Source organism: Prauserella shujinwangii (genome assembly GCF_003001955.1).
Taxonomy (GTDB): domain Bacteria; phylum Actinomycetota; class Actinomycetes; order Mycobacteriales; family Pseudonocardiaceae; genus Qaidamihabitans; species Qaidamihabitans shujinwangii.
On sequence record NZ_PVNH01000007.1, the window covers coordinates 1 to 112,743 of the forward strand.

General features: G+C 72.9%; 106 protein-coding genes (1 of these 106 only partly in view). 72 read left to right on the forward strand and 34 right to left on the reverse strand.

The features are described 5' to 3' along the window. Nucleotides 1-215: ATP-grasp domain-containing protein (locus B0I33_RS17315; RefSeq protein ID WP_181193365.1), on the reverse strand; the 215-nt coding region annotated here is incomplete at its 3' end. A 279-nt stretch (nucleotides 216-494) separates the two neighbouring features. Here B0I33_RS17315 and B0I33_RS17320 point away from each other — a divergent pair. Continuing rightward, nucleotides 495-1,241 carry a GntR family transcriptional regulator gene (locus B0I33_RS17320; RefSeq protein WP_106179853.1) on the forward strand — a complete coding sequence of 249 codons (747 nt, stop codon included), beginning with the start codon at nucleotides 495-497 and terminating at the stop codon, nucleotides 1,239-1,241. Between the two features lie 127 nt (nucleotides 1,242-1,368). Beyond that, complete coding sequence (locus B0I33_RS17325) at nucleotides 1,369-1,557, forward strand: hypothetical protein (RefSeq protein WP_106179854.1); 189 nt, start codon at nucleotides 1,369-1,371, stop codon at nucleotides 1,555-1,557. Nucleotides 1,558-1,604: 47 nt separating this feature from the next. Here B0I33_RS17325 and B0I33_RS17330 read toward each other — a convergent pair whose 3' ends face one another. The 7 genes from B0I33_RS17330 to B0I33_RS17360 all read right to left on the reverse strand — a co-directional run bounded on the left by B0I33_RS17330 (nucleotide 1,605) and on the right by B0I33_RS17360 (nucleotide 10,397). Then, on the reverse strand, nucleotides 1,605-2,609 hold the full coding sequence (locus tag B0I33_RS17330; protein ID WP_106179855.1) for a TerC family protein: 1,005 nt from the start codon (nucleotides 2,607-2,609) through the stop codon (nucleotides 1,605-1,607). Between the two features lie 98 nt (nucleotides 2,610-2,707). Beyond that, on the reverse strand, nucleotides 2,708-3,313 hold the full coding sequence (locus tag B0I33_RS17335; protein ID WP_219927207.1) for a hypothetical protein: 606 nt from the start codon (nucleotides 3,311-3,313) through the stop codon (nucleotides 2,708-2,710). Continuing rightward, nucleotides 3,314-4,720, reverse strand: coding sequence for an Nramp family divalent metal transporter (locus B0I33_RS17340; RefSeq protein WP_106179856.1), 1,407 nt, complete (start codon nucleotides 4,718-4,720; stop codon nucleotides 3,314-3,316). It abuts the gene before it with no gap. A gap of 200 nt (nucleotides 4,721-4,920) precedes the next feature. Further along, nucleotides 4,921-7,056: an acetate--CoA ligase family protein gene (locus tag B0I33_RS17345; protein WP_106179857.1), complete on the reverse strand. Its 2,136-nt coding sequence runs from the start codon at nucleotides 7,054-7,056 to the stop codon at nucleotides 4,921-4,923. Nucleotides 7,057-7,059: 3 nt separating this feature from the next. Further along, nucleotides 7,060-8,289 (reverse strand): formyl-CoA transferase, encoded by a 1,230-nt coding sequence (gene frc, locus B0I33_RS17350; RefSeq protein WP_106179858.1) that lies wholly within the window; start codon nucleotides 8,287-8,289, stop codon nucleotides 7,060-7,062. Between the two features lie 12 nt (nucleotides 8,290-8,301). After that, nucleotides 8,302-10,032, reverse strand: a complete 1,731-nt coding sequence (locus tag B0I33_RS17355; protein ID WP_106180150.1) for a thiamine pyrophosphate-binding protein — start codon at nucleotides 10,030-10,032, stop codon at nucleotides 8,302-8,304. A gap of 119 nt (nucleotides 10,033-10,151) precedes the next feature. Continuing rightward, complete coding sequence (locus tag B0I33_RS17360) at nucleotides 10,152-10,397, reverse strand: DUF6457 domain-containing protein (protein ID WP_106179859.1); 246 nt, start codon at nucleotides 10,395-10,397, stop codon at nucleotides 10,152-10,154. A 163-nt stretch (nucleotides 10,398-10,560) separates the two neighbouring features. On the opposite strand from B0I33_RS17360, the gene B0I33_RS17365 reads away from it, so the two are divergent. Further along, a complete protein-coding gene (locus tag B0I33_RS17365) occupies nucleotides 10,561-11,571 on the forward strand; it encodes a 2-dehydropantoate 2-reductase (RefSeq protein ID WP_106179860.1) in 1,011 nt (336 codons plus the stop codon). Then, entirely contained in the window at nucleotides 11,568-13,118 is a 1,551-nt protein-coding gene (locus tag B0I33_RS17370; RefSeq protein ID WP_245900775.1) for an aldehyde dehydrogenase family protein, read from the forward strand. Before B0I33_RS17365 ends, B0I33_RS17370 begins: the two co-directional genes overlap by 4 nt. A 144-nt stretch (nucleotides 13,119-13,262) precedes the next feature. Here the strand turns inward: B0I33_RS17370 and B0I33_RS17375 are convergent, their stop codons facing one another. Then, on the reverse strand, nucleotides 13,263-14,585 hold the full coding sequence (locus B0I33_RS17375) for a DUF349 domain-containing protein (protein ID WP_106179861.1): 1,323 nt from the start codon (nucleotides 14,583-14,585) through the stop codon (nucleotides 13,263-13,265). A gap of 167 nt (nucleotides 14,586-14,752) precedes the next feature. On the opposite strand from B0I33_RS17375, the gene B0I33_RS17380 reads away from it, so the two are divergent. Genes B0I33_RS17380 through dapF form a run of 3 tightly spaced genes read left to right on the forward strand, consistent with a single transcriptional unit; the run spans nucleotide 14,753 to nucleotide 17,200 of the window. Beyond that, the gene (locus tag B0I33_RS17380; protein ID WP_106179862.1) at nucleotides 14,753-15,460 is read left to right on the forward strand and encodes a class III extradiol dioxygenase subunit B-like domain-containing protein; all 708 of its coding nucleotides are present in this window, start codon (nucleotides 14,753-14,755) and stop codon (nucleotides 15,458-15,460) included. Further along, the gene (gene miaA, locus B0I33_RS17385) at nucleotides 15,457-16,368 is read left to right on the forward strand and encodes a tRNA (adenosine(37)-N6)-dimethylallyltransferase MiaA (protein ID WP_106180152.1); all 912 of its coding nucleotides are present in this window, start codon (nucleotides 15,457-15,459) and stop codon (nucleotides 16,366-16,368) included. The genes B0I33_RS17380 and miaA overlap by 4 nt, the downstream gene beginning before the upstream one ends. A gap of 10 nt (nucleotides 16,369-16,378) precedes the next feature. Next, the gene (gene dapF, locus B0I33_RS17390; RefSeq protein ID WP_106179863.1) at nucleotides 16,379-17,200 is read left to right on the forward strand and encodes a diaminopimelate epimerase; all 822 of its coding nucleotides are present in this window, start codon (nucleotides 16,379-16,381) and stop codon (nucleotides 17,198-17,200) included. Here the strand turns inward: dapF and B0I33_RS17395 are convergent. Next, nucleotides 17,197-18,075: a class I SAM-dependent methyltransferase gene (locus B0I33_RS17395; protein WP_245900777.1), complete on the reverse strand. Its 879-nt coding sequence runs from the start codon at nucleotides 18,073-18,075 to the stop codon at nucleotides 17,197-17,199. The genes dapF and B0I33_RS17395 overlap by 4 nt on opposite strands. 58 nt (nucleotides 18,076-18,133) lie before the next feature. Between B0I33_RS17395 and B0I33_RS17400 the strand changes: the two genes are divergently transcribed. The 3 genes from B0I33_RS17400 to B0I33_RS17410 all read left to right on the forward strand — a co-directional run bounded on the left by B0I33_RS17400 (nucleotide 18,134) and on the right by B0I33_RS17410 (nucleotide 21,251). Further along, the gene (locus B0I33_RS17400; protein ID WP_245900779.1) at nucleotides 18,134-18,637 is read left to right on the forward strand and encodes an ArsR/SmtB family transcription factor; all 504 of its coding nucleotides are present in this window, start codon (nucleotides 18,134-18,136) and stop codon (nucleotides 18,635-18,637) included. A gap of 42 nt (nucleotides 18,638-18,679) precedes the next feature. Then, nucleotides 18,680-20,134: a GTPase HflX gene (hflX, locus tag B0I33_RS17405; RefSeq protein WP_106179866.1), complete on the forward strand. Its 1,455-nt coding sequence runs from the start codon at nucleotides 18,680-18,682 to the stop codon at nucleotides 20,132-20,134. Between the two features lie 67 nt (nucleotides 20,135-20,201). Beyond that, complete coding sequence (locus B0I33_RS17410; protein ID WP_245900781.1) at nucleotides 20,202-21,251, forward strand: hypothetical protein; 1,050 nt, start codon at nucleotides 20,202-20,204, stop codon at nucleotides 21,249-21,251. A 16-nt stretch (nucleotides 21,252-21,267) separates the two neighbouring features. Here B0I33_RS17410 and lexA read toward each other — a convergent pair whose 3' ends face one another. Further along, complete coding sequence (gene lexA, locus B0I33_RS17415) at nucleotides 21,268-21,969, reverse strand: transcriptional repressor LexA (protein WP_425440492.1); 702 nt, start codon at nucleotides 21,967-21,969, stop codon at nucleotides 21,268-21,270. A 319-nt stretch (nucleotides 21,970-22,288) separates the two neighbouring features. Here lexA and B0I33_RS29985 point away from each other — a divergent pair, with 319 nt between their 5' ends. From B0I33_RS29985 to B0I33_RS17430, 3 genes are all read left to right on the forward strand, one after another. Further along, nucleotides 22,289-22,759 carry a LysM peptidoglycan-binding domain-containing protein gene (locus B0I33_RS29985; protein WP_181193337.1) on the forward strand — a complete coding sequence of 157 codons (471 nt, stop codon included), beginning with the start codon at nucleotides 22,289-22,291 and terminating at the stop codon, nucleotides 22,757-22,759. 426 nt (nucleotides 22,760-23,185) lie between these two features. Next, nucleotides 23,186-23,680, forward strand: a complete 495-nt coding sequence (gene nrdR / locus B0I33_RS17425) for a transcriptional regulator NrdR (RefSeq protein WP_106179867.1) — start codon at nucleotides 23,186-23,188, stop codon at nucleotides 23,678-23,680. A gap of 34 nt (nucleotides 23,681-23,714) precedes the next feature. After that, nucleotides 23,715-26,567 carry a vitamin B12-dependent ribonucleotide reductase gene (locus tag B0I33_RS17430; RefSeq protein ID WP_106179868.1) on the forward strand — a complete coding sequence of 951 codons (2,853 nt, stop codon included), beginning with the start codon at nucleotides 23,715-23,717 and terminating at the stop codon, nucleotides 26,565-26,567. Between the two features lie 49 nt (nucleotides 26,568-26,616). Here B0I33_RS17430 and B0I33_RS17435 read toward each other — a convergent pair whose 3' ends face one another. After that, on the reverse strand, nucleotides 26,617-28,653 hold the full coding sequence (locus B0I33_RS17435; RefSeq protein WP_106179869.1) for a prolyl oligopeptidase family serine peptidase: 2,037 nt from the start codon (nucleotides 28,651-28,653) through the stop codon (nucleotides 26,617-26,619). Nucleotides 28,654-28,711: 58 nt separating this feature from the next. On the opposite strand from B0I33_RS17435, the gene B0I33_RS17440 reads away from it, so the two are divergent. The 5 genes from B0I33_RS17440 (at nucleotide 28,712) to B0I33_RS17460 (ending at nucleotide 34,230) form a co-directional block, all read left to right on the forward strand. Continuing rightward, nucleotides 28,712-29,611 carry a neutral zinc metallopeptidase gene (locus tag B0I33_RS17440; protein WP_181193338.1) on the forward strand — a complete coding sequence of 300 codons (900 nt, stop codon included), beginning with the start codon at nucleotides 28,712-28,714 and terminating at the stop codon, nucleotides 29,609-29,611. A gap of 98 nt (nucleotides 29,612-29,709) precedes the next feature. Then, a complete protein-coding gene (locus B0I33_RS17445; protein WP_106179871.1) occupies nucleotides 29,710-30,159 on the forward strand; it encodes a CBS domain-containing protein in 450 nt (149 codons plus the stop codon). Nucleotides 30,160-30,270: 111 nt separating this feature from the next. Beyond that, entirely contained in the window at nucleotides 30,271-32,061 is a 1,791-nt protein-coding gene (locus B0I33_RS17450) for a Xaa-Pro dipeptidyl-peptidase (RefSeq protein WP_106179872.1), read from the forward strand. A gap of 82 nt (nucleotides 32,062-32,143) precedes the next feature. Next, a complete protein-coding gene (locus tag B0I33_RS17455; protein WP_106180156.1) occupies nucleotides 32,144-33,004 on the forward strand; it encodes a M23 family metallopeptidase in 861 nt (286 codons plus the stop codon). 176 nt (nucleotides 33,005-33,180) lie between these two features. Continuing rightward, nucleotides 33,181-34,230 (forward strand): DUF4192 domain-containing protein, encoded by a 1,050-nt coding sequence (locus B0I33_RS17460; protein WP_106179873.1) that lies wholly within the window; start codon nucleotides 33,181-33,183, stop codon nucleotides 34,228-34,230. Nucleotides 34,231-34,264: 34 nt separating this feature from the next. Here the strand turns inward: B0I33_RS17460 and galE are convergent, their stop codons facing one another. The 3 genes from galE to B0I33_RS17475 all read right to left on the reverse strand — a co-directional run bounded on the left by galE (nucleotide 34,265) and on the right by B0I33_RS17475 (nucleotide 37,255). Then, the gene (gene galE, locus B0I33_RS17465; protein WP_106179874.1) at nucleotides 34,265-35,287 is read right to left on the reverse strand and encodes a UDP-glucose 4-epimerase GalE; all 1,023 of its coding nucleotides are present in this window, start codon (nucleotides 35,285-35,287) and stop codon (nucleotides 34,265-34,267) included. Between the two features lie 85 nt (nucleotides 35,288-35,372). Further along, on the reverse strand, nucleotides 35,373-36,563 hold the full coding sequence (gene galK, locus B0I33_RS17470) for a galactokinase (RefSeq protein ID WP_106179875.1): 1,191 nt from the start codon (nucleotides 36,561-36,563) through the stop codon (nucleotides 35,373-35,375). After that, on the reverse strand, nucleotides 36,560-37,255 hold the full coding sequence (locus tag B0I33_RS17475) for an iron-dependent transcriptional repressor DtxR (RefSeq protein ID WP_106179876.1): 696 nt from the start codon (nucleotides 37,253-37,255) through the stop codon (nucleotides 36,560-36,562). Before B0I33_RS17475 ends, galK begins: the two co-directional genes overlap by 4 nt. Nucleotides 37,256-37,392: 137 nt before the next feature. Between B0I33_RS17475 and B0I33_RS17480 the strand changes: the two genes are divergently transcribed. The 3 genes from B0I33_RS17480 to B0I33_RS17490 all read left to right on the forward strand — a co-directional run bounded on the left by B0I33_RS17480 (nucleotide 37,393) and on the right by B0I33_RS17490 (nucleotide 42,362). Then, nucleotides 37,393-38,250, forward strand: a complete 858-nt coding sequence (locus B0I33_RS17480) for a sulfurtransferase (protein ID WP_106179877.1) — start codon at nucleotides 37,393-37,395, stop codon at nucleotides 38,248-38,250. Between the two features lie 228 nt (nucleotides 38,251-38,478). After that, complete coding sequence (locus B0I33_RS17485) at nucleotides 38,479-39,651, forward strand: acetoin utilization protein AcuC (protein WP_106179878.1); 1,173 nt, start codon at nucleotides 38,479-38,481, stop codon at nucleotides 39,649-39,651. A 5-nt stretch (nucleotides 39,652-39,656) separates the two neighbouring features. Beyond that, nucleotides 39,657-42,362 (forward strand): bifunctional acetate--CoA ligase family protein/GNAT family N-acetyltransferase, encoded by a 2,706-nt coding sequence (locus B0I33_RS17490; RefSeq protein WP_106179879.1) that lies wholly within the window; start codon nucleotides 39,657-39,659, stop codon nucleotides 42,360-42,362. 84 nt (nucleotides 42,363-42,446) lie between these two features. Here the strand turns inward: B0I33_RS17490 and B0I33_RS17495 are convergent, their stop codons facing one another. Both B0I33_RS17495 and B0I33_RS17500 read right to left on the reverse strand, forming a co-directional pair. After that, a complete protein-coding gene (locus B0I33_RS17495; protein ID WP_106179880.1) occupies nucleotides 42,447-43,523 on the reverse strand; it encodes an acyl-CoA dehydrogenase family protein in 1,077 nt (358 codons plus the stop codon). 31 nt (nucleotides 43,524-43,554) lie between these two features. Next, nucleotides 43,555-44,736 carry an acyl-CoA dehydrogenase family protein gene (locus B0I33_RS17500; RefSeq protein ID WP_106179881.1) on the reverse strand — a complete coding sequence of 394 codons (1,182 nt, stop codon included), beginning with the start codon at nucleotides 44,734-44,736 and terminating at the stop codon, nucleotides 43,555-43,557. Nucleotides 44,737-44,825: 89 nt separating this feature from the next. Between B0I33_RS17500 and B0I33_RS17505 the strand changes: the two genes are divergently transcribed. From B0I33_RS17505 to B0I33_RS17705, 41 genes are all read left to right on the forward strand, one after another. Beyond that, nucleotides 44,826-45,017: a ferredoxin gene (locus tag B0I33_RS17505; RefSeq protein WP_106180157.1), complete on the forward strand. Its 192-nt coding sequence runs from the start codon at nucleotides 44,826-44,828 to the stop codon at nucleotides 45,015-45,017. Nucleotides 45,018-45,114: 97 nt separating this feature from the next. Then, nucleotides 45,115-45,999, forward strand: a complete 885-nt coding sequence (locus tag B0I33_RS17510; protein WP_106180158.1) for a 3-oxoacyl-ACP reductase — start codon at nucleotides 45,115-45,117, stop codon at nucleotides 45,997-45,999. Nucleotides 46,000-46,011: 12 nt separating this feature from the next. Beyond that, nucleotides 46,012-47,520, forward strand: a complete 1,509-nt coding sequence (locus tag B0I33_RS17515; protein WP_106179882.1) for an aldehyde dehydrogenase family protein — start codon at nucleotides 46,012-46,014, stop codon at nucleotides 47,518-47,520. Nucleotides 47,521-47,525: 5 nt separating this feature from the next. Next, nucleotides 47,526-48,287 carry a glucose 1-dehydrogenase gene (locus tag B0I33_RS17520; RefSeq protein WP_106180159.1) on the forward strand — a complete coding sequence of 254 codons (762 nt, stop codon included), beginning with the start codon at nucleotides 47,526-47,528 and terminating at the stop codon, nucleotides 48,285-48,287. Between the two features lie 24 nt (nucleotides 48,288-48,311). Continuing rightward, on the forward strand, nucleotides 48,312-49,112 hold the full coding sequence (locus tag B0I33_RS17525; protein WP_106179883.1) for an MlaE family ABC transporter permease: 801 nt from the start codon (nucleotides 48,312-48,314) through the stop codon (nucleotides 49,110-49,112). A gap of 2 nt (nucleotides 49,113-49,114) precedes the next feature. Then, nucleotides 49,115-49,960, forward strand: coding sequence for an MlaE family ABC transporter permease (locus tag B0I33_RS17530; protein ID WP_106179884.1), 846 nt, complete (start codon nucleotides 49,115-49,117; stop codon nucleotides 49,958-49,960). Continuing rightward, nucleotides 49,957-51,276: an MCE family protein gene (locus tag B0I33_RS17535; RefSeq protein WP_106179885.1), complete on the forward strand. Its 1,320-nt coding sequence runs from the start codon at nucleotides 49,957-49,959 to the stop codon at nucleotides 51,274-51,276. Before B0I33_RS17530 ends, B0I33_RS17535 begins: the two co-directional genes overlap by 4 nt. Continuing rightward, on the forward strand, nucleotides 51,273-52,307 hold the full coding sequence (locus B0I33_RS17540) for an MCE family protein (RefSeq protein WP_106179886.1): 1,035 nt from the start codon (nucleotides 51,273-51,275) through the stop codon (nucleotides 52,305-52,307). Before B0I33_RS17535 ends, B0I33_RS17540 begins: the two co-directional genes overlap by 4 nt. 85 nt (nucleotides 52,308-52,392) lie before the next feature. Then, nucleotides 52,393-53,424 (forward strand): MCE family protein, encoded by a 1,032-nt coding sequence (locus tag B0I33_RS17545; RefSeq protein ID WP_106180160.1) that lies wholly within the window; start codon nucleotides 52,393-52,395, stop codon nucleotides 53,422-53,424. After that, nucleotides 53,421-54,617: an MCE family protein gene (locus B0I33_RS17550; protein WP_106179887.1), complete on the forward strand. Its 1,197-nt coding sequence runs from the start codon at nucleotides 53,421-53,423 to the stop codon at nucleotides 54,615-54,617. Before B0I33_RS17545 ends, B0I33_RS17550 begins: the two co-directional genes overlap by 4 nt. Next, a complete protein-coding gene (locus B0I33_RS17555) occupies nucleotides 54,614-55,780 on the forward strand; it encodes an MCE family protein (RefSeq protein ID WP_106179888.1) in 1,167 nt (388 codons plus the stop codon). The genes B0I33_RS17550 and B0I33_RS17555 overlap by 4 nt, the downstream gene beginning before the upstream one ends. Then, nucleotides 55,780-57,024 (forward strand): MCE family protein, encoded by a 1,245-nt coding sequence (locus B0I33_RS17560; protein ID WP_106179889.1) that lies wholly within the window; start codon nucleotides 55,780-55,782, stop codon nucleotides 57,022-57,024. The genes B0I33_RS17555 and B0I33_RS17560 overlap by 1 nt, the downstream gene beginning before the upstream one ends. Beyond that, entirely contained in the window at nucleotides 57,021-57,503 is a 483-nt protein-coding gene (locus tag B0I33_RS17565; protein ID WP_106179890.1) for a hypothetical protein, read from the forward strand. The genes B0I33_RS17560 and B0I33_RS17565 overlap by 4 nt, the downstream gene beginning before the upstream one ends. Beyond that, on the forward strand, nucleotides 57,500-58,105 hold the full coding sequence (locus B0I33_RS17570; protein ID WP_245900784.1) for a hypothetical protein: 606 nt from the start codon (nucleotides 57,500-57,502) through the stop codon (nucleotides 58,103-58,105). Before B0I33_RS17565 ends, B0I33_RS17570 begins: the two co-directional genes overlap by 4 nt. 132 nt (nucleotides 58,106-58,237) lie before the next feature. Beyond that, on the forward strand, nucleotides 58,238-59,824 hold the full coding sequence (locus B0I33_RS17575) for a UDP-N-acetylmuramoyl-L-alanyl-D-glutamate--2,6-diaminopimelate ligase (RefSeq protein ID WP_181193339.1): 1,587 nt from the start codon (nucleotides 58,238-58,240) through the stop codon (nucleotides 59,822-59,824). Further along, on the forward strand, nucleotides 59,821-61,293 hold the full coding sequence (locus B0I33_RS17580; protein ID WP_106179892.1) for a UDP-N-acetylmuramoyl-tripeptide--D-alanyl-D-alanine ligase: 1,473 nt from the start codon (nucleotides 59,821-59,823) through the stop codon (nucleotides 61,291-61,293). Before B0I33_RS17575 ends, B0I33_RS17580 begins: the two co-directional genes overlap by 4 nt. Next, complete coding sequence (mraY, locus tag B0I33_RS17585) at nucleotides 61,290-62,375, forward strand: phospho-N-acetylmuramoyl-pentapeptide-transferase (protein ID WP_106179893.1); 1,086 nt, start codon at nucleotides 61,290-61,292, stop codon at nucleotides 62,373-62,375. The genes B0I33_RS17580 and mraY overlap by 4 nt, the downstream gene beginning before the upstream one ends. Before the next feature lie 5 nt (nucleotides 62,376-62,380). Then, nucleotides 62,381-63,775 (forward strand): UDP-N-acetylmuramoyl-L-alanine--D-glutamate ligase, encoded by a 1,395-nt coding sequence (gene murD, locus B0I33_RS17590; protein ID WP_106179894.1) that lies wholly within the window; start codon nucleotides 62,381-62,383, stop codon nucleotides 63,773-63,775. Continuing rightward, nucleotides 63,762-65,234, forward strand: coding sequence for a putative lipid II flippase FtsW (ftsW, locus tag B0I33_RS17595; protein ID WP_181193372.1), 1,473 nt, complete (start codon nucleotides 63,762-63,764; stop codon nucleotides 65,232-65,234). Before murD ends, ftsW begins: the two co-directional genes overlap by 14 nt. Continuing rightward, a complete protein-coding gene (murG, locus tag B0I33_RS17600; protein ID WP_106179896.1) occupies nucleotides 65,231-66,355 on the forward strand; it encodes an undecaprenyldiphospho-muramoylpentapeptide beta-N-acetylglucosaminyltransferase in 1,125 nt (374 codons plus the stop codon). Before ftsW ends, murG begins: the two co-directional genes overlap by 4 nt. After that, the gene (gene murC / locus B0I33_RS17605; protein WP_106179897.1) at nucleotides 66,352-67,797 is read left to right on the forward strand and encodes a UDP-N-acetylmuramate--L-alanine ligase; all 1,446 of its coding nucleotides are present in this window, start codon (nucleotides 66,352-66,354) and stop codon (nucleotides 67,795-67,797) included. Before murG ends, murC begins: the two co-directional genes overlap by 4 nt. 7 nt (nucleotides 67,798-67,804) lie before the next feature. Beyond that, nucleotides 67,805-68,671, forward strand: coding sequence for a cell division protein FtsQ/DivIB (locus tag B0I33_RS17610; protein ID WP_106179898.1), 867 nt, complete (start codon nucleotides 67,805-67,807; stop codon nucleotides 68,669-68,671). A 66-nt stretch (nucleotides 68,672-68,737) separates the two neighbouring features. Continuing rightward, on the forward strand, nucleotides 68,738-69,244 hold the full coding sequence (locus B0I33_RS17615) for a DinB family protein (protein WP_106179899.1): 507 nt from the start codon (nucleotides 68,738-68,740) through the stop codon (nucleotides 69,242-69,244). A 67-nt stretch (nucleotides 69,245-69,311) separates the two neighbouring features. Beyond that, the gene (locus B0I33_RS17620; RefSeq protein ID WP_106179900.1) at nucleotides 69,312-70,580 is read left to right on the forward strand and encodes an NAD(P)/FAD-dependent oxidoreductase; all 1,269 of its coding nucleotides are present in this window, start codon (nucleotides 69,312-69,314) and stop codon (nucleotides 70,578-70,580) included. After that, nucleotides 70,574-71,305 (forward strand): DUF1365 domain-containing protein, encoded by a 732-nt coding sequence (locus tag B0I33_RS17625; protein WP_425440493.1) that lies wholly within the window; start codon nucleotides 70,574-70,576, stop codon nucleotides 71,303-71,305. The genes B0I33_RS17620 and B0I33_RS17625 overlap by 7 nt, the downstream gene beginning before the upstream one ends. Next, nucleotides 71,298-71,918: an ECF RNA polymerase sigma factor SigK gene (gene sigK, locus B0I33_RS17630; RefSeq protein WP_106179902.1), complete on the forward strand. Its 621-nt coding sequence runs from the start codon at nucleotides 71,298-71,300 to the stop codon at nucleotides 71,916-71,918. The genes B0I33_RS17625 and sigK overlap by 8 nt, the downstream gene beginning before the upstream one ends. Continuing rightward, nucleotides 71,915-72,691, forward strand: a complete 777-nt coding sequence (locus tag B0I33_RS17635; protein WP_106179903.1) for an anti-sigma factor — start codon at nucleotides 71,915-71,917, stop codon at nucleotides 72,689-72,691. Before sigK ends, B0I33_RS17635 begins: the two co-directional genes overlap by 4 nt. A gap of 249 nt (nucleotides 72,692-72,940) precedes the next feature. Then, nucleotides 72,941-74,266: a cell division protein FtsZ gene (gene ftsZ, locus B0I33_RS17640; RefSeq protein ID WP_106180162.1), complete on the forward strand. Its 1,326-nt coding sequence runs from the start codon at nucleotides 72,941-72,943 to the stop codon at nucleotides 74,264-74,266. Between the two features lie 120 nt (nucleotides 74,267-74,386). Continuing rightward, nucleotides 74,387-75,091, forward strand: a complete 705-nt coding sequence (gene pgeF / locus B0I33_RS17645; RefSeq protein ID WP_106179904.1) for a peptidoglycan editing factor PgeF — start codon at nucleotides 74,387-74,389, stop codon at nucleotides 75,089-75,091. A gap of 2 nt (nucleotides 75,092-75,093) precedes the next feature. Continuing rightward, nucleotides 75,094-75,822, forward strand: coding sequence for a YggS family pyridoxal phosphate-dependent enzyme (locus B0I33_RS17650; protein WP_106179905.1), 729 nt, complete (start codon nucleotides 75,094-75,096; stop codon nucleotides 75,820-75,822). A 78-nt stretch (nucleotides 75,823-75,900) separates the two neighbouring features. Then, entirely contained in the window at nucleotides 75,901-76,494 is a 594-nt protein-coding gene (locus B0I33_RS17655; protein WP_106179906.1) for a cell division protein SepF, read from the forward strand. Between the two features lie 31 nt (nucleotides 76,495-76,525). Further along, a complete protein-coding gene (locus B0I33_RS17660) occupies nucleotides 76,526-76,810 on the forward strand; it encodes a YggT family protein (RefSeq protein ID WP_106179907.1) in 285 nt (94 codons plus the stop codon). Nucleotides 76,811-76,865: 55 nt separating this feature from the next. Further along, nucleotides 76,866-77,744 (forward strand): DivIVA-like cell division protein Wag31, encoded by an 879-nt coding sequence (wag31, locus tag B0I33_RS17665; RefSeq protein ID WP_106179908.1) that lies wholly within the window; start codon nucleotides 76,866-76,868, stop codon nucleotides 77,742-77,744. A 90-nt stretch (nucleotides 77,745-77,834) separates the two neighbouring features. Then, nucleotides 77,835-78,584: a hypothetical protein gene (locus tag B0I33_RS17670; protein ID WP_106179909.1), complete on the forward strand. Its 750-nt coding sequence runs from the start codon at nucleotides 77,835-77,837 to the stop codon at nucleotides 78,582-78,584. A 285-nt stretch (nucleotides 78,585-78,869) separates the two neighbouring features. Continuing rightward, nucleotides 78,870-82,040, forward strand: coding sequence for an isoleucine--tRNA ligase (ileS, locus tag B0I33_RS17675; RefSeq protein WP_106179910.1), 3,171 nt, complete (start codon nucleotides 78,870-78,872; stop codon nucleotides 82,038-82,040). Between the two features lie 53 nt (nucleotides 82,041-82,093). After that, nucleotides 82,094-83,698, forward strand: coding sequence for a penicillin-binding transpeptidase domain-containing protein (locus B0I33_RS17680; RefSeq protein ID WP_106179911.1), 1,605 nt, complete (start codon nucleotides 82,094-82,096; stop codon nucleotides 83,696-83,698). Between the two features lie 4 nt (nucleotides 83,699-83,702). Continuing rightward, on the forward strand, nucleotides 83,703-83,993 hold the full coding sequence (locus B0I33_RS17685; RefSeq protein ID WP_425440486.1) for a DUF167 domain-containing protein: 291 nt from the start codon (nucleotides 83,703-83,705) through the stop codon (nucleotides 83,991-83,993). An 84-nt stretch (nucleotides 83,994-84,077) separates the two neighbouring features. Beyond that, entirely contained in the window at nucleotides 84,078-85,556 is a 1,479-nt protein-coding gene (locus B0I33_RS17690) for a potassium/proton antiporter (protein ID WP_106179912.1), read from the forward strand. A 45-nt stretch (nucleotides 85,557-85,601) separates the two neighbouring features. Then, nucleotides 85,602-86,372, forward strand: coding sequence for a hypothetical protein (locus tag B0I33_RS17695; RefSeq protein WP_106179913.1), 771 nt, complete (start codon nucleotides 85,602-85,604; stop codon nucleotides 86,370-86,372). 120 nt (nucleotides 86,373-86,492) lie between these two features. Further along, on the forward strand, nucleotides 86,493-87,080 hold the full coding sequence (gene lspA, locus B0I33_RS17700) for a signal peptidase II (RefSeq protein ID WP_245900786.1): 588 nt from the start codon (nucleotides 86,493-86,495) through the stop codon (nucleotides 87,078-87,080). Next, complete coding sequence (locus B0I33_RS17705; protein WP_106179915.1) at nucleotides 87,077-88,003, forward strand: RluA family pseudouridine synthase; 927 nt, start codon at nucleotides 87,077-87,079, stop codon at nucleotides 88,001-88,003. The genes lspA and B0I33_RS17705 overlap by 4 nt, the downstream gene beginning before the upstream one ends. 54 nt (nucleotides 88,004-88,057) lie before the next feature. Here B0I33_RS17705 and B0I33_RS17710 read toward each other — a convergent pair whose 3' ends face one another. Then, complete coding sequence (locus tag B0I33_RS17710) at nucleotides 88,058-88,966, reverse strand: AsnC family protein (RefSeq protein WP_106179916.1); 909 nt, start codon at nucleotides 88,964-88,966, stop codon at nucleotides 88,058-88,060. Between the two features lie 124 nt (nucleotides 88,967-89,090). Between B0I33_RS17710 and B0I33_RS17715 the strand changes: the two genes are divergently transcribed. Further along, nucleotides 89,091-90,746, forward strand: coding sequence for a DUF885 domain-containing protein (locus tag B0I33_RS17715; RefSeq protein WP_106179917.1), 1,656 nt, complete (start codon nucleotides 89,091-89,093; stop codon nucleotides 90,744-90,746). A gap of 25 nt (nucleotides 90,747-90,771) precedes the next feature. On the opposite strand, the gene B0I33_RS17720 is transcribed toward B0I33_RS17715, so the two are convergent. Then, nucleotides 90,772-91,473 carry a sortase domain-containing protein gene (locus tag B0I33_RS17720; RefSeq protein ID WP_245900789.1) on the reverse strand — a complete coding sequence of 234 codons (702 nt, stop codon included), beginning with the start codon at nucleotides 91,471-91,473 and terminating at the stop codon, nucleotides 90,772-90,774. A 346-nt stretch (nucleotides 91,474-91,819) separates the two neighbouring features. Between B0I33_RS17720 and B0I33_RS17725 the strand changes: the two genes are divergently transcribed. From B0I33_RS17725 to B0I33_RS17735, 3 genes are read left to right on the forward strand one after another with little or no spacing between them, the layout of a single operon-like run. Next, nucleotides 91,820-92,770, forward strand: coding sequence for a Ppx/GppA phosphatase family protein (locus tag B0I33_RS17725; protein WP_106179918.1), 951 nt, complete (start codon nucleotides 91,820-91,822; stop codon nucleotides 92,768-92,770). A gap of 7 nt (nucleotides 92,771-92,777) precedes the next feature. After that, nucleotides 92,778-93,572, forward strand: a complete 795-nt coding sequence (locus B0I33_RS17730) for an Fpg/Nei family DNA glycosylase (protein WP_106179919.1) — start codon at nucleotides 92,778-92,780, stop codon at nucleotides 93,570-93,572. A 32-nt stretch (nucleotides 93,573-93,604) separates the two neighbouring features. Next, nucleotides 93,605-93,790: a hypothetical protein gene (locus tag B0I33_RS17735; RefSeq protein ID WP_106179920.1), complete on the forward strand. Its 186-nt coding sequence runs from the start codon at nucleotides 93,605-93,607 to the stop codon at nucleotides 93,788-93,790. Between the two features lies 1 nt (nucleotide 93,791). Here the strand turns inward: B0I33_RS17735 and B0I33_RS17740 are convergent, their stop codons facing one another. After that, complete coding sequence (locus B0I33_RS17740) at nucleotides 93,792-96,155, reverse strand: glycoside hydrolase family 65 protein (protein ID WP_106179921.1); 2,364 nt, start codon at nucleotides 96,153-96,155, stop codon at nucleotides 93,792-93,794. Next, on the reverse strand, nucleotides 96,152-96,886 hold the full coding sequence (locus tag B0I33_RS17745) for a beta-phosphoglucomutase family hydrolase (RefSeq protein ID WP_106179922.1): 735 nt from the start codon (nucleotides 96,884-96,886) through the stop codon (nucleotides 96,152-96,154). Before B0I33_RS17745 ends, B0I33_RS17740 begins: the two co-directional genes overlap by 4 nt. Nucleotides 96,887-97,049: 163 nt before the next feature. Between B0I33_RS17745 and B0I33_RS17750 the strand changes: the two genes are divergently transcribed. The 4 genes from B0I33_RS17750 (at nucleotide 97,050) to B0I33_RS17765 (ending at nucleotide 99,907) form a co-directional block, all read left to right on the forward strand. Then, on the forward strand, nucleotides 97,050-97,736 hold the full coding sequence (locus tag B0I33_RS17750) for an energy-coupling factor ABC transporter permease (RefSeq protein WP_181193340.1): 687 nt from the start codon (nucleotides 97,050-97,052) through the stop codon (nucleotides 97,734-97,736). A gap of 313 nt (nucleotides 97,737-98,049) precedes the next feature. Next, a complete protein-coding gene (locus tag B0I33_RS17755) occupies nucleotides 98,050-98,394 on the forward strand; it encodes a PDGLE domain-containing protein (protein WP_106179923.1) in 345 nt (114 codons plus the stop codon). Between the two features lie 20 nt (nucleotides 98,395-98,414). After that, entirely contained in the window at nucleotides 98,415-99,170 is a 756-nt protein-coding gene (gene cbiQ / locus B0I33_RS17760; protein ID WP_106179924.1) for a cobalt ECF transporter T component CbiQ, read from the forward strand. Continuing rightward, nucleotides 99,167-99,907, forward strand: coding sequence for an energy-coupling factor ABC transporter ATP-binding protein (locus tag B0I33_RS17765; protein WP_106179925.1), 741 nt, complete (start codon nucleotides 99,167-99,169; stop codon nucleotides 99,905-99,907). The genes cbiQ and B0I33_RS17765 overlap by 4 nt, the downstream gene beginning before the upstream one ends. Here B0I33_RS17765 and B0I33_RS17770 read toward each other — a convergent pair. Next, a complete protein-coding gene (locus B0I33_RS17770) occupies nucleotides 99,848-100,393 on the reverse strand; it encodes a hydrogenase maturation protease (protein WP_106179926.1) in 546 nt (181 codons plus the stop codon). The two genes, B0I33_RS17765 and B0I33_RS17770, sit on opposite strands and share 60 nt — an antisense overlap. Before the next feature lie 44 nt (nucleotides 100,394-100,437). Then, a complete protein-coding gene (locus B0I33_RS17775) occupies nucleotides 100,438-100,800 on the reverse strand; it encodes an ArsR/SmtB family transcription factor (RefSeq protein ID WP_425440487.1) in 363 nt (120 codons plus the stop codon). Nucleotides 100,801-100,856: 56 nt separating this feature from the next. On the opposite strand from B0I33_RS17775, the gene B0I33_RS17780 reads away from it, so the two are divergent. Beyond that, nucleotides 100,857-101,711, forward strand: coding sequence for an SCO6745 family protein (locus B0I33_RS17780; protein ID WP_106179927.1), 855 nt, complete (start codon nucleotides 100,857-100,859; stop codon nucleotides 101,709-101,711). 69 nt (nucleotides 101,712-101,780) lie between these two features. On the opposite strand, the gene B0I33_RS17785 is transcribed toward B0I33_RS17780, so the two are convergent. The 10 genes from B0I33_RS17785 to B0I33_RS17830 all read right to left on the reverse strand — a co-directional run bounded on the left by B0I33_RS17785 (nucleotide 101,781) and on the right by B0I33_RS17830 (nucleotide 111,321). After that, entirely contained in the window at nucleotides 101,781-103,163 is a 1,383-nt protein-coding gene (locus tag B0I33_RS17785; RefSeq protein ID WP_106179928.1) for a cryptochrome/photolyase family protein, read from the reverse strand. Continuing rightward, on the reverse strand, nucleotides 103,160-103,963 hold the full coding sequence (locus tag B0I33_RS17790; protein ID WP_106179929.1) for a PIG-L family deacetylase: 804 nt from the start codon (nucleotides 103,961-103,963) through the stop codon (nucleotides 103,160-103,162). The genes B0I33_RS17785 and B0I33_RS17790 overlap by 4 nt, the downstream gene beginning before the upstream one ends. Before the next feature lie 70 nt (nucleotides 103,964-104,033). Then, nucleotides 104,034-104,375: a DUF3140 domain-containing protein gene (locus B0I33_RS17795; RefSeq protein WP_106179930.1), complete on the reverse strand. Its 342-nt coding sequence runs from the start codon at nucleotides 104,373-104,375 to the stop codon at nucleotides 104,034-104,036. A 37-nt stretch (nucleotides 104,376-104,412) separates the two neighbouring features. After that, complete coding sequence (locus B0I33_RS17800; RefSeq protein ID WP_106179931.1) at nucleotides 104,413-105,258, reverse strand: SDR family oxidoreductase; 846 nt, start codon at nucleotides 105,256-105,258, stop codon at nucleotides 104,413-104,415. 15 nt (nucleotides 105,259-105,273) lie between these two features. Further along, a complete protein-coding gene (locus B0I33_RS17805) occupies nucleotides 105,274-107,358 on the reverse strand; it encodes a xanthine dehydrogenase family protein molybdopterin-binding subunit (protein WP_106179932.1) in 2,085 nt (694 codons plus the stop codon). Then, nucleotides 107,355-108,356, reverse strand: coding sequence for an FAD binding domain-containing protein (locus B0I33_RS17810; RefSeq protein WP_106179933.1), 1,002 nt, complete (start codon nucleotides 108,354-108,356; stop codon nucleotides 107,355-107,357). Before B0I33_RS17810 ends, B0I33_RS17805 begins: the two co-directional genes overlap by 4 nt. Then, entirely contained in the window at nucleotides 108,353-108,886 is a 534-nt protein-coding gene (locus tag B0I33_RS17815) for a 2Fe-2S iron-sulfur cluster-binding protein (RefSeq protein WP_106179934.1), read from the reverse strand. Before B0I33_RS17815 ends, B0I33_RS17810 begins: the two co-directional genes overlap by 4 nt. 9 nt (nucleotides 108,887-108,895) lie before the next feature. Continuing rightward, the gene (locus tag B0I33_RS17820) at nucleotides 108,896-109,852 is read right to left on the reverse strand and encodes a TIGR03557 family F420-dependent LLM class oxidoreductase (protein ID WP_106180167.1); all 957 of its coding nucleotides are present in this window, start codon (nucleotides 109,850-109,852) and stop codon (nucleotides 108,896-108,898) included. 58 nt (nucleotides 109,853-109,910) lie between these two features. Further along, nucleotides 109,911-110,702 carry a SigB/SigF/SigG family RNA polymerase sigma factor gene (locus tag B0I33_RS17825; protein ID WP_106179935.1) on the reverse strand — a complete coding sequence of 264 codons (792 nt, stop codon included), beginning with the start codon at nucleotides 110,700-110,702 and terminating at the stop codon, nucleotides 109,911-109,913. A 52-nt stretch (nucleotides 110,703-110,754) separates the two neighbouring features. Next, entirely contained in the window at nucleotides 110,755-111,321 is a 567-nt protein-coding gene (locus B0I33_RS17830) for a hypothetical protein (RefSeq protein ID WP_106179936.1), read from the reverse strand. Nucleotides 111,322-111,663: 342 nt separating this feature from the next. Here B0I33_RS17830 and B0I33_RS17835 point away from each other — a divergent pair, with 342 nt between their 5' ends. Beyond that, nucleotides 111,664-112,026, forward strand: a complete 363-nt coding sequence (locus B0I33_RS17835) for an anti-sigma factor antagonist (RefSeq protein ID WP_106179937.1) — start codon at nucleotides 111,664-111,666, stop codon at nucleotides 112,024-112,026. Nucleotides 112,027-112,045: 19 nt separating this feature from the next. On the opposite strand, the gene B0I33_RS17840 is transcribed toward B0I33_RS17835, so the two are convergent. Further along, nucleotides 112,046-112,743, reverse strand: the 3' portion of a protein-coding gene (locus B0I33_RS17840; protein WP_106179938.1) for a mechanosensitive ion channel family protein. It continues 457 nt past the right edge of the window; 698 of the gene's 1,155 nt are visible here — the last part of the coding sequence; the start codon falls outside the window, past its right edge; its stop codon occupies nucleotides 112,046-112,048.

The following is a 112,743-nucleotide window of genomic DNA, read 5'->3' on the forward strand; positions in this document are numbered from 1 at the left end:
TCAGCCCGCTCCCGAGCCTCAACCGGATCCTGCGCCAGCTTCACCCCACCGGCCTTACCCCGGCCACCCGTCTTCACCTGAGCCTTGACCACGACGCGGCCGAGCCGCTCGGAGATGGCCGCCGCCTCGTCGGGCGTCCCGGCCACCTGGCCGTCGAGCACGGGAACGCCGTGCGCGGCGAAGAGGTCCCTCGCCTGGTACTCGTACAGATCCAACTCCGCCACCCTTCTCCCCGGCGACGCCGGTGTGTCGCAACTGACATCGTCACCAGCGTGAGCATACAGTATTCTGTATGCAGAAGTCGAGGTTTGGCGACCTCGGGGGACGTCTATTCCTCGGCCGAATGGACAAGAGAACAGGGTCAAATGTCACTCGCTGTAGTGACAGGCATCACCGGGTACGGGTTTATCGCTCATTGTATGCTGTAGGCAGTCGACCAACTGCCGACGCACGTGGCCGGTGACGCACGGGCCGCCCGACATTTGGAGTAAAACATGCCGTCGACCGAGTTGCCGCAGCAGACGTCTGCCCGACGTATCGATCGACCGGTTCCCCTGCGTGAGCGTGTCTACCAGGCCATGCAGGAGCTGATCATCTCGCGGCAGCTCGCACCGGGCCAGCACCTCGTCGAGAGCGAGCTCGCCGAGATGCTCGGCGTGTCGCGGCAGCCGATCCGCGAGGCGTTGCAGCTGCTCAACTCCGAGGGCTGGGTGGACCTGCGGCCCGGTTACGGTGCGTTCGTCCACGCGCCCACCGACGCGGAGGTCGACCAGCTGCTCGCCGTCCGGGCGGTGCTCGAGGGCGAGTCGGCCCGGCTGGCCGCGCTGAACGCCGACGCGGACGGGATCGCCCGGTTGCGCAAGCTCTGCGCCGAGGGCGAGGCGGCGCTCGCGTCCGACGACGTCGACGGCATGGTCGCCGCCAACGCGGAACTGCACCGCTGTGTCACCGAGCTCTCCGGCAACCGGGTGCTCCTGGACTTCGTGTCCCAGGTGGACCGGCGCGTGCGGTGGTACTACACGCCGATCGCCCGCAATCGCGGCGCCCGGTCGTGGGAGGAGCACGGCAGGCTGGTCGACGCCATCGAACGCGGTGACGCGGAGACGGCCGCCCAGATCATGCGCGAGCACACCGAACGTACCCGGCATTCCTACCTGGAGCAGCGGGCGGAGAACCCCGAACCGGACGAGCAGCCGGCCCAGGTACGGACCCGACGGCGCCGGGCCGCACCCCGCGTCTAGCGACCCGTTCCCCCGGCTCCGGCCCCGCGACGAGGCGAGGGCCGTGAGTCGCTGATGCCCGCACACACCTGCCGGCGACGACGCCGGCAGGCACGAATGAACACGTCCACGAGGAGGTGAATGAGTGATGCGCACCTGGAAGCAGTTCCTGAAGTCGCTGGCCGACAAGCCGCGTGGCTTCAACGCCGACGGCCGGATGGTCGGCGTCGGCCTGGCCACGGCGCAGGACCAGGCCCGGCAGCGGGCCACCGCGGAGGTCGAGGACTTCCTGCGGGGCCGCGCCGCCGAGCCGCGTCGTACCACGACGTCGTCCTGACGCCGCCAGAGTGGGTGATGGAGGGCTGAACTGCCGACGAAGCCAGTTCAGTCCGCCTGCGCCCCGGCGACGTCCCGCTCGTCGAGCTCCGGTTCCTCCGCGGCACGCCGGGCGTCCCGGCGGGACTTGAGGAGGCTGGCGACCGTCGTGACGGCCAGCGTGCCCACGATGAACCCGAGCGAGGCGAGGATCGGGACCTCCGGGGCCCAGGAGACCCCGTGGTGGTGCAGGGTTTCGGAGATCAGCTTGAGACCGATGAAGCCCAGCACCACGGCCAGCCCGACGCTGAGGTAGACGAGCCGGTCGAGCAGGCCGCCGAGCAGGAAGAACAGCTGCCGCAAGCCCATCAACGCGAACGCGTTCGCGGTGAACACCAGGTACGGCTCCTTGGTGAGGCCGAAGATCGCGGGAATGGAGTCCAGCGCGAACAACAGGTCGGTGGTGCCGATGGCGATCATGACGATGAGCATCGGCGTGACGAGGCGCCGCCCGTCGATGCGGGTGGTGAGCTTCGCCCCGTCGTAGGAGTCCGTCGCCGGGAGGAAGCGCTTGGCCAGCCGCAGGGCCGCGTTCTCCTTGAACTCGTCCTCGTCGTCGTTGGAGTGGGCGAGCAGTTTCCACGCCGTGTAGAGCAGGAAGGCGCCGAAGACGTAGAACAGCCAGTCGAACCTGCTGATCGCCTCGGCGCCGACGGCGATGAACACGCCGCGCAGCAGCAGCGCGATCACGATGCCGATGAGCAGCACCTTCTGCCGGTACTCCCGGGGCACCAGGAAGCTCGACATGATGATCACGAAGACGAAGAGGTTGTCCACCGACAGCGAGTACTCCGTGATCCATCCGGCGAAGAACTCGCCGCCGTACCGCGGTCCCGCGAACACCAGCACGCCGACGCCGAACAGCACGGCGAGCGAGACGTAGCACGACACCCAGATGACGCACTCGCGCATCGACGGATGCCGTGGGTTCCGGGAGACCAGGTAGAAGTCGAAACAGATCAGGGCGCAGAGGCTGGTGACGGTCACCAGCCAGGCCCATACGGGGATGTTCATCGTCGATCTCACTCCAGGGCGAACTGGCAGTGAAGGCCACCTTCACTGCGGTGAGCGCAGCGAAGGTGGCCTTCACTGCGGGAGGCGGTCGGCGGTGATCAGCGTGGCGCGGCCTTGGCCTTGGCCTTGGCCTTGGCCTTGCCACCCGGTGCGGGCCGCGCGGCCGGGTCCCGCTGCTGCCTGCGGGCCCGCCTGCGCGCCTCCCGCTGCTCGAAGACGCGCTTGGCGTGGGCGGCGTAGGCGGAGTACACGTCCGCGGCCACGGGGTTGCGCGGTGCGACCCGCCGCCACCAGCGCGGCGCCAGGCGCTCGTGCAGCCACAGGAACCCGATGGCGAAGCCCGCGCTGACCAGCCCCTGGTAGGCGAGGAAGCCGAGCGGGTCGGGTGGCAGGCCCGGTTCGCCGACCAGGATCAGCCGCGACAGCACCTCGTGCAGCACCCGGGCCAGCGGGAACCCCACCAGCCAGAACAGCGCCGCGGGGGCGAACCCGCCGATCCGGACCTTGCGATGGGCGGCGAGCAGGCCGTACCCGCCGCCCAACAGGGCCAGCGGGAGACCCAGGGTCAGCATGCTCACCAGCGCCCAGCCGGTGGGCTGGCCGACGAGACCGGCCAGCCCACCGGCGACCGCGCCGGCGATGAGTCCTACGACGAACCCGGGAAGGGCGAGTTCGCCGAGCCGGAGCAGGCGTGTCGTGTCCATCTAGCTCACGACCACGCCGAACCGGGCCAGGCTGTAGAACAGCATGCCGAGGTAGAACACCGCACCGAAGCCGATGATGGCGTTCTGCCACCACTTCGGACGGATCGGCTTGGGCAGCATCCGGTTGTTCACCAGCAGCAGGACGACGCAGTACGCGCCCATGGCGAACGTGGACAGGAACGCGAGGATGTCGAGCACACCCGCGGGCCCGTCCGCCGGACCGAACAGCAGGATCAGGATGCCGAAAACGATCACACCCCAGAGGAACCCGGCGTAGAGGTGCGACATCTTGAAGCGGCGCGCGCCCTTGACGAAGAAGTACGTCATGTCCGCCTGTCCCCGGGAGAACGAGTCGAACAGGCCGAGCGTCGCGTTGAGACCGATCAGCGCGATGAAACCGAAGAACAGGCCGCCGAGGACCGGTCCGCCGACCGCGGCGAACGAGTCGGACATGGCGGACAGGGCCGCGTCCCGGTCACCGCCCTCGATCAGCGTCTTGACGTTCGGGTTCTCCCGTGCCGCCGCCTGCGCGAGCACGGTGAACGAGATCGTCACCAGCATCGTGATGCCCCAGAAGAGCAGCAGCGCGTCGAAGGTGACCCAGCGCCGCCAGCCCTTCCACTTCTTCATCTCGTCGGCGTCGTCGGTGTCGAACATGAAGCCACGAGCGGGCATCTCCTCCTGCTCACCCGCGTGCCGCAGACCGCGGATCTTCGGCACGTGGGCGCCCATGCCCGCGCCGCTGTCCCGCAGGTGGAGCGTGTACCACATCTGCTGCATGCCGGACGGGCCCGCGAACGCGATCGAGCCCACCACGATCGGGAACCACGTGCTGGACAGGGCCTCGGACGGGAAGTAGCCGAAGGCGAACATGCCGGTCAGCGTGCTCGTCAGGTCCGACCAGCTGCCGACGAGTGACGCGATGATCGCTGTGCCCACCACCAGCACACCGATCAGCACCGACAGCACGTTCTCCAGCAGGTCGTAGATCACCCTGGCGAGGCTGAACACGACACCCACGAGCACGAGCCCCACGCACGCGGTGACCAGCCACGGTATGCCGGTGATCTCCTCGAACGCCGCGGCTCCGGCCGAGAGGTGCCCTGGCCAGATGTAGACGAGTATCGCCACGATGAAGAAGAACCACATCATCGGTTTGAACACGCGTGCGGCGCCCGCGAAGATGCTCTCGCCGGTGGCCATCGCGTACCTGGCCATCTCCAGCATGACCATGGCCTGCAACGTGACACCGATGAGGAACAGCCACCGGATCTCGGGGCCGAACACCAGGACGAGCCTGGGCCACATGTAGGACTCGCCCATGCCGACACCCAGCGCGACCAGGAAGACCGTCGGGCCCAGCAGGTGGATGGCGGGTGGTGCTTCCGGCAGCTTGCGGATCGGCATGGGATCGAGCCGGCCGGCTCGCCACACCCGTTCTGATTCGCCCGTACCGGCCCCGGCGTCGCCGCCGGGGGACCCCGAGACGGGAACTTTCGAAGAATCCACCATTGGACCTCCAGTTTTCGATGTGGCTGCCCCCTGTGAGCTGGTGGATGGTCGTGGGCGGGGAACGGTGTTCTAGCACGTTCCCCGCCCGACGGCCATCAGCCGAGCAGGCCGGCCGCCCTCGCCCAGTGGTACTTGGCGCCGAGGACGGCGACCGGCCGTTCGGTGGTGTACGGGTACGCGACGATCCGGTGCTCGAACAGGTAGTCGCTGGCCTTCTCGACCTCGGTGTCGCCGGCCAGCGACGCCACGACCGGCTTGTCGATGCCCTTCGCGCGGGCCTCCTCCACCACGCGGGCGGTGAGCTCCGCGAACACCATCGGCGGCGTCACGATCGTGTGCCAGTAGCCCAGGATCAGCGCGTGGATGCGGGGATCCTCCAGGCCGAGGCGGATCGTCGCCTCGTACGTCGAAGGCGGCTCGCCACCGGTGATGTCGATCGGGTTGCCCGCCGCGCCGAACGGCGGGATGTAGCGCCGGAACGCCTCGTCGAGGTCGGGTGGGATGTCCATCAGGGACAGTCCGGCCTCCACACAAGCGTCGGACAGCAGCACGCCCGAGCCGCCCGCCCCGGTGATGATCACGACGTTCTCGCCCTGCGGGGTCGGCAGCAGCGGCAGGCCGCGCGCGTACTCCAGCATCTCGTTCAGTCCCGGCGCGCGGACCACGCCCGCCTGGCGCAGGATGTCGTCGTACACCTTGTCGTCGCCGGCGAGCGCACCGGTGTGCGAGCTGGCGGCGCGGGCACCGAGCGCCGTGCGGCCCGCCTTGAGCACCACGACCGGCTTCTTCTTCGTCATCCGCTTCGCGGTCTCGACGAACGCCCTGCCGTCCTTGAGGTCCTCCAGGTGCATCGCGACGGCCTGCGTGTTGTCGTCCTGCTCGAAGTACGTCAGCAGGTCGTCCTCGTCCACATCGGACTTGTTGCCGAGGCCGACGATGGCCGAGACACCCATCTTGCTGGTCCTGGCGAAGCCCAGGATCGCCATGCCGATGCCGCCGCTCTGGGAGGTGAGCGCGACGCCGCCCTTCACGTCGTAGGGCGTGCAGAACGTGGCGCACAGGTTCTGCGGCGTGTAGTAGTAGCCGTAGATGTTCGGGCCGAGCATCCGGATGCCGTAGCGGCGGGCGATGTCCACGATCTCCTCCTGGAGCTCGTGGTTGCCGGTCTCGGCGAAGCCGGACGGGATCATCACGGCGGCGGACACGCCCTTCTCGCCGCACGCGGTGAGCGAGTCGGGCACGAACTTGGCCGGGATCGCGAACACCGCGACGTCGACCTCGCCGGGGATGTCGGTGACCGACGCGTAGGACTTGCGCCCGAGGACCTCGTCGGCCTTCGGGTTGATCGGGTAGATCTCGCCTTGGTAGCCGCCGTTGATCAGGTTCTTCATCACCGAGTTGCCGATCTTGCCCTCCTGTTCGGAGGCGCCGACGACGGCGACCGACCTCGGGTTCATCAGCCGGTCCATCACCCGCAGGATCTCCTCCTGCGACGGCCGCACCGGCTCGCTCACCTCGCCCGTCTCCACCAGGATCCGGATGTCGGCGGCCATCGCCCCGCTCGCGGAGGCGAAGACCGGGTTGAGGTCGAACTCGCGGATCTCCGGGAAGTCGGTGACCAGCTGCGAGACCCGCTGGATGGTGGCGGCGAGCGCGGCGGCGTCCGCGGGCTCGGCGCCGCGGGCGCCCTTGAGCACCTCGGCGGCCTCGATGCCGTCGAGCATCGAACGCGCCTCGGCCTCGTCCAGGGGCGCCAGCCGGAACGTCACGTCCTTGAGCACTTCGACGAGGACGCCGCCGAGGCCGAAGGCGACGACCTTGCCGAACGTCGGGTCGGTGGTGGCGCCGATGATGACCTCGTGGCCGCCGCTCACCATCTCCTGGACCTGGACGCCGGTGATGGCCGCGTCGGCCTGGTACGCCCTGGCGTTGGCGACGATCTTGTCGAACGCCTCCCTGGCCTGGTCCGGTCCCTCGACGCCGACCACGACGCCTCCGGCCTCGGTCTTGTGCAGGATGTCCGGGGACACGATCTTGCAGACCACGGCCTTGCCGATCTCGCCGGCCAGCCTGGCCGCCTCGTCGGCGGTGGTGGCCAGGCCCTCGCGCGGGGTGGGAATGCCGTAGGCGTCGGCGACCCGCTTGCCCTCGGGCGCGGTCAGCGCGTCCCTGCCCTCCGCGCGGACCTTGTCCAGGACCTCGCGGACGGCGGCCTTGTCCGGTGCAGCCATGCCTCAGATCACTCCATTCGCCTTGAGCTCGGCGAACCGGGCCTCGTCCAGGCCGAGCTCGCGCACGTAGATGTCCTCGTTGTGCTCACCCAGCAGCGGGGAGCGGTGGACGTCGACACTGGAGTCCGACAGCTTGATCGGGCAGCCGACGGTCTTGAACTCGCCGCGCTGCGGGTGGTCGACGTTCACGACCATCTCGTTGGCCACCAGCGAGGCGTCCTCGATGATCTCCTTCGTGGAAAGCACCGGGCCGCACGGAATGTTGTGTTCGTTGAGCTTCGCGAGCACGTCCCACTTGTTGTGGCCGATGCTCCACTCCTCGATGAGCTGGAACATCTTGTCCAGTTTGTCCAGCCGGGCCTCGGGCGTCGCCCACTCCGGGTCGTCGGCCAGCTCGGGCCTGCCGATGAGCTTGGTGATGGGTTCCCAGCCGACGGGCTGCACGATCACGTAGATGTAGTCGTTGGGTCCGCCGGGCGCGCACTTCACGGCCCAGCCGGGCTGGCCGCCGCCGGACGCGTTGCCGGAGCGCGGGACGGTGTCGCCGAACTCCTCGTTGGGGTACTCGGCGAGCGGGCCGTGGGCGAGCCGCTGCTGGTCGCGCAGCTTGACGCGGCACAGGTTGAGCACCGCGTGCTGCATGGCGACGGAGACGCGCTGGCCGCGCCCGGTGTGCTCGCGCTGGTAGAGGGCGGCGAGAATGCCGGCGACCGTGTGGATCCCGGTGCCGGAGTCGCCGATCTGCGCACCGGTCGCGAGCGGCGGCCCGTCCTCGAACCCGGTGGTGCTCATCGAACCGCCCATCGCCTGCGCCACGACCTCGTAGGCCTTGTAGTGCGTGTAGGGGCCCTCGCCGAAGCCCTTGATCGAGGCGTAGATCAGCCTGGGGTTGATCGCCTGCAGGCGGTCCCAGGTGAAGCCCATCCGGTCGATCGCGCCGGGGCCGAAGTTCTCGGCCAGGATGTCGAACTTCGGCAGCATCTCCGTGAATATCCGCTTGCCCTCTTCGCTCTTCATGTTGAGCGTGATGCTGCGCTTGTTGCAGTTCAGCATCGTGAAGTAGAGACTGTCCACATCGGGCAGATCGCGGAGCTGTTTGCGTGTGATGTCACCGGTCGGCGCCTCGATCTTGACCACGTCCGCGCCAAGCCAGGCCAGGATCTGCGTCGCGGAGGGTCCGGACTGGACGTGCGTCATGTCGAGAACGCGGACACCCTCGAGTGCTTTACCCATGGTGCGAGCCCCTCACTTGTACATGGTCTGGTTCATCGTTCCCGGCGCGTAGACCTCCGGGTCCACCCACACGTTGATCAGTGAGGGCTTGCCGGACTCGCGCGCCCGCTCCAGCGCGGGCCGGATGTCGGCGGGGTCGCGCACATCCTCGCCGTAGCCGCCGAGCATGCGGGCGAACTCGCCGTAGGGGACGTCGCCGAGCGTGTTGCCGACGCGGCCCCGGTCGTCCCCGTACTTCTGGATCTGCCCGTAGCGGATCTGGTTCATCGACGAGTTGTTGCCCACGATCCCGACGAACGGGAGGTCGAAGCGGACCAGCGTCTCGAAGTCCCAGCCGGTGAGGCTGAAAGCGCCGTCACCGAGCAGGCAGACGATCTCCTTGTCGGGACGCGCGTACTTCGCGGCCATGACGAACGGGATGCCGACGCCGAGTGTCCCGAGTGGACCCGGGTCCATCCAGTGGCCGGGTGCCTTCGGCTGCACGACCTGGCCGGAGAAGGTGACGATGTCGCCGCCGTCGCCGATGTAGATCGAGTCCTCGGTGAGGAACTCGTTGATCTCGTGCACCAGCCGGTACGGGTCGATGGGACTGGCGTCCGAGTGCTGGCGGGGCAGCCGCTTCTCGTAGGCCTGGTTCTCGACGGCGCGCAGCTCCTCCAGCCACGCCTTGCGGCCGACGGCCCCGTTGTCGATCCGGCCGGAGGCTGCCTGCGTGACCCCGGAAAGGACCAGGCCCGCGTCACCGACGATGCCGAGGTCGACGTCGCGGTTCTTGCCCACCGTGCGGTAGTCCAGGTCGATCTGCACCACGGTGGCGTCGGGGGAGAGCCGCTTGCCATAGCCCATGCGGAAGTCGAACGGCGTGCCGACGATGATGATCAGGTCGGCGTTCTGGAAGGCGTAGCGCCGGGCCAGCTGCAGGTGGTGGGGGTCCTTCGGCGGGAGCGTGCCGCGGCCGGAGCCGTTCATGAACGCGGGCACGTTGAGCGTGCGGACGAACTCGATGGCCGCGTCGGTGGCGCGGCAGGTCCACACCTGGCTGCCCAGCAGGACACACGGCTTCTCGGCCTGCACCACGAGGTCGGCAAGGCGCTCGATGGCCTCGGGGTCGCCCGCGTTGCGGGTGGACGCGCGGTAGGCGCCCGCCTTCGGGATCCGGGCCCTCTCCACCGGCACCTTGGCGTCCAGCACGTCGCGGGGGATCTCGAGGAACGACGGTCCCGGTGCGCCGTGGTAGCACTCGCGGAACGCCATCGACACGATGTCCGCGACCCGCTCGGTGGCCGGGACACTCGCCGCGAACTTGGTGATCGGGGTCATCATGTCGACGTGCGGCAGGTCCTGCAGTGAGCCCATCTTGTGCTGGCTGAGCGAGCCCTGGCCGCCGATGAGCAGCATCGGGCTCTCCGCGCGCAGCGCGTTCGCGACGCCGGTCACCGCGTCGGTGGTGCCCGGTCCCGCGGTGACCACGGCGCAGCCCGGTTTCCCGGTGACGCGGGCGTAGCCGTCGGCCGCGTGCGCGGCCACCTGCTCGTGCCGTACGTCGATGACGTCGATGCCCTCGTCGACGCAGCCGTCGTAGATGTCGATGATGTGGCCGCCGCACAGCGTGAAGATCACGTCGACGCCCTCGGCCTTGAGCGCCTTCGCCACCAGGTGACCACCGGAGATCAGCTGAGGTTCGCCCTCGGTCGCGACCGGCGCGCTCGGCTGGCCGTCGCTTGCCGGTTCTGTCTTGGCCATCTGCCCCATGTGCGTCGTCATCTCCTTAGAACCTGTCCACCACAGTGGCTCTCTGGCTACCGCATACTGCATACCATATGGAGTTATCGTGGACCTCGATCAACGCGTTGTCCAGAGGTTCAGTCGCGCCAGTCGATCCGGGGCCAGCGCTGGGTCAGCTCGCCGAGCCGCCGGGCCGCCTCGGCGGGCGGCAGGCCCCGCGCGACGGCCATTCCGACGAGGTAGACGGTGAGGGGAGCCGCGGGCTTCGCCACCACGCGGCCCACGTCACGGGCCATGGCGAGGACGAGCCCGGGGTCGAGTTCGCCCGGGTCCAGATCCAGGTCCGAGCACAGGGCGGAGGTCCATTCCCGCACGTCGTCCATCGGCGCCTCCCGGCTTCGCACCCGTTGACCGGAGCTCGCCATACCGTATACTGCATACACATTGCTCGCAAGTGAAGTTCTCCGAGGACGCGATCCGTCTCCCCGCTGCGAGCAGGCAATTCGCCATCGAGCTGACGCAAGAACGGCCAAGAACGGAGTCGACGTGAAGGTTGCTGTTCTCGGTGCCGGCGCCATCGGCGCGTATGTCGGCGCCAGCCTCCACCGCGCGGGAGTCGAGGTCTCACTCATCGCCCGCGGCGCCCATCTGCAGGCCATCCGGGAGTCGGGAGTGCGGGTCGAGAGCCCGCGCGGGGACTTCTCGGCGCGGCCCTTCGCCACGGACGACCCGGCCGAGGTCGGCCCCGTCGACCACGTCTTCCTCGGACTCAAGGCCAACCAGTACGCCGCCGCCGGGCCGTTGCTGGACCCGCTGCTGAAGGACGACACCTCGCTGATCGCCGCGCAGAACGGCATCCCGTGGTGGTACTTCCACGGCGTGCCCGGCCCGTTCGAGGGCAAGCGCATCGACAGCGTCGACCCCGGCGGCGCGGTCAGCGCGGTGATGCCGCCGGAGCGGGCCATCGGCTGCGTGGTCTACGCGGCCACGGAGATCGCGGCGCCCGGCGTGATCCGGCACCTCGAGGGCACGCGACTGTCCATCGGGGAGCCCGACGGCACGATCTCCCGCCGCTGCACCGAGTTCTCCCAGGCCATGATCGCGGGCGGGCTCAAGTGCCCCGTCGAGGCCGACCTGCGCAACGACATCTGGGTCAAGCTGATGGGCAACATCGCGTTCAACCCCATCAGCGCGCTCGCCAGGGCCACGATGGCCGCGATCTGCCGGCACGGCGACACCCGCGCGCTCGTGGTGGAGATGATGCGCGAGACGCTCGACGTCGCCGCCGCGCTCGGCGTGCACCCGGACGTGTCGATCGAGCGCAGGCTCGCCGGCGCCGAGCGCACCGGCGAGCACAAGACGTCCACGCTGCAGGACCTGGAGAAGGGCAAGCCGCTCGAGCTGGACGCGCTGCTGAAGGCCGTCGTCGAGCTGGCCGAGCTGGCCGAGGTCGCGGTGCCCACCCTGCGCGTCGTCAACGCCCTCACCGACCTGCTCAACACCGGCGTCAGTGCCACCGCGGCGGCGCCGGCGGCCGCCGCCGGAGGTGGGCGGTGACCCCGGCGGAGCTGATGGTCAAACCGGGCACCGAATGGGCGACGGTGTACGCGCGGGCGCGGGCCGCCGCGCCCGAGGCGTTCGAGGACGACCGGCTGCTCAACTTCTGGGGCGGCCGCTGGCGGCGCGAGGGCACTCCGGTCCCCGCGGTGTCGCCCGTCGACGGCACCGAGATCGCCGGCCCGCCGATGGTCGATGCGGTGGCCGCGGCCAAGGCGGTGCGGGCGAGCCTCAACGAGCACCGCACGTGGTCGTTCGCTCCGCTCACCGAACGCCGCATCCGCATCGCCGCCGCCCTGGACGATCTCGCCGGGCACCGCGACCTGCTCGCGTTGCTGCTGGTGTGGGAGATCGGCAAGACATGGCGGTCCGCGACCGCCGACGTCGACCGCTGCCTCGACGGCGTGCGGTGGTACCTGGAGCAGATCGACGGGATGCTGGCGGACCGCCGCCCGCTGCGCGGGCCGGTCAGCAACATCGCGAGCTGGAACTACCCGATGAGCGTGCTCATGCACGCCATGCTGGTGCAGGCGCTGGCGGGCAACGCCGCGATCGCGAAGGCGCCCACCGACGGCGGGGTGGCCTGCCTGACGCTCGCCACCGCGCTCGCCGCGCGGCACGGCCTGCCGCTGACCCTGATCAGCGGCAGCGGGCCCGAGCTGTCGGCCGCGCTGGTGCGGTCGGACATCATCGGGTGCGTCGCCTTCGTCGGCGGGCGGCACACCGGCGGCGCCGTGGCCGCGGACCTGGTCGCCACCGGCACGCGGCACATCCTCGAACAGGAGGGCCTCAACTGCTGGGGCATCTGGGAGTTCGGCGACTGGGACACGTTCGCCGGGCACGTCCGCGCGTCGTTCGAGTACGGCAAGCAGCGCTGTACCGCCTACCCGAGGTACGTGGTGCAGCGGCGGCTGTTCGACGAGTTCCTCTCCGCGTACCTGCCGGTGGTGCGGGACCTGACGTTCGGGCACCCGCTCGCCGTCGCCGCGCCGGAGGACCCGCTGCCGGAGCTCGACTTCGGCCCGCTCATCAACGACGCCAAGGCCAAGGAGCTGTGCGACACCGTCGCCGACGCCGTCGGCAGGGGAGGAGTCCCGCTGTACCAGGGCGACCTGGCCGCGGGCCGGTTCCTGCCCGGCCAGCAGACGTCGGCGTACTTCGCGCCGGTGGCGATCCTCGACCCGCCGGCCAGCTCGCCGCTGCACCACGCGGAGCCGTTCGGCCCGGTCGACACGATCGTCCTCGTCGACACGGAGGCGGAGCTGCTCTCGGCGATGAACGCGAGCAACGGCGCGCTGGTGGCGTCGCTCGCGTGCGACGACGAGTCGACCGCGCAGCGGCTGGCCGCCGACCTCCGCGCGTTCAAGGTGGGCATCAACCGTCCTCGGTCCCGGGGCGACCGGGACGAGGTCTTCGGCGGGGCGGGAGCGTCCTGGCGCGGGGCGTTCGTCGGCGGCGAGCTGCTCGTGCGCGCCGTGACGGACGGCCCGCCCGGCGAGCGGCTTCCGGGCAACTTCCCCGCCTACACGCTGTACCCGGGCGCATGAACGCGCGCAGGGACCCGCTCGGCCGCGTGCTCGGCACCGTCGTCGGGCCCGCCGCGCGGGACGCGCGAGCCGTGTCCGCCATCTGTGTACGCGTGTCCGCGTCGCACGACGCGGACACGCGTACACTGTCCGCGGACACGCGGGTCAGCGGTCGGCGACGGCCCGCTCGGCGGCCTCCATCCACTCGCGCCACTGGGCGGCCTGCTCCTCGGCCTTCCTGGCGCGCCGCTCGTCGCCCGCCGCGCGCGCCTTCTCCGCCTGGCTCTCCAGCTGCTCGACGCGCTCCCGGAACTGCGCGGCCCTCGCCTGCGCCTCCGGGTCGGTGCGCCGCCACTTCGAGTCCTCGGCGGAGCGCACGCGGTCCTGCACGGCCTTGAGCCTGCCGTCGAGCTCGCGGATGCGCTCGCGGGGAACCTTGCCGATCTCGTCCCAGCGCTCCTGGATCCTGCGCAGCTGCGACTTCGCCGCCTCCAGGTTCGCGGCCGGGTCGATCTTCTCGGCCTCGACCAGCAGCTCCTCCTTGCGCGCGGCGTTCTCGGCGAACTCGGCGTCACGCTCGGAGAACGCCGCGGAACGCCGGGCGAAGAACGCGTCCTGCGCGGCCCGGAACCGCTGCCACAGCTTGTCGTCGGCGTCCTTGGGGGCGCGGCCCGCGGCCTTCCACTCGGCCATGAGCTCCTTGTACCGCCCCGCCGTGGGCCCCCAGTCGGTGGAGTCGGACAGCGACTCGGCCTCCGCGATCAGCTCCTCCTTGCGCTGCTTCGCCGCGGCGCGCTGCTTGTCCAGCTCCGCGAAGTGCGAGCCCCGGCGGCGGTTGAACGACTCCCTGGCCTTGGAGAACCGCTTCCACAGCTCGTCGTCGGTCTTGCGGTCGACGCCCTTGATCGTCTTCCACTCGTCGAGGATGGCCCGCAACCGGTCACCCGCCACCTTCCACTGGGTGGACTCGGCGGCGATCCGCTCCGCCTCCTCGGCGAGCTCCTGCTTCCTGGCGACCGCGGCGGCGCGTGCCTGCTCACGCTCCTCCTTGACCTGCGCCAGCACCCGCTCCGCGTGCGCGATCACGTGCTCCACCCTGGCGCGCAACGCCTCGACGTCGCCGACGACGGCCGCGTCGGCGAGCCCGTCGCGCAGGTGGACGGCACTGCTCAGCGCCTGCTTGGGGTCGCCCGCGCCGGAGGTCAGGCGCGTCTGGAGGAGCTCGACCTCGGTGCGCAGGTCGTCGAAGCGGCGGGCGAAGTGCACGAGCCCCTCCTCCGGCGTGCCCGCCCGCCACTCGCCGACCACCCGCTCCCCGTCCGGGGTGCGCACGTAGACGGTGCCGTCGCTGTCGACCCGGCCCCAGCGCGACGGCTGCGGCTCCGCCGCCGGCACCGGCGGGGCGGCGTGCGCCGCGCCGGCCTGGGCGTGGGGCACCTGGTTCGGCGCCGGGACCTCGGTGCCGTTCGGAGTGTTCTGCTCGGCCATTGCCGGCTCCTTCTACCTGTCGGCCCGCCGTGCGGGCGCCCCGCGCGCGGGCGGGGCCGGGTGTTGCGGTGCGTTTGCCTGGCCGCATTCAAACAGGTCAGCGCGTTTCTCGGTACTCCGTGCCTCGTTCGGTACCACGCCGACCGTGCCGGGTAACCTCGGAACGCGTGATCACGCGAGTGGCCGTGGTACCCCATCCTCCCCTGCTGGTGCCCGAACTGGTGCCCGGCCGGGTCGATTCGACCGGGCCGGTTCGCGAGGCCACGCTGGCCGCCGTCGCCCGGCTCGCGCAGGTCAGCCGTGACTGGGTCGCCGTCGCCGCGGGGGAGGGCGGGCACCGCTTCGGCCCGGAGTCGGCAGGCTCCTTCCGCGGCTACGGGGTCGACGTGCCCGTCACGCTCTCTGCCGGGCACGGTGCCGGTGCGCCCGCCGACCTGCCGCTGCCCGTCCTGGTGGCGGGCTGGCTGCGCGCCCGCGCCGGCGCCGATTCGGTGCGGGTGGAGCCGGTGGCCCCGGCCGCGAGCCCGGCCGAGTGCGCCGAGCTGGGCGCCGAGCTGGCCCGGCGGGACACCGAGACCGGGCTGCTGGTGCTCGGCGACGGCGCGAACTGCCACGGTCCCCGCGCGCCCGGGTTTCAGGACGGGCGCGCCGCCGACTTCGACGCGAAGGTCGCCTCCGCGCTCGCCGGGGCGGACGCCGAGACGCTGCTGGCCCTCGACCCGGACCTCGCCGCCGAGCTCGGCGCGGCCGGGCGGGCGCCGTGGCAGGTGCTGGCCGGGCTCGCGCGGCGGTGGCCGGGCTGGCGGGGTGAACTGCTGTACTCCGCCGCCCCGTTCGGGGTCGCCTACCACGTGGCCGTGTGGGAGCGGCGATGATCCGGCCCGTGGCCGTGGTGGGGCCGACCGCGACCGGCAAGACCGCGCTCGGCGTCGAGGTGGCCCGCGCGCTCGGCGGTGAGGTCGTCAACGCCGACGCCATGCAGCTGTACCGGGGCATGGACATCGGCACCGCGAAGGCCACGCCCGGGGAGCGCAGGGGGGTGCCGCACCACCTGCTCGATGTCCTCGACGTCACCGAGACCGCGTCGGTGGCCGCCTACCAGCGGCAGGCCCGGGAGTGCGTGGAACGGTTGCTCGCGGCGGGCACCGTGCCGGTGCTGGTCGGCGGCTCCGGGCTGTACGTCCAGGCGGTGCTCGACGACCTCCGGTTCCCCGGCACCGATCCGGACGTGCGCGCGGCGCTGCAGGAGGAGGCGGACGAGCGCGGGGCCGGGGCGATGCACGCGCGGCTCGCCGAGCTCGACCCGGCCGCCGCCGAGGCGATCCTGCCGTCCAACGTGCGGCGGATCGTGCGCGCGCTGGAGGTCATCGAGATCACCGGCGAGCCGTTCTCGGCCCACCTGCCCCGCCCCGGCGAGCCGAGGTACGGCACGGTGCTCGTCGGGGTGGACCGCGCCGTGGATGAGCTCGACGAGCGGGTGAACCGCCGGGTCGGCTGGATGTTCCAGGCCGGGCTCGTCGACGAGGTCCGTGAGCTGGAGCGCCGGGGCCTGCGGGAGGGCAGGACCGCGTCGCGTGCGCTCGGCTACCAGCAGGTGCTCGCGGCCCTCGACGCGGGCGGCTCCGAGGACGACCTCGCCGAGGCCGCCGCGGCCACCGCGCGGGCCACGCGGCGCTTCGTGCGCAGGCAGCGCTCGTGGTTCCGGCGCGACGGCCGGATCCGGTGGTTCGACGGCGCGACCGAACGGCTGGCCGACCGGGTGCTCGCCGAGCTCGGCCCGTAATGTTGGGTGCATGGGTGGTATCGAGTTCCTGAAGGGGCATGGCACACAGAACGACTTCGTGCTGCTGCCCGACGCGGCGGGCCTGCTGGACCTGACGCCCGACCGGGTCGCGGCGCTCTGCGACCGGCAACGCGGGCTCGGTGCCGACGGCGTGCTCCGCGTCGTGCGCTCGGCCGCCCTCGGTCTCCCCAGCGAGGGGGAGTGGTTCATGGACTACCGCAACGCGGACGGCTCGGTCGCCGAGATGTGCGGCAACGGAATGCGGGTGTTCGCCCGGTACCTCGCCGAGGCCGGGCTGGAGACCGGCACCGAGTTCGTCGTCGGCAGCAGGGCGGGCGACCGGCTCGTCCGGGTGCACCCCGACCGTTCGGTCACCGTCCAGATGGGACTGGCCAGGATCACCGGAACGTCGGTGACCGTCGTCGGCGGCCGCGAGCTGTCCGGGGTCGCCGTCGATGTCGGCAACCCGCACTTGGTGTCCACTTTGGACGACGACGTGGCCTCCCTCGACCTGCGTGACCAGCCGTGCTTCGACACCGACTCGTTCCCCGAGGGGGTCAACCTCGAGTTCGTCAACGTGCTCGCCGACGGCGAGCTGCGGATGCGCGTGCACGAACGGGGCGTCGGGGAGACCAGGTCGTGCGGCACCGGCACCGTCGCCGCGGTCGCGGCCGTGCTGCACCTTGACGGCAGCGACGCCGGATCCGCCACAGTGGACATTCCGGGGGGGCGGGTCTCCGTCACGGTCGGGCGGGACGGTTCGACACTCACCGGGCCCGCCGAGTTCGTCGCGCGCGGCGAGCTGGACGAGTCCTGGTGGCGCGCGGGCTAACGCCGCCGCGCCCGCACGAGCCAGGCCGCCGCGGCGTAGCGCACGCCGTCCGGCCCGGTGTGCGCGGCGATCGACTCCCGCAGCCGATCGTGTGCGGCGGGCTGGTCGTTCTCGTCGAGGCGGGCCAGCACGGAGCGCACGTTGCCCAGCCCCAGCGCGAACCGTCGCGCCGACTCCGGATCGTCGCCGAGGCGCACCGGCGCCGTGAGGTCGTCGACCGCCACGTCGGTGAACCCGGCCGCGGTCAGCACCGCGCGGACGCGGCCGGGATCGGCCAGGGAACGCGCATCCGGCGCGTCCGCGGGCGGCCGCGGCACCGGCCGGTCCCCGCACAGCGTCCGCGTCAGCCCGCCCATCCACTCGTTGCGCTCGTCGTCCTGCCACACCAGCAGGACCAGCCTCCCGCCGGGACGCAGTGCCCGCGCGAGGTTGCCGAAGGCCGCCACTGGATCGGCGAAGAACATCGCGCCGGTGCGGCTGATCGCCACGTCGGCGTGCGCGGGCGGGAAGGGGTGCACCTGGGCGTCCGCGCGCAGGAACTCCGCGTTGCCGACGCCCCGGTCGGTCGCCCGCCGCCGCGCCACGGCCAGCATCGGCGCGGACAGGTCCACCCCGAGCGCGGATCCGGATCCCGCGAGGCGGGCGGCGTCCAGCGTGGCCTGCCCGTTGCCGCAGCCGATGTCGAGCACCCGCTCGCCGGGCCCGATCCCCGCGGCGGCGAGGAAGCGCGGGTGGAAGCCCGCGAGGAACGCGTCGAACCGGTCGGCGTGCTCGGCCCAGAACTCGCCGTACTCGCCGTTCCACGCGGCCTCGGCTTCGGCGTTGGCCGACGGCGTGTCCATGGTCTCCCCGTGGCCGCGCGGGTCATGGTGCACCGGCCCCAGTCTGGCCACGTGATGGGAAAGGGTCAACCGATCTCGGGTCTACGCTGGCGTGATGGCACGAAGGCGGACGGCCACCGAGGCGGAGGCGAACGCGCTGGCGTCCGGAATACGGCTGCGCATCATCCGGTTGACCTATCCGGAGGCCCTGACCAACAAGGAGATCGCCGAGCGGCTGGGCCGCGACCCGGCGACGACCCTCCACCACGTGCGCAAGCTCGTCGAGACGGGCTTCCTCGAGCCGCAGCCCGCGCGCAGGGGAAACCGGGGCGCGAAGGAGATCCCGTACCGCTCCACCGGGGTGTCCTGGCACCTGGACCACGCGCCGGCGCGGCAGCGGCTCGGCGAGGCGGTGCTGGAGGCCTACCTCACCGAGGTCGCCGAGACCGACCCGGCCGAGCTGGACCAGTGGCGGCTGGTGGCGCGGGTGCCACCCGAACGGCTGGTGGCCTTGCGCGGCCGGCTGCAGGAGCTGCTGGACGAGTTCGGTGCCGAGCCCGTGCACCCCGGCGCCGAACCCACGGCCGTGTACATCGCGATGTATCCGAGCCGTTAATCGCTCGGCCGAGCCCACGAGTCGTGGGACGATGGAGACAAGATGACAGAACTGACACACGACGACGTGCTCGACGACGCCCTCCGCGGCTTCGACGTCGAGCCTTCCCAGGGCGAGCTGGAGCTCGACGAACGCGCCTCGCTGCGCAGGGTCGCGGGCCTTTCCACCGAACTCGCCGACATCTCCGAGGTCGAGTACCGGCAGCTCCGGCTGGAGCGCGTGGTGCTCGTGGGCGTCTGGACCGACGGCACCGCCGCCCAGTCCGAGGCGTCGCTCGCCGAGCTCGCCCGGCTCGCCGAGACCGCGGGCTCCGAGGTGCTGGAGGGGCTCGTCCAGCGCCGGAACCGCCCGGACCCGGCCACCTACATCGGCGCGGGCAAGGTGCGGGAGCTGGCCGACGTCGTGCGCGCGACCGGTGCCGACACGGTGATCTGCGACGGCGAGCTGTCGCCGGGCCAGCTGCGCCAGCTGGAGGACAAGCTCAAGGTCAAGGTCATCGACCGGACCGCGCTGATCCTCGACATCTTCGCCCAGCACGCCCGGTCCAAGGAGGGCAAGGCGCAGGTCGAGCTGGCCCAGCTGCAGTACCTGCTCCCGCGGCTGCGGGGCTGGGGCACGTCGCTGTCCCGGCAGGCCGGTGGCCGTGCCGGCGGTGCCGGTGGCGGCGTCGGCCTGCGCGGTCCCGGTGAGACGAAGCTGGAGACCGACCGGCGGCGGATCAACAAGCGGATCGCCAAGCTCCGCAGGGAGATCGCCGCGATGAACACCATCCGCGAGACCAAGCGCGGGCGCAGGCTGGCCCGCGAGGTGCCCAGCGTCGCGATCGTCGGCTACACCAACGCGGGCAAGTCGAGCCTGCTCAACGCCGTCACCGGTGCGGGCGTGCTGGTCGAGGACGCGCTGTTCGCCACCCTCGACCCCACCACCCGGCGCTCGGCGACGCCCGACGGCCGCACGTACACGCTGACCGACACGGTGGGCTTCGTGCGGCACCTGCCGCACCAGATCGTCGAGGCGTTCCGCTCGACCCTGGACGAGGCCGCCGACGCCGACCTGTTGCTGCACGTCGTCGACGGCTCGGATCCGGCGCCGGAGGACCAGGTCAACGCCGTCCGCGAGGTGCTGGCCGAGATCGGCAAGCGGCGCAGCGAGCCGCTGCCGCCCGAGCTGATCGTCATCAACAAGGCCGACGCCGCCGACGAGGTGGCGCTGGCCCGGCTCCGGCACCTGCTGCCGGGGGCGTTCGTGGTGTCCGCGCGCACCGGTGCGGGTGTCGGCGCGCTCGTCAGGGAGATCGCGGACCGCCTGCCCCGGCCGGAGGTCGTCGTCGACGCGCTCGTGCCGTACACCCGCGGTGAGCTGGTGGCCAGGGCACACGCCGACGGCGAGGTCCTCGGCGAGGAGCACACGCCCGAGGGCACGCGGCTGCAGGCTCGCGTGCACCCCGAGCTGGCGGCCGCCCTGCGCGGCTACGCCACCAACGGCACGTCGGCATAGGCGGGCCCGGGCGGGCGCCTGCGGACACGCGGGCGCCCGCCCGCTTCGGGCGGCTACGGTGACGATCGTGGGATCGCGCGTACGCGGGTGGCTGATCGCGGTGGTGGTGCTCGCCGGATCGCTGGGCGGGACACCCGCCGCCCTGGCGGAGGTACCCGCCCCGGAACCGGTGTGCACCGTCGGCGACGAGCGCCTGGCCGAACTGTCCGGCCTGGTCACCACCGGCGACGGCTGGTACGCCGTCAACGACGGCGGCAGCAGGCTCGAGGTGTTCGCGCTGGGACGCGACTGCGCGGTCCGCGACGTGCTCACCGACCCCACCGACCCGTACGACGTCGAGGACCTGGCCCTGGCCGGGGACGGCACGCTCTGGCTCGGCGACACGGGGGACAACGACAGGGACCGCGACACCGTGGCCCTGCACGCCTTCGACCCGGGTGGCGGTTCCGTGCTGTACCGGCTCACCTACCCGGACGGGCCGCACGACGCCGAGGCACTGCTGCTCGACCCGGCCGGGACGCCGTACGTCATCACGAAGAACATGCTCGGCGACTCCGGCGTGTACCGGCCCGCGCGCGAGCTGAGCAGCCCGGGCCCCACGCCGCTGGAACGGGTCGGCACGCTGCGGCTGACGGCGACGGACACGCCGGGCGGACCGCTGGGCGGCGCCGGTTCGGTGCTGGTCACCGGCGCCGCGACGATGCCGGACGGCAGCGTCGTCGCCGTGCGCACCTACACCGACGCCTACCTCTACCCGGTGCCGGACGGGGACGTCGTCGCGGCGCTGCGGCAGCAGCCGGTCCGCGTACCGCTGCCGCACGAGCCGCAGGGGGAGGCCATCGCGTTCGAGCGGGACGGGACGCTGCTGTCGGCCAGCGAGGGGGTCGGCACTCCGATCCGCGCCGTGCCGGGCGCGGCGGGGCTGGTTTCGGCCGCGTCCCAGGACCGTCCGGACGCCTCCCGGGAGGGCGGCGACGGTGGCCCGAGCCCGGGCACCGCGGAGCCCGACGGCGAGGACGGCCGGGAGGGCCTGCCGGTGCTGCCCGGGATCGCGGTGGCGGTGTTCGTCGCCGCCGTGCTCGTGTTCGGCATCGACCGCCTGCGCCGCAGGCGCTGACCCGCCCGGCGGGCGGTCAGAGCCTGCGCAGGACGGCGACCACCTTGCCGAGCACGGTCGCCTCGTCACCGGGGATCGGGTCGTAGGCCTCGTTCTGCGGCATCAGCCAGACGTGGCCGTCCTTGCGTTTGAACGTCTTGACGGTCGCCTCACCCTCGATCATCGCGGCCACGATGTCGCCGTTCTCGGCGGTGGGCTGCTGACGGACCACCACCCAGTCGCCGTCGGTGATGGCGGCGTCGATCATCGAGTCGCCGGTGACGCTGAGCAGGAAGACCTCGCCCTCGCCGACGATGTCCTTCGGCAGCGGGAACACGTCCTCGATCGCCTCCTCCGCCAGCACGGGCCCGCCCGCCGCGATGCGCCCGACCAACGGCACGAACGCGGGCTTGGGCAGCTGGGCGGCCTCGACATCGGCCTGGCCTGCCCGGTCCAGGTCGGACGGCAGGACACCGACGGCGCGCGGGCGGTTGGCATCCCTCCGCAGGTAGCCCTTCTTCTGCAGAGCGCGCAGCTGGTGCGACACCGAGGACGTCGAGGTGAGCCCCACGGCCTCACCGATCTCCCTGACGCTCGGCGGGTAGCCGTACTGGTCCACCCAGTTCCGGATCACGTCGAGCACCTGGCGCTGGCGCGGGGTCAGGCTCTCGTCGGGGTCCTCGATCTCGGGAAGGGTGTGCACCCTGCCGCCCGCGTCGCCGACGTTGCCGACATCCACGGCGTCCACGGCGTCGTCCCTGCCGTTGCCTGCCACTGCGTCGCCTCCCAGTCGTGGGCCGGCCGCCTGCCGTGCCCGGTCTGCTCCGTGCTCCGTGCCCGGGGCCCTGCCGTCACCCGCCGTGCGCGGGTGCCTCCGGTTCGTCCTCTCGCTGCCGACGCTAGCCCGCGGCACCGGCGATTTCAAACGTCTGTTCGATCGACACGCCGGGAGGCTCTCGATTTTGTCGGTCCCTGGTGGTACATATTCGCACGGACGTTCGATAGAACGCGTGTTCGACTCGCCGTGCGGCGGCGAACACCACCGCGAGGAGGTTCCGATGTCGGTTCTGCTGTACCGGGAGGCCGGTCAGGTCCGACGGGCACGCACGGTGCCGGGCGAGGTCGCCGCGCCACACCGGCCGGGGCGCCGCAGGAGGGGAGAGGCGACGCGGCCGCCGACGAGGGCGCGGGTGGTGGCCGGCCGCGTACCGGCGCCGGTGGCGTCGTGCCCGGCCCGGCCGGAGCCGCGCCGGTGGCCGTGGCTGGTGCTGCTGGCGCTGGCCGTCGCCGGGCTCGTGATCGGTCTGGGGCTGCTCGCGGAGGGTGTCTCGGGCGCCGGGGCCGAGCGGGTGCCGGAGCGGACGGCGCTGGTGACGGTGGCGCCCGGCGACACGCTCTGGGACGTCGCCGCCCGGCACGCGCCGGGCAGCGACCCGGAAGCCGTCGTCCAGCGGATCGAGGCCCTCAACGGTCTCTCCGGCCCGGACGTGTCGCCCGGGGTGCCCCTCCTCGTGCCGCATCAGCCCTGACGCGCGTGTCCGCGGTCTGTGCACGCGTGTCCGCGATCTGTGCACGCGTGTCCGCGTCGCACGGCGCGAGGACGCGTCCGTCACCGGCGGACACGGGCGGACCCGGGCGAGGGTGACCCGCGCGGGTGATCGCGGAACCTCGTGACATTCTGGAACGCCCTCGTCGCGGGCCGAACATCACGTCCTTCACCGTGTCGTGTCGCTTGCGCGGGCCCCCTGCGCCTTCTAAGGTCGACCCCAACATGTAGTAGTTACATGTGTGTAGTTGGTCCACAGGTTGGGGTAGAATCGCAGGCAGTTGTCCACAGCTGTCCACAGCTCGCCGGTGTTCACCCACCAGGTATCCACATGACGATCACCAGGGCGGCGTGGCCCTGACCATGCGGATACCGGCGCGGAGCCCACGTGAAGGGAGTTGATCGGCGGATGCGTTGCCCGTTCTGCCGGCATGCGGATTCCCGGGTCGTCGACTCCCGAGAGGTGGATGAGGGCCAGGCGATCCGGCGGCGCAGGTCGTGCTCGAAGTGCGGTCGCCGGTTCACCACCTCGGAGACGATGGTGCTCGCCGTCGTCAAGCGGTCCGGGGTCACCGAGCAGTTCAGTCGCGAGAAGGTGGTTCGGGGAGTGCGCCGCGCCTGCCAGGGCAGGCCGGTCGACGACGACGCGCTGCAGCAGCTGGCTCAGCGGGTCGAGGAGTCGATCCGGTCGGCCGGCGTCGCGGAGATTCCGAGCCACGAGGTGGGGCTGGCCATCCTCGGCCCGCTCCGTGAACTGGACGCCGTGGCGTATCTGCGGTTCGCGAGCGTGTACCGCTCTTTCTCCTCGATCGAGGACTTCGAGAAGGAGATCTCGGATCTTCGTGTGGCGATGGCGGCTCCGGCCGACCCGGACAACAGCGACAACGGCGCGGACGACGACTGACGTCGCCGCGCGTGCGAACGCGGGAGAGGGACTCATGACAGAAACCGTGGGAGTGGACGCGGAGACAGGCGGCGCGGCGGCCAAGCCGGGCCGGGGCAAGGGCCGCAAGCCGGGCCTGACCGTCCAGCGCGTCTTCACCACCGAGGGGGTGCACCCGTACGACGAGGTGACGTGGGAGTCGCGCGACGTCGTGATGACCAACTGGCGGGACGGGACCGTCAACTTCGAGCAGCGGGGCGTCGAGTTCCCGGAGTTCTGGTCGGTCAACGCGACCAATATCGTCGCCAGCAAGTACTTCCGCGGCGCCGTCGGCAGCCCGCAGCGTGAGCACAGCCTCAAACAGCTGATCGACCGCGTGGTCAAGACCTACGTCAAGTCCGGGACCGACAACGGGTACTTCGCGACGCCCCAGGACGCCGAGATCTTCGAGCACGAGCTGACCTGGATGCTGCTGCACCAGGTGTTCAGCTTCAACTCGCCGGTCTGGTTCAACGTCGGCACGACGTCCAAGCAGCAGGTCTCCGCGTGCTTCATCCTCTCCGTCGACGACACGATGGAGTCGATCCTGAACTGGTACCGGGAGGAGGGCCTGATCTTCAAGGGCGGCTCCGGTGCCGGTCTCAACCTCTCCCGGATCCGCTCGTCCCGGGAGCTGCTGTCGTCCGGCGGTACCGCGTCGGGCCCCGTCTCGTTCATGCGTGGCGCCGACGCGTCGGCGGGCACGATCAAGTCGGGTGGCGCCACCCGCCGGGCGGCCAAGATGGTGGTCCTCGACGTCGACCACCCGGACATCGAGGAGTTCATCGAGACGAAGGCCAAGGAGGAGAAGAAGATCCGCGTCCTGCGTGACGCGGGCTTCGACATGGACCTCAGCGGCGCCGACATCTCCTCGGTGCAGTACCAGAACGCGAACAACTCGGTCCGCGTGTCCGACGAGTTCATGCGTGCCGTCGAGTCGGGCGGCGACTTCGGCCTGCGGGCGCGGCTGTCCGGCGAGGTCATCGACCACACGGACGCCAAGGCGCTGTTCCGCAAGATGGCGCAGGCCGCGTGGGAGTGCGCCGACCCCGGGCTGCAGTACGACGACACGATCAACGACTGGCACACCTGCCCCGAGTCGGGCCGGATCACCGCGTCCAACCCGTGCTCGGAGTACATGCACCTGGACAACTCCAGCTGCAACCTGGCCTCGCTGAACCTGCTGAAGTTCGTGCGCGGCGACGGCACGTTCGACGCCGAGCTGTTCGCCAGGGCGGTCGAGCTGGTCATCACCGCGATGGACATCTCCATCTGCTTCGCGGACTTCCCGACCGAGGCGATCGGCGACACCACGCGGAAGTTCCGCCAGCTGGGCATCGGATACGCCAACCTCGGCGCGCTGCTGATGGCCACCGGGCACGCCTACGACTCCGACGGCGGCCGCGCACTCGCCGCGGCCATCACCTCCCTGATGACCGGCGTGTCGTACCGCCGCTCCGCCGAGCTCGCCGCCGTCGTCGGCCCGTACGAGGGCTACGCCCGCAACGCCGAGGCGCACCAGCGGGTGATGCGCAAGCACGCCGCGGCCAACGACGCCATCCGCACGTTCCACACCAACGACGTGAACGTGCGGTCGCTCGCCACGCGGGAGTGGCAGCGCGGCATCGAGATCGGCAGCCAGCACGGCTGGCGCAACGCGCAGGCCAGCGTGCTCGCCCCCACGGGCACCATCGGCTTCATGATGGACTGCGACACCACCGGCATCGAGCCGGACTTCTCGCTGGTGAAGTTCAAGAAGCTCGTCGGCGGCGGGTCCATGCAGATCGTCAACCAGACGGTGCCGCGCGCGCTGCACTCGCTCGGCTACCAGGACGAGCAGATCGAGGCCATCGTGGACTACGTGGCCCAGCACGGGCACGTGATCGACGCGCCGGGGCTGCGCCCCGAGCACTACGAGGTGTTCGACTGCGCCGTCGGCGAGCGCTCCATCGCGCCGATGGGGCACGTGCGCATGATGGCCGCCGTGCAGCCGTTCCTGTCGGGCGCGATCTCGAAGACCGTCAACATGCCCGAGTCGGCGACGGTCGAGGACGTCGAGGAGATCTACTTCCAGGGCTGGAAGCTCGGCCTGAAGGCGCTGGCGATCTACCGCGACAACTGCAAGGTCGGCCAGCCGCTGTCCACCGCGAAGCGGGACAAGGCCGAGGCGGAGCCGGAGAAGGTCGTCGAGTACCGGCCGGTCCGCAAGCGCCTGCCGAAGAAGCGGCCGAGCCAGACGGTGTCGTTCACGATCGGTGGCGCCGAGGGCTACCTGACCGCCGGGTCCTACCCGGACGACGGGCTCGGCGAGATCTTCGTGAAGCTCGGCAAGCAGGGCTCCACGCTGGCCGGTGTCATGGACGCGTTCTCGATGTCGATCTCCGTGGGCCTGCAGTACGGCATCCCGCTGGAGTTCTACGTCAGCAAGTTCCAGAACCTCCGGTTCGAACCGGCCGGCATGACGGACGACCCGGACGTGCGGATGGCGACGAGCGTGCTCGACTACCTGTTCCGCAGGCTCGCGCTCGACTACCTGCCGTACGAGAAGCGCTCCCAGCTCGGCATCTTCACCGCCGACGAGCGGTCGGCGCAGGTGGAGTCCGACTACGGCCGGTCCACGGACGAGGACGAGAACGTCGACCTGGAGGCGTTGCGCAGCAGCGTGGACGCCAGCAGCACGCACGTGCTGGAGGAGAAGCCCGCCGACACCGAGCCGGGCCGGACCGCGCACACCACGACCGAGCTGGTGGAGCTGCAGCTCGGCAAGGCCGCCGACGCCCCGCTGTGCATGACCTGCGGGACGAAGATGCGGCCCGCGGGCTCCTGCTACGCCTGCGAGGGCTGCGGCGCCACCTCCGGCTGCAGTTGACCCCGCGCCGCTGGTGAGCGGGAAACGTGGTGAGAACCGCGTTTCCCGCTCACGAGCCGGTGAGCCTGCGCCACAGGAACTCGAACACGAGCGCCCACTTGAACGCGAGCTGGGCGTTGTCCGCCGCGGCGCCGTGGCCGCCCTCGATGTTCTCGTAGTAGCTCACGTCGTGGCCGTACTCCCGCATGCGGGCCACCATCTTCCGTGCGTGCGCGGGATGCACGCGGTCGTCCCGTGTGGACGTCACGAACAGCGCGGGCGGGTACTCGCGGTCCCGGGCGACGTTCTGGTACGGCGAGTACCGCGCGATGTAGTCCCATTCGGCCGGTTCGTCGGGGTCGCCGTACTCGGCCATCCACGAGGCGCCCGCGAGCAGCAGGTGGTACCGGCGCATGTCGAGCAACGGCACCTGGCTCACGATCGCGCCGAACCGCTCGGGGTAGCGGGTGAGCATGACCCCCGTCAGCAGCCCGCCGTTGCTGCCGCCCTGGATGCCCAGCCGCGCGGGCGTGGTGATGCCGCGCTCGACGAGGTCGGCAGCCACGGCGGCGAAGTCCTCGTACACGCGGTGCCGGTGCTCCTTGATCGCCTGGTTGTGCCAGTCCGGGCCGTACTCGCCGCCGCCGCGCAGGTTCGCGACGACGTACGTGCCGCCCCGCTCCAGCCATCCCCGGCCGATCACGCCGCTGTAGGACGGCGTCAGGGAGATCTCGAAGCCGCCGTATCCGGTGAGCAGGGTGGGCCCGGGCCGGTCGCGGCGGGCGCCCACCACGAAGTACGGGATCCGCGTGCCGTCGGCCGAGGTCGCGAAGTGCTGCCCGGTCTCGAGGCCGTCGCTGTCGAAGAACGCCGGTGCCCGCTTGAGCGTCTCCGGCTCCGCGCCGACCTCCCCGCGCACGAGCGCCGACGGCTCGGTGAACCCGCTGACGTCCAGCAGGTACTCGTCGCCGTGGTCGGGGTCGGTGCCGACGAGGTCGACGGAGCCGACCTCCGGCACGCCGGGCAGCGGCGCGGAACGCCACCCTTCCGGTGCCGGCGTCAGCACCCGCAGCCGCGTCTTCACGTCGCTCAGCGTGCCGAGGAGCAGGTGGTTGCGGGTCCACGCGTAGTAGTCGAGCGAGGTGTGCGGATCGGGTTCGAACAGCACCGTCAGCGCGCGGTCCCCGCCGAGGAAGTCGTCGAGCCGGGCCGCCAGCAGCGCACCCGCCGGGTACTCGGCACCGCCGGTGCGCCACGGCGAGCGCGTGCGCACGAGCAGCCACTCGCGGTGCAGCGACGCGTTGGCGTCGTCCGGCACGTCGACCCGGACCAGCCCATCGGCGGTGCGCAGGTACAGCTCGGACCGGTAGAAGTCCACGCTGCGGCGCACGAGGTCGCGCTCCCAGCCCTCGGTGTGGTCGTGCACACCGCGCACGGCGACGTCCTCCGGCTTGCCCTCGAACACCAGTTCCGCCTCGGTCAGCGGAGTGCCGCGCCGCCACTCTTTGACCAGCCGCGGGTAGCCCGAGTGGGTCAGCGACCCCGCGCCGAAGTCCGTGCCGACGTAGATCCGGTCCTCGTCGATCCACGCCACCGAGCTCTTCGCCTCGGGCAGCTCGAACCCGCCCGCGACGAACTCGCGCCGCTCCAGGTCGAACTCCCGCACCACGGTGGCGTCCGCGCCGCCGCGGGACAGCTCGACGAGCGCGCGCCGGAGGCTGGGCCGCAGCACCGTCGCGCCCTGCCACACCCAGTTCTCGCCCTCGGCCTCGGCGAGGGCGTCGACGTCGAGCAGGAGCTCCCACTCCGGCTCGGCCGCCCGGTACCGGTCGAGCGTCGTCCGCCGCCACAGGCCGCGCGGATGGGCGGCGTCCTGCCAGAAGTTGTACAGGTACTCGCCGCGGCGGCGCACGTACGGAATCCGGTCGTCGGCGTCGAGCACCTCCCGCAGTGCGGCCCGCAGCCGTTCGAAGCCGGTGTCCCCGGCCAGCGCCGCCACGGTCTCCGCGTTGCGTGCGCGCACCCAGTCGAGCGGCCGCTCGCCGGTGACGTCCTCGAGCCAGAGGTAGGGGTCGTTGTCGTCCAGCCGGGTTCGCGCCTCGCTCATGACCTCCAGTCTGCCAGGACCGCGTCGTTCCCGATTCGTGATCCGGGGTGCCGTGGCGGTGGATATCCTCACGTGCACTGTGGACGGAATCGGCAGCCGGACAGGGCCGCCCCGGAACTCGCCGCTGGCGGTCGCCGGGGTGCTGGCGCTGGTCCTCACGGTCGTCGGGGTGACGGCCCTCGCCGGCCGCGCCACCGTCCGCGTCGCGGGCACGGCGGCCGCCGACCCGGCCGCCGCCGCGGTCGCGGCCGCGCCGGTGGCACCCCGGTCCCGCCCGGCCGGGGAACCGCTGCTGTCCGGCGACCTCGTTCTGGGCGAGGTGGTGTGCGTGCTGCCGGATCTGGGAGCCACGAACGCGCGGCTGCGCGCGTTCCACAGCGCGGCACTGGACTGCCTCGGCGAGGCGTGGCGGCCCGCGCTGCGCGCCTCCGGGGCGACGTTCACGCAGGCACGGCTGGAGATCGACCCGGGACCGGGCAGCGCGTGCGGGAAGACGCCGGGCGAGGACCAGGCCACGGCGTTCTACTGCGGCCGGGAGGAGACGATCTACCTGCCGAGGCGGCGGGTGCTCGACCACCTCGGCCTGCACGTCCCGGCGCACCTGGCGGTGCTCGCCCACGAGTACGGCCACCACGTGCAGGAGCGCGGCGGCATCCTCGACGCCGCGGGCAGGCGGCTGCGCCACCTCGGCCAGGGCACGCCTGCGGAGCTGCGGCTCACCCGGCGTCTCGAACTGCAGGCCAACTGCTTCGCCGGGCTGTTCCTCGCCAGTGTCGCGGGCCGGGGCTCGGTGACGACCGCGCAGGCGGAGGAGGCGCTGGCGGACTTCCGGCACGGCGTCGACAGCGAGACGCATGGCACGGTGGCCAACCAGCTGCGCTGGGCCCGCACCGGGTTCACGGGGACCTCCGTCGCCGCGTGCGACACGTGGAGGGCCCCCGCGCACGCGGTCCGCTGAGGCACCCGGCCCGGTTGTCCACCTGTGCGGACCTTTCGCCGGGCAGCGCACCCGCACTAGCCTGTGTGAGGCAGCTCACCATGGCGGGAGGAGACTCAATGCGCATTGCCGATCTGCTGCGGAACAAGGGTTCGATGGTGGCCACGGTCACCCCGGACACCTCGGTCACCGAGTTGCTCGCCCGCCTCGCCGAACACAACGTGGGCGCGCTCGTGGTCGTCGACGCCGAAGGCGCCGTGGCCGGGATCGTCTCCGAACGGGACGTCGTGCGCAGGCTCCACGAGCATGGCCCCGGCCTGCTCGATCGCAACGTCGGCGACATCATGACCACGCTCGTCGCCACCTGCACCCCGCAGGACTCCGTCGACCAGCTCAGCGTGGTGATGACCGAACGGCGGATCAGGCACGTGCCGGTGCTCGTCGAGGGCAAGCTGGCCGGCATCGTCAGCATCGGCGACGTCGTGAAGACGCGCATGAACGAGCTGGAGCACAGCCAGGAACAGCTCGAGGCCTACATCTCGGGCGGGGTGCACCCCGCGGCCCGGTGAACCACGCGGCGCACCGCCTTTCGTCGGGTCCTGCACGGAATTCCTTGACACCCACCAGGAGTGTGGCGAGGGTCGGGCCACCGACGTCCGCCGAGCGACTGGGGGCCTTCCGTGCGATCCACGCGTGTCACCGTCCTGCTCGCCACCGCGCTGGTGGCGCCGCTGATCTCCGTCGGAGCACAGGCGGAACCGGCGGATCCGCCACCCCGGCCGGTCTTCGAGAACGGTGCGGCGCAACCCGTCTTCGATCCCGGGGACGTGGTACGGGAGAGCCTGTGGGTGCGGGCACCCGTGGACAGCGACCACGACGGCGAGGACGACGAGGTGCACGTCGAGGTCGTCCGGCCGAGGGCGACGGAACGGGGCCTGCGGGTGCCCGTGGTGTTCCAGGCCAGCCCGTACTACGCGGGCGGCAACTCGATCACCAACCACGACGTGGACGTGGAACTGTACGTCCCGGATCGCGGCGGCAGGCCGATGCCGCAGATCACCTGGCGGTACGAGCAGTACCTCGTCTCGCGCGGGTTCGCGGTGGTGTACGGCGAGTCGCTCGGCAGCGGTGAGTCCACCGGCTGTCCCACGACGGGCGGGGAGAACGAGACGATCGGCGCGCGGTCCGTCGTGGACTGGCTGAACGGGCGGGCGAGCGCGCGGGACGGCGACGGCCAACCGGTGGCGGCGGACTGGACCACCGGGAAGACGGCCATGATGGGGGTCTCCTACAACGGGACCCTGCCGAACGCGGTCGCGACCACGGGTGTCGAGGGCCTGGAGACGATCGTGCCCATCGCGGCGATCTCCAGCTGGTACGACTACTACCGCGAGGATGGCGCCGTGGTGGCGCCCGGCGGTTACCAGGGCGAGGACGCCGACGTGCTCGCCGAGTACGTCTACACGCGCGCCGACCGGGAGATCTGCCGGGACGTCATCGACGGGCTCGCCGCCCGGCAGGACCGCGTCACCGGCGACTACAGCGCGTTCTGGGCCGGCCGGAACTACCTCGATGACGTGCACCGGGTCCGGGCCTCGGTGCTCGCGGTGCACGGGCTCAACGACTGGAACGTGACGATGAGCCAGGTCGCGCGGTGGTACGAGGCGCTGCGGGCGCACGGCGTCGAGCACCGGATCTGGCTGCACCAGTCCGGGCACGCCGACCCCTACTCGCTGCGCCGCGACGAGTGGCTGCGCACCCTGAACCGCTGGTTCTCGCACTACCTCTACGGCGTCCAGAACGGGGTCCAGGACGAGCCGAGGGCGACGATCCAGCGCGAGGACGGGTCCTGGTCCGACGAGGCGAACTGGCCCGCCCCCGGTACCCGGCCCGCGACGCTGCACCCCGGGCCCGGCGGCGCGGGGCGGGGCACGCTCGGCGTGCGGGACACCCGCGGCAGGCCGGTGGTCGAGTCGCTCACCGACGACGCGCGCAAGACCGTCGAGCAGCTGGTCGACCAGCCGGAGTCCCCGCACCGGCTGTCCTACGCGACCGCCGCGGCCCGGCGGCCGGTGCGGCTGAGCGGCACGCCCAGGGTCGACCTGACGATCGCGTTCGACCGCCCCGCCGCCAACGTCACCGGGGTGCTGGTGGACCGGGCCCCCGACGGCGGCTCCCACGTCATCACCCGGGGCTGGACCGACCCGCAGAACCGCAAGGACCCGGCGCTCACCCGGCCGATCCGGCCCGGCGTGCCGTACCGGATCTCGTTCCAGCTCCAGCCGGACGACTACGTCCTGCCCGCCGGGCACCGGCTCGAGTTCGTGCTGCTGTCCAGCGACCACGACTTCACGCTGCGACCGCGCCCGGGCACCGGGCTGTCGATCGACGTCACGCGCACCTCGGTGACGCTGCCCGTGCGGGGCGGCACCGCCGCGCTGTGGTCGGCCTTCCCCGGCTGGGCGGGCTGATCGCGGCGCGTTTGTACGCCCCGTGTACCGGGACCTGGTTCGGTGGCGCCGTCCCCGGAACACGGAGGTATCGATGGTGTCGATGTTCAAGGTCAGACGGTGGGCCGCCGCGGCGGCGACGGTGGTCCTGTCCGCGTTCGGGATCGTGGCCGCAGGGCAGGTGCCCGCGTCCGCGGCCCCGAACTTCCAGGTGCCGTTCCAGTGCGGTGTCACGGTCACGGCCGCCACGTTCAGCGGCCACCGGCCCGCCAACGCGGTCGACTTCCAGAAGAGCGGCATCACCGGGATGCCGGTGATCGCCTCGGCCCCGGGCACGGTCACCCGGGTCGCGAACGAGGGCAGCACCAGCTACGGGCGCTGGATCGAGATCGACCACGGCTCGGGCTGGCGCACCCGTTACGCCCACCTCTCCACCCAGGAGGTCCGGGTGGGCCAGTCGGTGTCGCTCGGCACGCAGATCGGCAAGGCGGGCGCCACGGGCGGCGTCACCGGCCCGCACCTGCACTACGAGCAGAACCTCAACGGCGTGTCCCAGCGGGTGGTGCTGCACGGCGTCGCGGTGCCGTACTACGGCAAGACCAACTTCACCAGCCGGAACGCCTGCGGCGGTGGCGGGGGCAACCCGTACACGCCGCAGCAGGTGTGCGGCTCCGCCTTCTCCGTCATCGACTCGGCCGCACTCGGTGACGCGGGCACCACCTACCTGCTGTACGACGGGTCGAGCGGGCGCAACTGCGTGACCACGCTGAAGGCCACGTCCGTCGGGAGCCCGTCGCCGGTGTCCGCCTTCCTGGAGGTGGAGGGCTCCGCACGGGCCACCGACAGCGGCGACTACTCGTACTACGCGGGTCCGGTGACGAAGGAAGCCGCGTCGACCTGCGTGAAGTGGGGCGGCTCGGTGGGTTCCCGGTCATACACCAGCCCGTTCGAGCACTGCGGCTGAGCACCCGGCCGAGCACGGCTCCGGCCGGGCGGGCGGAACCGGACAGGGTAGCGTCCGGCACCGACACGAAACCGGATTCCCCGCCCGTCCGGCCGGAGTTGTCCCACCCGGCCCGGGCTGTCCACAGATTCCGCCCGCCGGCCCCGCACCCCGCCCCACCGGCGCATCGTGGACGCATGACCGCTTCCACCAGCGCGGGCACCACGACGGTCAGCCTGCGAGATCCAGGACAACTGCTCGCCGCACTCCCGCACCTGCTCGGCTTCCGGCCCGCCGACTCGGTGCTCGTCGTCGCCCACGGCGGCCGGTCGGGCCGCCGGGTCGGCAATGTCGTGCGTGCCGATCTCCCCCGCCCGGACGGCGTGGCCGATCTGGCCCAGGTGCTCCGGGCCTCGATCCTCGCCGGCGACGTCGCCGCGGCCACGGTCGCCGTCGTCGGCGGCGGGAAGGCGAGGGGCAGGGCGGGCCCGCCGTGGCGCGACCTCGTCGACGCGGTCGCCGAAGCCTTCGCCCACGCCGGGCATCACGTCGCCCATTCCCTGTGGGTGCCCGAGATCAGCGCGGGCGCCCGCTGGCACTGCTATCACGACCCCGCCTGCACCGGGCGGATGCCCGATCCCGCCAGCTCGGTGATGGCGGCCGTGGCCGCGCACCAGGGCATGGTGACCTACCCCAGCCGCGAGGAGATGGAACGCCAGCTCGCTCCGGCCGACCCCGCCGCGCTCGCCCGCCGCTCCGCCCTGCTCGACGCCGAGCTCGAGGTGCTCGGCGCCCGGTCGAGCCCGGAGCAGGCGCGGGAACAGGGCCTCGCGCGGGTCCGCGCGGCGCTCGGCAAGGCCCTCGCCGGGCAGCTGACGTTCACCGACGAGGAGGTGGCGGGCCTCGCGCTCGCGCTCTCGGTGCCGGAGGTCCGGGACGCGTGCCTCGCGACGGCGGTGCCGACCGGGGAGTCCAGGGCGCTGGCGGCCGAGCGTCTCTGGCTGGCGCTCGTGCGGGAGACCCCGGCGCCGGAACGCGCGCAGGCGGCCTGCCTGCTCGCGTACTCGGCGTACGTGCGTGGTGAGGGTGCGCTGGCCGGGATGGCGCTGGAGAACGCGCTGACCGCCCACCCGGGGCACGTGCTGGCCGGGCTGCTGCACCAGGCGCTGCGGCACGCCGTCCCGCCGAGCCGGATCACCGGGCTCGGCGAGCGCGGCGGCGAGCCGTCCCTGTGGGAGCCCGGCTAGGGCCGCTCCCGTGCCCGCGACCGTGCGCGCCGGATCAGGACGCGGCGGTCCCGCGCCGGTCCTGGGTGAACCGCCACGCGTCGGCGACGATGTCGCGCAGGTCGGTGCGCTCGGGCTTCCAGCCCAGCTCCTCCCTGGCGCGATCACTGGCCGCCACGAGCACCGCCGGGTCGCCCGCCCTGCGCCCGCCGACGGCGGCGGGGATGGGGTGCCCGGTCACCTCGCGGCAGGCCTCGATCACCTGGCGGACGGAGAAGCCGGTTCCGTTGCCGAGGTTGTAGATCCGGTGTTCGCCCGCCCGGGCGTGGTCCAGCGCGAGCAGGTGCGCGTCGGCGAGGTCGGTGACGTGGATGTAGTCACGGACGGCCGTGCCGTCGTCGGTGGGGTAGTCCTCGCCGTAGATCTGCACCTGGCCGCGTTCGCCGGTCGCGACCTGCAGGACGATCGGGATCAGATGGGTCTCGGTGGTGTGCCGCTCGCCGAACCGGCCGTGGGCGCCCGCGACGTTGAAGTACCGCAGGCTCACCGCGGCGAGCCCGTGGGCGCGGGCGTAGGTGCCGATCGCGTGGTCGATCGCGAGCTTGGTCGCGCCGTAGGTGTTGGTGGGCTGGGTGGGCGCCGACTCGGGGATCGGCGCGACGTCCGGCTCGCCGTAGGTCGCGGCCGTGGAGGAGAACACCAGGCGGGGCGTGCCGTGCGCACGCATCGCGTCGAGCAGCCGGAGGGAGGTGAGCACGTTCCCGTGCCAGTACTTGCCGGGATCCTGCATGGACTCGCCCACGAGTGACTTCGCCGCGAAGTGCAGCACGCCGTCGAAGCCGTCGGCGAGGAGCGTCTGGGAGACCTCGGCGGCGTCGCCCTCGACGAACCGCGCGCCCTCGGGCACCGCGTCGGCGTGCCCGGTGGACAGGTCGTCCACCACGGTCACGTCGTGGCCCGCCTCCACCAGCCGGGCCGCGCACACGCTGCCGACGTAGCCCGCGCCGCCCGTGACGACCAGCTTCAGGGGCCTGCTCGGCGTGGTCGGAGTGGTCTGCTCGGTCGGCTGGGCGGGCATCGGCGGGGCCTTTCTCGGGGACGGGACGGGTGACTGGCGACCAGTGTGCACCCGGGGCGAGGGGTCTGCGGAGCCGGGGCGCCGGTCACCGGGACGGTTCCCGGTCGGCACCGGCACCGGCCGAGGGGGCGGCGGCGAACACGCGGGGCCGGCGCAACCGGGCCCGTTCGAACCCCGCCGTGACCGCGTCGCCGACGGCGCGCAGGCCGGTGTCCGGGACGAGCGCGACCACGGAGCCGCCGAACCCGCCCCCGGTCATCCGGGCCCCGAGCGCGCCGGCCTCGCGGGCGAGGTCGACGGCGAGGTCCAGCTCGTGGACCGACACCCGGTAGTCGTCCCGCAGGCTCGCGTGGGACGCGTCGAGCAGGGGACCGACGGCGGAGATCTCCCCGGCGCGCAGGTGGGCCACGACGTCGAGCACCCGTGCGTTCTCGGTGACGACGTGGCGCACCAGCCGGCGCAGCTCGCCGGGCAGCCTGCCCAGCGTCGCGCCCAGGTCGGCCACGGCGATGTCGCGGAGACTGCCGACGCCGAGCAGGCGGGCGGCGCGTTCGGTGCCTCGCCTGCGGTCGGCGTAGCCGGACTCGGCGTGGGAGTGGCGGGCGCGGGTGTCGATCACCAGCACCCGCAGCCCGGAGCGCGCGGCGTCGAACGGCACCTGCTCGGCCGCACCCGAACGCACGTCGAGGAACAGCGCGTGCCCGGCGACGCAGCACAGCGACGCGGTCTGGTCGAGCACGCCGGTGGGGACGCCGACGAACTCGTTCTCGGCCCGCTGCAGCCGCCGCGCGAGCTCGGCGCGGCGGTGCGTGCCCGGCGGATCGGCGCCGGCGAGCCCGAGCAGGGCCAGCGCCACGGCGCACTCCAGCGCGGCCGACGAGGACAGCCCCGCGCCCGTCGGCACGTCCCCGGCCAGCACCAGGTCGGCGCCCGCGTCCCCGGGGAGGCACCCTCCCTCGCGCAGCACCCAGGCCACGCCGGCCGGGTACGCGGCCCACCCGGTCACCGAGCCCGGTCGCAACGTGCGCACGTCGACGGGTTCCGCGTGCTGGACCCTGCCGTCGGAACCGAGGGTGGCGACGGTCAGCATGTGGTCGCGGCGCGGTGCGGCCGCGGCGGCGATCCGGTGCGGCAGGGCGAACGGCAGGACGAACCCGTCGTGGTAATCGGTGTGCTCGCCGATCAGGTTCACCCGTCCCGGTGCCGACCACACCCCGAGCGGCGCCCGCCCGTGGACCGAGCGGAACGTGCGCGCGGCGAGCCGAGCGGGTGTCACCGAGCCTGTGCGAGTACCGCGTGCAGCACCGAACTCGACACCTGGACGGTGTGGTGCTCGTCGGACACCTCGATGGTTCCGCCGTTGCCGTTGGGCTTGCCGACGCGCACGGTGCCCCCCGGCACGATCCCGACCGACTTCAGCTCGTTCATCAGCTTCTCGTCGAGCTGGACGTGCTCGGCGATCCGGCGGATCTCGACGTTCCCGCCACCCGCGCGGGCGAACTCGTCCAGACGCACGAGGTCGGACTCCGCGGGTGGCGCGGGCTCGCCCTCGCCGAGCTTGTCGAGGCCGGGGATCGGGTTGCCGTACGGCGACGTGGTGGGATGTCCGAGCAGCTTGACGAGCTTGCGCTCGACGGCCTCGCTCATGACGTGCTCCCAGCGGCACGCCTCGTTGTGCACGTGTTCCCACTCCAGACCGATCACGTCCACGAGCAGGCGCTCAGCCAGCCGATGCTTGCGCATCACCGCGATCGCGAGTTCCCTGCCGTGGTCGGTCAGCTGCAGGTGCCGGTCATCCGCGACCACCACGAGGCCGTCCCGCTCCATCCTGGCGACCGTCTGGCTGACGGTGGGGCCGCTCTGCTGGAGGCGCTCCGCGATTCGCGCGCGCAGTGGGACGACACCCTCCTCTTCGAGCTCGTAGATGGTGCGCAAGTACATCTCGGTGGTGTCGATGAGATCGTTCACGCCTGTCCCCTTTGTTCGCGTTGCTCATGGTAGTCGCTGGGCCGACGGTTTCCGCAGGCGATCACCAGCCCACGAGCCGCCTCCGGTGCCGTCCGCCCACGCTGCGTGAACGGATCCGCCCCGGGGAGGATGAGCGCATGCATCCCGTCATCTCGACCGCCGATCTCGCGGCCCTGCTCGACGCCGGGCCCGCCGCCCGGCCGACCGTGCTGGACGTCCGCTGGCGGCTGGCCGGCCCGCCGGGCGTCGATTCGTACCATGCGGGTCACCTGCCCGGTGCGGCCTACCTCGACCTCGACACCGAGCTCGCCGGCAGTCCCGGGGCCGGGGGCAGGCACCCGCTGCCCGAACCCGGAGCACTGCAGCGCAGCCTGCGGGCGGCGGGGGTGCGGGCAGGGCATCCCGTGGTCGCCTACGACGACGGCGACTCCTCCGTCGCCGCCAGGGCGTGGTGGCTGCTGCGCTGGGCCGGCCACCGCGAGGTGGCCGTCCTCGACGGTGGCTTCGCCGCCTGGCAGGCCGAGGGCAGGCCGGTCACGACGGAATCCGACGAGGCCACCGCGCCACGGGAGGGCGACATCACGGTGCGGCCGGGCGGGATGCCGGTGCTCGACGCCGAGGGTGCCGTCCGCTACGCCCGCTCCGGCGTGCTGCTCGACGCGCGGGCGCCGCAGCGATACACCGGCGAGACCGAGCCCGTCGACCCGCGCCCTGGTCACATCCCCGGAGCGCGCAACGCCCCGTTCAGCGCCCACAGCGGGCCCGACGGCCGCTGGCGCGCTCCGGAGGAGCTGGCCGGGCACTTCGCGGCGCTCGGGGTGGAGCCGGGCGTCCCGGTCGGCGCGTACTGCGGTTCGGGTGTCACGGCCAGCTCCGTGGTACTGGCGCTGGAACTCGCCGGGCACCCGGAACCGGCCGCGCTGTACCCGGGCTCGTGGTCGGAGTGGTCCGCCGACCCGGAGCGGCCCGCCGCCACGGGCCCCACCCCGGGCTGAGCGCCCGCGAGAACGCAGCACTCACGTGCGGGAACGCAGCACTCGCGAGTGCCGCGTTCGGGCCTGCGAGTGCTGCACTCGAGACGGCGAGTGCTGCGTTCGGAGCCGTGAGTGCCGCGTTCGGGGCGGCGAGTGCTGCGCTCGGGGCGGCGAGTGCCGCGTTCGGGCCTGCCCGTCCGTGCGCGGGCCTGCTGCCCGCGGCCCGGATCCGGGCTAGGGTCAACAGTCATGTCCGCACCGGCCGTCGTCTGGGATTCCGCACTGCTCGCCTACGACCTCGGCGGCGAGCACCCGTTCAACCCCGTCCGGCTCGACCTGGCCATCCGGCTGGCCACGGCCCTGGGTGTGCTGGACGACGTCCCGCTGCTCGTGCCCGAGCCCGCCACCGAGGCGGAGCTGTACCGGGCGCACACCGCCGAGTACCTGGAGGCGGTGAAGCAGGCCCCGATGGCGGGCTGGGACGTCGGGCACGGGCTCGGCACCGACGACAACCCCGTCTTCACCGACATGCACGAGGCGGCGTCACTGGTCGTGGGCTCGACGCTGCTCGGCGCCCGGCACATCGCCGAGGGGCGCGCGCGGCGCGCGGTGAACATCGCGGGCGGGCTGCACCACGCCATGCGTGACCACGCCTCCGGGTTCTGCGTCTACAACGACTGCACGGTCGCGATCTCGTGGCTGCTCGACCACGGGTTCGACCGCATCGCCTACCTCGACACCGACGTGCACCATGGCGACGGGGTGCAGGCCGCCTTCTACGGCGACCCGAGAGTGCTCACCGTCTCGCTGCACCAGCACCCGTTCACGCTGTGGCCCGGCACCGGCTACTCCGCCGAGGTGGGCGCGGAGGGGGCCGAGGGCACGGCGGTGAACATCCCGCTGCCACCGCGCACCAAGGACGCGGGCTGGCTGCGTGCCTTCCACGCGGTGGTGCCGTCCCTGCTCGCTGCGTTCCGCCCGCAGGTGCTGGTCACCCAGTGCGGCGTCGACTCGCACGAGGAGGACCCGCTCGCCGACCTCTCGCTCACCGTGGACGGCCACCGCGCGATCTACCGCACGCTGCGCACGCTGGCGGACGAGCACGCCGACGGCCGCTGGCTCGCCGTCGGTGGCGGGGGATACCAGCTCATCCGCGTCGTGCCCCGCTCGTGGACACACCTCATCGCCACCGTCCTCGACCGGGACGTGGCGCCGCAGACCCCGCTCCCGGCGAGCTGGACCGGCCTGGTGCGCGGGGCCGCGCCGCACGCGGAGCTGCCGCTCGGCATGAGCGACGGCGGCGACACCGGGTTCCAGCCGTGGGGCGACGGGCTCGACGACGCCGTCGACGTCGCCGTCCGGGACACCCGCCGCGCGGTCTTCCCGCTGCACGGCCTCGATCCGGACGACCCGAGGGACTGACCACCATGACGAGCAGGCCGACCGAAACGGCGAGGGATCCCTACGACTACCCGCGGCACTGGGAGGCGGACGTCCTGCTGTCCGACGGCGGGACCGTGCACCTGCGGCCGATCGTGCCCTCGGACGCCGACGGGCTCGTCGCGCTGCACGCGCGGCTGTCCGAGCGGACGAGGTACCTGCGCTACTTCGGCGCCTATCCGCGCATCCCCGCCAGGGACCTGGAGCGGTTCTCCACGGTCGACCACCACGACCGGGTCGCGTTCGTCGCGCTGCTCGGCGACGACATCGTGGCGGTCGGCCGCTACGAGCGCCTCGACGCCGACTCGGCCGAGGTCGCCTTCGTGGTGGACGACGCGCACCAGGGGCGGGGGCTCGGCTCGATCCTGCTGGAACACCTCGCCGCCGCCGCGTCCGAGTCGGGGGTGCGCCGGTTCGTGGCGGAGGTGCTCGCCGAGAACTCGCAGATGGTCCGCGTGTTCCGGGACGCGGGCTACCAGGTCAGCCGCGCGTTCGAGGAGGGCCTGCTGCACCTCGAGTTCGACATCGACCCCACCGAGGAGTCGCTCGCCGTGGCCAGGGCGAGGGAGCAGGCCGCCGAGGCCCGCAGCGTGCACAACCTGCTGCACCCGAAGTCGGTGGCGGTCATCGGCGCCTCCACCGACTCCAGCAAGATCGGTTACGCGGTGCTGACCAACCTGCTGTCGGCGGACTTCGCGGGCACCGTCTACCCGGTCAACCCCGAGCACGCCTCGGTGCGCGGCGTCCGCGCGTACCCCTCGGTGCTGGAGATCCCCGACCCGGTGGACCTCGCGGTGGTCGCCGTGCCCGCCGACCAGGTGGAGGCCGTGCTGGACGGGGCGCTCGCCAAGGGCGTCAAGACGCTGCTGATCGTGTCGAGCGGCTTCGGCGAGGCGGGCCCGCACGGCCTGCACGCCGAGCTGCGGCTGGTCGGGGAGGCCAGGGCACACGGAATGCGCGTGGTCGGCCCCAACGCGCTCGGGGTGCTCAACACCGATCCCGCGGTGCGGCTGAACGCCACCCTGGCGCCGCGCCTGCCCAAGCGGGGGCGCACCGGGTTCTTCTGCCAGTCCGGTGCGCTCGGCATCGCGATCCTGGCCGACGCCGAGGCGCGCGGCCTCGGGCTGTCGACGTTCGTCTCGGCGGGCAACCGGGCCGACGTCTCCGGCAACGACCTGCTGCAGTACTGGGAGACCGACCCGAACACCGATCTGGTGCTGCTCTACCTGGAGTCGTTCGGCAACCCGCGCAAGTTCGGCCGGCTGGCCCGCAGACTCGCGCGGAGCAAGCCGATCGTGGCGGTGAAGTCGGGCAGGCACGCGGTGCGCCCGCAGCTGGCCGCCACCTCGGTCGAGGTCGACGAGGCCAGCGTGCAGGCGCTGTTCGAGCAGGCCGGGGTGGTACGGGTCGACTCGCTGGCGCAGCTGTTCGACACCGCGCTGGTGTTCGCGCACCAGCCGCTGCCCTCGGGCGCGCGGATCGCGATCGTCGGCAACTCCAGCGCCATCGGCATGCTCGCCGCGGACACGGCGCGGGCGCAGGGCCTCCGGCTGGCCTACGAGCCGGTCGACGTCGGATCGCAGGCGGGGCCAGGCGAGTTCGCCGCCGCGGTGGGGGAGGCGCTCAACTCGCCGGAGGTGGACGCGCTGGTGGTCGTGTTCGTGCCGCCGGTGGCGATCCCCGGCACCACGTACGCGCGGGCGCTGCGTGAGACGGTGGACGGACACGGCGGCGGCCGGAGCAAGCCGATCGTGTCCACGTTCCTCGCCGCCGAGGGCGTGCCGGACGAGCTGGCCGTGCTCTCGGCCGGCGGTGCGCCGACGTTCGGTTCCATCCCGTCGTACCCGAGCCCGGAGCGGGCGGTGAACGCGCTCGCGCGGGTGGTCCGCTACGCCGCGTGGCGCGAGCGGCCGCAGGGCTCGGTCGTGCGGCCGGAGGGCATCCACCGCGAGCACGCGCAGAGCATCGTGCACGACCTGCTGGCCGAGGCGGACGGGCGGGGCACCGTGCTGTCCGACGACGACGTGGTGCGGCTGCTCGACTGCTACGGCATCGGGGTCGTGCCGTTCCGGGTGGTCTCCGGTGAGGACGACGCGGTGGCCGCCGCGGCGGAGCTCGGCTACCCGGTGACGATCAAGGCCGTGGACGAGCGGCTGCGGGGCAGGCCGGACCTCGCCGGGGTGCGGCTCGACCTCACATCCGAGGAGTTCGTGCGGGTGAGCTACCGCGATGTGTGCGCGGTCTCCGGCACCGACGAGGTCTACGTGCAGCGCATGGCGCCGAAGGGGCTGTCGTGCGTGATCGGACTGCAGGACGACCCCTCGTTCGGCACGCTGGTCCGGTTCGCGCTGTCCGGGCTGGTCAGCTCGCTGCTCGGCGACCAGGCTTTCCGCGCGGTGCCGCTGACCGACGTCGACGCGGCGACGCTGGTGCGGGAGCCGAGGACCGCGCCGCTGCTGACGGGCTACCGCGGCGACGAGCCCGCCGACCTCGCCGCGTTGCAGGACCTCGTGCTGCGCGTGGCGGCGCTGGCCGAGGACAACCCGGAAGTCCGCTCGCTCACGCTCGACCCGATCCTCGCCTCGCCCGAGGGCGCGTTCGTCACCAACGCGACGGTGGTGCTGGGCCCGCCGCCGTCCCGGCCGGACACCGGCCCGCGCCGCCTGCGCCCGATCACCGCGCCCGGGGACTAGCGCCCAACGCGGAACTCGCGCGCGGGAACGCGGAACGCACCGCCCGGAACGCGGAACTCGCGTGCGGGAGCGGGGGACTCGCGGTCAGGCCAGCAGCCCGCCGAGGTGACGTAGCTGCGCGGTGGCTCCGCCGAGGGCGAACTCGTGCCGCTTGGCGGCCACGAAGTAGCGGTGCAGGGGGTGCTCCACGTCGATGCCGACGCCGCCGTGGACGTGGACCGCGGTGTGCGCGACACGGTGGCCCGCTTGGGCGGCCCAGTACTTGGCCGTGGCCGCCTCCTCGGCGGCCGGTTCACCCGCCGAGAGCCGCCACGCGGCCTGCCACAGCGTCAGCCGCACGGCCTCCACGTCGACGTAGGCGTCGGCCAGGCGTTGCCGCACCGCCTGGAACCCGCCGATGACCTGGCCGAACTGCTCCCGCTCGCGGGCGTGCGCCGCCGTCAGCTCCAGCGCGCGTTCGAGCACGCCGAGCTGCAGCGCGCACACACCGACGGTGCCGCGCAGGCGCACCCCGTCGGCGACGGCGGTGCCGAGCACGTCGTCCGCGCCCACGGTCACGTCGGTCGCCTCGACCAGCGCGGCGTCGGCGTGGTCGACCACCCGCTGCGGGGTGATCGTGAGTCCCGGCGCCTCGGCACCGACGAGCGCCAGCACGTCGCCGTTCCCGGTGGTCGCCCGCACGAGCAGGCCGTCGGCGAACGCGCCGAAGGCCACGGCGGTCTGCGCGCCGGAGAGCCGCCAGCCCTCGCCGGCGCGCTCGGCGGTGAACCCGGTGGGCGTGCCGGTGTCCGGCAGCGCCACCGCGAGCACCCGGTCGCCGCGCAGCGCCGGGACGAGCCAGCGCTCCCGCTGCGCTCCCGAGCCGTACTCGGCGAGTGCGGCGCCCGCCATCGTGATCGTCGGCAGGTAGGGCACCGGCGCGACCGCCCGGCCCAGCTCGATCAGCACCGAGCACTGCTCCAGCAGCCCGAACCCGCCGCCCCCGACGGCGGAGGGCAGCGCGGCGTCGAGCACGCCCGCCCGGGCCAGCTCCGTCCACAGTGCCCGGTCGAAGCCGCCGGAACCGTGCGGGCCCAGCGTCTCCGGTGTGACCCGGTCGGTGACGATGCGCCGCGTGAGATCGGCGAGGTCGCGCTGTGCCTCGGTGGGGGAGAAGTCCATGCGAATCCTTCCTGCGGGAGCCTCGCGGGGTTCAGCGGGTGACGGGCAGGCCGAGTGCGGTCGCGGCGACGATGTCGCGCTGCACCTCGTTGGTGCCGCCGCCGAAGGTGAGGATCAGCGACGAGCGGTGCAGGCGTTCGATCCGGCCCTGCAGCGGCGCCGCCGCGGAGTCCTCGCGCACGATCGACCCCGCGCCGAGGACCTCCATCAGCAGCCGGTAGGCCTCGATGGCGAGCTCGGTGCCGAACACCTTGGTCGCCGACGCCTCGGCGGGGCCGAGCTCGCCCTCGGCCGCGGCCCACGCGATCTTCCAGTTGCGCAGCTTCAGGTACTCGGCGTGGGCGTGCACCCGGGCCAGGTGTGCCCGCACCCAGTCGGCGTCGATGACGCAGCTGCCGTCGGCCTGCTTGGTCCCGCGCGCCCAGTCGCGGACGTCGGCCAGCGCGGACCGGATCGGCGCCGCCGAGGTGAGCGCCACCCGCTCGTGGTTGAGCTGGTTGGTGATCAGCGGCCAGCCCTCGTTCTCCCCGGCGATGCGGGCGCTCACGGGGACCCGCACGTCCGAGTAGTACGTGGCGCTGGTGCCGGGGCCCGCCACCGTGTGCACCTTGGTCCACGAGAACCCCTCGGCGTCGGTGGGCACCACGAGGATGCTCAGGCCCTTGTGCCTGCGCGCCTCCGGGTCGGTCCGCGCCGCGAGCCAGACGTAGTCGGCGTACTCGATGAGGCTCGTCCACATCTTCTGCCCGTTGATCACGTACTCGTCGCCGTCCCGGACGGCACGGGTGCGCAGGGACGCGAGGTCCGTGCCCGCCTCGGGCTCGGAGTAGCCGATCGAGAAGTGCAGCTCGCCGGCCGCGATCCGCGGCAGGTAGAACTCCTTCTGCTCGGCCGTGCCGAACCGCATGATCGTGGGTCCGATGGTGTTGATCGTCAGGAACGGCACCGGCACGCCCGCGATCGCGGCCTCGTCGGTGAACACCAGCTGGTCGAGCATCGAGCGGGCGCGCCCGCCGTACTCCTCCGGCCAGCCGAGCGCGAGCCAGCCCGCGCGGCCCAGCTCCCGCACGATCTCCTGGTAGGCGGCGCCGTCGCCGTACTCTCCCCCCGCGCCGCGCAGGGCCGCGCGCCGCTCGGGGGTCATCAGGTCGGCGAAGTAGCCGCGCAGCTCGGCACGCAGTTCCTCGTGCTCCGGCGCGTAGGCGATGCGCATCCAATCCTCCAGCTCGCCGTTGGTCTGGTGTGGGGCGGGCCCGCGGCGCTAGTGTAGAACAAGTTCTACTTTTTCAGGAGGTGCCGATCGTGGAGGTCAGTGTCGACCGGACGTTGTGCGAGGCGAACGAGGTCTGCGTGGCGATCGCGCCGGCCGTCTTCGAGCTCGACGACGACGAGGAGCTGCGCATCGTCCAGCCGCACCCGCCACAGGAGGAACTAGAACGTGTTTCGCATGCTGTGGCTTCGTGTCCGAAGAATGCCCTGCTCATGCGTGAGTAGTGCCGCCAAATCGAGGCTTGCCGTGAGCGAGAACAGATTCTAGTCTGGCGCAGTGTTCGAGCAGATCGAGACACCTGACAACAACGGGACACCCGAGGTGAGCCTCGACGGGCGGGTCGCCGTCGTCACCGGCGCCGGGGCCGGTCTCGGCCGGGCCGAGGCGCTCGCCCTCGCCGCCGCGGGCGCCTCGGTCGTGGTCAACGACGTCTCCCCGGACGCCTCCGCCGTGGTCGACGAGATCGAGGGAGCCGGGGGCAAGGCGCTGCTGGTCACGGGCGACGTGGCCGAGCGGGCCACCGCGGACGCGCTGCTCGCCGCCGCCACCGAGCACTTCGGGGACCTGCACGTGGTCGTCAACAACGCCGGGTTCGTCCGGGACCGGATGGTGTTCTCGATGTCCGACGAGGAGTGGGACAGCGTCGTCCGGGTGCACCTGCGCGGGCACTTCCTGCTCACCAGAGGTGCCACCGCGTACTGGCGCGGCCGGTCCAAAGCGGAGGGTGGGCCGGTCTACGGCCGCATCGTCAACACGGCGTCCGAGGCCTTCCTGGTCGGCTCGGCGGGCCAGCCCAACTACGCCGCCGCGAAGGCGGGCATCGCCGCGCTCACCGTCGCCACCGCGCGGGGGATGGAGCGATACGGCGTGTGCGCCAACGCCGTCTGCCCACGCGCCCGCACCGCCATGACGCGGGACGTCTTCGGCGAGCCACCCGCCGAGGGGACCGACCCGCTCTCGGTCGAGCACGTGGCGCCGTTCGTCGCGTTCCTCGCCTCCCCGGCCGCGGGACGGATCACCGGCCAGGTGTTCGTCGTGCACGGCGGCATGGTCGCGCTGCTCAAGCCGCCCGAGGTCGAACGGCGGTTCGACACCCGGGGCGGGACCTGGACGCCCGCCGAGCTCGCCGAGACGGTCGGCGCGCACTTCGCGGACCGGGACCCCGGCCGCATGTTCGCCGCCCCCGAGATCCTTTCGCTGCCCTAGGAGGGACCCGCCATGACGATCACCGTGCAACCGCACCGCGAGTCGGTCGGGCTGAAGACAGGCCAGCTCTACATCGACGGCCAGTGGGGGCCGGCCGCGGACGGGGCCACCTGGTCCCACCGTCACCCCGCCACCGGCGAGGTGGTCGGCGAGTTCGCCAGCGGCGGCGCCGCCGACGTGGACGCCGCCGTCGCCGCCGCGCGGCGCGCGTTCGACGCGGGCACCTGGTCGCGGTCGCGGGCGAGCGTGCGCGTCGGCGTCCTGCACCGCTGCGCCGAGCTGCTGCGGCGGCACGCCGACGAGCTGCGCGCCCTGCAGGCGCTCGACAACTCCGTCCCGATCGCGTTCGGGAGCATCTACGCGACCTCGGTCGGCGCGGCGGCGGACGTCTTCGACCACCACGCGGGCTGGGTCGACAAGGTCGGCGGGCAGACACTGCCCCCGTACCAGGGCGGCGACCACCTCGCCATGACGTTCCGCGAGCCGATCGGCGTGGTCTCCGCGATCCTGCCGTGGAACGCACCGTTCCTGCTGTTCGCCCAGAAGGTCGCCCCCGCGCTCGCCGCGGGGTGCACGATCGTGCTCAAACCCTCGGAGTACTGCACGTTCTCCGTCCTGCGCATGGTGGAGCTCCTCATCGAGGCCGGGGTGCCCGCCGGCGTGCTCAACGTCGTCACCGGCACCGGGGCAGCGGTCGGCGAGGCGATGATCACCCACCGCGACGTGGACAAGGTCAGCTTCACCGGCAGCAGGGCCGTCGGCAAGCACATCGTCGAGGCCTCGGCGGGCACGCTCAAGCGCGTCTCGCTGGAACTCGGCGGCAAGAGCCCCGCGCTCGTGTTCCCCGACGCCCCCGACATCGGGATCGCCGCCGCGACCGTGGTCGGCGCCGTCACCATGGGCCTTTCCGGGCAGGCGTGCGTGGCCAACACGCGCGCGCTCGTGCACCGCGACGTCTACGACCAGTTCCTCGCCGCCGCGCAGGGCATGGCGGCCGCGGTGACCTACGGCGACCCGTTCGATCCCTCGGTCATGTCCGCCCCGCTCATCAACGAGCGGCAGCTCGAGCGCGTGCTCGGCTACATCGAGAGCGGCAAGTCCGAGGCCAGGCTCGTCACCGGCGGCGAGCGGCTCGGCGGCGAGCTGGCGGCGGGCAACTTCGTGGCGCCCACCATCTTCGCCGACGTGGACAACCGGGCCACGATCGCGCAGGAGGAGATCTTCGGTCCCGTCCTCGCGGTGGTGCCGTTCGGCGACGAGGACGAGGCGATCGCGCTCGCCAACGACACCGAGTACGGGCTCGGGGCCGGGCTGTTCACCGCGGATGTGCAGCGCGCGTTCCGCGTCTCGCGGGCGCTGCGGGCCGGGACCATCGGGATCAACGGCTTCCAGATCGAGCCGCACCTGCCGTTCGGCGGCTTCAAGCAGTCCGGGCTCGGCCGCGAGGGCGGGCAGAGCGCGTTCGAGGCCTACACCGAGCTGAAGTCGGTGTTCCTGCCGCTCACCGACGAGATGATGTGACCGCGATGGGACGGCTGGCAGGCAAGATCGCCCTCATCACCGGTGCGGCCAGGGGCCAGGGCGCCGCCGCGGCGCGCCGGTTCGCCGAGGAGGGCGCCCTGGTGATGATCGCCGACGTCGACGACGCGGGCGGCAAGGAGCTCGCGGACGGTCTCGGCGACCCGGCGCGCTACGTCCACCTGGACGTCTCCGACGAGGACGACTGGGCCAGGGCCGTGGAACGCACCGTCGCCGAGTTCGGCGGGCTGAACGTACTGGTCAACAACGCCGGGGTGCTGCACTTCTCCGCGCTGCACCAGACGAGCCTCGCCGACTACGAGCGGGTGATCCGGGTGAACCAGATCGGGGCGTTTCTCGGGATGCGCTCGGTCGTTGAACCCATGTCCGCCGCGGGTGGCGGGTCGATCGTGAACGTGTCCTCAGTGGAGGGTCTGGCCGGAATGCCGTTCCTCGTCGCCTACACTGCCAGCAAGTTCGCGATCAGGGGCATGACCAAGGTGGCCGCGCTCGAGCTGGGGGAGCGCGGCATCCGGGTCAACTCGCTGCACCCCGGGATGATCGACACGCGGATGGTGCGCGACGCGGCGGGAGGTGCCGACGTGGACTTCTCCCCGATCGCGCGCAGGCTGGCGCTGGGCCGGGTCGGCCAGCCGGAGGAGATCGCGCACCTCGCGCTCTTCCTGGCCAGCGACGAGAGCTCGTACTGCACGGGCGGCGAGTTCGTGGCCGACGGCGGAGCCACCGCCACCCATGCGCTGAAGATCTGACCGGCGGCTGCCTGCGGAGGTGTGATGGGCGCTCAACAGGGATCGACGACGAGGTCGATCCCGGGCACCGCGGCGCTGACCCAGGTCGGCAAACTCGCCACCCTGGCCTGGGAGGTGCTGCGGGCCATCCCGCGCCGCCCCTTCCAGACCAGGGAGTGGATCGAGCAGTGCTGGTTCTTCGCCAGCGTCACGATCCTGCCGACCGCGCTCGTCGCGATCCCGTTCGGCGCCGTCATCGCCCTGCAGCTCGGCTCGCTGACCCAGCAGATCGGCGCGCAGTCGTTCACCGGCGCGGCCAGCGCGCTGGCCATCGTGCAGCAGGCCAGCCCGCTCATCACCGCCCTGCTCGTGGCGGGCGCGGGCGGCAGCGCGGTCTGCGCCGACATCGGCTCCCGCACGATCCGGGAGGAGATCGACGCGATGGCCGTGCTCGGGGTGAACCCGATCCAGCGGCTCATCGTGCCGAGGGTGCTCGCGGCGATCGTCGTTTCGGTGCTGCTGAACGGTCTGGTCAGCGTGGTCGGCGTGCTCGGCGGCTACTTCTTCAACGTCGTCATGCAGGGCGGCACCCCCGGCGCGTACCTCGCGAGCTTCAACGCGCTCGCGCAGCTGCCGGACCTGTGGATCAGCGAGATCAAGGCGTTCCTCTACGGCTTCGTCGCGGGTGTCGTCGCCGCCTTCCGCGGGCTGAACCCCGCGGGCGGGCCCAAGGGTGTCGGGGACGCCGTCAACCAGGCGGTGGTCATCACGTTCCTGCTGCTGTTCCTCATCAACGTGGTGCTGACCGCGATCTACCTGCAGATCGTCCCGCCGAAGGCGTTGTGACCATGACCGGAACGCGCACGACCGACCGGAGGCTGGAGCTCATCGCCCGCCCCGGCCGCAGCCTGGAGGGCTTCGGCGAGCAGCTGTCGTTCTACGCCAGGGCACTCGCCTGGACCCCGCGCACGCTCGCCAAGTACCGCAGGGAGATCCTGCGGCTGCTCACCGAGGTCAGCTTCGGCACGGGCGCGCTCGCCGTGATCGGCGGCACGCTGGGCGTGATGATCGGCATGACCCTGTTCACCGGCCTCATCGTGGGCCTGCAGGGCTACTCGGCGCTGGACCAGCTGGGCACCGCGGCGCTCACCGGGTTCATCTCCGCCTACTTCAACACCCGTGAGGTCGCGCCGCTGTCCGCCGGGCTCGCGCTGTCGGCGACGGTCGGCTGCGGGTTCACCGCCCAGCTCGGAGCCATGCGCATCTCGGAGGAGGTGGACGCGCTCGACGTGATGGGCGTGCCGAGCCTGCCGTACCTCGTCACCACGCGCGTGATCGCCGGGGTCACCGCCGTCATCCCGCTCTACGCCGTCGGGCTGCTGTCCTCCTATCTCGCGTCCCGGCAGATCACGGTCTGGTTCTACGGGCAGTCGGCGGGGACCTACGACCACTACTTCAACCTGTTCCTGCCGCCCGAGGACGTCCTCTGGTCGTTCGGCAAGGTGCTCGTGTTCAGCACGCTGGTGATCCTGTCGCACTGCTACTACGGCTACACGGCGAGCGGCGGGCCCGCCGGGGTGGGCGTGGCCGTCGGCCGCGCCGTGCGGACGTCGATCGTGCTGATCGTCGTCATCGACTTCTTCCTCAGCCTCGCGATCTGGGGCTCCACGACGACCGTGCGGATCTCCGGATGAACCCCGCCCGGACCGACGTGCTGCGCAGGCTCCGGCACCAGGTGCTGGGGCTGGCCTTCCTGCTCGTCGCCGCCCTTTTCATCGCCCTGTGCGTCGCGGTGTACGAGAAGGCGTTCGTCTCCGCCGTCTCCGTGCGGCTGGAGACCGACCGCGTCGGCAACCAGATGCGCGAGGGCGCCGACGTGAAGGTCAGGGGCATGGTGGTGGGCGAGGTCCGCGCCATCGGCGTCACCCGGGACGGCGCCGTGCTGGATCTGGCGCTCCGGCCGGACAAAGTGGACGTCATCCCCGCCAACGTGTCCGCGCGGCTGCTGCCGAAGACCCTGTTCGGGGAGCGCTACGTCGCGCTGCGGGTGCCGGAGCGGCCCTCGCCGAGGCGCATCGCCGAGGGCGACGTGATCGGCCAGGACCGCAGCAGCTCGGCCATCGAACTGGAGCGGGTGCTCGGCAACGTGCTGCCCCTGCTGCGGTCCGTGCAGCCGCAGAAACTGGCCAGCACGCTGAACGCGGTGTCGACGGCGCTGGAGGGACGCGGCGAGCGGCTCGGCGACACGCTCGTGCGGATCTCGGACTACCTCGGCGAGCTCAACCCGTCGCTGCCCGACCTGAAGGCCGACATCACCGGGCTGGCGAACGTGACCGGCACCTACACCGACGCGGCACCCGACTTCCTGCGCGCACTGTCCGATCTCACCACCACGAGCCGCACGATCGTCGACCGGCAACGCGACCTCGCCGGGCTCTACGCGAGCGTCGGCACGGCGGCCACCGACCTGCGCCGCTTCCTCGAGGTCAACCAGGACAACCTCATCGATCTCACCGTCACCGCGCAGCCGACGCTCGACCTGCTCGCGAAGTACGCCCCCGAGTACCCGTGCCTGCTGCGCCAGCTCGCGGAGGCGGTCCCGCGCGCGGAACGCGCGTTCGGCAAGGGCACCGACGAGATGAACCACGTGACGATCCGGATCACCGCGAGCCGCGGCAAGTACCTGCCCGGCGTCGACGAGCCGCGCTACGAGGACAAGCGCGGGCCCCGCTGCTACGAACAGGTCGAGCCACCCGGCGCGTTCCCCCAGTACCCACCGGGCGGACCGGTCCAGGACGGCTCGGCGCATCCCGCGCCGCCCCGGCGCGCCGGCTACTCCGGCGGTGGCTCCACCGCCGGGGTGCCCTCGATCGCCAACTCCGCGGCGGAGCACCGGCTGCTGTCCGTCCTGCTCGCTCCGCGGACGGGGCTGGCGCCCGCCGAGACGCCGGGCTGGGCGGGCCTGCTCGTCGGCCCGCTGTACCGGGGAGCGGAGGTGATCGTCGAATGAGGTCGATCCTTCCGCCGCTGCTGAAGGTCGGCGTGTTCGCCACCGTCACCGTGCTGCTCACGGCCGTGCTCGGCGCGACGATCGCGAACACCAGCTTCCGCCCGGCCACGGACTACTCGGCGCTGTTCACCGACGCCTCGGGGCTGCGCGCGGGAGACGACGTCCGGATCGCGGGCGTCCGCATCGGACAGGTACGCGAGATCGCCGTCACCGAGGACAACCTGGCGGAGGTGCACTTCGACGTCGACTCCGTGCGGGAGCTGCCCGCGGCCGTCACCGCCACCGTCAGGTACCGCAACCTCATCGGGCAGCGCTACCTGTCCCTCGGCACCGATGTGGCGGGCGACGGCGTGCTGCCGGAGGGCGCCCAGATCCCGGTCGAGCGCACCCAGCCGGCACTGAACCTCACGGTGCTGTTCAACGGGTTCAAGCCCCTGTTCCAGGCGCTGAACCCGAAGGAGGTCAACCAGCTCTCGTACGAGATCATCCGTGTGCTGCAGGGCGAGGGCGGCACCATCCGCAGCCTGCTCGCCCGCACCGCGTCGGTCACCTCCGCACTCGCCGACAAGGACGAGGTGATCGGTGCGGTGATCGCCAACCTCAACCGGGTGCTGGACACGGTGAACGGGCGCGGTCCGCGCGTCGGCGAGCTGATCGACGCCACCCAGCAGCTCGTCACCGGGCTCGCCGAGCAGCGCGAGCCGATCGGCGACGCCGTGGCGGCGCTCGGCGAGCTCACCGACACCACCGCGGGCCTGGTCGCCGACGTCCGGCCGTCGCTGCGCGCGGACATCGCGGAGCTGGGCGCGCTGTCCGGCAACCTCGCCGACTCCGAGGAACTGCTCGACCACCTGCTCAAGATCATGCCGGGCAACCTGCGGAAGTTCACGCGCACGCTCAGCTACGGCAGCTGGTTCAACTACTACCTGTGCGGCCTCACCGGCACGATCGGTGTGTCCTCGCTGAACATCACGCTGCCGATCCTGCCGCTGCCCACCACCCAGCAGCCCGAGAGGTGCCAGCTGTCATGATCCTGCCGCTGACCGTGCCTCGTGAGTGGGAAACGTGGTTAGAACGACGTTTCCCACTCACGAGCGTGGGGAGGTGCCGGCCATGGTGAAGCCGCTCAGGGAACGCAACCAGGCCGCCGTCGGCGCCGCGACGGTCGTCCTCGTCGTCCTGGCCACGCTCACGGCGTACTTCTCCGACGACCTCCCGCTGCTCGGCGACGGGACCACCTACTCGGCCCACTTCGCCGAGTCCGCCGGGCTCGTCGCGGGCAACGAGGTGCAGGTGGCCGGGGTGCGGGTCGGGGAGGTCACCGGCGTCGCCCTCGCCGGGAAGAAGGTGCACGTCACGTTCAAGGTGGAGAACACCCGCGTCGGGGACGAGAGCACGGCCGCCATCGAGATCAAGACCCTGCTCGGGGAGAAGTTCCTCGCGCTGCGCCCGTCCGGCGCGGGGACCCAGGACCCGGACGTGCCGATCCCGCTGGAGCGCACCCGGTCGCCGTACGAGATCCAGGACGTGTTCTCCGACCTGAGCGACACCGTCGGCGAGATCGACACCGGCCGGCTCGCCCGCAGCTTCGACGTCATCTCCGAAACCCTGCGCGACACCCCGCGGCACCTGCGCGACGCGCTGCACGGGCTGTCCGCCCTGGCCCGCACGGTGTCCTCACGCGACGACGAGCTGGCGCGGCTGCTGTCCAACACGAGCCAGGTCTCGAAGATCCTCGCCGACCGCAACACCCAGCTGCGCAAGGTGATCCAGGACGGCAACCTGCTGCTCGCCGAGCTGCAGAAGCGGGAGCGGGCCATCGACCGGCTGCTGAGCGGCACCCGCAGGCTCGCCGCGGAGCTGTCCGGGCTCGTGGCCGACAACCGTGCGCAGCTGCGCCCCACCCTTGCCACCCTCGGCACCGTCACCGACCTGCTGCAACGCAACCAGGACAACCTCAACCGCAGCCTGGCGCTGCTCGCGCCGTTCACCCGGCTCGGCGCGAACGCCACGGGCAACGGCCGCTGGTTCGAGGGCTACATCTGCGGCCTGCTGCCACCGGTCATCACCACCGACTACGCGCAGATCAACCCGGAGGGCTGCAGCCCGCCGGTCGCCGCGGACAACCAGGGGGTGGGCAACCCATGACGATCGACACCAGGGCCCGCCGCGGCCTGCACACGTGGGTGGCCGTGGCCTGCGTGGCCGGACTGGTCCTCGCGACCGGGCTGTGGTGGGTGCTCCGCGACTCCGGCGACACCCGGCTCAGCGCCTACTTCGGCAAGACCGTCGGCCTGTACGAGGGCTCGTCGGTGCGCGTGCTCGGGGTGCCCGTCGGCCGGATCACCGCCGTGACGCCGGAGGGCGGCTCCGTGCGGGTCGACATGGCGATCGACGGCGGCGTCGCGATCCCGCCGGACGCGGGTGCCGTGGTGGTCGCGCCGAGCCTCGTGTCCGACCGGTACGTCCAGCTCACGCCCGCCTACGAGACGGGACCGCGGATGGCCGACGGCACCGTGATCCCCCGCGAGCGCACGGCGACGCCCGTCGAGCTCGACGACCTCTACGGCAGCCTGAACGAGCTGTCTACCGCCCTCGGCCCCGACGGCGCCAACGCGGGGGGCGCGCTGTCCGGAGTGCTCGACACGGCCGCGGCCAACCTCAAGGGCAACGGCCGCAACCTCAACGACACCGTCGCGGACCTGGCCGGGCTCGCCCGCACGCTGGACGACTCCAAGGGCGACCTGTTCGCCACCGTGCGGAACCTGCAGTCGTTCACGACGATGCTCGCCGACAGCGACCGCGACCTGAGCGAGTTCTACGACCGGCTCGGCGCGGTGGCCGGCATGCTGGCCGAGGACTCCGCCGACGTGGCGGCGGCGCTGTCCGAGCTCGGCGGCTCGCTCGGCGAGGTGCGCCGGTTCGTCACCGAGAACCGCGAGGCGCTGTCGTCCAACGTGGCGAAGCTGGCCAGCATCACCGGCGTGCTCGTCGACCAGCGGGCGGCACTGGCCGAGGTGCTCGACGTCGGCCCGACCGGCATGACCAACTTCATCAACACCTACGACGCCGCGTCCGGCAGCATCCAGGTGCGCTACAACGCCAACGAGATCGCCCACCCGCTGGTGCAGACCCTGTGCAGGCTGGTGAGCGCGGGCACCCCGGAACAGCTGCCGGACACGCTCGGCGAGCTCTGCTCGGCGCTCGCGCCGGTGCTGGACGGCACGCTGAAGCTGCCGTCGCTGTCGCAGACGCTCAACTCCCTGCAGCGCGGCCAGCTGCCACCGCTGCCGCTCCCGCTCGTCGACCTGCTCGACGGTCAGCTGGGGGGCGTGCGATGAGACGCGGCGGACTGGTGCTCGTGGCCGTGCTGGCACTGCTCGCCGGCTGCGGGGACGGCGGCTTTTCCGGGCTGTACAACGCACCGCTGCCCGGTGGCGCCGACCTCGGCGACCACCCCTACCGCATCACCGCGCGGTTCTCCGACGTGCTCGACCTGGTGCCGCAGGCCGGGGTCAAGGTCAACGACGTGCCGGTGGGCAGGGTCGAGAAGGTGGAACTGGCCGACGACACCCGCTCGGCCGTCGTGACGATGGCCGTCAACGGTGCCGTGCGGCTGCCCGCCAACGCCTACGCCGAGCTGCGCCAGTCCAGCCTGCTCGGCGAGAAGTTCGTCGAGCTGAGCGCGCCACCCGAGCAGCCATCCGCCGAGCCGCTGTCCGAGGGCGACGAGATCCCCCTGGCGCGGACCAACCGCAACCCCGAGGTGGAGGAGGTGCTCGGCGCGCTGTCCCTGCTGCTCAACGGCGGCGGCATCGACCAGCTGCAGAACATCGTGCGCGAGCTCAACGACGCGCTGTCCGGCAACGAGGCCGACATCCGGGCACTGCTGTCCAGAGTGGACCACCTCGCCACCGAACTGGACAGCCAGAAGACCGAGATCATCCGGGCCATCGACGGGCTCAACCGGCTGTCCAGCACCCTCGTCGCGCAGACCGGTGACCTCACCAACGCGCTGGACCACCTCGCCCCGGGCCTGCGGGTGGTCACCGCCCAGCGCGACCAGCTCGTCGGCATGCTGCAGGCGCTCGACCGGCTGTCCGGGGTCGCCGTCGACACCGTGCGCCGCAGCCGGGATGAGCTGGTGGCCAACCTGCGGGCGCTGCAGCCGACGCTGGCCAAGCTGGCGGAGGCAGGGGAGAACCTGCCGAAGGCGCTGCAGATCCTGCCGACCTACCCGTTCCCGGACGCGGCCGGGGCCGTGATCAAGGGCGACTACGCCAACGTCACCGCACGGGTCGACCTCAACCTCGACACACTCGTGCAGAACTTCACCAACTCCTCGCAGCCCGCCATCCCGCTGCCCGGCGGCACCCCCGCGCCGGGCCAGGACGGCACGCCCGCGCCGTCGCTGCCGCTGCCCGGGATCGAGCCGCCCGCCCGGCCGGACCAGCGGGGCGGTGGTCTCGGTGGCCTGCTGGGCAGCCTGCTGGGAGGTGGCTGATGCTGACCGGGAGGCACCGGCTCAAGCTGATCGCGTTCGCCGTCATCGCCGTGGTGTCGGTGGTCTACGCCGGGGCCAACTACGCGGGCCTCGGCAGGCTGTTCGGCACCCAGGGGTACGAGGTGACCGTGCGGCTGGCCGACTCCGGCGGCGTCTTCGTCGGCGCCGAGGTGACCTACCGCGGGGTCGCCGTCGGCAAGGTCGCCGACCTGCGGCTGAGCGAGGAGGGCGTGGACGTCGTCCTCGACATCTCCGACGACGCGCCACCGATCCCCGCCGGTACCACGGCGTCCGTCGCCAACCGTTCCGCCGTCGGCGAGCAGTACGTCGACCTCGCCCCGGAGAACGATGCGGGACCCTACCTCGAGCACGGCTCCGTGATCCCACGCGAGCGGACCTCGCTGCCGCTGGCGCCGGACACCGTGCTGACCAACCTGGACCAGCTGGTGTCCAGTGTGGACACCGGGTCGCTGCGCACCGTCGTCGACGAGACGTACGAGGCGTTCGCGGGCTCGGGGCCCGAGCTGTCGAGGCTGCTCGACGCGGCCGACTCGCTCACCGCGACGGCCACCGAGCACCTGCCGCAGACCCGGACCCTGCTCGCCGACGGGCGGATCGTGCTCGCCACGCAGGAACGGCAGGCGGGCGACATCGCGGCCCTGTCCAGCGGGCTGCGCACCATCGCCGCGCGGCTGAAGGCGGCCGACCCCGACCTGCGCCGGGTGATCGACGAGGCGCCGGAGCTGAGCAGGGAGGTGAGCAGCGTGCTCGCGGAGTCGGGCACCGACCTCGGCGTGCTCATCGCCAACCTGCTCACCACGACCCGGATCACCGCGGCCCGCACCGACGCGATCGAACAGCTCCTCGTCGCCTACCCCGTCATCTCGGCGTTCACCCGGTCGGTCACGTCCAACGGGGAGGGGCACCTCGGGTTCGTGTTCAACCTGTTCGACCCGCCGTCGTGCACCAAGGGCTACGAGACCACGAACCAGCGCCCGGCCAGCGACACGAGCGAGGCGCCGCCGAACACGCAGGCCTACTGCGCCGAGCCGCCGGGCAGCCCCATCGGCGTGCGCGGCGCGCAGAACGCGCCGTTCGCCGGTGCGCCCGTGGACGTGCCCGAACGGCGGCAGGCTCCCGATCCGCACGGCGAGCCGAGGAGGGACGCGCTGCCGGGCATCCTCGACCTGGTGACCGGGCGGGGACCGGTGGACCTCGGCGGCCTGCTGGGGCTGTCCCGATGAGGGCGCTCGCGGTGGCCGCGGTGCTCGCCGTGCTGGCGGCGGGGTGGTCCGGCTGGTCGTGGTGGAGCGCGGAGCGGGACGCCGCGCTCGCCGTGGCCGCCGAACGCGACGCCGTCCTCGCCGCGGTGTCGGACGCCCTGGTCACGCTGCACACGATCGACCACCGCACCGCGGAGGCCGACGTGGGGAAGTGGCTCGCGGTGACCACCGGCAGGCTGGGGGAGGACCTGTCCGGCGACCGGCGGCTGCAGCTGGACCGCGCGGAGGGCACCCGGACGGTCGCGACGGCGACCCTCGTCGACGCCGTCGTCACGGAGCTGGACCGGCAGGAGGGCACCGCGCGGCTCGGCGCGGTGCTCGACGTTCGGGTGAGCGCCGAGGGCGAGCCGGAGGGGCAGCGCCGCAGCAGGCTGCTCGTCGACGCCACGCGCACCGCCGAGGGCTGGAAGGTGAGTTCGGTGCAGGCGGCGGGCCGATGAGCGGCGACGCGCGGGCCACCACGACGACGCGGACGAAGCAGACGGCGGCGGCGAGCGGGACGGACGGGACGAGCGGGACGGACACCCCCAGGCGGCGGGCCACGCTCGCCGCCGTGCTCGCCGGAGTGCTCGTGCTCGCGGTGGCGGCGACGGTGCTCGCCGGGGCGCAGTCCGCGCGGCTGCGCGATCCGGGCGGCAACGCCGCGCTCGCCGACCGCGCCGCGACCGAGGAGGTCACCGAGCAGGTGGGCGCCGGGTTGAAGGCGATCTTCTCGTACGACTACAACAACCTCGCCCGCACCGAGCGGGCCGCCGACCGCGTCCTCGTCGGCCGGGCCGTCGGGCAGTACCGCGAGCGGTTCGCCGAGGCCCGCGAGCAGGCCGAGCGGCAGCGGCTCGTCCGCACCACCACCGTGCGCTCGATCGGCGTCAAGGAGCTGCACGGCGGCACCGCCCGGCTGCTCGTGTTCCTCGACCAGCAGACCCTGCGGGCGGGCGCCGGGGGCGAGGACCGCCGTCAGGACCCGGTCACCGCCGTACTCGACGTCACCGCCGAGAAGTCCGGCGGCGAGTGGCGCATCGCCGACCTCACCCCCCTCTGACCGCGCAGGCGTGTCCGCCGTCTGTGCACGCGTGCCCGCGTCGTGCGGCGCCGACACGCGTGCACAACCGGCGGACACGCGCGCGCGGCGGGCGGGGGAACCGGCGAAGTACCCCGCCGGTAACCTTCCGGCGTGTCTGTGAACAACGACGGTGGAGGGCAGGTGCCGAGCAGCCCGGTCAAGGCCGTCGGCGCGCCACCGCGTCCGCACCTGATCGAGCCGGTACCGCTCACGACCCTCGTCGCGCGGGCCGACGCGCGGCTGCTCGCGGACCCGGCGGCGCCCGAGGTCGCGGTCACCGGCGCCACGCTGCGCGCCCAGCACGTGCTGCCCGGCGATCTGTTCGCCGCGCTGCCCGGCGCCCGCACGCACGGGGCCGACTTCGCCGACGCGGCGCTGGCCGCGGGAGCCGCGGCCGTGCTCACCGACGAGGTGGGCGCCGAGCGGCCCACCCTGCGGGACGCCGACGTCCCCGTGCTGGTGCACTCCCAGCCGAGGGCCGTGCTCGGCTCGATCGCCGCCTGGATCTACGGCGAGCCGTCGCTGCGGCTGTCCGTCCTCGGCGTCACGGGCACCTCCGGCAAGACCACCACCGCGTACCTCGTCGAGTCGGGCCTGCGTGCCGCGGGCCACACCACCGGGCTCATCGGCACCGTCGAGACCCGCATCGCGGGCGAGCGGATCGCCAGCGCGTTCACCACCCCCGAGGCGCCCGACCTGCAGGCGCTGTTCGCCGTGATGGTCGAGCAGGGCGTCAGCCACGTCCCGATGGAGGTCTCCAGCCACGCGCTGGCCCTCGGGCGGGTCAACGGCACGCGGTTCACCGTCGGCGCCTTCACCAACCTGTCCCAGGACCACCTCGACTTCCACCGGGACATGGAGGAGTACTTCGCGGCGAAGTCGCTGCTGTTCGACGGGCGCTCCACCAGCGAGGTCGTCGTCATCGACACCGCGTGGGGGCAGGCGCTGGTCACCCCGCAGACGATCACGGTCTCCACCGAGCCGGACACGCAGGCCACCTGGTCGGCCACCGACTTCGCGATCACCGCGACCGGGGAGCAGTCGTTCGTGCTGCGGGGTCCCGACGGCCGCGCCGCCCGCGCGACGCTGCCGCTGCCCGGCGCGTTCAACATCGCCAACGCCGCGCTCGCCGCCGCGATGCTCGACACGGTCGGCGTGCCGCTGGACGCGATCGTCACCGGGCTCGCCACCGTCGAGGTGCCCGGCCGCATGGAGCGCGTCTACCTCGGCCAGTCGTTCACCGCCGTCGTGGACTACGCGCACAAGCCGGCCGCCGTGACGCAGGCACTGCAGGCGCTGCGTGCCCGCACGGAGGGCCGCATCATCACCGTGCTCGGCTGCGGCGGCGACCGCGACACCGCCAAGCGGCCGATGATGGGCGAGGCCGCGGCACGGGGCAGCGACCTGGTGATCATCACCGACGACAATCCCCGCAGCGAGGACCCCGCCGCCATCCGCGCCGCGATGCTCGCCGGCGCCAGGGCGGTCGGTCCCGCCTCCGGCGCCGAGGTGCTGGAGATCGCCGACCGGCGCGCCGCGATCGGCGCGGCCGTCGAGCACGCCGAGGCGGGGGACGTGGTGCTCGTCGCGGGGAAGGGACACGAGACCGGGCAGGAGGTCCAGGGTGTCGTGCACCCCTTCTCCGACCGCGACGAGCTGGAGGCGGCGATTCGCGAGAAACTCGAGGTGAGTGTGTGATCGCGCTGAGCTTGGCCGAGATCGCCGAGATCGTCGGCGGCAGGCTGCACGGCACCGACGGCACCGAGCGGGTCACCGGCTCGGTCGAGTTCGACTCCCGCAAGGTCGGTGCGGGCGGGCTGTTCGTCGCGCTGCCCGGGGAGCACGTCGACGGCCACGGCTTCGCCGCGCGGGCCGTCGCGCAGGGCGCCGCCGGGGTGCTCGCCGCCAGGGAGGTGGACGCTCCCGCGGTGATCGTGCCGCCACTTCCGCCGGGAAGGGCCCACGAGCGCTCGGTGGCGCTCACCGGCGACACCGACGGCTCCGGCGCCGCCGTGCTCGCCGCGCTCGCCACGCTGGCGCGGCACGTCGTCACCGTGCTCTCGGCGGGCGAGCTGACCGTCGTGGGCGTCACCGGCTCGTCCGGCAAGACGTCCACCAAGGACCTGATCGCGCAGCTGCTGGAACCGCTCGGGCCGACCGTCGCCCCGCCGGGGTCGTTCAACAACGAGCTCGGCCACCCGTGGACCGCGCTGCGCGCCGACGAGCGGACGCGGCACCTCGTGCTGGAGCTGTCCGCGCGCGGGCCGGGGCACATCGCGGAGCTCGCCGCCGTCGCGCCGCCCCGGATCGGGGCCGTGCTCAACGTCGGCAGCGCCCACGTCGGCGAGTTCGGCTCCCGGGAGGGCATCGCCAAGACCAAGGGCGAGCTGGTGGAGGCACTGCCCGGGGACGGCGTCGCGGTGCTCAACGTGGACGATCCGCTGGTGGCGGCGATGGCCGCGCGGACGAACGCGCGGGTCGTCGGCGTCGGGGAGGGCGCCTCGGCCACGGTGCGCGCCGCGGACGTGACCCTGGACGAGCGGGCGCGCGCGTCGTTCCGGCTCGTCACCCCGCACGGTGAGGCGCCGGTGACCCTGCCGCTGTTCGGCGAGCACCACGTCGGCAACGCGCTCGCCGCCGCGGCCGTCGCGCTGGAGCTCGGCTCGCCCGTGGCGGACGTCGCGCGGCGGCTGTCCGCCGTCGAGCGCCGCTCCGCGCGCCGGATGGAGGTCACCACCCGGGCGGACGGCGTCACCGTCGTCAACGACGCCTACAACGCGAACCCGGAGTCGATGCGCGCCGCGCTCAAGACGCTGGCTTCCATGTCCGCAGGTCGGCGATCTTGGGCGGTCCTCGGTGTCATGGGCGAGCTGGGGGCCGATAGCGTGTCCGCGCACGACGAGATCGGCAGGCTCGCCGTCCGGCTGAACATCCACCGGCTCGTCGTGGTCGGCGGCGGGGATCCCGCCGTCGCCGCCATGCATCACGGTGCAAGCCACGAGGGTTCTTGGGGAGAGGAGTCGGTCCTGGTGCCCGACACCGACGCCGCGGTCGCGCTGCTGCGCGCCGAGTTGCGTCCGGACGACGTCGTACTGGTGAAGGCCTCCAAGGTCGGCGCGCTCTGGCGGGTGGCCGAGGCGCTGCTCGAGGAGGGCGGTCAGGCGTGATCAGCATCCTGATCGCGGCGTCGATCGGTCTCCTGATCTCCATCCTGTTCACCCCGTACCTCATCCGGGTGTTCTCGAAGCAGGGCTTCGGCCAGGAGATCCGCGAGGAGGGGCCGCAGGGGCACAAGTCGAAGCGCGGCACGCCGACGATGGGCGGGGTGGCGATCATCGTCGCGATGGTCGTCGGCTACTTCGCCGCGCACATCATCGACTGGGTCCGCGGCTCCCGCAGCGACGGGCCGACGGCGTCCGGGCTGCTGGTGCTGTTCCTCGCGGTCGCCCTGGGTCTGGTCGGCTTCCTCGACGACTTCATCAAGATCCGCAAGCAGCGCAACCTCGGGCTGAACAAGACGGCCAAGCTCGTCGGCCAGCTCGTGGTCGCCGTCGCGTTCGGCATCCTCGTGCTGCAGTTCGCCGACGAGAACGGGCTCACCCCCGCGTCGCAGCACCTGTCGTACGTGCGCGACCTGACGCTGATCTTCCTGCCGGTCCCGGTCTTCATCATCTTCACCTACCTGCTGATCTCCGCCTGGTCGAACGCGGTGAACTTCACCGACGGGCTCGACGGGCTCGCCGGCGGCGCGGGCGCGATGGTGCTGGCGACCTACGTGGTCATCTCGTTCTGGCAGGCCCGGCTCAGCTGCGTCGAGACGCCGCAGGCGGCCTGCTACGACGTGCGGGATCCGCTCGACCTCGCGGTGGTCGCCGCGGCCGCCACCGGAGCCTGCGTCGGCTTCCTGTGGTGGAACGCCGCGCCCGCGAAGATCTTCATGGGCGACACCGGCTCGCTGGCCCTGGGCGGGCTCGTCGCGGGGCTGTCGATGACGACCAGGACCGAGCTGCTGGCCATCGTCATCGGCGGCCTGTTCGTGGTCGAGATGATCTCCGTGGTCGCCCAGATCGCGGTGTTCCGCACGACGCGGCGCAGGCTGTTCCGGATGGCGCCGTTCCATCACCACTTCGAGCTCGCCGGCTGGGCCGAGACGACGGTCATCATCCGGTTCTGGCTGCTCGCCGCCATCTGCTGCATGTTCGGCCTCGGCCTGTTCTACAGCGAGCAGCTCGGCCTCGGCGGGGGCTGACGGGCATGGAGCTGGCCGGGCGGCACATCCTCGTCGCCGGCGCCGGGGTCACCGGCCGGTCGGTGACCGCCGCGCTCGCCGGTTCCGGTGCCGAGGTCACGGTGACCGACGGGGACCGGGACCGCCTCGCCGCGCTCGCCGGCTCGGGCGCCCGGCTGGAGCCGGGGCTCACCGCGCCGCCGGAGGGCACGTCGCTGGTGGTCACCAGCCCCGGCTGGCGGCCCTCCTCGCCGCTGCTCACCGCGGCCGCGGCGGCGGGCATCGAGGTGATCGGCGACGTGGAGCTGGCCTGGCGGATCGGCCAGGGCCTGCCCCGGCCGCCCCGGTGGCTCGCCGTGACCGGCACCAACGGCAAGACCACCACGGTCGGGATGCTCGAGTCGATCCTGCGGGCCGCCGGGCTCGACGCCGTGGCCTGCGGCAACGTCGGCTTCGCCGTGCTCGACGCCGTCCGCGCGGGGCACGAGGTGCTCGCGGTGGAGCTGTCCAGCTTCCAGCTGCACTGGTCGAGCACGCTCGCCCCGCACGCGTCGGTGGTGCTCAACGTGGCCGAGGACCACCTGGACTGGCACGGTTCCCTCGACGCCTACGCCGCCGCCAAGGGCTCCCTGCACGCCCGGTCCGGCACGGTGGTGCACAACGTGGCCGAGCCGTGGTCACGGCGGCTCGCCGAGGGCCACGCGCCCGCCACGGCCGCGCGCGTCGGTTTCCGGCTGGACACGCCCCGCCCCGGCGAGCTCGGCGTGGTCGAGGACCTGCTGGTCGACCGCGCCTTCGTCGCCGACCCGGTGCACGCGGCGGAGGAGCTCGGCACGCTCGCCGACGTCCGGCCCCCCGGCCCGCACAACGTCGCGAACGCGCTCGCCGCCGCCGCGCTGGCGCGGTCCGCCGGGGTGCCGCCGGGGGCCGTGGCGAAAGGGCTGCGCGAGTTCCGGCCCGGCGCCCACCGGGCCGTCGAGGTCGCCGAGATCGACGGCGTGCGCTACGTCGACGACTCGAAGGCCACCAACCCGCACGCGGCGCTGGGCTCGCTGCTCGCGCACCCCGGTGTCGTCTGGATCGCGGGCGGACAGCTCAAGGGCGCCTCGGTCGACGAGCTCGTCGCCACGGCGGCGGGCAGGCTGCGCGGGGTCGTGCTGCTCGGTGCCGACGCCGACGTGATCGCCGCCGCTGTCGCGCGACACGCGCCGGATGTGCCGGTCAACCGCGTTCCTCCGGGTGACGATGAGCCCATGACGACGGCAGTGAGTGCGGCCCGCGCCATGGCACGCCCCGGGGATGTGGTGCTTCTCGCGCCCGCCGCCGCGTCGCTGGACATGTTCCGCGACTACGGCGAACGGGGCGACCGGTTCGCCGCGGCGGTCGAGGCGATCCCGGGACACCCCCGTGACGGTGGTTGACGGTACCCGCGACGACCGGCGGGGGCGAACCGAGCGGCGCAGGCGCAGGGAACGCGCCGAGCGCGGTTTCACCGCCGTCCGTACCGCGCTCACGGCGTGGCTGTCCCGCCCGCTCGCCGACTTCCACCTGATCCTCGCCACCTGCGGCACGCTCGGCGTGATCGGCATCGTGATGGTGCTCTCGGCGTCCTCGGTCACCTCGTACAGCCCGGGCAGCGACTCGTCGGTCTACCAGCTGTTCCAGCGGCACCTGCTGTTCGTCCTCGTCGGCGGGGTGGCGTTCTGGCTGGGCGTGCGGATCCCGCTGCGCCGCATCCGGCAGCTGTCCTCGGTGGCGATGGTGGCCTGCCTCACCCTGCTCGCACTGGTCCTCACGCCGCTGGGCACGAGCATCAACGGCTCGCAGGGCTGGTTCGTCGTCGGCCCGCTGTCGTTGCAGCCGGTGGAGGTGGCGAAGGTGGCGCTGGCGCTGTGGGGCGCGCACATCCTCGTCACCAAGTACAACCTGCTGCACCAGTGGCGGCACCTGCTGGTGCCGTTGCTGCCTGCCGCCCTCATCATGTTCGCGCTCGTCATGGCGCAGCCGGACCTCGGCGGCACGATCACGCTCGGGGTCGTGCTGCTCGCGCTGCTCTGGTTCGCCGGGGCGCCGAAGCGGCTGTTCGCGGTCGTCGTGGTCGGCGCGGTCGCCGGTGCGGTGGTGCTCGCCTTCACCGCGCCGTACCGGCTGAACCGGATCCTGACGTTCCTCAACCCGCAGGCCGACCCGCTCGGCAAGGGCCTGCAGGCCAACCAGGCGCTGTACGCGCTGGCCGACGGCGGCCTGTTCGGCAAGGGCCTCGGGCAGGGCCAGTCCAAGTGGATGTACCTGCCCAACGTGCAGCACGACTTCATCTTCGCGCTGATCGGCGAGGAGCTCGGGTTCGTCGGCTGCGTCGTGGTGATCGGCCTGTTCTGCCTGCTCGCGAGCGTGGGGCTGCGCATCGCCGTGCGGAACCTCGACCCCTGGATCCGCATCGTCGCGGGCACCCTCACGGTGTGGGTGGTGGCGCAGGCCGCGATCAACATCGGCTACGTCGTCGGCCTGCTGCCGATCACGGGCGTCACGCTGCCGATGATCTCCTACGGCGGCACGTCGCTGATCGTCACGATGCTGCTGTTCGGGCTGCTCGCCAACTGCGCCCGGCACGAGCCGGAGGCGGTCGCGGCACTGCGCACGCAGGGCCCGGGTAAGTTCGGACGCCTGATGCGGCTGCCCGCGCCCGACCCGTACCGCCCGCCGACCAAGCGCCGGAGCACCGGCAGGGGCGGATCCGGCAAGTCGGGCCGCCCGGCCCCGCGTACCGCGCGGTCGGCCTCGGCACCCGACCGCAGGCGCGCGGCACCGGAGTACGGTCGACGTTCCACGCCGAGGGGCGTGGCCAGACGGGGAACAGCGACGCGGAGAGGACGCAGGTGAGCGATCCGGTCAAGCGGGCCGAACCGGGCGCGGCGCGCACGGCGCCGACGGTCGTGGTCGCCGGTGGCGGCACGGCGGGACACATCGAGCCCGCACTCGCACTCGCCGACGCGGTGAAACGGCTGCGGCCGGACGCGTCGGTGGTCGCGCTGGGCACCGAGCGCGGGCTGGAGAACCGGCTGGTGCCCGCCAGGGGCTACCCGCTCGAGCTGGTGCCGCCGGTGCCGCTGCCGCGCAAGCCGACCGCGGACCTGCTCCGGCTGCCGCGGCGGGTCTGGGAGTCGGTGCGCCGCACTCGCGCCGTGCTCGACCGGGTCGGCGCGGACGTGGTGGTCGGTTTCGGTGGCTACGTGTCCCTGCCCGCCTACCTCGCCGCCCGCGGCCGGGTGCCGATCGTGGTGCACGAGGCGAACAAGCACCCCGGGCTGGCGAACAAGGTCGGGGCGCGGTTCGCGAACCGGGTCGCCGTCGCCGTGCCGGGCACACCGCTGCCCGGGGCCGACGTGGTGGGCATCCCGCTGCGCCGGTCCATCACCGCGCTCGACCGGCCCGCGCTGCGCGCCGAGGCCCGCGAGCACTTCGGTCTCGACCCGGACGCGCCCACGTTGCTCGTGTTCGGCGGCTCCCAGGGGGCCCGCTCGCTCAACGTCGCGGTGTCCGGAGCGGCCCGCGAGCTGGCCGAGGCCGGGATCGGCGTGCTGCACGCGCACGGCCCGAAGAACACGCTCGCCGTGCAGGAGTTTGCCGGCCGCCCCGCCTACGTGCCCGTGCCGTACCTGGAACGGATGGACCTCGCCTACGCGGCGGCCGACGTCGTGCTCTGCCGATCGGGCGCGATGACCGTGGCCGAGGTGTCGGCGGTGGGCCTGCCCGCCGTGTTCGTGCCGCTGCCGCACGGCAACGGCGAGCAGGCGCTCAACGCCCGGCCCGCGGTGGACGCGGGGGCCGCGCTGCTCGTCGACGACACGGACCTCACCCCGGCGAAGGTCGCCGAGCTGGTGATCCCGCTGGTGACCGACGCGGAGCGGATCGGCAAGATGAGCGCGGCGGCGGTCGGCCTCGGACACCGGGAGGCCGACGAGGTACTCGCCAGGATGGTCCTGGCGGCAGCAGGGGGATGAGCGTGCAGACGACGACCACCACCGACGTGCCCGAGATCCTGCGGCGGGCCCACCTGATCGGCATCGGCGGCGCCGGGATGAGCGGCATCGCGCGCATCCTGCTCGCCAGGGGAGCCGAGGTCTCCGGCTCCGACGCGAAGGACTCGCGGGCGTTTTTGACCCTGCGCGCGCAGGGAGCCAGGATCGAGGTCGGCCAGCGGGCCGGGAACCTCGACGCGCTGCCCGGCGGGCCCAGCGCGGTCGTGGTGTCGACCGCCATCCGCGACACCAACCCGGAGCTGGTGGCCGCGCGCGAGCGGGGCGTTCCGGTCCTGCACCGGGCCGAGGCGCTCGCGGCGCTCATGACGGGACACCGGGTTGCGTGCATCGCGGGGACCCACGGCAAGACCTCCACCACCTCGATGCTGACCGTGGCGCTCCAGCAGTGCAGGCTCGACCCTTCGTTCGCCATCGGCGGCGATCTCAACGAGTCGGGGGCCAACGCCCACCACGGGGACGGCGGGCTGTTCGTCGCGGAGGCCGACGAGAGCGACGGCTCGTTCCTGACCTACTCGCCCTCGGTCGCCGTGGTCACCAACATCGAACCGGACCACCTCGACCATCACGGCACCGCCGAGGCGTACGTCGCGGTGTTCGCGGAGTTCGCGCGCCGCATCGAACCCGGCGGCGTGCTCGTGGTCTGCGCCGACGACGCGCCCGCCGAGGAGCTGGCCGCCAGGGCCGAGGCCGACGGTGTCCGCGTGCGGCGGTACGGCCGCTCCGTCACCGGGGCCGGGGACGCGCGCCTGCTCGGCTACGAACCGGGCGAGGAGGGCGGCACCGCACGGATCGCCCTCGGTGGCGCCGACGGTGCCGACGGTGAGGAGATCGCCCTCCGCGTCGCCGTGCCGGGCGAGCACATGGCGTACAACGCGATCGCCGCGCTGCTCGCCGGGCTGGAGCTGGGCGCGCCGCTCGACGGGCTGGTGGCCGGTCTCGCCGCGTTCGGCGGCGTGCGGCGGCGGTTCGAGTTCAAGGGCCGCGCGGGCGAGGTCCGGGTCTACGACGACTACGCCCACCACCCGACGGAGGTCGCCGCGCAGCTGCGGGCCGTCCGGCACGCCGCGGGCAGCGGCCGGGTGGTGGTGCTGTTCCAGCCGCACCTGTACTCCCGCACCAAGGCGTTCGCGCGCGAGTTCGCCGAGGCGCTCGGGCTGGCCGACGAGGTCGTGGTGCTCGACGTGTACGGCGCGCGGGAGGAACCGGAGCCCGGGGTCACCGGCGAGCTCATCGCCAAGGAGATCACCGGCGCCGGGGTGCACTACGAACCCGCCTTCGACCGGGCCGCGCTGCTCGCCGCCGACCTCGCCAAGCCGGGCGACCTGCTGGTGACGATGGGCGCGGGCGACGTGACGCAGCTCGGCCCCGAGATCCTCGCCGAGCTCGACCGGCGCGGTGAGTAGGTCCGCGATGCCCACGGCCAGGCAGCGGTCGGCACGGGGACGCGACCGGGAGCGGCGCGACCCCGGCCGCACGCGCCGGGACCGCGAGCAGGCGCGCGCCCGGGACGGCGAGCAACGGTCCGGCCGCGACCGGGCACCGGTGCGGCACAGTGAGCGCGGCCGCCGGTCCGCGCGGGCCAGGGAGCAGACCCGCGCCGCCCCGTCCCGCCGCAAGGCCCTGCGCAGGCGGTGGGTCGCCGCGCTCAGCCTGCTCACCGTCGCCGGCCTGGCCTACGTGCTGCTGTTCACCTCGCTGCTGGGCGTGCGCTCGGTCGAGGTCGTCGGGGCGCGGACGGTGAACGCCGAGCGGATCCGCGAGGTGGCGCGGGTGCCGGACCGGCAGCCGATGCTGCGCGTGGACACCGACGCCATCCGCGACCGGGTCGCCACGCTCAACACCGTCGCCACCGTCGAGGTGTCCCGCTCGTGGCCGTCGACCCTCGAGATCACCGTCACCGAGCGGACGCCGATCGGGTTCTACGACACCGGCGAGACCCTGCACCTGGTCGACCCGGCCGGGGTCGTCTACAAGCGCGTCGACGAACGGCCGTCCGGCCTGCCGGAGCTGACGCTGCCGAGGGTGGGGCCCGACGACCCGGCGACGCGTGCGGTGACGGCCGTGCTGTCCGGCCTGCCGCCGGAACTGGCCGACCGGGTCGTGTCCGCGGGCGCGCGAACCCCCGGCAGCGTCGAGTTCACGCTCCGCGGCGGCAAGGTGGTGCGCTGGGGTGACGTCACCCAGGCCGAGCGCAAGGCGAAGGTGCTCGCCGTGCTGCTCACCCGGAAGGGCACGACGTACGACGTGAGCAGCCCTGAACTGCCCACCGTCTCGTGAGCGGGCGGCGCCTCCGCCGAGGGGTGGTGACCGGGCGAAGGACGGGTGTCTTGAGAAGATCGCCCGATGGCCACCGAACCCACCCGTCCCGAACCGCCGACCACGGGCGGCGAGCGGGAGCAGCTGACCGGTTTCCTCGACTTCCTCCGCGCGACCGTGGTCTGGAAGTGCTCCGGCCTCACCGACGAGCAGGCGCGGCGGCGGCTGGTGCCGAGCGAGCTCACCACGATCGCCGGTCTGCTCGGCCACCTGGCGTTCGTGGAGCAGTACTGGTTCGAGGTGGTCCTCGACGGCAGGCCCGACCCGTGGCGCGAGGCGCTGGCCGAGGATCCGGACGCGGAGTTCCACGCCGCGCTGCGCACCCCACTGGCGGAACTGCTGGACGGCTACGCGGCCCAGTGCGCCAGGAACAGGGAGATCACGGCACGGCTGGCGCTCGACGACGAGGCGCCGCACGGCGAGCGGAAGGTCAACCTCCGCTTCGTGCTGATCCACATGATCGAGGAGACCGGGCGGCACGCGGGACACCTCGACCTGCTCCGCGAGCTCACCGACGGCCTGACCGGGGAGTGACCGCGCGGGCGCGGGCACCGAAGAGCACGCGACCAATCCACCCCGGGGGCCGCGCCGAAACACCGGTGTGCACACCACGGGAGAACGGGTCGCGGTCGTCGGCAGCGGAGTGGCCGGACTGACCGCCGCATATCTGCTGCAGCGCCGTTACGACGTCCTGCTGTTCGAGGCGGACGACCGCCTCGGCGGCCACGCCCACACCCACGACGTGCCGAGCGCGCGCGGCGGGATGGTCGGCGTCGACAGCGGTTTCATCGTCCACAACGAACGCACCTACCCGCACCTGCTGCGGCTGTTCGGCGAGCTCGGAGTCCGCACACAGGACACGGAGATGTCGATGAGCGTCCGCTGCGGCGGGTGCGGTCTCGAGTACGCGGGTGCCCGCGGCCCGGCGGGCGTGTTCGCCCGGCCCGGCAACGCGGGCAACCCGGCCTTCCTGCGGATGCTCGTCGAGATCAAGCGCTTCCACCGGCAGGCGCGCCGCGTGCTGGCCAGCCCCGAGGCGGGAGAGGTCACGCTCGGCGCGTTCCTCGCGGTCGGCGGGTACAGCCGGTACTTCCGGGACCACCTCATGCTGCCGCTGGTGGCCACGGTCTGGTCCGCCGACCGGGTCGACACGCTGCGCTACCCCGCGCGCTACCTGTTCAGGTTCCTGCACAACCACGGCATGCTGTCGGTGTCCGGCTCCCCGCGGTGGCGCACCGTCACCGGCGGCTCGCGCCAGTACGTCGAGCGGGCCGCGAAGCAGCTGACCGCCGTGCACCTGTCCACCCCGGTGCGGGCGCTGTCCCGGACCGCGCGGGGCGTGGAGGTCCGCGACGACGCCGACACCCCGCACGTCGTCGACCGGGTGGTCGTGGCCACCCACGCCGACCAGGCGCTGCGCCTGCTCACCGGCCCCACCCGGGCGGAGCGCGAGGTGCTCGGCGCGTTCCGGTACTCCCGCAACGAGGCCTGGCTGCACACGGACGACTCGGTCCTGCCGTCGGCGCCGGGGGCGCGGGCGTCGTGGAACTTCACGGCGGCCCGCTGCGGCGCCGACCACGGTGCGGTCCAGGTCAGCTACGACATGAACCGGCTGATGCGGCTGGCCGAACCGCGGCGGCACCTGGTCACGCTCAACCCGGCGGTCCCGCCGCGACCCGGGTCGGTGCTCGCCCGGATCGAGTACGAGCACCCGGTGTACACCCCGGAGTCGGTGGCCGCGCAGCGGCGGCTGCCCGAGCTGAGCGACGGGATCGTCGCGTACGCGGGCGCCTACCACGGCTGGGGCTTCCACGAGGACGGCTGCGCGTCCGGGGTGCGGGCCGCGGCGTCGCTGGGGGTGTCCTGGTGACCGCGCCCGCCCTCTACGACGCGACGGTGGCGCACGTGCGGCACGTGGCCCCGCCGCTGTCCTTCGCGCACCGGCTCCACCTGTGGCTGGTCGACCTCGATGACCTGCCCGCGCTGCCCCGGCCGCTGCGCCCGTTCGCCCGGTTCGACCCGCGGGACCACTTTCGCGCCGGTGACGACCGGCCGATCCGCGTCAAGCTCGACTCGTGGCTGGCCGGCCGTGGCGTCGACCTCGCCGGAGGCAGGGTGCTGATGCTCACCGGTGCCCGCGTGCTCGGCCATGTGTTCAACCCGATCACCCTGTACTGGTGCCACCGGCCCGGCGGCGAGCAGGCCTGCGTGGTCGCGGAGGTGCACAACACCCACGGCGGCAGGCACGCCTACCTGCTGTTCCCGGACCACCGGGGCGCCGCGGGCGCCGGAAAGGAGTTCTTCGTGTCGCCCTTCCAGGACAGCAGGGGGCACTACCGGATGCGCCTGCCCCGGCCGGACGCGCTGCTGTCCGCCTCGGTGGTGCTGAGCACGGGCGGCGCGCCCGCACTGACCGCGTCGCTGCGCGGTGTCCGCAGGCCCGCGACGCCCGCCGCGCTGCTGCGTATGCTGCTGTCCAGGCCTTTCGTCCCGCACCGGGTGTCGGCGCTCATCCGCAGGCACGGAACAGGGCTGTGGTTGCGCCGCGCGCCGAGACCGCGCGTGGCGACGAGGCTGGGAGCGCTCAATGGATGAGAGTGTGCGGCGGCCGGCGCCGGTCGGGGACACCGCGTCGCCCGGGGCGCCCGAGGCCCAGGGAGTGCCCACCTCCGAGGAGCTGCTCGCCGAGGTGGCGAAGGGTGACGAGCGCGCGTTCGCGCAGCTGTACGACCGGCTGGCGGGCCCGGTGTTCGGGCTGGTCCGGCGGATCCTGCGGGACAACGCCCAGTCGGAGGAGGTCGCGCAGGAGGTCCTGGTCGAGCTGTGGCGCACGGCAACCCGGTACTCGCCGGACAAGGGCAGCGCGCTGAACTGGGCGATGACGCTGGCGCACCGGCGCGCGGTCGACCGGGTGCGGTCGGCACGGGCGAGCACCGAACGGGAGCGGCGGGCGACGTTCGAGGCCAACCGGGGCAGGCCGTTCGACGAGGTGTCGGAGGCCGTCACGGCCCGCTGGGAACGGCAGCAGGTGCGCCGCTGCCTTTCCCACCTGACCGAGCTGCAACGGGAGTCGGTGTTGCTCGCGTACTACCAGGGGTACACCTACCGGCAGGTCGCCGAGGTGCTGTCGGCCCCGCAGGGAACGATCAAGACGCGGCTGCGGGACGGGTTGATCCGGCTGCGGGACTGCCTGGGGGTGACGGTATGACATCGCCCGACATGCACACCTTGGCCGGTGCGTTCGCGCTCAACGCGCTGGACGAGCACGAGCGCGCCCGGTTCCGGCGGCACCTGGCCGAGTGCCCCTCGTGCAGCCAGGAGGTCCGCGAGCTGCAGGCGACGGCCGCCCGGCTCGGCGCGGCGAGCGCGGAGGATCCGCCACCGGACCTGCGGCGGCGGGTGCTCGCGCAGGTCCACGAGACCAGGCAGCAGTCCCCCGCGAGCGGGCCCGACCCTCGGGAACGGTCGCGCCGCGGCGCGGGGATGCCCCGGTGGGTGCTCGGGCTCGCCGCCGCGGCCGCCGTGGTGGGCCTCGCGCTGGCCGGCGTGTTCGGCGGGATCGCGCTCGACACGCAGGGCAGGCTGGAGGCCGCGCAGGAGCGGATCGACCAGGCGCGGGAGAAGTACGCGCCGATCGCCGACCTGCTCGCGGCGGCGGACGTGCGCACCGTGCACGTGGAGACGTCGATCGGCGGCCAGGCCACGGTGGTGTTCTCCCGCTCGCGGAACACCGCGATGGTGATGGGCTCGGAACTGCCTCCGCAGGACGCGGGCCGCGCCTACGAGCTGTGGATGCTGGACGACGAAGGCGACCCCGTCTCGGCCGGGGTGCTGCCCCCGCCGGACCAGCCGGGCTCGCTGGTGCTCGCCAGGGGCATCGACGACGCGGAGGGCATGGCGATCACCGTGGAGCAGGCCGGTGGCTCGCCGAGCGGGCAGCCGACCACCCCGCCGATCATGAAGGTCGACATGCCCGCGTGAATGCGCTTCACTGTGCGGTGGCGCACGGACGGCCGGCCACGCGCGAAACGGTGTGGCGAAAGACGTTTGCGACACACGGCGTGGCTGCTGGATTCGCGCCTTCCTGATGCCTACCGTCCTGCACAACGTTGGTAGTTGACATAACTCTGAGCCTTGAGTTGAGGTTGAGGGTTTGCCGGGGCGGTCCGCCCGAGTCGTCGACATCCAGCGGGAGGCATGAACAGCACCACGATCAGGAAGGCGGATCCGATGACGCCCCCGCACAATTACCTCGCGGTGATCAAGGTCGTCGGCATCGGCGGCGGCGGCGTGAACGCCGTGAATCGCATGATCGAGGTCGGTCTGAAAGGCGTCGAGTTCATCGCGGTGAACACCGACGCGCAGGCCCTGCTGATGTCGGATGCCGACGTCAAGCTGGACATCGGCCGGGAGCTCACCCGGGGTCTCGGCGCGGGCGCCTCGCCCGAGGTGGGGCAGAAGGCCGCCGAGGACCACCGGGAGGAGATCGAGGAGGTCCTCAAGGGGGCCGACATGGTCTTCGTCACCGCGGGCGAGGGTGGTGGCACCGGCACCGGCGGTGCCCCGGTCGTCGCGCAGATCGCGCGCAAGCTCGGCGCGCTGACGATCGGCGTGGTCACCCGCCCGTTCTCGTTCGAGGGCAAGCGCCGTGCCCGGCAGGCGGAGGACGGCATCCAGTCCCTGCGCAACGAGTGCGACACGCTGATCGTGATCCCCAACGACCGGCTGCTCCAGCTCGGGGACATCGGCGTGTCGCTGATGGACGCGTTCCGCTCCGCCGATGAGGTGCTGCTCTCCGGCGTCCAGGGCATCACCGACCTGATCACCACGCCGGGCCTGATCAACCTGGACTTCGCCGACGTCAAGAGCGTCATGTCCGGCGCGGGCAGCGCGCTGATGGGCATCGGCTCCGCGCGGGGCGAGGGGCGTGCCGTGCAGGCCGCCGAGAAGGCCATCAACTCGCCGCTCCTGGAGGCCTCGATGGACGGGGCGCACGGCGCGCTGCTGTCCATCGCGGGCGGTTCCGACCTGGGGCTGTTCGAGATCAACGAGGCGGCCTCGCTCGTGCAGGAGTCGGCGCACCCCGAGGCCAACATCATCTTCGGCACGATCATCGACGACTCGCTCGGCGACGAGGTGCGGGTGACGGTGATCGCCGCGGGCTTCGACGCGGGCACGCCCACACACAAGAAGCTGGACCCGGCCGCGTTCGGCTCCCGGGGCTCCACGGCGACGGCCGACTCGGGGCCCGCGGGCGGTTCGTCCGCCCCGGCCACGGGCCAGTCCCGGCCGGGCGGCCCCCAGCCGCAGCCCGAACCGCAGCCCGGGGGCTACCCGGCCGCCGGAAGCGGGCAGCGTCCGCAGCCGCAGTCTCCCGGCAACGGGCACGCGTCCCAGTCGGGCACGCTGCCGCCGCAGCCGGGTTCCGGGCGCGGCTACCCGCCGCCCGCGTCCTCCACGCCGCGTGGCACCGGCAGCCTGCCCGGCAGGGCCACGCCGGTCACCGACGACCCCTCGGACGACGACGTCGACGTTCCCCCGTTCATGCGCCGCTAGGCTCGTGAGCGGAACGTGGTGAGAACGTGGTGAGAACACAGCCGCGCGGAGCGCCTCCGCCAGGGTGGTGGCCGGGCGGCGGATGGGCGTTTCTCGCCCAGGAGAGAAGGGCTCGCAGTCTTGCGCATCCGTCGGGTGGTCACGACCAGGGCGGGCGGTGAGTCCCGGCCCCCGTTCGACTCGTTCAACCTGGGCGACCACGTCGGCGACGATCCGGCGGCGGTGGCGGCCAACCGCAAGCGGATGGCCGCGGAGCTGGGTCTGCGCGAGGAGCGGTTCGCCTGGATGGAGCAGGTGCACGGCCGCAGGGCGACGGTCGTGGACGGCACCGAGACGGGGCCCGCGGAGGCCACCGACGCGCTGGTGACCGCGCGCCCCGGCGTCGCGCTGGTGGTGCTCGTCGCCGACTGCGTACCGCTCCTGCTCGGGGACCCTGAGGCCGGGGTGGTCGCCGCGGTGCACGCGGGCCGCGTCGGCGCCCGCGTCGGGGTGGTGCCCTCGGCGCTGGAGGCGATGCGCGCGGCCGGGGCCGAGCCACACCGCGTCGAGGCGCTGCTCGGCCCCGCCATCTGCGGCCAGTGCTACGAGGTGCCGAGGGAGATGGCCGACGACGTCGAGGCGCACCTGCCGGGCAGCGTCTGCCACACCCGGAAGGGCACCCCCGGCCTCGACCTGCGCGCCGGCCTGTGGCGCCAGCTCGCCGACGCGGGCGTCGGCAAGATCGGCGTCGACCCCCGGTGCACCGCCGAGGACGACACGCTGTTCAGCCACCGCAGGCAGCGGCCGACCGGCCGGATCGCCGGGGTCACCTGGATCGAGGAGTGACGGTGGACCGTCGCGCCGAGCTCGCCGAGTCCCTCGAATCCGTCCGCGACCGGCTGCGCCGCGCCTGCGTGGCGGCGGGCCGCTCGCCGGACGACGTGCGCCTGCTGGCGGTGACCAAGACCTTCCCGGCGACCGACGCCGCGCTGCTGGCCGACCTGGGGGTGGCCGACCTCGCCGAGAACCGCGACCAGGAGGCCGCGCAGAAGGTGCGCGAGGTGCGGCGGCTGCGGCCCGGCCACGCCGTCCGCTGGCACATGGTCGGCCGGCTCCAGCGCAACAAGGCGCGGTCGGTCGCGCGCTGGGCCGACGAGGCGCAGTCGGTGGACTCGGTCCGGCTGGCCGAGGCGCTGGCGAAGGCGGTGCGGTCCGCGCTGGACGCGGGGGAGCGCAAGGGCGCCCTCGACGTGCTCGTGCAGGTGAGCCTGGACGCGGATCCCGGCCGCGGCGGCTGCCCGCTCGACGCGGTTCCCGAGCTCGCCGACCTCATCGCCCGGAAGAGTGACTTTCTGCGACTGCGGGGCCTCATGGCGGTCGCGCCGCTGGGTGCCGATCCCGAGCCCGCGTTCGCGCGGCTCACCCGGGCGGCCGAGCGGCTGCGCCGGGATCATCCGGAAGCGACCGAGATTTCCGCTGGTATGAGCGGTGACCTCGAGCAGGCCGTGGCGCACGGCTCGACGTGTGTGCGTGTCGGAACTGCGTTGCTCGGCGGTCGCGGTCTAGCCTCGCCATAGACGGTTCACCCGGCGGCGTTCGTAGGCGTGACTCAGCGTCAGGGGTGGGACGACGAGCCGCGAGGGCGAGGGAGAGGCATGAGCGCGCTGCAGAAGCTGAAGGCCTACTTCGGGATGGTCCCTGCCGAGGACGACTACGACTTCGACGACGACTACCGCCGCGGCTACTCCGACGACGAGTACGACGCCTACGACGAGCCGCAGCCGCGCCGCCAGCGCCAGCGCTACCACGTGATGGACGAGTTCGACGAGGCGGAGCAGCCGCCGGTGCGGGGCCGCCGCGCGCAGCCCGACCCGCAGGTGCACGGCGCGCTGGCGATGGACCGCCAGCCCGAACCGGTCTCCCGCCTGCGGTCGGTGCCGGAGCCGCCGCGGTCGGCGGGCCGTGATCCGCTCGGCCGCATCATCACACTGCACCCGACCAGTTACGCGGAGGCACGGGAGATCGGGGAGGCCTACCGGGACGGGCTCCCGGTCATCATGAACCTCACCGAGATGGAGAACGCGGACGCCAAGCGGCTCGTGGACTTCGCCGCGGGACTGGCCTTCGCCCTCCACGGCTCCATGGACAAGGTCACCAACAAGGTGTTCTTGCTCTCACCCCCGGACATCGACGTGACCGCCGAAGACCGCAGGCGGATCGCCGAGGGCGGTCTCTTCCTCCGGCACTGAGCCGGTTCCCCGGGTGTGGCAGAGTGGTGCTGTGGACGCGGTCTTGCTGATCTTGTACTTCCTGCTCTTCCTGTTCTGGCTGCTGCTCACGGCCCGGATCGTCGTGGAGCTGGTGCGCGCGTTCGCTCGCGAGTGGCGGCCTTCGGGAGGGGTTGCGGTCGCGCTCGAGACCATCTACACAGTGACCGACCCACCGGTCAAGGCGCTCCGCCGGATTATTCCCGTGGTGCGGATTGGCGGCGTCGGGCTGGACTTATCGATTATGGTGCTGCTGTTGGTTGTGTTCATACTGATGCAACTGGCGTATCCCGGGTGATGGGGACGGGGACCCGGGATTGTCCGGCAGGCCATGGAGTGCGTGAGGTGATCTGATGTCGTTGACCCCTGCTGACGTGCATAACGTCGCGTTCAGCAAGCCTCCAATCGGCAAGCGGGGCTATAACGAGGACGAGGTGGACGCCTTCCTCGACCTCGTGGAGACCGAACTTGCCCGGTTGATCGAGGACAATAACGAGCTGCGGCAGCAGGTCGAACAGCTCGATGCGGAGTTGGAATCGACCCGTGGTGAGCTGGAGACCGCGAGGGCCAACGCCGCCTCCGCTCCGTCCCACCCCGTCCGCGAGGAGGCCCCGTCGCGCAGGCTCGCGCCGGTGCCGTCCGCCATGGAGCAGACCCAGGCCCATGGCTTCATGGGCGACAACGGCGAGCCGAACGTGCAGGCCGCGAAGGTGCTCGGGCTCGCCCAGGAGATGGCCGACCGGCTCACCGCCGAGGCCAAGACCGAGTCGGACGGGATGCTCGCCGAGGCGCGGACCAAGTCGGAGCAGCTGCTCTCCGACGCGCGCTCGAAGGCCGACTCCATGGTCAACGAGGCGCGGACCCGCGCCGAGACCATGCTCAACGATGCCAGGACGAGGGCGGAGACCCTCGAGCGGCAGGCGCGCGACAAGGCGACCACGATGGATCGCGAGGCGCAGCGCAAGTACACCGAGACGATGAACAACCTCAACAGCGAGAAGAGCGCGCTGAACAAGAAGATCGAGGAGTTGCGCACCATCGAGCGGGAGTACCGCACCCGCCTGCGTGGCTTCCTGGAGTCCCAGCTGCGTGAACTCGACGACCGGGGATCGGCCGCGCCCGCGTCCGCCTCGTCCTCCGGCTCCGGCCAGTCCGGCGGCAGCGGTGGCAATGCGACGGCAGGCGGCAGCGGCCAGGGCTACTCGTTCGGTCCGCGCGCCGAGGCAGGCTGAGCGGCCCGGCGTAAGCGGACGGAGACGGTTCCGGCACTCCCCGTGGGAGGGTCGGAACTGTTCCGTTCGCCTCCCGTGTTGTAATTCACCGTGCTCTTCATCGTCCTCATCCTGGTGCTGGCCGCCCTCGGGCTGGTGGTCACGGCGCTCGTGACGGCCGACTCGCTGTGGGCGTGGATCTCGATCGGCGTCTCCCTGCTGGCCGGTCTCGTGCTCGTCGTCGACTGGCTGCGCAGGCGCTCGGCGCGACCGGATGCCGAGCAGGCCGGTGCGCCACCCGAGACGGCGGAGAGTTCGGAGAGCGCGGAGAACACGGAGAACCTGGAGAGCACGGGTACCTCGACCTCGGACACCTCGGCCGGTGCGGAGCCGGAGGACGCGGACCGGGCCGGGGACACCGACGGCGCCCAGGACACCCAGGGCACCCAGGACACCCAGGACACTGGCGACACCGAAGCCGCCGAGGACACGGGACCCGCAGCGGACTCGGAGGCCGCAGCGCCCGCAGCGGACACCGCGAGCACCGAGCGCTCAGGTGAAGCCGCCCCGACGGCCCTGCTGCCGTCGTCCGGGGAACTGGGTGGTGCCCGGGACGAGCCGGGCGAGGAGGACACCGACGCATCCGACGTGCTGGTCGTGTCCAGCCTCGACGTCGAGGTGCTGGTCGTGGACGAGCATCCGCGCTACCACCTGCAGGACTGCTCGTGGCTCGCCGACCGCGCGACCATCCCGATCGCCGTCGCGGAGGCGCGGGAACTCGGCTTCACCCCGTGTGCCCGGTGCGCTCCCGACGCCACTCTGGCCGCCCGGCACCGCGAGAAGCGCAAGAGCCGCAAGTGACGGGGACCAACCCTGTTCTCCACCCACGACCGGTGACCCGCTAACCTGGTGGCACACGGCGTCGATCCGGCCATCACCGGGGAGCCTCCGGAAGAACGGGCGGCACCGCCGCCTCAGTAGAACCGGACGGGTACGGCCCGTCACAGCCGTCCAACGAGCGGTCCGCGCACGCGTCGCGCGGGCAAGCGGGGTGGTACCGCGGAACGTGCGCCAACGGGCGCCGTCTCGTCCCCGTGGGGGCCCAGTGCCCGTACGTGAGAGACGAACCGCGAGGAGCGCACCCGGATGTACCCCAAGGCTTCCGTCGGTGGCCAGTCAGCAGGCCAGGTCCCGGCTCAGCCGTCGTTCCCGGCGGTGGAGAAGGACGTGCTGGCCTACTGGGAGGCCGACCGCACCTTCGCCGCCACGGTCGAGGGCCGGGAGGCGGGCGAGAACGGCGCGAACGAGTACGTCTTCTACGACGGCCCCCCGTTCGCCAACGGGCTGCCGCACTACGGGCACCTGCTCACCGGGTACGTCAAGGACATCGTCCCCCGGTACCAGACGATGCGCGGCAAGCGCGTCGAGCGCCGGTTCGGCTGGGACACCCACGGTCTGCCCGCGGAGCTGGAGGCGGAGCGCCAGCTCGGCATCACCGACAAGTCCCAGATCGACGACATGGGCATCGCGGAGTTCAACCGGGCCTGCCGCGAGTCGGTGCTGCGCTACACCAAGGAGTGGCAGGAGTACGTCACCCGGCAGGCGCGCTGGGTGGACTTCGACCACGACTACAAGACGCTCGACGTCACCTACATGGAGTCGGTGATCTGGGCGTTCAAGCAGCTGTGGGACAAGGGCCTGGTGTACGAGGGGCACCGGGTGCTGCCGTACTGCTGGCGCGACGAGACGCCGCTGTCCAACCACGAGCTGCGGATGGACGACGACGTCTACCAGAGCAGGCAGGACCCCGCGGTGACCATCGGGTTCCGCATCGAGGGCAACGAGAACGACCTCGACGGCGCCTACCTGCTGATCTGGACCACGACCCCGTGGACCGTGCCGTCCAACCTGGCCACGGCCGTGCACCCGGACGTCGACTACGTCGTCGTCGAGGGGCCCGAGGGCAGGCGGTTCGTGCTCGCCGAGGCCCGCGTCGCCGCCTATGCCAGGGAGCTGGGCGACGAGCCCGCCGTCGTCGCGCGGCACCGGGGCGGCGACCTGCTCGGCACCCGCTACGTGCCGCCGTTCCCGTACTTCACCGGGCGCGAGAACGCCCACCGCGTGCTCGCCGCCGACTACGTGACCACCGAGGACGGCACCGGCATCGTCCACATCGCGCCCGCCTACGGCGAGGAGGACAAGGTCGTCACCGACGCCGCGGGCATCGCGCCGGTGACGCCGGTGGACTCGAAGGGCCGGTTCGACGCGCAGGTGCCCGACTACGAGGGCCAGAACGTCTTCGAAGCCAACGCGAACATCATCCGCGACCTCAAGAACGGCACGGGTTCCGCGGGCCGCCAGGGCGCGGTCCTGCTCCGCCACGAGACCTACGAGCACCCGTACCCGCACTGCTGGCGCTGCCGCAACCCGCTGATCTACCGCGCGGTGTCCTCGTGGTTCGTGGCCGTCACCGAGTTCAAGGACCGCATGGTCGAGCTCAACCAGCAGATCACGTGGTACCCGGAGCACGTGAAGGACGGCCAGTTCGGCAAGTGGCTGGAGAACGCCCGCGACTGGTCGATCTCCCGCAACCGGTACTGGGGCACGCCGATCCCCGTGTGGGTCTCCGACGACCCTGCCTACCCCCGCGTCGACGTGTACGGCTCGCTCGACGAGCTGGAACGCGACTTCGGGGTGCGGCCCACCGACCTGCACCGGCCGTACATCGACGAGCTGACCAGGCCCAACCCGGACGACCCGACGGGCGCCTCGACCATGCGCCGGGTGCCCGAGGTGCTCGACGTGTGGTTCGACTCGGGGTCGATGCCCTACGCCCAGGTGCATTACCCGTTCGAGAACGCCGACTGGTTCGAGCACCACTACCCCGGTGACTTCATCGTCGAGTACATCGGGCAGACCCGCGGCTGGTTCTACACGCTGCACGTGCTCGCGACGGCGCTGTTCGACCGGCCCTCGTTCCGCACGTGCGTGTCGCACGGCATCGTGCTCGGCTCTGACGGGCAGAAGATGTCGAAGTCGCTGCGCAACTACCCGGACGTCAACGAGGTGTTCGACCGCGACGGCTCGGACGCGATGCGCTGGTACCTCATGGCCAGCCCGATCCTGCGCGGCGGCAACCTGGTCGTCACGGACAAGGGCATCCGCGACGCGGTGCGCCAGGCGGTGCTGCCGCTGTGGAACTCGTACTACTTCCTCGCGCTCTACGCCAACGCCGAGGGCATCGAGGGGCGGGTGCGGACCGACTCGCGGCACGTGCTGGACCGCTACGTGCTCGCCAAGACGCACGAGCTGGTGACCGACGTGGAGCACGCGCTGGACACCTACGACGTGGCCGGGGCGTGCGCCCACCTCCGGGACTTCCTCGAGGTGCTCACCAACTGGTACGTGCGCCGCTCGCGGGACCGGTTCTGGGCGGGCGAGCAGGACGCCGTCGACACCCTGCACACCGTGCTGGAGGTCGTCTGCCGCACGGCGGCGCCGCTGCTGCCGCTGACCACCGAGGCGGTGTGGCGCGGGCTCACCGGCGGCCGGTCGGTGCACCTGTGCGACTGGCCGCTCGTCGACGAGCTGCCCGCCGACCCGGCGCTGGTCACCGCGATGGACCGGGTGCGGCAGGTGTGCTCGTCGGCGCTGTCGCTGCGCAAGGCGAACAAGCTGCGGGTGCGGCTGCCGCTGCCCCGGTTGCTGGTGGCGGCCGAGGACGCCGAGACGCTGCGGCCGTTCACCGACATCATCCGCGACGAGGTGAACGTCAAGTCGGTCGAGCTGACCACGGACGTCGCCGCGCACGGCGGGTTCGAGGTCGCCGTCAACGCGCGCGCCGCGGGACCGCGGCTCGGCAAGGACGTGCAGCGGGTGATCAAGGCCGTGAAGGCGGGCGAGTGGACGACCTCGCCGGAGGGCGCCGTGGTGGCGGCCGGGATCGAGCTGCGGGAGGGCGAGTACGAGCGCAGGCTCGTCGCGAAGGACACCGGCGCCGCCGCCGAGCTGCCCGGCGGTTCCGGGCTGGTGCTGCTCGACACCGAGGTGACCCCCGAGCTCACCGCCGAGGGCGTGGCGCGGGACCTGGTCCGCGTGGTGCAGCAGGCGCGCCGTGACGCCGGGCTCGACGTCGCGGACCGGATCCGGCTGACCGTGGACGCCCCGGAGGACGTGCTCGCCGCCGCGCGGGCGCACGAGCGGTTCCTCGCCGCGGAGACACTCGCCACCGCGGTGTCGTACGGCCGGCTGCCCGACGGGTTCGGCGGGACGGTCGGGGACGGGGCGAAGGTCACCGTCGCCGTGGCACAGTCGTAGGGGACCGGCCGCGTTCCGGGGCGGCCGGGGCATACGGGCACTGGGGGACACGGATGGGCACACGCACGCGACGGTGGGTACTGGGTACCGCGGCTCTGGCCGTGGTCGCGATCGTCGCGGCGGCCGCGGTCGTCCTGTGGGGGCCCGCCCCGGTCGCCGGGGACGGGGATCCGGACGCCGGTGCCCCCGCCGGTGCGGGCGTGGTGGCGTCCGACTTCCTCGCGGCGTTCGCGCGCGGCGCGCCCGCCGAGGCCGCCGTCTACACCGACGCTCCGGACGAGGCGGCGGCGGGCCTGACCGCCGCGATCGCCGGCCTGGCGGACGCGACCCTGCGGGCGGAGCTGGCGCCGCTGCCGGACGTCCCCGCGGACGGCGACCGCGTGCGCGGCACCGCCACGCTGACCTGGACGCTCGGCGCGGGCCGGACGTGGCGGTACGAGACGGCCGTCGAGGTCCGCAGGCACGACGGCGGCTGGGCCGTCCACTGGACCCCGGCGCTGGTCCACCCGAGGCTGGGTGAGGGCCAGCGGCTCGAGGTGCGGTCCGCCACCGGACCTGCCGTGCTCGACGGGGCCGGCAGGCCCCTGCTCGTGTGGCGGGGCGGCGCCGCGGTGCGGGCACCGGACGCCCCGCGCTCGATCCTGCTGCCCGGCCTCGCCCGCGTCGCGGTGGAACGGGCGGGCGGCGCGTGGTCGGTCGTCGCCGCCGGAGCCGACGGCGCGGCGGCGCGGCTGTACGGCAGCCCGGCCACCGACGCGGAACCCCTCCGCTCGACCCTCGACCTCGACGTGCAACGGGCCGCGCGGGCGGCAGTGGACGGCACCGGACTGCCCGCCCACCTGGTGGCGCTGCGCCCGTCGGACGGCGCTGTCCTCGCGGTCGCGCAGAACGCGGCGGCCGGGGCGGCGCCGCACGCGCTGACCGGGCTCTACCCGCCCGGCTCGACGTTCAAGATCGCCACGGCGACGGCGGTGCTGCACCGTGGCCTGGCCGCACCGGACACCGTGCTGCCCTGCCCCGGCACCGCGCGCCTCGGCACCAGGACCATCCCCAACGACGGCGAGTTCGACCTCGGCTCCGTCCCGTTGCGCACGGCGTTCGCCGAATCGTGCAACACGACGTTCGCCCGGCTCGCCACGCGCCTGCCCGCCGACGGACTCCAGCAGGCGGCCACCCGGCTCGGCCTCAACGCCGACTTCACGATCCCGGGCGCCACCACCGAGGCGGGCACGGTCACCGCGGCGCCGGACCCGGTGCAGCGGCTCGAGGACGCGATCGGCCAGGGCCGCGTCCTGGCCAGCCCGTTCGGTGTGGCGCTGATGGCAGCGACCGTCGCCGAGGGGGCCGCGGTCACCCCGCGACTGTGGCGGGACCTCCCGACCGGGGTCGGCACGGGCTACGAGCCGCCACCCGCTCCCGTGCTCGGCCAGGTGCGCGCGATGATGCGCCAGGTCGTGACCGGCGGGACCGGCGCCGCGCTGGCCGGCCGGGGCGCCGTGTACGGCAAGACGGGGACCGCGCAGGCCGCGGAGGCGGAGACGCACGGCTGGTTCGCGGGGTTCCGGGACGATCTCGCGTTCGCCGTGCTGGTGCGGGGCGCAGGCACGTCCGGGCCCGCGGTCACGGCGACCGCGGACTTCCTCGACCGGCTACCGTGAACCGATGTCGGTGCTGCGGTTTCCCGTGCGGGTGAAGCCGGGTTCCACACGCGACGCCGTGGGCGGGTGCTGGGACGGCAGGCTCGGGGAGGCACTCGTGGTGGCGGTGCGCGCACCCGCCGTGGACGGCAAGGCCAACGACGCGGTCCGCCGCGTGCTCGCCGGGGCGCTGTCGGTCCGAGCCGGCGACCTCGTTGTGGTGCGGGGACAACGAGCGCGGGACAAGCTGATCGAGTTGCGGGACGCCCCACCGGAGGCGCCCGGCCTGCTGGCCTCGTTGCTCCGGTCACACTGAGCCCGGTCGCCGCGCCGTCCCCTGAGCGAGGCGCGTCCCTTGTTTATTGTGGGGACGCGACAAACGGGCGGAACGGGAGGTGGGATGGAGGAGCTTCCCGTCATCCTGGGCTCCGGCGCCCTCGTGCTGCTGGCGTCCGTGCTCGCCGTGCGCGTCTCCATCCGCCTCGGCCTGCCCTCGCTGCTGCTGTACCTCGCGATCGGTGTGCTGATCGGCGAGGCCGGGCTCGGCGTCGAGTTCGACAACCCCACCCTCACCCAGGGGCTCGGTCTTGCCGCGCTGGTGATGATCCTCACCGAGGGCGGGCTCACCACCCGGTGGTCGGTCGTGCGGCCCGCGCTGGGGCCGGGAATCGCACTGTCCACAGTGGCCGTCGGCGTGAGCATCGCGGTCACCGGGACGGCGTTGCACTTCCTGCTCGGCCTCGACTGGAACGTCGCACTGCTGTGGGGTGCCGTGCTGGCCTCCACCGACGCGGCCGCCGTGTTCTCCGTCCTGCGCACCGCGGGGATCGGCAGGCGACTCGGGGGCACCCTGGAGCTCGAGTCCGGCCTCAACGACGCCCCGACCTACATCGCGGTGGTGCTACTCGCGACCGGGACCACTGTGGACTGGAGCCTGCCGCTGGTCGTGGTCTACCAGCTGGTCGCGGGCGGGCTGATCGGGCTCCTGCTGGGCAGGCTCGGCGCGGAGGCCCTGCGCCGTGCCGCGCTGCCCGCCACCGGCCTCTACCCGCTGGCGACCGTCGCCGTCTGCGTGGCCGCGTACGCGACCGGCCAGCTCGCCGAGGCCTCCGGGCTGCTCGCCACCTACGTGGCCGGGGTGGTCCTCGGCAACGCGCGGCTCCCGCACCGCTCGGACACGGTGTCCTTCGCCGAGGGACTCGGCTGGATCGCGCAGATCGGCCTGTTCGTGCTGCTCGGCCTGTTCGCCTCCCCGGAGCGGCTGCTGCACGCCGTCGTGCCGGGGCTCGTCGCCGGGGTGGTCGTGCTGCTGCTGGCCCGGCCGCTGTCGGTCGTGCTGTCGCTCGCGCCGTTCCGCGTGCCGTGGCGGGAGCAGGTTTTCCTGTCGTGGGCCGGGCTGCGGGGCGCGGTGCCGATCGTCCTCGCGACCATCCCGCTCGCGGAGGGGCTGCCCGGGGCGCAGCGGCTCGTCGACGCCGTGTTCGTGCTCGTCATCGTGTTCACGCTGCTGCAGGGGGCGCTGCTCGGCCCGCTGGCCAAGCTGCTGCGGCTCACCAGGGACGCCGAGCCGAGGGAGGTGCAGGTCGACGCCGCCCCGCTGGACGAGCTGGACGCCGAGCTGCTGCAGGTGCGGATCCCGGTGGGCTCCCGGCTGCACGGTGTCTACCTGGCGGAGCTGCGGCTGCCCGCGGGCGCGGGGGTGAGCCTGGTCGTCCGCGGGGGCCGCGGGTTCACCCCGGAGGGCACGACGCGGTTGCAGGAGAACGACCAGCTGCTGGTCGTGACCACCCAGCGCGTGCGGGACGCGGCCGAGCGGCGGCTGCGCGCGGTGGACCGCGCGGGTCCGCTGGCCCGCTGGAAGGGCGAGCCCGGGCACTGACCCTGGCGCACTATCCTGCGCGGTCTGGGGAAAGGAGCGCGCACTGTGCGTACCGGGCAGCACGAGTACTGGTTCCCGCTGGCCGTGTTCGGCTTCCTGCTGCTCGGCGGGGCCGCGACCGCCGCGACCACGCCGGAGGAGGAGTTCGGCTGGTTCGCCTACGCGCCGATCGATGCGCCACGGCGGTCGGTGAGCGTGCTGCGGGCCGTGCCGTTCTCCGAGTACGAGCGGCTGGAGGCCGTGCGGCTGACGGACTCCTGGCCGGGCCTTTCGCTGCTGCTGGCCGCGCTGCTGGCCACCGTGGCCTGGTACGCGTGGCGCGCCCGGCGGGCGGGCACGCCGTTCCCGGCCCGGCGGCTGGCGCTCGGCACCGCGGGCGCCGTGGCCGCCACCGTCGCGGGCTGGTTGGTGCTGGCCGTGCTCGCGGACACCGTCGAGCACACCGAGGTGGTGCTGGTGGCCGGTCCGCCGCTGCTGCTGCTCGCCGCGGTCCTCGGCGCCTGTGCCTACTTCGGCCGCGGCCGGTGGCGGCGGGTCGCGGGCGTGGCGGGCGTGGTGGTGCTCGTGGTGACCGTGCTCGCCGCCGTGCTGCCGGTGCTGGCGGACCAGCTGCTGATCCCGGCCGCCGCGGCCGCCCTGCTGGTGCTCGCGCGGTGGGAGCGCAGCGCGCTGCTCGCCGTGATCGCCGGACTGTTCCTGGCGGCCGCCGTGCTGGCTCCGGGCGGCCCGGCGCGGCTCCTGCTGCCCGCGGCGGTGCTGCTCGGCTGGGCGATCGGGGTGCTGCTGCTGCGCGGAAGGGCGGCCAGGCAGGCGTAAGGGTGTGAAAGGCGTGTCCGCCGTCTGTGCACGCGTGCCCGCGCCGCACGACGCGGACACGCGTGCACAGAACGCGGACACGCCTGCGAGGCGCGGCGGCGCGCGGTGGACAATGGACGGGTGAGCACCGAGCAGGGACCCCAGTCCGCGACCGGCCCGGCGGAGCCGGACGCCCCGCTGCCGAAGCGGCGGGTCGGCCTTCTCTTCGGCGTCGCGCTGGCCGCGTACGCGGTCGACCTGGTGACCAAGATCCTCGCGGTGGCGGCGCTGGAAGGCGGCGAGCCGGTCCGCATCCTCGGCGGGCTGGTCTACCTCGACCTGCTGCGCAACCCGTATGCCTCGTTCGGCATGGACCTCGGCGGCACCTGGATCTTCGCGGTCGTCGCGATCGCCGTCGTGCTCGCGATCAGCTGGTTCGCCCGCAGGCTGCGGTCGGTCGGCTGGGCGATCGGGCTCGGCCTGATCCTCGCGGGGGCGCTCGGCAACCTGACCGACCGGCTGTTCCGCGCGCCCGGGCCGTTCCGCGGCCACGTGGTGGACTTCATCTCGGTGTTCGGGCCCCGGGGCGAGTACTTCCCCGTGTTCAACGCCGCTGACTCCGCCATCACCGTCGGCGCCGTGCTGATCGTGCTGCTGTCCCTGCTCGGCAGGGACTACGACGGCAGCCGCACGCACGGGCGCCGCTCCCGCCGGGGGGACGGGGAGTGAGCGCCCGCATGCTGCCCGTCCCGGACGGGCTCGACGGCATGCGGGTGGACGCCGGGCTGGCGAAGCTGCTCGGCCTGTCCCGGACCGCCGTCGCGGAGCTGGCCGAGTCGGGCGAGGTGCTGCTCGACGGCAGGCCCGCGGGCAAGTCCGACCGGCTCGCCGCGGGCGGGCTGCTCGAGGTGACGCTGCCGGAGGCCGCCCCGGCCGCCGAGGTGGTCGCCGAGCCCGTCGAGGGTCTGCGCGTGCTGCACAGCGACGACGACATCGTCGTGGTCGACAAGCCGGTCGGCGTGGCGGTCCATCCGAGCCCGGGCTGGACGGGCCCGACCGTCGTCGGCGGGCTCGTGGCGGCGGGTCTGCGCGTGTCGACGTCGGGCGCCGCCGAGCGGCAGGGTGTCGTGCACCGGCTCGACGCGGGCACCACCGGCGTCATGGTGGTCGCCACGAGCGAGCACGCCTACACCGTGCTCAAGCGGGCGTTCAAGGAACGCACCGTCGAGAAGGGCTACCACGCGCTCGTGCAGGGCCATCCGGACCCGACCCGGGGCACGATCGACGCGCCGATCGACCGGCATCCGCGGCACGACTACAAGTTCGCGGTCGTGGCGGGCGGGCGGCCGAGCGTCACGCACTACGAGGTGATCGAGGCCTTCCGCGCCGCCTCCCTGGTGGACATCCGGCTGGAGACCGGGCGCACGCACCAGATCCGGGTGCACTTCTCCGCGCTGCGGCATCCGTGCGTGGGGGACCTGACCTACGGCGCCGATCCCGTGCTGGCGCGCGGGCTGGGCCTGTCGCGGCAGTGGCTGCACGCCCGCAGGCTCGGCTTCGCGCACCCCTCCGACGGCCGCTGGGTGGAGTTCACCAGCGAGTACCCGGCCGACCTCGCCGCCGCGCTCGACGCCCTCCGCGCGGAGAGCTGACCCGGCACCGGCCCGGCGTGTCACGGGCACGGAAACGGGGTGGTTCCGGGCGGTTCACTCCAGCGTCCAGGTCAGCGAGCGCTCGTCGGGCTCGGGGCGGGGGCTCCAGCGCACCGCCGTGATCCGCGCGCTCTCCGGCACGACGTACACCGTGTGCCCGCCTGCCGTCTCCCCGGGTGCCACGCCGATCTTGTGCGGGGGCCGGGACGTCAGCGACACGGGCGCCTTCGCGACGACCCCGCCGTCGGCGGTGAGCAGTTCGAGGTAGTTGTCCGGCAGCGAGGCGAACGGCACCGTCCCGCGGTTGGTCACCTCGGTGTGCACCACCACGGCCCGCTCGCCCCGGTCCAGGCGGTACCCGGCGGCGCCGAACAGGAAGTCGGCCGGGTCCTGCACCTCCAGCAGCTGGATCGCGAGCCGCTCACCCTCGAGGCCCCGCGTCTCCAGCACGTCGCCCGGCCGCCCGCCCGGCGACGGCGCCGCGGGTCCCGGGGAGTGCGGCTGGTCCCCGCGTGCCCATGCCGCGCTCTGCGGTGGTCCCCACGTGCTCAGCACGGGATCCGCCGCCGGGGGCGGCTGCGCAGTGTGCGGGGCCTGCGGGGCCTGGGGGACGGCCCCCGGCGGGGCGCTCTGCGCCGGGTGCGGGCCGCTGGGCGGGGCGTGCACGGGATACGGGCCGCTCGGTGCGCCGTGGGCCTGGCCGGGCCGCGGCTGGGCCGGGGGCTGCGGCTGTGGCTGCGGCCCGGTCCACGCCGGAGCGCCGGCGAGCGCCGCACGGAGGCCGTTCGGATCGCTCTCCACGCCGACGAGCAGGGGCAGCCCGGTCGCGGACAGGCCCACCAGCCGGTAGGCCACCTCGCGCGGGTCCATCCCGACCCGCGCGGCCAGCTCGTGAACCGCGACCTTGCCGACGTCCGCCAGCGCGGCGAGCAGGCGGGCGTCGACGGGATCGGAGACCGGCACGGTTCCACCGTAGCCACCGTGGCCACCGTGGCGCCGCCGAGCCCGCCCACCTCCACCTGCCGCCGCCCGCGGTCGCCTAGTGTCGGACGCGCAGACCGTGCCGCCGAACCGCCGAGGACGAACGATGACCGATGTGCCCACGCTCGCCGACGAGCTCGTGGAACTGCAGTTCGACGCCGAACCGCTGCATGCCGCGGTGCTCGGCATCGACTCGACCCGCACCGGGCTCGGCGACGTGAGCGAGGCGGCCGAGCAGGAGCACCGGGCCAGGCTCGCCGAGCTGGCGGGCCGCGCCCGTGAGCTCGACCCGGCGGATCTCGGCGAGCAGGACCGGATCACCCGGGACGTGATCCTCAGCCGCGCCGAGTCCGAGATCGCGCACCTCGACACGCGGGCGGTCGAGTTCACCGTGTCCGACTTCTTCGTCGCCCCGGCGGCCGGGCTGCTGACGATCCTGCCGATGATCGCCGTGCGCGACGCCGCCGACGGGCGGGCCCACCTCGACCGGCTCGCCGCGATTCCCGCGTTCCTCGACCGGGTCGCCGAGCGACACCGCGCCGGGGTGGCGGCGGGCCGGACTCCGGTCGGGCACCTCGTCCGCGCCGCGATCGGCCACCTGGATCGGTACCTCGCCGACCCGGCCGCCGATCCGCTGCTGCGCCAGCCCGCTCCCGACGACGACTTCGCCGAGCGAAGGGAGCGCCTGCTGGCGGACGTGGTGCGGCCGGGTTTCGCCGCCTACCGGGACACGCTCGCGGACGAGATCCTGCGGCACGGCCGGTCCGAGGACCGCCCCGGCGTGTGCCACCTCCCCGACGGCGAGGCCACCTACGCGGCGCTGGCCCGCCTGCACACCACCACCGAGCGGGACCCCGACGAGCTGCACCGGACGGGTCTGGACCTGATCGAGCGGCTCGCGGACGAGTACGCGGAGATCGGCGGCCGCGTGTTCGGCACCACGGACCCGCGGGAGATCTTCACCCGCCTGCGTACGGACCCGGGGCTCCGCTGGAGGGACGCCGACGAGCTGCTGGACACGGCCCGCGCGGCCATCACCAGGGCTGAGGAGGCCGCGCCCCGGTGGTTCGGGCGGATCCCGCCGCAGCCGTGGGTCGTGGAGCCGGTGCCCGCGGCGGAGGCTCCCGGCGCCGCGGCGGCGTACTACCTGCTGCCCTCGGCGGACGGGTCCCGGCCGGGCACCTACTTCGCCAACACCCACCAGGTCACCGAGCGCTTCCGGCACACCGCGGAGGTCACGGCGTTCCACGAGGTGATCCCGGGCCACCACTTCCAGCAGAGCACGGCGCTCGGGCTCACCGATCTGCCCCTGCTGCGCCGGATCGGCGGGTTCAACGCCTACAGCGAGGGCTGGGGGCTGTACTCCGAGCGGCTCGCCCACGAGATGGGGCTGTACTCGGGCGACGTCGCCTTGCTCGGCATGCTCAGCATGGACTCCATGCGCGCGGGCAGGCTCGTGGTGGACACCGGCCTGCACGCGAAGGGCTGGAGCAGGCAGCGGGCGGTGGACTTCCTGCGGGAGCACACGCCCATGCCACTGGTGGAGATCTCGTCCGAAGTGGACCGCTACATCGGCTATCCGGGGCAGGCGCTGTCGTACATGGTGGGCAGGCTGGAGATCAACCGGATCCGGCGCGCCGCGGAGCGGGCGCTGGGGAAGCGGTTCGACATCAGGGCCTTCCACGACCTCGTGCTCGGTGGCGGCGCGCTGCCGCTGACCGTGCTGGACCGCGTGGTCACGGCGTGGGCCGAGAGCCGGTGACCAGGAAGCCCCGATCCGGACCGGCTCAGGGCGACCAGGTCACGTCGGTGAGCCGGGCGAACACGAGCACGGCGTCGGTCCCGCCGCCGAACGAGGGGTCGAACTCGCTGGCGGCCGTCAGCAGGCGCAGCTCGGACTCGGCCGCGGGCGCCGTCGCGTGGTCCAGCGCGCCCGCGGTGGGCCGGGTCTCCACCCGGTAGACGGTGAACACGGCGGTGGTGCCGTCGCTCCGGCGCACCTCCACGGTGTCGCCGGGCCGCAGCTCGTCGAGCCGGAAGAACACGCCCCGCTCGTAGGAGAGGTCGGTGTGGCCGGTGAGCACCGCGGCACCACGTTCCCCGGGCGCCGCGGTACCGGCCAGCCAGCCGACCGCGGCCGCGGTACCGGGCACCTCGACGGAGCCACGGGGCGTGTGGCCCAGCTCGATCACCGCGCCGGGGCCGTCCGGGCCGGGGATCCGCAGGTCGATGGCCGGGATGCGGAGGCCGATCGGGGTGGCCGTGGCGAGGGGTTCGTGGGCCGCGGGTGGCCGCGCCACGGCGAGCACCCGGCCCGCGGTCCGCGGGTCCTGCCCGCCCGTGCGCACCGCGTCGCCCGCGGCCTCCCCGGTCCCCGAGCGCATGAGGTTCGCCGTGGTGAGCACCGCGGCGAGCGCGACGACCACCGCCGCCGACGCGGCGGCGAGCCTTCCCAGCTCGGCGCGGCGTGCCTGACCCGGTGCGGTCACCGCGGGCGGCCCCCCGTTCCGGGCACGGCCCCAGCGCACGACGTCATGAGGTCCCCTCCACCGACGAGCCCCCGGGGCCGCCGGTTCCCGCCTCCGGCCGCCCCGCCCGGGTGTCCCCGCGACACCCGGCTCTCACCAGGGGCATCGTCTTGAGCACGCAGTGCCGTTACCACCGCGAGACCAGCAGCGACGGATGTCACCCAGGTGGGTTATATAATGGCTGTTTAGCTGCGCTCCGTGTCAACCCGGGAGCCCAGTCACCGGGTTTGGAACCCGGCCGGTGGGGAATTACTGCGACTCTGGTGATTCCGGTCCGATTCGGGTGGAGGCGGGAACGGTGAGCGAGATGGCGACCATGGTGGGCGTGCTGGACGTCGGGTGTTTCAGCGCCCGGCTGCTGGCCGTCCGCAGCGGTGGCTCGCTGCTCGACCCCGTGTTCAACCACAAGCGCCGGCTCCGGCTGGACCGGTCGCTCGACGCGTCGGGGCGGCTGCGCGAGGACGGTGTCGAGGCGGTGGTGGCCGCGGTCGCCGAGGCGAACGAGGTGGCCCGCAGGCGGGGCGTCACCCAGCTGTTCCCGCTCGCGACGTCGTCGATCCGCGATGCGCGCAACGCGGCCGAGGTGGTGGAGCGCGTCCGCGCCGAGACCGGCACGGGCCTGCGGTTCCTCTCCGGCCAGCGGGAGGCCGAGCTGTCCTACCTCGCCGCGCGCCGCTGGTACGGCGCGTCCGCGGGACCGCTCGTCGTGGTGGACATCGGCGGCGGCACCGTGGAGCTCGCCGCGGGCGACGGCGAGCAGGCCTCGTTCGCCCGCTCCCTGCGGCTCGGGGCGCGGGAGATGACGCGGGTGTGGCTCAGCGACGACGTTCCCCCCGCCGACCGGGTGTCGGCGCTGCGCGGGTACGCGCTGGACCGCGTGCGGACGGCACTCGGGGAGGACGAGGAGACCTTGCGGGGCTTCCGCACCGTCGGCTGCTCGAAGGTGCTGCGCCAGCTGGCGCGGCTGGCGGGCGCGCGGCCGCACCGGGACGGTGCGGCACACCGGCTCCGGGTGGAGGACCTGCGCACCTGGATCCCCCGGCTGGCCATGCTGCCCGCGTCGCGGCGGGCCGAGCTGCCCGGCATCTCCCGGTCCCGCGCGCGGCAGGTGCTGGCCGGCGCGGTCGTGGCCGAGGCGCTGCTCACCGTCGTGGAAGGTCCCGCGGAGATCTGCCCGTGGTCGACCACCCAGGGGCTGCTGCTCAGCCTGCTCGACCGGCAGGTACCCGGCACACCTGCGCACCGCTGGGTGGCCTGAGGCGGCGATGCCGGAGCTGCCCGACGTCGAGGGCTTCCGGCGCGTGCTCGCCAGGCACGCGGTGGGGGCGCCGGTCCGTGCGGTCGCCGTGCTGGACAACCAGGTGCTGCGGGGCTTCGGGCCGGAACGGCTGCGGGAGGTGCTGCGGGGCCGCCGCTTCGGCGAGCCGTGGCGGCACGGCAAGTGGCTGGTCGTGCCCATCATCCCGCCCGGCGCGGAGCAGTCGTCGCTGCTGCTGCACTTCGGCATGACCGGGGAGCTCGTGTGGGCGGACGACGACGGCGGGCGGCACCGGCACGACCGGGTCGTGTTCGTCCTGCCGGAGGGCGAGCTCCGCTACCGCGACATGCGCAAGCTCACCGGGGTGCGGCTCGCCGGGAACGCCGCCGAGTGCCGCTCGCTGCTGGCCGATCTCGGTCCGGACGCCCTCGGGCTCACCCGCGGGGAGCTGGCGCGGGTGCTGGCGGGCAGGCGGGGCCGGATCAAGCCCACCCTCGCCGACCAGGCGGTGGTGGCCGGGCTCGGCAACCTTCTCGTCGACGAGATCCTGTGGCGGGCCCGCATCGCGCCGCAGCGTTCGGTCGCCGACCTGGAGCCGGGCGACGTGACCCGGCTGCACCGCCAGCTGGGCACCGTGCTCAGGAGGTCGATCGAGGCGGCACGGGTGCCGCCGCGCCCCTCGTGGCTGACCGGGCGCAGGGACGAGCCGTCCGGCAGCTGTCCCCGGTGCGGCACGACGCTGAGCCACGGCCGGGTCGGTGGCCGCGGCACGGTGTGGTGCCCCCGCTGCCAGCACAGGTGACAATCGCCGGGATGAGGGGTACAGGTCGAGATATGCGGAAGTTCGAAGGAAGCCCGCGGGAGCAGGACGAGCGGGACCGCGACGCGGACGTTCCCGCTCCGCCGCACCGTGACTTCCCGCGCGGCACCGAGGACGTGCCCGAGCCGCCCAACAAGGACGAGGTGCGTCCCGACGACGACGTGAACCCCGAAGCCGGAACCACCGAACCGCCCGACTGAGTCACCGGCGCGGGCCGGTCCGCGTCCGGCGGGCCGGTGCGCGCCCGGCAGGCTGCGTGGGCCGTTCGGCCGGCACCAGCGTCGGCACCGGCAGCGTCGCGGTCGTCTCCGAGAGCGTGAGCGGCGTGCCGTAGTGCTTGATGGTGACCGGGTCGCCGTGCACCAGCCGGTACTCCGCCTTGTCCCGGTGGATCTCGACGACGAACTGCGTGCCGTGGAAGCACATCCGGAACGCGAGCCGGTCGAGGGCCGCGGGCAGGCGGGGCTGGAAGGTCAGCTCACCGCCGTGGTCGCGCATCCCGCCGAAACCGGCGACGATGGCCAGCCAGGCACCGGCCAGAGACGCCATGTGCAGCCCGTTGCGAACGTTGTTGTGCACGTCGTGCAGGTCGGTCAGCGCCGCCTCGGCGAGGTAGTCGTACGCCAGCTCCAGGTGCCCGCACTCGGCGGCCAGCACGGCCTGCGTGCCCGCGGACAGCGACGAGTCCCGCACCGTCAGTGCCTCGTAGTAGGCGAAGTTCCGCTGCTTCTGCTCCAGCGTGAACGCGTCGCCGCGCAGGTGCATCGCCAGCACGAGGTCCGCCTGCTTGACCACCTGCTTGCGGTAGAGGTCGAAGTACGGATAGTGCAGCAGCAGCGGGTAGTTCCTCGCCGGTGTGCCCGCGAAGTCCCACCTGGCGTGCTCGGTGAACCGCTCGGACTGCGGATGCACCTCCAGCAGCTCGTCGTACGGGATCAGCATCTTGCGCGCGGCCTCGCGCCAGCCCGCGATCTCGATGTCGTCCACTCCGGACGCCTCGGCGATGTCCGGGTTGCGCTCGCACGCCTCGGCTGCCGTCAGCAGGTTCCGCTGTGCCATCAGGTTGGTGTAGACGTTGTTGTCCGTCACGGCCGAGTACTCGTCCGGCCCGGTGATGCCGTCGATCCGGAAGCCGCCGTGCGGGTCGTGGTGCCCGAGTGAGGTCCACAGCCGCGCGGTCTCCAGCAGCAGTTCCGTGCCGTGCACCCGGTCAAACTCGGCGTCCCCGGTCGCCGCGAGGTAGCGGGTCACGGCGTCGGCGATGTCGGCGTTGACGTGGAACGCCGCCGTGCCCGCCGGCCAGTAGGCGGAGCACTCGGCGCCGTTGATCGACCGCCACGGGAACGCCGCGCCGCGCAGCCCGAGCTGGGCCGCCCTGTCCTTCGCCTTGTCCAGAGTGGAGTGACGCCAGCGCAGCGCGTCGCGGGCGGCGTCCGGCTGCGTGTAGGTGAGGGCCTGCAACACGAACGTCTCGGTGTCCCAGAACGCGTGCCCGTCGTAGCCGGGCCCGGTGAGCCCCTTGCCGGGGATGGCGCGGCTCTCCCCGCGGGCCGCGGCCTGCAGCACGTGGAACAGCGCGAACCGGACGGCCTGCTGCAGCTCGGGGTCACCGTCCACCTCGACGTCGGCGGTCTCCCAGAAGTGGTCGAGGAACCGGCGCTGCTCGGCGAGCAGTCCCTCCCAGCCGGTCTGCAGTGCCCCGGCCAGTGCGGCGTCCACCTGCGACCGCAGCGCGGGGATCGACCGCTGCGCCGACCAGCCGTAGCCGAGGTACTTGATGATCCGCAGCCGGTCGCCCTTCGGCACGTCGACGGCGATCGTCAGCCGCGCGAGATCCTCCTCGAGCTGGAGCTCGGTGCGCAGCCCGTCGTTGGCGAACACCTCGTGGTCCATCGCGGCGGCCATCCGCAGGCCGGACCGCTTCGTCCGGTGCACGAGCGCGGCGCGGTAGTCCTCGGCGGTCGAGAACTCGCCCACCAGCGGCGACCGGAGCGCGGCGGACACCCGCGGGTCGCTGGTGTCCGATTCGATCGGTTCGTTGGCCAGCAGGTCGGACTGGGCGACGAGCTGGATGCCGTCGTCCAGCGGTTCCACCTCGTAGGCGATGGCCGCGACCGCCCGCTGGGTGAACGACACCAGCCGTTCCGTGCGCACCCGCACCTGGCGGCCGGTGGGCGAGGTCCACACGGTGTCCCTGCGCAGGGTGCCGCGGCGGAAGTCGAGCACCCGGCTGTGCTCGGCCGCGTGGCCGTACCGCACGTCGAGCGGCTCGTCCTCGACGAGCAACCGGATGATCTTGCCGTCGGTGACGTTGACGACCGTCTGGCCCGCCTCCGGGTAGCCGTAGCCCGCCTCGGCGTAGGGCAGCGGGTGCTCCTCGTAGAAGCCGTTCAGATACGTCCCGGGCAGGCCGCGCGGCTCGGCCTCCTCCAGTGTGCCGCGCATGCCGATGTGCCCGTTGGACAGCGCGAACGTCGACTCGGTCCGCTGCAACTCGTTGACGTCGAGACCCCGCCAGCGCAGTTCCCACGGGGAGATCTCGTAGCCGAGTCCGGTACTGGTCACGTGGCTCCCTCCAGCAGTTCCGCGAGGTCGTCGACCACGATGTCGGCCCCGTTGGCGCGCAGGGCCTCGGCCTGGTCCGCCCGGTTCACCCCGACCACGTAGCCGAAGCCACCCGCCCGGCCCGCCCGGACACCGGCCTGGGCGTCCTCGAACACGGCCGTCTCCGCGGGCGCCACCCCGAGCGCCTCGGCACCGGCCAGGAAGGAGTCGGGCGCGGGCTTGCCGCGCAGCCCCTCCCGCCTGATCACCAGGCCGTCGACGCGGACCTGGACGAACCGGGTGAGGCCGGCCGCCTCCAGCACGCCGCCGCCGTTGGCCGACGACGTCACCACGCCGATCGCCATTCCCGCGGCACGCGCCGCCTCCAGGTAGCGCACCGATCCCGGGTACGGCGTGACCCCGCGCTCCTCGATGATGCGCAGGACGAGCTCGTTCTTGCGGTTGCCGACGCCGTGCACGGTGTCGGCGTCCACCGGGTCGCCGGGCGCGCCCTCCGGCAGCTCGATGCCTCGGGCGGTGAGGAACGTCCGTACCCCGTCGAGACGGGATCTGCCGTCCACGTAGGCCGTGTAGTCACGCTCCGTGAACGGCTGGTAGTCCGCGCCCTCCCAGGCGGACAGGAACGCGTCGAACGTCTCCTTCCAGGCCCGCAGATGCAGCTCGGCGGTGCTCGTCAGCACGCCGTCCAGGTCGAACAGGCACGCGGAGATGCCGTCGGGCAACCCGATCATGACTCCACGCTAAACCCGCCGACCGGTCGTCGCCATGTCGTGACCCGGTGTACATCTGAGCAAATGAAAATATGATGAAATATTCGCCCGTTACCTCTGGTGGGTGGCCCGGTCGCCACCTAGCCTCGTTCGAGGCAGCGGTTCACCCGGCGGAAGGCTCCCGATGAGTGCGATCGCGATGCACGCCAGTGACGGGTTGTTCGACGCGCCCACGTCGCTGCTCTTCGGCGCGGTCGCCGTCGCGGGCGTGGCCCTGGCCACCGTGAAGGCCCGCGCGGACCTCGACGACCGCACCGCGCCGCTCGCCGGTCTGGTCGCGGCGTTCGTGTTCGCCGTGCAGATGCTCAACTTCCCCGTGCTGCCGGGAGTCAGCGGCCACCTTCTCGGCGGGGCGCTCGCCGCCATCCTGGCCGGCCCCTGGGTCGGCGCCCTGTGCGTGACGATCGTGCTGGTGGTGCAGGCGCTGCTGTTCGCGGACGGCGGCCTCACCGCGCTCGGCGCCAACGTCACCAACATGGCGCTGATCGGCACCGCGGCCGGCTTCCTGGTGGCGGTCGTGCTGCGCAGGCTGGCCGTGCGCTCGCGCGGCGGGCTGCTCGTGGTCGCGTTCACCGCCGCGCTGGTCAACACGGTCGCGGCCGCGCTCGGCTTCGTGCTGGAGTACGCCCTCGGCGGCCAGGGCGCGGTGTCGCTGGGCGGCCTCGCCGCGGCGCTCGTCGGCGTGCACCTGCTCATCGGCGTCGGCGAGGGCGTGATCACGGCGCTGACCGTGGGCGCGGTGGCGGGCGTCCGGCCCGACCTGGTGTACCTGTTGCGCGGCCGCGCGAGCGCGCGGGAGGCGGTCACATGACGAGCACCGCGGTGCACGGCGGCTCCGTTCGGGCCGCGCCGGGAAGCGGCTGGACGCACCCAATGTGGCATTCGGTGCGTTGGGCGTACCCAATGTGGCGTTCGGTGCGTTGGGCGTACCCAATGTGGCGTTCGGTGCGTTGGGTGTTCCCAATGTGGCGTTCGGTGCGTTGGGCGTACCGAATGTGGCATTCGGTGCGTTGGGTGTTCCCAATGCGGCGTTCGTTGCGGTGGACGTACCGAATGTGGCATTGGGTGCGGTGGACGCACCCAATGCCACATTGGGGAGCTTCCGGCCGGAGGGGAGCGGTCGCATGAGGACGGTGCGGGTACGGACCGGCGCGTTCTTCGCCGGGCTGGCGGTGGTCAGCCTCGTGCTGGCCGGGGTCGTCGCCTACTTCGCCGACGGCGACCCGGACGGCCTCGAGGCGGTCACGCGGGACGGCTGCACCGAGGTGGCGGGTGAGCTCAGTGGCTCCTGCGCCGCGCAACACGCGCGGGACCACGCGCTGGCCGGCTCGCCGCTCGCCGACTACACAGTGGACGGTGACGACACGCTCACCGGTGTCGCCGGGGTACTGGGGGTGCTGGCGACGCTGGTGGTGGCGGGCGGCCTGTTCTGGCTGCTCCGCCGCGCGCCGCGCGGACGGGACGGCTGAGCCGTGCACGGGAGGACGGCATGAGCGCGTCGGTGCTGCACCGGCCCGGCGACTCCGCCGTGCACCGGCTGCCCGCCCACGTGAAGATCGTGGCCGCGTTCGCCGCCGTGCTCGCGGTGGTGGCCACGCCGAGGGAGGCGGTGTGGGCCTTCGGGCTCGACCTGGCCGTCCTGCTCGCCGTCTGGTCCGTCGCGGGCGTGCCGGTGGGCTGGTTCGCGCGGCGCGCCCTGATCGAGGTCCCGTTCGTGCTGCTCGCCGTGCTGCTGCCGTTCGTCGGCGGCGGCCCGCGCACGGACGTCCTCGGTGTCGCGGTGTCGGTGGAGGGCACGCTCGCCGGCTGGAACATCCTCGCGAAGGGCACCCTCGGCGTGCTGATCTCGTTGACGCTCGCGGCCACGACCGGCCCTGGCGAACTGCTGGCGGGCCTGCGGCGGCTGCGCGTGCCCCGGCTGTTCACCACGATCGCGAGCCTGATGCTGCGCTACGCCGAGGTGATCGTCGCCGAGGCGCGCCGCATGCGCATCGCCCGGCTGTGCCGGGGACACGATCCGCGGTTCCTGTGGCAGGCCGCCGCCGTCGCCCGCGGCATCGGCGTGCTCTTCCTGCGCTCCTACGAGCGCGGGGAGCGGGTGCACCTGGCGATGCTCGCCCGGGGCTGGACCGGTGCCCTGCCGGTGCCCGCCGCCCCGCCCGTGGGCCCGCGACGGTGGCTGGCCGGGGTGAGCCCGGCCGCGGTGGTGGCGATCGGAAGCGGGGTGGCGCTGTGGCTGACGTGACCCCGGCCCTCGTGGTCGAGGGGCTGGAGTACGCCTATCCCGACGGCCGGCGCGCACTGGCGGGGATCGACCTGCGCGTCGATCCGGGTGAGCGGGTCGCCGTGCTCGGACCCAACGGCGCGGGCAAGACGACGTTCGTGCTGCACCTCGTCGGCGTGCTCGCCGGCGGGCGGGGCACGGTCGAGGTGTCGGGGCTGCCGGTGCACCGCGGGACGGTGCGGGAGGTCCGGCGGCGGGTCGGCGTGGTGTTCCAGGATCCGGACGACCAGCTGTTCATGCCGACCGTCGGCGAGGACGTCGCGTTCGGCCCGCGCAACTTCGGGGTGACCGGGCCCGAGCTGGACCGCCGGGTGCGGGACGCGCTGGCGGCGGTCGGGATGGCCGAGCACGCCGCGCGCTCGCCCCTGCACCTGTCCGCGGGACAGCGGCGCCGGGTGGCGCTGGCGACGGTGCTGGCGTGCGACCCGGAGATCCTGGTCCTCGACGAGCCGTCGGCGAACCTGGAACCCGCCGCGCAGCGCGAGCTCGCCGAGGTGCTGCTGTCGCTGGACAAGACGATGCTCATGGTCAGCCACGACCTGCCGTACGCGCTGCGGCTGTGCCCGCGCGGTGTGCTGCTCGACGGCGGCCGGGTGGTGGCCGACCGGCCGACCCGGGAGCTGCTCGCCGACGGCGAGCTACTCGCCGCGCACCGTCTCGAGCTGCCGTGGGGCTTTCACCTCGAACCGGTGCACTGAGCCGGCCAGGCGTGCTGGTTCGGTGCCCCACACCAGGTCGGTCACGATCCGCACCGCGTCGCCGACGGCGGCGGCCACCGGCGCGCTGAGGCCGACGCCCGCCCCCCGCACCGGCTCGCAGCCGACCAGGTAGACCTGTCCCGCGTCGACGCCGAGGACCTGCAGCAGCCGCAGCGCGGCCTCCGGGCGGAAGCCGTGCGAGTCCAGCAGTGCGGGCAGCGCCGAGGGATCCTCCTCGTCGAGCTCGGCGCCCAGCACGTACAGCCCGCCGGGAGGGCCGCCGTGCGGGGTGGCGTCGATCAGGACCGTCGTGTCGTAGCCGCCGAGCAGGTCGCAGGTGAGGTGACCGCCGCGGAGGCCGAAGTCGGCGATCTGCACCCAGCTGGGCAGCACCTCGTCGGCGAGCCGCCGCACCACCTCGGTGCCGAAGCCGTCGTCCCCGAGCAGCCCGTTGCCCAAGCCCGCGACCAGAACCCGTGGCCTCATACCGACCACGGTAGAACCGTGAGCGGGATCACACAATCGGCGATTCAGCCGACCCCGTCGCTCTCGGAGTGCGGCCGCACGCGGTGGATCAGCTCGTGCATCGTGTCGTCGGCGAGCCGGTAGTAGACCGTCCGCCCGCTGCGGTGTGCCGTCACCAGACCGTGTGCCCGCAGCAGCCGCAGCGCCTGGGACACCGCCGTGTCGCTCATGCCCGCCACCGCCGCGAGGTCGGACACGCAGATCTCGCGGGCGTAGTGGATGCACACGAGCAGGGTGAGCCGCGTCGGGTCCGCGATCACGGAGAACCGCTCCGCCCACTCCTGCAGGGTGGCCCGGTCGCCGAGTCCGGCGAGGGCCGCTTCCGCCCGCGCCGGGTCGATCAGCCGGCGTTGGTCGTCGATGGGCACGGGTCCATGATTCCACCGTGCCGTGGTGGCGGCGGTGCGGGCCGCATACTCGGAGCATGACCGCTGACGCAGCCCGCGCGCTGTGGGTACCGCTGGAGACCCTGCACGACGTCACCTACTTCACCCCGCGGGCGCGGGCCGCGCACGAGGCGGCCGGCCTGCGCGGCTTCTGGCGCGGGTACGTCGCCACCCGCGCCGCCCCGCTGGGTGCGGTCGGGGTCGCGGCGGCCACCGCCGCCTTCGCCGGTTTCGCCCCGTCGTTCCTGGCGCGCACGCTGCCCTCGATCTGGGAGGTCGTCCCGCCCGCGACGGCGCTGACGGCCCGCGCCGACGGCGCGGTGGCCGCGCTGGACGAGCACGTGCCGTGGTTGCGTGAGGACTCGCGGTTGCCCGAGGTGCTGGACGTGCTGCGCAGGCTCGCCGACGCCGTGCCGTGGACGGGCCGCCCGCTGGGTGCCGCGAACGCCGCGCTCGACTGGCCGGGCGATCCGGTCGCCGCGCTCTGGCAGGCGGCCACCACGCTGCGGGAGCACCGCGGCGACGGGCACGTCGTCGCGTTCGTCGCCGAGGGGCTCGACGGGCTCGAGGCGCACGTGCTGCGCGACGCGGTGGACGGCAGCCGGGAGCTGATGCTGCCCAACCGCGGCTGGACCGAGCGGGACTGGGCGGCCGCGGCGGACCGGTTGACCGCCAGGGGACTGCTGGCGGCCGGCGGTGGCCTGACGGCGCGGGGGAGGGCGCTGCGGGAGCACCTCGAGCGGCGCACCGACCAGCTGGCCGCCGCCCCGTACGGCGAGGTCACGGCCGGTGAGCTGGCCCGGGTGGACGAGCTGCTGCGCCCGGCCGCGCGGGAACTCGCCGCGGCCGGTGCGGTCCCGTTCCCCAACCCGGTCGGCGTCCCCGCCCCCTGAGTGGCTCCCGGCTGTTCCCGGCTGTCCTGAGTGGCTCGTTCCTGGCGGAATACGTCAGGAACGAGCCACTCAGGACACGCGCGCGGGAGCCCGTTTGCCGCGCGCGGTGCGGAAACGGTCGGCACCCTCGCGCAGGTCGACGATCGGCTCCGGGTAGTCCAGCCGCGCCCGCCGTTCGGCGGGCAGCTTCCACGGCTCGTGCACCGCGGCACCCGCGATCTCCGCCAGCTCCGGCACATACCGCCGCACGTAGTCGCCTTCCGGGTCGTAGCGCCGGGCCTGCAGCAGCGGGTTGAGCACGCGGTTGGGCCGCGAGTCGGTGCCGGTGCCCGCGATCCACTGCCAGTTGAGCTGGTTGTTGGCCACGTCGCCGTCCACGAGCAGGTCCATGAAGTGCCGCGCGCCCCAGCGCCAGTCCAGGTACAGCGTCTTGGTGAGGAAGCTGCCGACGATGAGCCGCGCCCGGTTGTGCAGCCAGCCTTCGCGTCGCAGTTGCCGCATTCCCGCGTCCACGACGGGGTAACCGGTGCGGCCCTCCCGCCAGGCGGTGAAGTCGCGCTCCGACCGGCGCCAGCGGTCGCGGTGGGTCCGGTAGTCCTCGCTGGCCGCGCGGGGGCGGGCGGCCAGCACCTGGTGGTGGAAGTCCCGCCAGGCGACCTGGCGGACGAACTCGGCCGCGCCCGCCGAGCCGGTCGCCGCGCGGACCACGACCTCCGTGGGCGACAGCGTGCCGAAGTGCAGGTGCGCCGAGAGGCGGGAGGTACCGTCCGCCGCGAGGTCGTCGCGCGCCGTCCCGTAGTCGCGCACCGGTCCGGCCAGCCAGCGCTCCAGCAGCGCCCGCCCCGCGCGCTCGCCGCCCTCCGGCAGCTCAGGGGCCACCTCGCCACCGGGGCAGATGTCCGCACGCCGGGGCAGGCCGCCCTGCCGCACCCTCGGCAGGGCCAGCCGCGCGGGCGCGGGCAGCACGGCCCGCTTGCCCGTCGCCGACCACCGGCGGAAGTACGGCGAGTAGACCGAGAAGTGGTCCCGGCCGTCCGGGACGATCGCGCCGGGCGGCACCGCGGTGGTCACCGCGTCGTGCACGTGCAGCCGCCTGCCTTCGGCCGCGAGCCGGTCGCGCAGGGCGTTCTCCCGCCGGTGCGAGTAGGCGCTGACGTCGGCGGCGACGTGCACCTCGGCGGCGCCGTGCTCGCGCGCGAGGCGGGCCACCTCCTCGGTCACGTCGCCCCGCCGGACCACCAGCCGCCCGCCCGCGCCGCGCAACCCGGCGTCGAGGTCGCGCAGGCAGTCGGCGAGGAAGGCGGCCCGGTTGGGCCGGTTGAACCGGCTGCCGAGGATCGTGTCGTCCAGCACGAACAGCGGGATGACGCGGTCGGCGCCGCTCGCCGCGTGCAGCACCGGGTTGTCGTGCACGCGGAGGTCGCGGGTGAACAGGGCGATCGCGACGCTCATCGCACGGACAACCCCGCCATCAGGTCGGTCTCGGTGATGCCGGGGCCCTGGCCGGTGCGGATGAACCACTCGGTGCCGAACGCGGCCAGGAACGCGTCGTCGGGCATCGCGAGGAAGAACGACTGCTCGCTGATCTGGCTCGCGTGCGCGCGCATGGCCTTGCGCTTGGCCCCGGCGTACGCGCGGACATCCACCGCCGTGGTGATCTCCGACTCCGGCTTGCCGAACGACGGCTCGTTCTCCAGGTTGGGCAGTTCGACGCCGGTGTCCGCGCCGGCGGCGGAGAACTCGCGCATGGCGCGGAGCATGTGGTCGCGGTTGATGGTGTTCTGGTAGACGCGCGCTGTCCCGGCCAGCTCGGCCGCGCGCATTCCCACCCGGTGCACCTGGATGTGGTCGGGGTGACCGTAGCCGCCGTTGTCGTCGTAGACGGTCAGCACGTCGGCGGACTCCTCGCGCAGGATCGCCGCGAGCTTCTGGGCGGCGTCCTCGACCGGCGCGGTCCAGAACGAGCCAGGGGCGTCGTTCTCCGGCGTGCCCATCATCCCGGAGTCGACATAGCCGAGGAACTCCACCCGCCGCACGCCGAGGATCTCGGCGGACGCGTGGGTCTCGGCCACCCGCCGCTGCCACAACGGTTCGTCCTCGGCGAGGAAACCGTCCGGCACCTCGCCGTTCTCCCCGCGCGTGGCGACGACGAGCACCACGCGGTGCCCCTCGTCCGCCGCCTTGCGCATGACTCCGCCGCAGGCGATGCACTCGTCGTCGGGATGGGCATGGAACGTCACCAGGGTCGCCATGTGCGCACCGTACCGGTCGGGAGCGAAGAGGCCGCGCTCACCACGTTTCGCGCTCCCGAGCGGGGCGGTGCTAGATGGGCCGGGCCGGTTTCAGCGGGTCGTGGCCGAGGCACATCAGCTTGCGCCGCCACCGCGACTGGCCCGCGGTCGGTTCGAGGTCCGCGCGGCGTTCCTGGTAGACGCGGTCGACGACCTTCTCCATCACCCGCCGGTCGGACTCGTCCAGGTCGACCTTGCGTTTACCCAGGATCTCCAGGACGCGCCGCCCGGTCTCCGGACCCGCCTGGTCGGGCAGTTCCTCGGTGTCCGGCTCGGCCGCCTCGGTGCGCAGCCACTCGCTGAGCTCACGGGAGCTCATGTTGACCACGCGGTGGAACGCGTCCCACAGCTCGTCGGTCTCCTGGTCCGCCATCGGTATCGCCTCCTTGCTCCTCGCTCACGAGCGTGGTTCAGCCGGGGTGGGTCTCGCCGCCGAGCGCCGCGATGACCTCACCGGTGTAGTACGACGACATCCGCTCGGCCGCGAGGAACACGAACGACGGCGCGATCTCGTCGGGCTCCGCCGGGCGGCCGAGCGGCACCTGCTGACCGAACTTCTCAACGTGCCCTTCCTCCATCGTGGACGGGATGAGCGGAGTCCACACCGGACCAGGGGCGACGCAGTTCACCCGGATCCGGCGCGGGGCGAGCACCTGCGCCATCGCGTACGTCCACGCGTGCACGGCACCCTTCGTCGCCGAGTAGTCGATGAGCTTCTTGTTGCCGCGCAAGCCGTTCACCGAGCCGGTGTTGACGATCGCGCTGCCCTCGGGCATGTGGGGCAGCGCCGCCGCGGTCACGCGGAAGTAGCTGTGGATGTTCACGTCGAACGTGTGCGTCCACTGCTCGTCGGTGAGCTCGTCGAACGAGTCCAGCTCCAGCTGCGTCGCGACGTTGTTCACCAGCAGGTCCAGCGCGCCGAGCCGGTCCACCGTGTCCTCGACGACCTGGCGGCAGTGTGCCGCGTCCCCGAGGTCGCCGGGCAGCAGCACGCACTCGCGGCCCTGCTCGCGGACCAGCCCGGCGGTGTGCTCGGCGTCGGCGTGCTCGCTGAGGTAGGCGATCGCGATGTCCGCGCCCTCCTTGGCGAACGCCACCGCGACGGCCCTGCCGATTCCGGAGTCGCCACCGGTGATCAGCGCGTGCCTGCCCGCGAGCAGGTCCCGCCCGGTGTAGTCGGCCATCGAGTCACGCGGCCGTGGCCGCATCGGCCCCGTCTCGCCGGGTGGCTCCTGTGCCTGCGGTGGTTGGCTCACTGCCGCGCTTCCCTTCTACTCGCAGAACTTGTCGGGCGTCATCGGCAGGTCACGCACCCGCGCTCCGGTCGCGTGGTGCGCGGCGTTGGCGATCGCCGCCGCCGTGCCGACGATCCCGATCTCGCCGATTCCCTTGGTGCCCATGGGATTGACGTACGGGTCGTGCTCGTCGCGCCAGTACGCCTCGACCGACCGGACATCGGCGCACGTCGCGATGTGGTACTCGGCGAGGTCGTGGTTGACCACGAAACCGAACCGGTCGTCGAACACGCTCTCCTCGTGCAACGCCATCGACAGTCCCATCGTCATCCCGCCGGTCAGCTGCGACCGCGCGGTCCTGGGGTTGACGATCCGCCCGGCGGCGAAAACCCCCAGCAGGCGGGGAACCCGGATCTCGCCGGTGTCCGCGTGCACCCGGACCTCGGCGAACTGCGCGCCGAACGCGCGCATCGCGTACCGCTGTGCGAACGGGTTCTCCGCGGTGCTCGCCGTGTGCTCGTCGCCGGGACCGGCGTCCGGGCCGTACTTCTCGCGGAACGAGCGCGCGGCCGCCACGATCGCCGAGCCCCAGTTGGTGGTGCCCGACGAACCGCCGGCCACGGGTGCCTCGGGCAGGTCGGTGTCCCCGATGTGCAGGTGCACGTCCTCGGCGGGCACGCCGAGCGCGTCGGCCGCGATCTGGGTCAGCGCCGTCCACGCGCCGGTGCCGATGTCGACGGCCCCGATCAGCACCTCGTACCGGCCGTCCGGGCTGATCCGCACCGTCGCCGTCGTGCCGGGGGAGGCGTGCACCGGGTAGGTGGACGACGCGACGCCCGTGCCGACCCACCAGCCGTCCTCGAGCCGCGCGCGCGGCCGCGGGTCGCGCCGCCGCCAGCCGAACCGGTCGGCGCCCTCGCGCAGGCAGCCGACCAGGTCCCGGCTGGAGAACGGCAGCCCGGTCTCCGGGTCGGTCTCCGGCTCGTTGCGGATCCGCAGCTCGACCGGATCGATGTCGCACGCCTGGGCGAGCTCGTCCATCGCCACCTCGGGGCCGAACATGCCGGGGCACTCGCCCGGCGCGCGCATCCACGACGGCACGGGCACGTCGAGGGCGGCCAGCCGGTGGGTGGTCCTGCGGTTCGGGGCCGCGTACACCTTCCTCGCCGGCACCCCCGTCTGCTCGGCGAACTCCTTGATCCGTGCGGTCTGCTCGACGACGTCCACGGACAGGGCGGTGAGCCTGCCGTCCGGATCGGCGCCGAGCCCGACCCGCTGCACGGTGGGCGTGCGGTAGCCGACGAGGGAGAACATCTGCTGCCGGGTGAGGGCCAGCTTCACCGGTCTGCCCGCGGTGCGCTTCGCCGCCAGCGCGGCCAGCACGAGGTGCGCGTGCGCCGTGCCCTTCGACCCGAAGCCGCCGCCGACGTAGGGGGCCACGACCCGCACGACCCCGGGGTCGAGACCGAGCACGGGGGCCACCGACTCGCGCATGGCGTGCACCCCCTGCGTCGAGTCGTACAGCGTCAGGCCGTCGTCGTCCCACACGGCGACGGTGGTGTGCGGCTCCATCGGGTTGTTGTGGGTCATCGCGGTGGTGTACGTGGCCACCACGGTCCGCTCCGCGTCGCGCAGCGCGGTTCCCACGTCGCCGTCGGAGGTGTCGGTCGGCAGGCTCGGGTTGACCACCTCGGGCCGGTAGAGATCCGTGCGGTCGGCGGAGAACACGCAGTCGTGCTCGGCGCGCTCGTACTCGATGCGGACCAGCCCGGCCGCCTGCCGTGCCACCTCCGGTGTCTCCGCCACCACGGCGCCGACCAGCTGGCCGCGGAAGGCCACGTCGGGCGACTGCAGGATCTCCAGCTCCGGGTCGATTCCCCGCTCGAGGTGGGGCGCGTTCTCGGGGGTCAGGACGGTGAGCACCCCGTCCAGGGCGAGCGCCGCTCCGGTGTGGATCGCCGTCACCCGGCCGCGCGCGATCGTCGCCTGTACCGGGTGGACGTAGGCGGGCTCGCGCACCGGCTGCTCGTAGGCGTACGGGGCCCGCCCGGTCACTTTCGCGGGGCCATCGACCCGGACCGGTGACCGGCCGACGGCCGAGGGGCGCAGCAGGCCGGTCATCGCGGTTCCTCCCCGGTGAGCCCGGCCAGCACCGACACGATCGTGTTCCGGGCCATGGGCACTTTGAAACGGTTGTCCCGCAACGGTTGCGCGTCGGCGAGCTCGGCCTCGGCGGCGGCCCGGAACTCGGCGCGGTCCGGCGGCCTGCCCCGCAGCGCCGCCTCGGCCAGGGTGGCCCGCCACGGCTTGTGCGCGACGCCGCCGAGGGCGATCCGCACGTCACCGATCACGTCGCCGGTGAGCTCCACCGCGGCGGCCACCGAGACGAGCGCGAACGCGTAGGACGCGCGGTCGCGCACCTTGCGGTAGCGGGAACGGGCCGCCATCGGCAGCGGTGGCAGGTCGACGGCGGTGATCAGATCGCCGTGCCCCAGCACGGTGTCCCACTCGGGATGCTCACCGGGCAGCCGGTGCAGCTCGGCCGCCGGGATCGCGCGCTCACCGTGCCCATCGCGGGGGCCGCGGACCCGCACCACCGCGTCCAGCGCGGTCAGCGCCACGGCCAGGTCGGAGGGGTGGACCGCCACGCAGTGCGGCGAGGCGCCGAGGATCGCGTGGTAGCGGTGGTAGCCCTCGCGGGCCGAGCAGCCCTCGCCGGGCCGGCGCTTGTTGCACGGGGTGGTGACGTCCTGGAAGTACCCGCAGCGGGTGCGCTGCAGCAGGTTGCCGCCGGTGGTCGCGAGGTTGCGCAGCTGGCCCGAGGCGCCCGAGAGCAGGGCCTCCGCCAGCACCGGGTAGCGCGTGCGCACCCGTTCGTCGGCGGCGAGGTCGCTGTTGCGCACGCCCGCGCCGATGCGCAGCCCGCCGCCCGGCAGCGGGTCGACGGAGTCGAACGGCAGCCGCGTGACGTCGACGAGCAGATCGGGCTCGGCCACGCCGAGCTTCATGTGGTCGACGAGGTTGGTGCCGCCGCCGAGGAACGCGGCCCCCGGGTTGCCCGCGACCGCGGCCACGGCGGTCTCCGCGTCGCCGGCCCTGCGGTAGTCGAACGGGATCACGTCCGCCTCCCCTCGGCCACGCCGAGGATGGCCGCCACGATGCCGGGATACGCGCCGCAGCGGCACAGGTTGCCGCTCATCCGCTCGCGGATCTCCGCCTCGTCGAGCGCGGGCCGCTCCGCGACGTCCGGGGTGACCGCGCTCGGCCAGCCCGCCTCGGCCTCGGCGAGCATCCCGGCGGCCGAGCAGATCTGCCCCGGCGTGCAGTAGCCGCACTGGAACCCGTCGTGCTCCAGGAACGCGCGGTGCAGCGGGTGCGCAGGTTCGGCGCCGACACCGCCGTCACCCGCGCCGAGCCCGGCGCTGGTGGTGATCTCGGCGCCGTCGTGCGCCACCGCGAACGCGAGGCAGGTCGTGGCCCGCCGCCCGTCGAGCAGCACCGTGCAGGTGCCGCACTGGCCGTGGTCGCAGCCCTTCTTGGGGGACGTCACGCCGAGCCGGTCGCGCAGGGCGTCCAGCAGGGTCACGCGGGTGTCGACGGTCAGTGCCCGCCGCTCGCCGTCGACGGTGAGGGTGATGTCGGCATCCATGGCGCCTCGCTAGCTCGCGCGGATCTTCGGCAGGACGTGCTCGGACCAGGCGGCGAAGAAGTCGTCCTGCCGCTCGCCCATCTGCTGTACGTAGATCTCGTCGAAGCCCGCGTCGAGGTACTGCCGCACCTGGTCGAGGTGCCGCTGCGGGTCGGGGCCGCAGGCGAACCGCTCGCGCAGCATGTCCTCGGTGACCACGCTCGCGGCCTGTTCGAAGTCGCGCGGCCGCGGCAGCGTGGAGGGCAGGGCTCCGGGCAGTACCTCGTTGGGCCACAACCGGTGCGCGGTGGCGGCTCCCTCGGCCTCGGTGTCCGCCCAGCACACCTTCATCCCGCCCTGCGCGGGGCCCGTTCCGCCCGCCTCGCGGAACTCGCGGACCAGCTCGGCGTCGGGCACGACGGTGCAGAATCCGTCGCCGTAGCGGCCCGCGACCCGGGCGGCGCGGGGGCCGAACGCGGCCACGTTGATGGGCACGGGTTCGTCCGGCAGCGTGTACACGCGTGCGTGCTCGACGGTGAAGTGCTCGCCGCGGTAGCTGACCTCGCCGCCCCGGTGCAGCGCACGGATGATGTCGATCGCCTCGGTGAGCATGTCGATCCGCTCGGCGGGCGGGGGCCAGCGCTCGCCGGTGATGTGCTCGTTGAGCGCCTCGCCCGTGCCGACGCCGAGGGTGAACCCGCCGCGGCACTGCACGCCCGCGGTCGCGGCGGCCTGCGCGATCACCGCGGGGTGGGTACGGATGAGGGGACACGTCACGGCGGTGGTGACGGGCAGCGAGGTCGCCTCGGACAGCGCCCCGAGCACGGACCAGACGAACGGGCTGTGGCCCTGCGCGCCGGTCCACGGGTGATAGTGGTCGGAGATCCACAGCCGCTCGAAGCCGGCTCGCTCGGCCGCCTTCGCCTGCCGGACCAGTTCGTGCGGGCCGAACGATTCGGAGGCCAGGAAGTAGCCGATGCTCACCATGCCCGCCGCGTACCCGGGGCCGTACCGCGCCAAACGACGGGCCCGCGCGCCGACGCGGTCACTCGGTCAGCTCGCTGCGCAGTTGTTCGAGGGTCCGCGCGAGCAACCGGGACACGTGCATCTGCGAGATCCCGACGCGCTCGGCGATCTGGGTCTGCGTCATGTTCCCGAAGAACCGCAGCATCAGCACGCGCCGCTCCCGCTCGGGGAGTGAGGCCAGCAGCGGCTGCAGCGACTCGTGGTACTCGACGTTCTCCATCTCGGTGTCGTCCTCGCCGACCGTCTCGGTGAGCGGCAGGGCACCGTCGTCGTCGTGCGCCGCGTCCATGGAGACCGACTGGTAGGCGTTGCCCGCGAGCAGGCCGTCGGACACGTCGTCGGTGGTGAGCTCCAGCTCGGCGGCGAGTTCGCTCGGCGTGGGGGCCCTGCCGAGCCGCTGGGCGAGCCTGCCGCTGGCCTGGCTCAGCGCGAGGTGCAACTCCTTGAGCCTGCGCGGTACGCGCACGGCCCAGCTGGAGTCCCGGAAGTGCCTGCGTACCTCGCCCATGATGGTCGGGACGGCGAACGCGACGAACTCGGTGCCGCGCCGGGGGTCGAACCGGTCCACCGCGTTGAGCAGTCCGAGGCGCGCGACCTGCACCAGGTCGTCCCTGGGTTCGCCGCGGCCGACGAACCGGCGGGCGATGTGCTCGGCGAGGGGCAGGCAGCGGGTGACGATCTCCTCGCGCAGCTTGCCGTACCGCGGGTCGTCCGGGTCGAGCTCGGCCAGGTCCTTGAACAGCGGCGCCACGTCCTCGTAGCCGCCGTCCTGATCGACCTGTTCGGTGGGCGGGTGCTGCTGCGGCGTCACGGCAAGGGCTACCCTCCGCCGGGCGGCCTCACACGCCCGATCGTGGCTGGTCTCATGCGCCGCCCCGGTCGAGTTCGGTCACCGCGCGGCGGACCGCGGCGGCGACGTCCGGGTGGCTGAGGGGAGTCGGCCGGCCGATGTGGTCCCGGGCGATCACGCGCACGGCGACACCCGCCGACTCCAGTTCGCGTGTCCGCAGCGATTCCTGCTCCCGGCGGCGATTGTCCGGAATGGCCGTTCCGCTGCCGGGGCCGGCTTCGGTCTCCTCCGGATCGACGAACAGGACGGATCGCACGGTGTCGGTGTGCCGGCACGCCAGGTCGAGTGTCTCCAGGCCGGCCCGTCCACTGGTGACCAGATCGATCGGCGAGCCGAGCCCGTCCGGGTCGGCGAGCAGCTCGTCCGCCTCGGTGAGGGCGCCGTCGGCGCGGACGCGGCACCAGGCGACCTGCCGGTCGGCGACCAGGTCCGCCCAGGCCGGCGGTACGTCCGCGGGCTTCAGTTCGTCCGCGGGATCCAGCACGAACAGGACCGGGGAGCCGGTCGTGCCCGACCACAGCAGCGCCGGTCCCCCGGCCCGCGGGTCGCTGTCGTATCCGGTCGGTCCTGGAGCGACCATGCTGACTCCTTCCGCCTCGGTCTGCCGTCGAGGGGATACCCATCCAGCGCGCGCACCATGCACGGCGGCCACCGTTGGTAAGGAGTCCACAAAGGACTTACACGTTCGGGTATTACCTTTGTGCGCTGGTCTTGCCACCGCTGAGTGGAAGCGCGTACCGTACCGGTGGTGGTTGAGTCAACAGCCGCGCCGGAGAGTGCCGGTCGCGGCGCCGGGTCGCCGGGACTCCCGGGGACGGATCCGCATACGCATGCTCGACCCGCGGTGTCCCAGCCGGCCTCCCGCGCCGTTCCACGTCAACGGGAAGGCGGCAGGACAGTGGAACACCTGACGAGCACGGACATGGAAATCGAGGTCGAGCACCGGCCTGCCGGGCTCGTGGTCACCCACGTCGCCGGGGAGGTCGACATCGTGGCCGCGCCCGCCCTGCGGGACTGCGTGGACGAGCAGCTCGAACAGGTCAGCTCGCTCGTACTCGACCTGGGGGCCACCAGCTTCTTCGGAGCCGCGGGAATCTCGGTGCTGGTGCACACGTCGGCCGCGGCGGAACGCCACGCGGTGTCCTGGGCGCTCAACTGCCCGCATCCCGTGCTGCGCCCGCTGCACATCACCGGCCTGGACCGGACCCTGCCGGTCTACGAGGACCTGGACGAGGCCATCGCCGCGGTCAGCGACCCCCATCCCAGCGTTCCCTCACCGCGCTGACCCGCACTGACCTGCGGCGTCACGGTTCCGGGGGCCCGTTGAACGCCCGCTCCCTCGCGCGGCCGTCCGGGCTGCCGCCGAACAGGCCGGTGTAGTCCTGGCCCCCCGCGCCGTCGCCACCGTCCCGGGCGGCGAGCACGGGGGCCAGCCGCTCGGTGCGCACGTGCGGCAGCGCGTACGGATGCCGCGCGCGCACCCACTCGACCAGGCGCTCCCGCACCAGGCAGCGCAGGTCCCACAGGGTCGGCGCGTCGACCGCGCTGACCAGCGCCCTGACCCGGACGAGGGTGTTGACGGCGTCGGTCACCTGCAGCACGCTGACCCGGCCGTCCCACAGGTCCGTGGCCGCCAGGATCGCGGTCAGCTCGTCGCGCATGTCCGGGACCGGGGTCGTCCAGTCGACGTCGAGCTCCACGGTGCCGAGCAGCGCGGCGTCCCGCCGGGTCCAGTTCTCGAACGGCTTGGACATGAACTGCGAGGTGGGGATCACCAGCCGCCGGTCGTCCCAGATGTGCACCACCAGGTACGTCAGCGTGATGTCCTCGACCCGGCCCCACTCGCCCTCGACGATCACCACGTCGTCGAGCCGGATGGCGTCGCTGAACGCGATCTGCAACCCCGCGAAGACGTTGCCGAGCAGCGACTGCGCGGCGAGCGCGGCCACCGCACCGATGACCCCGGCCGACGCGAGCAGGCTGGTGCCCGCCGTCCGCGCCG

Bases quoted from the DNA above. Each gene is read 5' to 3' on its own strand.
- B0I33_RS17755 (WP_106179923.1), top strand. From the start codon at position 98,050: ATGAGGACGGTGCGGGTACGGACCGGCGCGTTCTTCGCCGGGCTGGCG.
- B0I33_RS17570 (WP_245900784.1), top strand. From the start codon at position 57,500: ATGAGCGGCGACGCGCGGGCCACCACGACGACGCGGACGAAGCAGACG.
- B0I33_RS17780 (WP_106179927.1), top strand. From the start codon at position 100,857: ATGACCGCTGACGCAGCCCGCGCGCTGTGGGTACCGCTGGAGACCCTG.
- B0I33_RS17815 (WP_106179934.1), bottom strand. From the start codon at position 108,886: ATGGATGCCGACATCACCCTCACCGTCGACGGCGAGCGGCGGGCACTG.
- ileS (WP_106179910.1), top strand. From the start codon at position 78,870: ATGTACCCCAAGGCTTCCGTCGGTGGCCAGTCAGCAGGCCAGGTCCCG.
- B0I33_RS17550 (WP_106179887.1), top strand. From the start codon at position 53,421: ATGACGATCGACACCAGGGCCCGCCGCGGCCTGCACACGTGGGTGGCC.
- B0I33_RS17610 (WP_106179898.1), top strand. From the start codon at position 67,805: ATGCCCACGGCCAGGCAGCGGTCGGCACGGGGACGCGACCGGGAGCGG.
- B0I33_RS17480 (WP_106179877.1), top strand. From the start codon at position 37,393: ATGCATCCCGTCATCTCGACCGCCGATCTCGCGGCCCTGCTCGACGCC.
- B0I33_RS29985 (WP_181193337.1), top strand. From the start codon at position 22,289: ATGTCGGTTCTGCTGTACCGGGAGGCCGGTCAGGTCCGACGGGCACGC.
- miaA (WP_106180152.1), top strand. From the start codon at position 15,457: ATGATCCGGCCCGTGGCCGTGGTGGGGCCGACCGCGACCGGCAAGACC.
- B0I33_RS17555 (WP_106179888.1), top strand. From the start codon at position 54,614: ATGAGACGCGGCGGACTGGTGCTCGTGGCCGTGCTGGCACTGCTCGCC.
- B0I33_RS17615 (WP_106179899.1), top strand. From the start codon at position 68,738: ATGGCCACCGAACCCACCCGTCCCGAACCGCCGACCACGGGCGGCGAG.
- B0I33_RS17460 (WP_106179873.1), top strand. From the start codon at position 33,181: ATGACCGCTTCCACCAGCGCGGGCACCACGACGGTCAGCCTGCGAGAT.
- frc (WP_106179858.1), bottom strand. From the start codon at position 8,289: ATGGGTAAAGCACTCGAGGGTGTCCGCGTTCTCGACATGACGCACGTC.
- B0I33_RS17320 (WP_106179853.1), top strand. From the start codon at position 495: ATGCCGTCGACCGAGTTGCCGCAGCAGACGTCTGCCCGACGTATCGAT.
- B0I33_RS17690 (WP_106179912.1), top strand. From the start codon at position 84,078: ATGGAGGAGCTTCCCGTCATCCTGGGCTCCGGCGCCCTCGTGCTGCTG.
- B0I33_RS17330 (WP_106179855.1), bottom strand. From the start codon at position 2,609: ATGAACATCCCCGTATGGGCCTGGCTGGTGACCGTCACCAGCCTCTGC.
- B0I33_RS17490 (WP_106179879.1), top strand. From the start codon at position 39,657: ATGACGAGCAGGCCGACCGAAACGGCGAGGGATCCCTACGACTACCCG.
- murC (WP_106179897.1), top strand. From the start codon at position 66,352: ATGAGCGTGCAGACGACGACCACCACCGACGTGCCCGAGATCCTGCGG.
- B0I33_RS17430 (WP_106179868.1), top strand. From the start codon at position 23,715: ATGACAGAAACCGTGGGAGTGGACGCGGAGACAGGCGGCGCGGCGGCC.
- B0I33_RS17770 (WP_106179926.1), bottom strand. From the start codon at position 100,393: ATGAGGCCACGGGTTCTGGTCGCGGGCTTGGGCAACGGGCTGCTCGGG.
- B0I33_RS17725 (WP_106179918.1), top strand. From the start codon at position 91,820: ATGGCGACCATGGTGGGCGTGCTGGACGTCGGGTGTTTCAGCGCCCGG.
- galE (WP_106179874.1), bottom strand. From the start codon at position 35,287: ATGCCCGCCCAGCCGACCGAGCAGACCACTCCGACCACGCCGAGCAGG.
- B0I33_RS17515 (WP_106179882.1), top strand. From the start codon at position 46,012: ATGACGATCACCGTGCAACCGCACCGCGAGTCGGTCGGGCTGAAGACA.
- B0I33_RS17730 (WP_106179919.1), top strand. From the start codon at position 92,778: ATGCCGGAGCTGCCCGACGTCGAGGGCTTCCGGCGCGTGCTCGCCAGG.
- cbiQ (WP_106179924.1), top strand. From the start codon at position 98,415: ATGAGCGCGTCGGTGCTGCACCGGCCCGGCGACTCCGCCGTGCACCGG.
- B0I33_RS17375 (WP_106179861.1), bottom strand. From the start codon at position 14,585: ATGGCCGAGCAGAACACTCCGAACGGCACCGAGGTCCCGGCGCCGAAC.
- B0I33_RS17715 (WP_106179917.1), top strand. From the start codon at position 89,091: ATGACCGATGTGCCCACGCTCGCCGACGAGCTCGTGGAACTGCAGTTC.
- B0I33_RS17495 (WP_106179880.1), bottom strand. From the start codon at position 43,523: ATGGACTTCTCCCCCACCGAGGCACAGCGCGACCTCGCCGATCTCACG.
- B0I33_RS17485 (WP_106179878.1), top strand. From the start codon at position 38,479: ATGTCCGCACCGGCCGTCGTCTGGGATTCCGCACTGCTCGCCTACGAC.
- B0I33_RS17830 (WP_106179936.1), bottom strand. From the start codon at position 111,321: ATGGTCGCTCCAGGACCGACCGGATACGACAGCGACCCGCGGGCCGGG.
- B0I33_RS17680 (WP_106179911.1), top strand. From the start codon at position 82,094: ATGGGCACACGCACGCGACGGTGGGTACTGGGTACCGCGGCTCTGGCC.
- wag31 (WP_106179908.1), top strand. From the start codon at position 76,866: ATGTCGTTGACCCCTGCTGACGTGCATAACGTCGCGTTCAGCAAGCCT.
- B0I33_RS17785 (WP_106179928.1), bottom strand. From the start codon at position 103,163: ATGAGCGTCGCGATCGCCCTGTTCACCCGCGACCTCCGCGTGCACGAC.
- B0I33_RS17750 (WP_181193340.1), top strand. From the start codon at position 97,050: ATGAGTGCGATCGCGATGCACGCCAGTGACGGGTTGTTCGACGCGCCC.
- B0I33_RS17560 (WP_106179889.1), top strand. From the start codon at position 55,780: ATGCTGACCGGGAGGCACCGGCTCAAGCTGATCGCGTTCGCCGTCATC.
- sigK (WP_106179902.1), top strand. From the start codon at position 71,298: ATGGATGAGAGTGTGCGGCGGCCGGCGCCGGTCGGGGACACCGCGTCG.
- B0I33_RS17735 (WP_106179920.1), top strand. From the start codon at position 93,605: ATGCGGAAGTTCGAAGGAAGCCCGCGGGAGCAGGACGAGCGGGACCGC.
- nrdR (WP_106179867.1), top strand. From the start codon at position 23,186: ATGCGTTGCCCGTTCTGCCGGCATGCGGATTCCCGGGTCGTCGACTCC.
- B0I33_RS17530 (WP_106179884.1), top strand. From the start codon at position 49,115: ATGACCGGAACGCGCACGACCGACCGGAGGCTGGAGCTCATCGCCCGC.
- B0I33_RS17655 (WP_106179906.1), top strand. From the start codon at position 75,901: ATGAGCGCGCTGCAGAAGCTGAAGGCCTACTTCGGGATGGTCCCTGCC.
- B0I33_RS17435 (WP_106179869.1), bottom strand. From the start codon at position 28,653: ATGAGCGAGGCGCGAACCCGGCTGGACGACAACGACCCCTACCTCTGG.
- hflX (WP_106179866.1), top strand. From the start codon at position 18,680: ATGACAGAACTGACACACGACGACGTGCTCGACGACGCCCTCCGCGGC.
- B0I33_RS17525 (WP_106179883.1), top strand. From the start codon at position 48,312: ATGGGCGCTCAACAGGGATCGACGACGAGGTCGATCCCGGGCACCGCG.
- B0I33_RS17340 (WP_106179856.1), bottom strand. From the start codon at position 4,720: ATGCCGATCCGCAAGCTGCCGGAAGCACCACCCGCCATCCACCTGCTG.
- B0I33_RS17835 (WP_106179937.1), top strand. From the start codon at position 111,664: ATGGAAATCGAGGTCGAGCACCGGCCTGCCGGGCTCGTGGTCACCCAC.
- B0I33_RS17820 (WP_106180167.1), bottom strand. From the start codon at position 109,852: ATGGTGAGCATCGGCTACTTCCTGGCCTCCGAATCGTTCGGCCCGCAC.
- B0I33_RS17565 (WP_106179890.1), top strand. From the start codon at position 57,021: ATGAGGGCGCTCGCGGTGGCCGCGGTGCTCGCCGTGCTGGCGGCGGGG.
- B0I33_RS17500 (WP_106179881.1), bottom strand. From the start codon at position 44,736: ATGCGCATCGCCTACGCGCCGGAGCACGAGGAACTGCGTGCCGAGCTG.
- B0I33_RS17325 (WP_106179854.1), top strand. From the start codon at position 1,369: ATGCGCACCTGGAAGCAGTTCCTGAAGTCGCTGGCCGACAAGCCGCGT.
- B0I33_RS17360 (WP_106179859.1), bottom strand. From the start codon at position 10,397: ATGGACGACGTGCGGGAATGGACCTCCGCCCTGTGCTCGGACCTGGAT.
- B0I33_RS17345 (WP_106179857.1), bottom strand. From the start codon at position 7,056: ATGGCTGCACCGGACAAGGCCGCCGTCCGCGAGGTCCTGGACAAGGTC.
- B0I33_RS17335 (WP_219927207.1), bottom strand. From the start codon at position 3,313: ATGGACACGACACGCCTGCTCCGGCTCGGCGAACTCGCCCTTCCCGGG.
- B0I33_RS17445 (WP_106179871.1), top strand. From the start codon at position 29,710: ATGCGCATTGCCGATCTGCTGCGGAACAAGGGTTCGATGGTGGCCACG.
- B0I33_RS17635 (WP_106179903.1), top strand. From the start codon at position 71,915: ATGACATCGCCCGACATGCACACCTTGGCCGGTGCGTTCGCGCTCAAC.
- B0I33_RS17540 (WP_106179886.1), top strand. From the start codon at position 51,273: ATGAGGTCGATCCTTCCGCCGCTGCTGAAGGTCGGCGTGTTCGCCACC.
- ftsZ (WP_106180162.1), top strand. From the start codon at position 72,941: ATGACGCCCCCGCACAATTACCTCGCGGTGATCAAGGTCGTCGGCATC.
- B0I33_RS17790 (WP_106179929.1), bottom strand. From the start codon at position 103,963: ATGGCGACCCTGGTGACGTTCCATGCCCATCCCGACGACGAGTGCATC.
- B0I33_RS17520 (WP_106180159.1), top strand. From the start codon at position 47,526: ATGGGACGGCTGGCAGGCAAGATCGCCCTCATCACCGGTGCGGCCAGG.
- B0I33_RS17805 (WP_106179932.1), bottom strand. From the start codon at position 107,358: ATGACCGGCCTGCTGCGCCCCTCGGCCGTCGGCCGGTCACCGGTCCGG.
- B0I33_RS17535 (WP_106179885.1), top strand. From the start codon at position 49,957: ATGAACCCCGCCCGGACCGACGTGCTGCGCAGGCTCCGGCACCAGGTG.
- B0I33_RS17795 (WP_106179930.1), bottom strand. From the start codon at position 104,375: ATGGCGGACCAGGAGACCGACGAGCTGTGGGACGCGTTCCACCGCGTG.
- B0I33_RS17355 (WP_106180150.1), bottom strand. From the start codon at position 10,032: ATGGCCAAGACAGAACCGGCAAGCGACGGCCAGCCGAGCGCGCCGGTC.
- B0I33_RS17685 (WP_425440486.1), top strand. From the start codon at position 83,703: ATGTCGGTGCTGCGGTTTCCCGTGCGGGTGAAGCCGGGTTCCACACGC.
- murD (WP_106179894.1), top strand. From the start codon at position 62,381: ATGGAGCTGGCCGGGCGGCACATCCTCGTCGCCGGCGCCGGGGTCACC.
- B0I33_RS17455 (WP_106180156.1), top strand. From the start codon at position 32,144: ATGTTCAAGGTCAGACGGTGGGCCGCCGCGGCGGCGACGGTGGTCCTG.
- dapF (WP_106179863.1), top strand. From the start codon at position 16,379: ATGGGTGGTATCGAGTTCCTGAAGGGGCATGGCACACAGAACGACTTC.
- B0I33_RS17745 (WP_106179922.1), bottom strand. From the start codon at position 96,886: ATGATCGGGTTGCCCGACGGCATCTCCGCGTGCCTGTTCGACCTGGAC.